Below are 115343 nucleotides of genomic sequence, written 5' to 3' on the forward strand. Positions count from 1 at the left end.
CTCGGAAATAAACACTTTTATCTCGACCTCTTCTAGGTTATTTATATACGTCCTTTGGTATTTCACTAAGCTTCTGCATATATTGATCCATCAATACATACCCTTCCAAGCGTCTTAATCGATCCGCAGAACAACGAACCTTTCTACTGAAAAATGACCGCTTATTGGCAATTCGCTTCATTTCCTTCAAAAATCCATCCAAATTCTCAACCAGATTGGCACTGCTCAACCGATTACAGATTAATACATCTTCTTTCCGCTGCTTCAATACCTGTCCCCATGAATAATTGAGATATTCGGCTTGATCAATCTGTCTTTGAAGATCAACCTGATCGACTTTAACATTTTTCTCTTTGGTCCGTTTCTTGCCAATATTCATCCGTTTGCTCATAAAGCGCAAGTAGATATCATCTTCCAAACTCTCCATCTCGCTCTTTGAAAAACTCGGAATCTTTTTAGGTGCCTGAACCACCGGATTTTCCTTTAATAACCGAGAAAAACGAGGCCAGTTACCTGGTGTCCGCTTTCTCGTTTTATTTTTTTTCAATACAACTTTTTCCAGCAGTTGTTTTTTAGCTGCTTCAGGAGAAAGCTTAGGCTCCGCTGCCTCCAAAACTGTTTCTACAGGGCTTACTGTTGCTTCGACTGAAACCGTCTGGTCAACAGGCGTCTGATTTTCTCTGTTCTTACGGCTTAGCTTCTCAGCAGAACCTTCTAAGGTCTTTGCAGAAATATCATTTTCAGGTTCATTTTCTGGGTAAGTTGTAGCCTCTTCGGCTGACTGGGTATTTTCTAACTGCACTTCCTTTGTCGGTTCTGCCTTGGACTTTTTTACAGCTTCTGCGGCTTCCTCCTGTTCAGTAGGTTCAACAGTTACTTTTTGGATTTTGATTGCTGTATCTTTTTCCTCAGAATATTCACCTTCTACTATTGGTGCTTCCTCCGCTTTCAGCTCAATCTTACTCTCCGGCTTTTTCTGTACAACAGGCTCATTGTCAACAATCGGCTGTGCCCGTTTCAAATGAATTGTGTGCACACTTCTAGAGATTACAGGCTGCGATTTTGCTTCCAGTCTTGCTTGTCCAATAGTATCAGTCAAGTCGCTAATCATTTTTCTAAGACGGAACATTTCATTTGATGCTTCCATCATTTGTTTCATCACACTAGTCAGTTCAGCAGAATCCGCCATCTCGTATCCTTTATGAACAAGTGGTGCTTCCGATTTTTCAACGACTACCTCTGTCAGCCAGTCTTTCAACTCTGCTCTTGCATCTCTTGTTAACGGTTCAAAGCTCCCCATTAACAAAGTATAGTACATCATCTCAGTCTCTACATACATGTAGATTTTCTTTACTACTAGTTTGTTGAATCCTTCTGCCCCATCCCAGCTGTCGCAGATTGCATCAAAATATGCTTCTCCTTCAGCAAGGTTTTGATAATCTTTTGCAAGATTCAATTCACGGATTAAATAGAAATTATACGGGGTTTCGACATTGTCCGCATAGACTTCTCTGCCTAAAAATTCAGGGTCAACATTTTTACAAAGAAATACAGATTTTTTTTCTTGTTCTGACTTTCTGTTCCGCTTGCTAATCGTTCTCACTTCCTCAACTATTTTACCTTGTATATAAATCCGATTGAACCATTTACGTGATTTATATATCATCTAAAAAAAGAAAATACACTTTCCTTTTAATTATACCGTTTTAAAATGAAAATTGCTCTCAATTTTTTCGCTAAATCCAATTATTTATGAGCGAACATCCTTGATTTTACCATTTTATAGCCATTTCAGCAAAATCTTTCTGTTTTGTTCATTTATTAGGACAAGCTAATCCCCAAGTTCATCGGTCTCAAGACTCTCATAAAGCTTCTGTCGTTCGGATTCCCCAAGCTGGTGCATTCCTTCCCCATAGACTCGATCAATTCGCCCGTAAAGGTCATAAGAAATAATCGCCTTTTCTAATCCATCTACATCCATATACAATGTATAAATTTTTCCATTAGCGTTCTTGGCTTGTTTTACTGTCCAGTCTTCAAAATCCTCATTCGCCAAAAAACTCAAATTTTCTTTCAACAATTGATGAACTTCATTGGTGGTATACTCTGAATAAAGCAATAAATTTTTTTCTCTATCTGTTGACTGAAGATAAAAATGCCAGAAAAACTTATGAGAAGTTTCAGGCGTTACTTGAATATCCTGCCAGATATGTTTGGACGCTTCATCACTTAATTCTGTCCAGCCTTTCCCATAAATTTCAATGATTTCCCCTTGATTGTTCATCTGTAAAAAGGCAAATGGTTCCTCCTTTAAAGATGTTCTAAGGGCACAAATATGTCCGTATCCCTCAATCGTATCTACTGATGTGTAGATTGGATAAGAATCAAAGGGAATTTTTCCTAATAATTCAAGACTAGTATATAACACCCTATCTTTTTGCTCTTTAGCAACATACCTTTCAACAAATTGCTCCCTTTCTTCTTCATTTCCTTTAATTATATAAAATAAAAAAGTAAACTCATTTCCTATACTACTTTGATAGTTTTTCTTAAAAAGATTACTATCCATATCTGCTCTTTGGCTGGTTGTTTCTAACAAAGTAAGTTTTTTTCTTTGTGGCGGCTGACTAGTGGCAACTCTAGCCAAACCAGATAATCCAATTAAAATAAGCAAAATAATCCAGATAGATTTCTTTGATCTTCGTTCCTGAGGAATATTAACTACAGGTTTAGAGCTTTCAGGTATTTGACGAATCATGCTGGGTGCCAATTGTTCAAGCTTCTTCCAGCGTAACCGAACTTCATGAAAATTTTTGATATCAGCATATACTTGAGCAGTTAACAGTAAAAAGACTGAATAAGGCAAGGTAACATCTTCCCTGTTATAAGACAATATCCTTAATGCTTTTGAGTCATGCTCTGTTTGCCACTGAACATAATCGCTTAAAAAAGCTGCTGTTCTATCACTAGTTAAGTTTTGGATTAGATTAAACAATGGCGTTAATTTTCTATTTGACTGTTCCTGTTGTATTTTTTTATCTCTCACTAAAGTGTACGCAATCTGTAAATGAATAATATCTAAATCTTCAGCAATTATCCCCTGACACTCCGTCAGCTTCTTCTTCCAGGTATTTCTTTCAGGTATTCCCTGAGCAAGCATCTGAAACAGCTCATATCTGGCAAAAAAATAAGGGATACGTTCCTCCAGCTCGATTTGTTTGTAAATCTCAAAAGAATAGTCTGGCGCTCTTTGGATTTCTTCCCATGTATAGCTAAAATAGTTCCTTGTTTTGACATCTTCCGCCTGCCTGTTAAAATCAAAAACTTTTCCAAAAAAAGAAAGAATTTGTTTTGACAGCAGCGGGTAGTTTTCGGATAAAAAACGCTGCATTATTCTTTGGATATGCTCATATTCAGTAATCGACCATGTCAGCTCATCAGTGAATAAAGTCATCCATTTTTCGATATCATTAAAAAAAGCCTTTTCACTATACAGATGGGATAATTTCTCCGCAAAAACTTGTGCAGCATCAATTTGACTTAACTCATCTGAAAATTTTACTCCTTCAAGGATACTTCCACCTTCATCAACCTTATTGTCCTCAGGTATAGAAGTGACTGGCTCCTTTTTTTCAGCCCCTGTACACGCAAGGTCAACTGTATCGGCTAAAATTAGCGCTTGGTCAAAGGCCTCTTTCAATTGCTGAAAAGCAGCTGGCTGCTGATCAATATTTATTTGTTTTAACTTAGCAGCGTATGCTTGTTTAATCTCCTTTTTATTCGAAATCGGTTCGATTCCTAATCGTTCCCAACAACTCATCGTTTCCCCTCACTTTCCCAGTTATTCATCTCATTTATTATCACAAAAATCTCTCGTCCTGACAATACTCTCCCTTGGTGCTGATTCTTGTGCCGTTCAATCGATGTACCTTTTTCTTCGATAGGAGATACACTTTTTTTGTAAAGAATTGATTTGCAATAACGTAAAAAGGGGCTGTGACATTGGTATGCCTCAGTCCCTTAAATCCGGATAAACGGTGTTTCAGAAGTAACTTCTTCGACAATAAGGCGGAAATTCGCATAAAATTGTAGAACAATTTTCGGAATTTCCGCCTTAGTGCTTGAAGCTGAACACTTCTGTCACAACCTCTTCTCATTTATAATCTAATTCTTCTTTAACACATTTACTTTACAACTGCTTATTTTCATTTGAATCGAACTAATCCGTTTGTAATACAGTGATGAATTCTAACGATACCATGAACTATCATCCATGTACCATCCAGTTAGTTCAACTCTTTATTCTTTCCTCGACGAGCAAGAGCCGGCAATATCATGCCTAACAATAATAGGATAATTGGTGTCAGAATATTAGACAGCAGCTGGAAGGTCCACCCTTGAGGATCGACATTGAAATCAACTTTTGGTACCATTCCTAAAATACAGGCAAACGCTGTGAATAGGAAACACCATAGTCCAAAAATGAAACCAAGCTTTGGATTTTTCATGAATTTATATTCGGAAGTATAGTTCTTGTAGGCTTTGTTCAGCATCATATAGGCAAAAAATACCCATAAATAACGCATTGGCATTACCACAGAATTTAGATTAGTCAGCCATTTAACCAACTCATTCATGTTCTTCAAGCCAAACATAGGCAGTGCAATAATGATACTAACAAGTACACCTGTTAATAAGTAGCCGTTAACCAATGTTCCTTTTTTAGTACGCTTGCGTAATGCTGCAGGTACATAGTCAGGATCCGCATCTGCTAAAAGAATTTTCAGCGGTGCATCAATAGAAAAGGCTAATGCGGCGATTTGTCCAGCACCATTAGTCAAGGCATAAATAATCATTAGCAGATTTCCCACGCCATAGTACTCTCCTAAAATCTGGAAGGCACTATATGCACCATTTGCCATTAAATCTTCTGGAATATTATTACTGGCAAACAGCATACCCATCGCAAATGAACCCAATACAGCAGAAGCTCCTACCATGGCAGCCAGGAAAATCATTCCCTTGGGAAATTCTTTGGCAGGGTTCTTAGTGGCATTTACATACGGAGAAATTTTTTCTGCTCCTCCAACGGCAAAGACCAGCATTGAAAGAGTCGTAAAATAGCTAAAATCGAACTTTGGTATATAAGTACTGACTTGTTCCATGTGTGGCGTAGCAAACTCTACAGAAGAGTTTATCATTGGTGCGCCAACTGCAAAAAGAATGAAAAGCATTGACATAACAAAGGTTGCTGTTCCTGCAATTCCTCCGATTACTTTTAATGTAGTCAAGCCCTTAGTAGACAACATCAGAAAGACTAGGAAAATAATCAGCGAAAGGAAGGAGACTGTTGAAATAGACATCGTATTTACAAGATTCCCATTTCCTTGAACCGCCCAACCTAATGCAATCAAGATTGCCTGCGGCTTTTGTGCAAGATAAGGAATATGTACAACCCAATATGTCCATGCGGCATAGTAAGCTAGACGTTTGGTGCTTGTATTTTGCACCCAGGAACTAACTCCGCCATTGCTGTCTTTGAATGTTGAGCCTAATTGCCCGACAATCAGCGCATAAGGAATAAAGTACAACACTAAAATCAAAATCCATGAGGTCACTACGGAAATGCCCTGCTGCGCATAATTGTTCACAACATTGCCGATTCCCCAGACCATATTGAAGGCAATCAGCCCAACACTGAACCACCTCAATTGCTTTTGTTCCATAAAAACACTTCCTCTTCTCAAATAAGTTAAAAAGACTAAAATTTCTGATAATTGCAAACAATTCATTCAGTAAATCCTTTAACAAACTGTTTTTCAATAGTCTTATCATACTCGTTTTCCTCTGAATCGCAATCATTCTATGAGCAAAATGTGAAAATTATTACCCATTCATCATGAAAAAAATTTTCTTCCTCTTTACAATTTAATTTTTCACTTTAAAATAAACAAAAAAAAGTGAAAAACCTTTTCAAATTCGATAGTTTTTCGCTAGATACTCTTCTCATTATTTTTTCTTTTTTCTCATTTTTAGGGTATTTCCTTTGAGGAGATGACAGAAGTGTTTTTGATTTGAGTTTAGAAGACTCACTGTATGTCTTCTAAACTCATTCTCATAGTAATGCATTGAAAAACCCCTAGATTAGATTTTCGAGTCTAATCTAAGGGACCATCTCAATTTCTATTATCAGTATCTTTCACCTTATTCCGAAAACTCCAACACTAGGCACTTTAACATCTCATCAGGTTTCTCCAGGCTTGTCTCCAGTTCTCCCTTTGTTCCAACCCTCGAAGTATGGAGAGTTTCAGAAACACCTTTATTTTATCTTTGGAACTGAAGAGGTTGTGACAGAAGTGTTCAGCTTCAAGCAATAAGGCGGAAATTCCGAAAATTGTTCTACAAATTTTTGCGAATTTCCGCCTTATTGTCGAAGAAGTTACTTCTGAAACACCGTTTATCCGGGTTTAAGGGACTGAGGCATACTAATGTCACAGCCCCATCTTGAAAACTATTCGCTTGTTTCTTCAACAAACTGCTGATAAATATCTGCCTGTGTCATTTTTTTCGTATCATTACTAAAACAGTAATAATCTGGTTTGTTATCATACATGATTTCCAAAACCAGCTTAGCCCCGTTTATATCCTTCAACAAATCTACAGGAATATAATAGCTGTCATCTGTCAGTCCATGATAAAAGAGCGACGAACCACAGTTTTTACAAAAACCTCTCTCCGCCCATTCTGAAGACTGATATCGCCCAATATTGTCCTCATTGTCAAACGTAATATTTTCTGAATTTCCAGCTTCAATCGACAGTAGCGGTCCCGATGTCCAGCGTCTGCACATCCCACAGTGACAGGCAGATACTTCTAAGCTTGCCTCTTTAATTGAGAATGTTGTCTTACCACATAAACATGATCCTTGATGTGTCATTTGTCTCCACTTCCTTTTTTTAATTTTTCAACGGTTTTCTGAATATTGTTAGATCGCGTCACTGCTGAAATAACCGCTGCTCCAGCGACCGTTGCTGCCTGTATTTCTTTAACGTTTTCTATAGTAATCCCGCCAATTGCCACGGCAGGTTTTGTCGAACGTTCAGCTAATATTCTTAGTTTTTCCACACCGATTGGCGGCTTTGCATCTGCTTTTGAAATCGTACCAAAAACAGGACCAATACCATAATAGCTAATATCCGTTAGCTTATTTCCGTCATCGATTTCCTGCTGATTATAACAAGATAGACCAACGATTTTATTAGGAAACATTGCCAGAACCTCTTGGATATTTTTATCCTCTTGTCCCACATGAACCCCATCTGCTAAGACATCTACAGCAAGAGCTACATCATCATTAATCAGAAAAGGAACGTTGTATTGCCGGCAGAGATTACGACAAATTAGCGCCATCTCTTTTCTTTGTTCATACTCAACAAGGCTTCCCTTCCCTTTTTCACGGTATTGAAAGCAAGTAATCCCAGCCTTCAGCGCTTTTTTTAATAACGTAGGCAATGAACCGGAAACAACATCCTGAGTTCCCGCAATTAGATAAACTTCAAGGAAATTACCAGCTGCCATCATGCTTTTCCACCTTTCGGTATGCCCAATGATTCGTTGGACCATTCCCTTTCCCTACATCAATACTATCTTCAATCGCTGCCTGAATAAATGCTTTTGCAGTAATAACTGCTTTCTTTACAGACTGCTTCTTCGCTAGCTCCGCCGTGATACACGCTGAAAATGTACAGCCGGTTCCATGGGTCTTTTTTGTATTAATCCGGGGAGCTGACAGCCATTTAATTTCTCCATTTTCCAAAAGCAGTAAATCCGAAGATTCTTTCCCCTCAATGTGATGACCACCTTTTACCACGACATTTTTGGCGCCCTGCTGTTGAATGATTTTCCCAGCATGAACCATTTCTGCCTTAGAGGTAATTGGAAATCCGCTGATTGTCTCTGCTTCCGGAATATTTGGCGTAATAATCTCTGCAAGCGGCAGAAGTTCTTCAATTAATGCTTTTACAGCAGTCTCTTTTAAAAGCGCATGACCGCTTTTAGCAATCATCACCGGATCAATCACCAATGGACCAAAGTCAGCCGTCTTTAAAAATTCTGCGGTCAGTTTGATAATGTCTGCAGTAAAAAGCATTCCCGTCTTGACTGCAGATATTACAAAATCTTCCTGAATAACTGCCAACTGTTCTTTTATAGCTGTCAACGGGATGTCGTAAACAGATTTTACACCCTGGGTATTTTGAATGGGCAATGCAGTCAGAACCGAGGTCCCAAAGACAAAACGCTCCTGAAATGTTTTCAAATCAGCTTGTAAACCTGCACCGCCGCCGCTGTCAAAGCCTGCAATAGTTAAGGACTGAATCGTTTTGTTCATTATGCTTTCCTCCTAACTCTTGCTGAACGACTAATCGTTTCTTCGTTCAATGCTGAAAGCTCATCCAGCAGTCCTGTTCTAAAGCTGCCGACTGCCAAGCCTGATAATTTATCAGAAGTTCGCTCTCCAGCAATGGCATAACCAGCATGAGCTGCCAATACGGCCTCCAACTGATCTTCTTTACTCACCGATAGGAAAGCACCGCATAAGCAGGACAATAGACACCCTGCTCCTGTCATTGTTGTAAAAAAAGGCGTTCCATTCTCAACAATATAAGTCATCTGTCCATCGGTGATAATATCTGTTTCACCGCTAACAGCAACCAGAGACGCATAGTTTTTTGCAGTCTGTTCTGCAGCAGCTACTATATCTGCTGAGCCAGAGCCTGCATCTACCCCCTTACTTTGCCAGCCCATTCCAGCTAAAGCAGCAATCTCACCAGCATTTCCGCGAATTAGTGTTGGCTGTACTTCAGCTAAAAGCAGCATGATTTGCTCTTTTCGAAAAGAAGTAGCCCCAACACCGACCGGATCAATTATTACCGGTTTCATCAATTGATTGGCTCGTTTTCCAACAATTTTCATTGCCGCTAACTGGCTGACTGAGAGAGTTCCTGTATTTAGAACAGTGGCATCTGCAATCTCTGCTACTTCCATCATTTCTTCACTGCTCGCCGACATAAAAGGAGAGGCCCCAACTGCCAGTAGGCCATTGGCAGAATCGTTAGCCACCACTATATTAGTTATATTATGAATCAGCGGATTTTTTTCTCGAATTTCTTCAATTAAATAATATGGATACATGGACTTTCCTCCCATCTTTCAAGAGTATAAGCCATTTCACAAAACTTCCATTCCTGATAACTACTGATTAAAAAGCCTTGTTTCATTGCCTCGCGCTCTTGCTTATTGACCTGAAGTGCGAGCCGCTCTGTTAGCTCTTTTTGATTATCAACTGCCTCCTTGTACCCCTCGCTATTGTAAGTGTCAATCCAGCGCTGGTATAAAGGATTGGAGGAACCACTTCCAGCCAGCTCCTCCCCAACCTCCTGATACAGCCAGTAACAAGGCAATAAAGCTGCCGCTGTCCGAGCGGTACTGCCAGTGGATAATTCACTATACATATGAGCAGTATAGTGATAGGCTGTGGGTGCAATCTGTGTGGTTCGAATTTCTTCTTCAGTAATTTCCAGTTCTCCAAAGAAATCCTCCCGTACAGCGATTTCTGCTTCCTCCAATCCTTTAACCCCCGATAAAAATAATGCTTGAATCGCTGGATCTGCAGTTAAATCAGCAGCAGCTTGATGGATACGGGCAAACTGTTCTAGGTAGTATCTATCCTGAATCAAATAGAAACGGAAAATTTCCGGAGCAAGCGTCCCGCTTTGAAGCTCCTTCAAAAACCTGTGCTGCTTACTTTTTCCCCAAATTACGTCTGCTTGTGTTCTTAGTTCTGTTGTAAATCCCATGCTGTTCCTCCCCATACTTTTTTGAGAAGAAGGCCGAAAAAACAGAAAAACCCTTCAGAATGTACGGAACCATTTTGAAGAGTCTAAAATATCGTATTCTATTCTTTAGACTACTTCCCTACGCGAGTATCAACTCACAGGTTCAAAGGGTCCGTTCGAATGAACATCTCAGTCACAATGACTCCCCTAGTATGTCTCTAAGTATAACACATAATTTTTATCCGAAACAAATCAATAGAAAAAGACTTCTTTTTTTTCTATAGAAAATTACTCTGAAGAGCTTGATTCATCCCTGACAGCTATGATTTCTTCTTTAATCTTCTTGCGCTTTTCCATAATGACATATACCATACCCAGTAAAAACGGTAGGACGAAGCTGCTGAAGCGGTACAGCAGTAGTGAAGAAACTGCATCTACAGTACCAACCAGCGGTTTAAACAATAGTAGATAAACAAATTCAAAGGAACCTATTCCCGCAGGCGTAGGGATTACCCCAGACAACACAATTGCAAAGCTTGTAAACGCCCACGTCTGGATAAAATCAATGAGCGGGTGTGCTTCTACCAGTGCTACATAGGGAATCACCAGCCAAATAAAAACTTTTGCTGCATTCCAAACAAATATGCGCAGAACTGCTGAGCGGTCCTTGACAATCGTCTGCATGGTGTCTCTTAATGAATAAATCTGAAGATTGCATTTATCCACCCAGTCTCTCAGCTTCTGCCGCTTAATATGCTTACTCGCCCAAACGGTCAAAACAACTTGAAGCTTAATACTAACCGATAAAACCATAATTACAAAAATAATCACAAAAGTAATAATCATTCCGATGACTATAAAAGGAATCATCTTTGGTGAATGGGTATAAAGATATGAAAATTGAAAAATAAGTCCTATTACTGCCCAGAATACAACAGCCAGCTTATACATAATCATATGAAGAGCAGTGACGCCCATCCCTTGAGAAACAGCTAACCCTTTTTTCCGGTAAAATAATACTTCTGAGACCAATGTCCCTGTCCCAAACGAAATAATCCTATAAAATGCTACATAACACGAAGCGAAAAAACCATCCTTCGAGGTAAACTTGGGCTGAAAATTCACTGCTATTTCGCGGATTGACCGTCCTTCTACCATTTGATATACAACTCCCAGGCCAACAACCAGCACGGCTACAAGCAGACTTGTTTCCAAAAGCTGAGCAATAATATCGCCTAATGAATTGTCTATCACATAAACAACGACGCCAATCATCAGCAACATTAAGAGAATGTTAAAAATGATTTTCAGCACAGTATTGTTTTTCATGATTTCTCCCCTTAAAAATACTTACTACTATAATAGATAGCTGCTATACATCCAATTGTTCCTAGACCAAATATCAGGTAAAATCTAAACTTTCTAGTTTTATGATGGAAAAGCTGTTGACTTAACAGTCCCGCCGGGCCGCCGCCTAAAAAACCAGCAGCCAGTATCCGGCTTTCCGATACACGCCATTCCCGTTTTTTTGCTTGTTGTTTATCATAATACATCATGAACAACACATAAAGATTAATTCCTGCCAGATAAATTCCTAACAGCTTAACTTCAATTGACACTACGGTCTGTCACCTCTTCTCTTCCCTGCCATTTTAAACCTTTGTTGTGATTAGAAAAAGTTTAGCTGCCTTTACTTACGTTGAATATAGCCCTAATCAACTCATTCTTCGCTTGGAGCAAAGATAGTTAGACCCTGTTTAACCATCGCAAGCTCTACAGGCAAATCATCACATGGATCGCCGTCGACCCTGGTTACTATTTTTTCTCCCTGCTTGTGATTTTTTATCTGAATATGACTTCCTGTCAGATAATCCATCTCAGGCAGTTCACTTATTTTTCCCAGTATGATTTTTGGCAGATAGCCAATCAGCTTAAATGTATTAATCTGCGGCAGAATGATTAAATGAAACAATCCGTCATCTGGTTTTGCAGCTGTATCAAAATTTCGGTAACCGCCAACAGAATTTGTCATAACAACAGCTAAAAGCTGCGTTTTCCCCCGCCATTCCTTCTCATCAATCGTTATTTCTAAATCATACCGTTTTTTCTTAGCTAATAGCCTGAAAAAGTTTTTTACAAAAATAAATTTGCCGTATTTCTGTTTCTCTTTTTGGGTAATCTGAACAGCGGTATCTGCTAGAATTCCAATTGTCATTGTGCTGACAATACTCTTACTACCGATTTTACCATAATCAACTTTTCGGGTATGACCAGCTAAAATAATATCAAAAGCATCAGAAAAATCGGTTGGAATATTTAGCGCCTGTGCCATGTTATTTACCGTTCCCCCGGGAAGAATCCCCAATGTTAAATCAGAAAGCCGTTCTCTAAAGGCAGCGACCATTTTATTGATTGTTCCATCGCCGCCAATGATTACTAAGGTATCAATCTGTTGCTTCTCTGCTTCTGCGACAACCTTTTGATCATCAATTTCCGGGCCAATTTCCTGAAGTGAACAAACTAAATCAGCCTGCTTTTTCTGAGCATAACGCTTAAACTGCTCAGCGATATCCTTCCCCTGATCCTGTCCAGAAGTACTATTGAATAAAATCATGATGTTCTTCATCGTTTATCCCTCCTCAGAAAAAATTGGACTGGAGCATTAATAGAGAATATCGCCCCAGTCCCAACTTATGGTTTTTACTTCAGCTTATTTTGCATTTAGCTCAGCGATTTTCACAATAACATCGGTCGCTTTTTCCATTGCCTGTAAAGAAACAAATTCAAATCGGCCATGCATATTTTCTCCGCCGGCAAAAATATTCGGTGTTGGTGTACCCAGATAAGAAATTTTTGAGCCATCCGTACCGCCTCGAATTGGCTCAATTAGCGGTTTGATTTCCAGCTCAATCATCGCTTGCTTAGCCAGTTCGATAATACTCATGTCTTTTTCAATGACTTCCTTCATGTTGTAGTATTGATCAAACATAGTAACTTCTACGCGTTCCTGATCAAAGGAAGCGTTCAGTCTACGTTGAATTTCAGTAATTTTCTTTTTACGGGCTTCAAATTTGTCTCGATCATGATCTCTAATGATATACGTCATTTTTGCTTCTTCCGGTACGCCATTCAAAAACAACAGATGATAGAAACCCTCAGCACCGTCTGTTTTTTCTGGAACTTCGTCAGCCGGCAGTTCATTATGAAAATCAATAGCTAGCTGCAGCGCATTAATCATTGTATCTTTAGCTGTACCAGGATGAACGTTTTTCCCATGAATAGTAATCTCAGCCTGAGCAGCATTAAACGTTTCAAACTGCAGCTCGCCTACAGGTCCGCCATCCATTGTATAGGCAAAATCTACGTTAAACTGGGCAACATCAAATTTGTCTGCACCAACGCCGATTTCCTCATCTGGACCAAAAGCAACTCTGATAGTCCCGTGTTTAATTGAAGGATTTTTAATTAGAATCTCCATTGCAGTCATGATTTCCGCAATTCCTGACTTATCATCCGCACCCAACAGAGTTGTTCCATCAGTTGTAATAAGGGTTTGACCTGTATAGTTTTTCAAGTTGGGAAAGTCTTTTGTATTTAAAGTATATTTTCCTGCTTCATCCAGCTTAATTGTAGATTCTCCATCATAGTTTTCAACAATCTGAGGATTTACATTTACCGCGTTGAAATCAGCCGTATCCATATGTGCAATAAAACCAATCGTTCGAACATCTTTATCGGTATTAGCTGGTAATGTTGCGATTACAAAGCCATTTTGGTCATTGTAAATCACATCTGTCATGCCCAGTTCTTCTAATTCCTTTTTCAATGTATGAGCAAACGCAATTTGCGTTTCAGTTGATGGGGTTGTGGTGCTTTCCGGATTAGATCTTGTTTCTGTTTTTACATAACGTAAAAAACGAGGTAATAGATTTTCGTACATAGTTCATTGCTCCTATCTTAATTTAAATGGGTTTGTATCTACTGTTGATTCTATGACAGCCACATCCCAATTATAGTCTTTTTTCCACTGATTGAATAGTTTGACCAACTTTGAAACACAAAGCACTTCAATATGATGGCCTGGATCGATAACTGTCAGGCCCTCTGCCTCCATGTCGTGAGCGGTATGGTAATAAACATCGCCGGTAATATAAACATCTGCGCCTTTTTTCAATGCATCTGGATAAAACTTCTCTCCACTGCCGCCGCAAATCGCTATACGGCGAATCAGCCGTTCTTCATCTGTATCAGTGCCAATCAGCCGTAATCCATCAAGATTAAAGCTTTCTTTAACTCTTTCAATAAATGATTTTAAAGGGATAGCTTCTGTTAGCTCACCAATTCGCCCCAAGCCAAAATCCTTCGTTCTATTATCAATTTTGAAAATATCAAAAGCTGGTTCCTCATATGGATGAGCTTGTCTCATAGCCTTCACGACTTCAGCTTCAATCGTCTCAGGAAAAATTACTTCTATTTTTGCTTCCTGAACGCTTTCTTCCACCCCCACTTCGCCAATTGCAGGGTGTGCTCCTTCTACTGGTGTAAAACGTCCGGTACCAATTAAGGAGTAGCTCGTATTTTGATAGTTCCCCTGAAGTCCTGCTCCCGCTTTCCCTAAAGCTAACCTCATTTCCGACGTTGCATCGACTGGAACAAAAACAGCAAGCTTTTTATAATGAACCGTATGGGTTTTGGTTAAATATGTTGTATTTTCAATTGATAATTTCTCACAAAACCAATCATTTAAACCATTCTCTATGATATCTAAATTTGTATGCGCCGCAAATACAGCAATATCATGCTTCAAAAGGTCTGCATACATTTTTGTTTGAGGCTGGTCCAGACTCAGACGCTTGGCTGGACGAAAAATAGGCGGATGCTTAGCTATGATTAAATCCACATTCTTTTCGATTGCTTCTGCGACGACCTCTGGCCGAACATCTAACGTCACCATAATCGTAGATAATTCTTTATTTAATGTTCCAATATGAAGCCCCACTGGATCGTCAGCTTCAGCTAACCACTGCGGGCAATATGCATCAAAATATTGGATAAACTCATTTCCATTAAGTGTCACTTTAAAGCACCTCCCGAATTTGCTTAATTTCCTGCTTTAGCTCAGCAATTTTTTCCTGCTGATCAGTCTTTGAATTTTCCAGCTGCTTCAGGACATATTCCCGCTGTTTAACTTCCCGAGACCATTTTTTCAGGAAGATTTCTCCTTTTTTCTGAAGTAAAACAGGTCCGAACAACAGCTCATCCTCTGTATAGTCATGAAATGAAGTTCCTTTCTCAGCAACAATGATTTCATATATTTTCTGGTTTTCTTCTAAAATATCTTCTGCAAGAATTGTGTAGTCATGCAGCATTAGCCAACTACGCAGCCCCTTTTCTCCCACATTAGGCTGCAGAATCAATCTTTCGTTTCCATTTATTCTATTCGCCTTTCGACCCTTTTCTAAGATATCCCTAATCAAGATACCTCCCATACCGCAAATAGAAACTGCAGTGATTTGATCTTCTTTTTCGACCGCATCTAATCCATCTGCCAATCGGACAACAATTTTTTCGGTCAGACCGCTTTTTCGAACTTGGCTTACAGCTGACTCGTAAGGGCCTTTGACTACTTCACCTGCCACAGCAAATTCCAACTTCCCCTGAAGCATTAACGCCACAGGTAAATAAGCATGATCAGAGCCTATATCCGCTAGACGACTACCGACAGGAATAAGCGCCCCTACACGCTCTAAACGTTTTGATAATTGATTTTCATTCATTGTTTGATTCCTCCACCAAACATTATAACAGAGGTCTGTTCAGAAGTGTAAATTTCACCTGTATAAATCCTCCAAAAAATCTCTATAGCAAACAAAAATCTTTTTTATTAAACGTAGCGGATGGCACTGTCTTAGTCATTTGTTCATTGACTGAATAAACAGATGGTGTCCACTATCCATCTAATAAAATCTTTTGTAACATCAATATAGAAAAACTATTTCCAAACCTCAACAAGAAAATCACTGCTCCATTCAGCTGCTAAAAAAAAAAACGGACCGATGATTGACCAATCACCAGTCCATTTCTTATTTATTTAAAGTTTATCCTTTTTTGGATTTTCTATATCGGTAAACAGCTGTTCCTGCTGCTGCCGCAACAATCACTACTCCGGCATACAGCCAGGTATTATTGACTAAGGAGCCTAGATTAGCTAATCTACCTTTTGGTTTTGAGGTTGACGGATACATGGGATTGGATGGTTTTTCCGGTATTCGGTTGTTCTTAAATTGTCCCAGTTCTATCTGTTCAGGCTTATCTGCTGCGCTGGCAGAAACTGTGAATACTACGGGGTCCTTACTAAGTTGATACCCAGCAGGTGCTTTCGTTTCCTTCACAGTATATTCACCTGGCGCCAGATTAGTAAAATGAACCCGTCCATCAGCATCAGATACATAATCAGCCAGTTTACTACCATTTTTATCAAAGAGAGTGAATACCGCATCTGCTAAGCTTTGTCCTGATTCATTTACTTTAGTAAGCTGAGCAGCTCCCTGATAATTAACATAGGTTCCTGAAAAGAGACCGCCGTTTTCTATGGTTGGCGCACCAACTGCCTCCTTATCAATTGTAAAGGACAACGGATTTGTATTCTTGATAAAACCGGCCGGCGCTTCGTCTTCAATCAGCTGATAGCTGCCTGGAGCAAGTCCGGAACCACTAATAATCCCTAAATCATTAGCAGACAGTTCTGTCACTGAATTGCCTAAGAAATCAATGACCGTTTGTTTCTCCCCTGCTGCATTTTCAATGTGGAAAACTCCGCCTTTTAAAGGCTTATTGTGTTCATCAACTTTTTTTACTGCAAATTTCCCTTGATAATTATTGATATTACCTAAGGAAATGGTCAATGTTTCAGGTTTTCCTAACTGATTTTCAACAGTGAAAAAGATTGGTGTACGGTCAAGAATATAACCGTCAGGTGCTTTTGTTTCCACTAGCTGATACGTTCCGGCAGCAAAACCAGCAGCAAAGATTTTGCCATTCTCATCAGAAGTCAATTTATTCTCTATGGTTATTGGCGCACCGTCTGCATCAAAGATAGGCTGATCTGCCGTTAATGGCGAGCCATCTCCATTCAGTACGTCAAACTCTGCACCGGCCAATCCCCGAATCGGCTGATTGCTGCTTCCATCAATCTTCATTGCTTCAATTGAAACTTGATAGTTTGGCACGACTACAGGATCGATAACAGGATCATTTTCAGAATCTGGTGCGACGACAAAATAGATTGGCTGCGTGTTGATGATATAGCCTGCTGGTGCCTTTGTTTCAATAATTTTATAGCTTCCAGCCGGAAGACCTTCAATGTCGATTACACCGTCTTCACTAGCAGTCACCACTCGTACAGCTACTTCTTCGTTTTGATCATTAGAACGATAAATAGTGAATTCTGCTCCGGCAATTGTTTGAGCAGCTTCCCCTTCCTTCGTTAAAGAAATTTTTCCTTTAAAGTTTTGGAAGTCACCTAATTCCAATACCTCAGGCTGGCCTGCCGCAGCGTCCGGTACGGTAAAGTAAACAGGATAGTCATTAATAACATAAGGACGTCCATCATCGTCTAAAGGTGCTTTGGTTTCTTTAAAGTAGTATCTACCCGGTGCTAGTCCATCTATATGAACCAGCCCATTTTCATCTGACACAATCGGTGTAGAAGTAACTAATGTTCCACTTTCGTCATAAACAGCGAACTCAGCTCCCTGCAGCTTATCGCCTTGACCATTAACCTTGGTTAATTCCGCACTGCCAGTGTAGTTGACTGCCTGACCAACTGTTATCTCAGCCAGCTCGCCATTATTTTGAGCAACAACTGTAAATGAATAGGTTTCAGTATTCAAAATATAACCATCAGGAGCTTTCGTTTCTTTGAAATAATAATCACCTGGTGCCAGATGGTCAATTTTTACTTTTCCATCTCCAGCAGAAACTAAAGGAACTGTATTTACCTTTTGACCATTACTCTTATAAACATCAAATTCCGCTCCCGCCAGAACATCGCCTACTCCATTAACTTTTAGTAAAGAGGCCGCTCCTTGATAATTCACCGCTGAACCAACATCCACTATTTCAGGTTTGCCAGTAGCTTCTGAAGCTACGGTAAATGGATATTCTTTTGTATTCAAAATATAGTCTGTCGGTGCTTTGATTTCGACGAACTTATAGTCCCCGGGTGCCAGATTTTCTACAGTGATGACTCCTTGTGCATCGGAAATCAACGGAGTTGAATTCACTGCTTTTCCATTAGCATCTACCACATTAAACTGTGCTCCTGCTAATGGTTGTCCTTCAGCTGATACTTTTTGCAGCTGCGCTGCACCTTGATAGTTGGTCATGGTTAAATTCACCGTTGGTACCTGATTGTTTTCATTTTTTACAACAGTAAATTCAATTGGTGAAGCATCCAGCAAGTAGCCATCAGGAGCTTTTGTTTCAATCAATTGATAGATCCCGGGAAGCAGGCCATCTATTTCCAAAATTCCCTGACTATTTGTTGTCAACGTACTGTCCGCTGTCGCTGGCAGCCAAACATCGCCAAATTTTCTTTCCAGCTTGAACTGCGCTCCTGCTAATAAACTGCCGTTTTCACCTGTCTTTTTCAAAAATACTTTTGATTTCTGGTTGATAATTTGCTGCGGTTGGGCGGATACTTGGCTGGATTCTTGAGAAATCGTGATTACTCGTCCTGTAACTAAATCGTCTGGAATCGTATAACCATCAGGAGCAATCGTTTCAACCAGAAGATAGTCTCCCAGCTTCAAATTTCCAAAAGTTATTTTCCCGCTATTATCTGTATCTCCTTCACGAAGAATCTGTGTTTTATTGATGTCCCATAATTGGAAGTGAACACCAGGCAATATCATGTTCTTCTCAGTCGTTTTTTGAAGCGTAATACTTCCTTTTGTTCCAGAAGCACTTCCTCCGCTATGATCAATTTGAACAGTCACATTTTTGTTGATTTCCTGATGAACTATTTCAGATCCCGTTCCGTCAATTGTTGCTCTATTACTCACTGTATCTGTATTACCAGTAGCAGATGAGCTGATTAGAGAGCGGTATTCCATTACATAAGCTGTCTTAATTTGATGCAGAAAGCTGACCTGAATCTCCTGATCTCCCGTTGCATTATCTGTTATTAACTCCACCGAGTAGTCCACATCCTCAAGTAACGGCTTGCTATGGTCAACAGTCACGGTACCATCTGTGGCAACAAATGTTTCATAAAGCTTGATAGACTCTCTGTCAACCACTTGATTATTGGATGGATAGTCATGAACCACTACATCATCCAGTGTAGACTGACTTGGATTAATTGTTAAATCCCACAACATATAATTGGGGTCTGTAGTGTCCTGTTTTCCATTCTTTTGAATATGGGAACCGCCGTTTTTAATTGACACATTCCCTGTTACTTCACGGCTTTCATCATCATTTTTATAAGTCGCAACATTATCATAGGTATGAGCACCATTGACGACTTGACCTTCAACAGATGTCTTAAATTCAATGACATACGTTCGCTGAGTCGAAGGAAAATCAATGTGGAGGATATTTCCGTTATTATTCGGTTCCAAAATCGTTAGTCCGCCATCTTGTGTTACATCATTTTCTCTCACAACGGTTCCATCTGGTTCTGTAAACCCATCGTACACCTTAATTGAATTTGGAATATACTGCTGATTCCCAGTTATCGGATCATTCAAAAAGGCATCTATCAGTTGATTCTGACTTAGATTAACATTAATCGTCCAAGTAATCTCTTTTGTCTGAGCATTATATACACCCGATTTTTCTGCGTTGTATGAAAATCCCGGCAGCGGTTTAAATTCATTTTTATCATTGGAATCATGAGAATCACCATTATTGTCCTTCCACGTCACATCTACATTGTTTAAAAAATGGTCGAGTGACGGATTACGAGGATCGATGACACTAATATCAAAAATAGTCGTATAGTTCACTGTAAATGACTCACTGGTGTCTGCGTAATCGTTAATAAAGACAATATCAAACCCGTAATCACTTTTTCCGTCCAAAGAATTGACCGTTATAATATAATCTTCTCCTTCAACTAGCCTGTCGCCTGAAGAAGAATCAATAGTCAGCTGATAGCCTGGAACATCTCCGCCAACAGTAGCTAGTCTCATTCCAGGAACCGGATTAAACTTATCATGAACAGTTAAGTCGTGCATTGGATAGTGATTACCGTTGATTTCAAGAGAATATTTGGCGGTCTGACTACTGTAATTTACATCACCAAGTTTTTTAATGATATTCTGCTGAACAGCATTTCCGTTCCCGCCAGATTCTTCACCAGTATGAGTTTGCACTTTATTATCAACAGCCGTATCATCAGTGACCAAACCATTTACTTTTGTTTTGTATTCAATTTTGTAGGCCTGATCCACATCATGAGTAAACTGAACCACAAATCCGGAACCATTTGGATTGGGTACAAGCACATAATCTTCAGGCGAGGCCAAAGGCGTGCCTTTCTGCTCCTTCCCATCTGCTGAAAAAGTAATTGGATAAATCACAAGCGAATCATCTACAAGATCCATATTATCACTCATTGTATCTGTAATAACTGCGTCCGTCTGATTTACATGCTTTTCACCATAGTTGTAATCAATACTCCATGAAAACTCCTGATTTGACGGATTATAGCCTGTTTGATTTTTTGTTACCATCTTTCCGTATGTGGTCGTAACAGATGCTTCCGCAGGTATTTTTGTCGGATCATTATCATCTGATAAATTGGCCTGATTATTAAATTCCACAGGGCCGCCCTCATTTGGAATGGCATCATCATCGATAGTTGTAACATACTCCACGCGATATGCATCGGAAGTATCCCCTAAAATTGTAACATTGCCATTTTCATCGACTGTATATTGATCAGGTGCGGTTAACTCTTCTCCTACACGAGAAACTGTACCGTCAAGATTCATTACCAGCTTATAGACTTTAACAGAAGAATAGGTTAATCCATCCGGCCAGGTCTCAGTGACTTGGGGATTTGTCAGCTCATTCATTGCCTGATTAATATCCACAGTCCAAGTAACACTGCTAGGATTAGGTGTTTTATTAAACTTACCAGCTTTACTAATAGACGTATCTGTATTCGGCTTCACCGGAACTTCGATAGGAGGTAGATTATCCTCTGCTGGAAATGTCACTACTACATCTCCTGGCTCAGTAACGACGGTCTTATCAAAGATGCTCTCAAAATCAAATGTCCCATTGATATCTATTTCATCCGTAACATTCTCATTGAAAATCATTGTAACCTTACCATTTTCATCTATCGTATATGTTGCATACGTCTCACCATCTTCATTCTTTAAATCTCCACCTTGCGGCAGAGTCTTAACATCCAGCGGCTCCGGCAGGTTGAATTCAAAATAATCTCCTGGTTTAATTTGCTTACGAACATTTTCTGGTATTTCCCAGTCATAATGAATCACGACTGTTGTATCAACTGGAACAGGCGGTTGAATCTCGTTTCCTTCACTATCAAGATATTTTAGTGAAGAACCTGTCAAAATAGTTTTCGGCTCATCAGTAAAATATGTTCGAATATCTGTTCCGGCATCAGCTTTTGCTGCTTTGTCTGGACTATCCGAAGCTTCTGTAGTTTGTGTTGTTGATTCTTTTATTTCAGAACTACTGCTTTCTGTCGTTGCAGGTGTTTCTGATACCTCTGCCGCTGTACTAGAGGAGGACTCACTTGTGCTTTCCTGAATAGGAAGCTCCACAGAGACTTGCTGATTCTCACTGGTTAAAGCAAATGTACCACTAGCGTCTAATGCTTGCTTTTCGATAGAAAAAACAGCAGCAAACGTTCCCTGTGTCTTTGCAGGAATGGTTAGCTCAATTCCGTTTTCTCCAACAGTATAAGAAACCTGAGCACTTCCTGAAGCAATCCCAGCCCCTTGAGCCTTCAAACTGGCGGAAACTGCTGGACTTAATACTTTGGTCAGCGGTTCATCCTGTTCATTTGAGACATTTCCTGCTACTTTCAGCTCAACACTGTCTTGTGTTTCATTATTCACAGACAGACTGGACAGCGTTAAATCTGAACTGTTTGCTTTTGCCAGCTCTTGTGCAATAGCCGGTAACGGCGTCAGGTATTGTAAAAAAATAAGTACTGCCATGAAACTGTAAATAAGCCGATTTTTCATATTAAATTCCTCCCCTTACGACTTGGTTTCACTCCTTACTTTACAAAAAAAAATTTTTTTTTGAAAATATATTGATTTTCAATTTAGACATTTTCTAATAGTTGTATTAATTTATGATTTTTATCACGAAGTTATACGAAAAAAAGCAAAAAAAAAACAGTCATCATAGGTAACAGTACTGACTTAAAATTGATTCATTTCTTGATTCTTCTTGCTAATTTCTCAGCAATTTTTCAGGTTTATTATAATTAGAAAATTGAGATAAAAAATAGAGGCTGTGACATTAGTATGCCTCAGTCCCTTAAACCCGGATAAACGGTGTTTCAGAAGTAACTTCTTCGACAATAAGGCGGAAATTCGCAAAAATTTGTGGAACAATTTTCGGAATTTCCGCCTTATTGCTTGAAGCTGAACACTTCTGTCACAACCTCTATCTATTTTATTTATTTTTCCAGCCAAACAGCCACTTCACTAAGTGCTGCTGAAATACCAGCTGGATTTTTCCCTCCAGCCTGTGCCATGTCCGGACGTCCGCCGCCGCCGCCGCCAACTTTCGGAGCAATGACTTTGATTAAATCTCCGGCCTTTAGCCCTTTATCATTAGCATTTTTAGATATTGCTGCTAATAAACTCACTTTTTCGCCTTGAGCTGTCGCCAGAACCAATACATCAGAAAGTTCTTTTTGTTTCCACTGATCTGCTAGCTGACGCAGTTGATTCATATCCTTAACATTCACCTGAGCGGCAATATAGGTCGTACCATTAACCTCTTTGATATCCTTAAATACATCGCCAGCTTGTTGATTTGCCAGTTTTCCGGCTAACTGCTCATTTTCTTTCTGCAGTTCGCGCAGCTGCTGCTGAAGCTGTTCTGTTTTAGAAACAACTTCTTTTAGCTGAGGTGATTTCACAATTCCGGCAATCGCCTTCAGCTGCTGTTCTTCTTCATTCATCAGTTCATAGGCTTCTTTACTTGTCACAGCTTCGATTCTTCGAACCCCTGCCCCAATTCCAGATTCGGAAACAATTTTGAAAATACCGATGTCTTCTGTATTCGCCACGTGAGTTCCTCCGCAAAGCTCAATAGAGTAACCACCAATATTAACTACACGAACTTCTTTTCCGTATTTCTCGCCAAACAGAGCCATCGCTCCCATATTTTTAGCTGTATCAATATCCGTTTCAATCGTTTCCACTGGGATTGCTTCCCAGATTTTTTCATTAACAATTGCTTCCATTTGAGTAAGCTCTTCACTTGTCACTTGACCGAAATGGGTAAAGTCAAAACGCAGATGTCCCGGCGCTACCAGCGAACCAGCTTGATTTGCATGATCTCCCAGAATATCCTTCAACGCTCTATGCAGTAAATGTGTTGCTGTATGATTTTTCAAAATACGGCTGCGCATTTTCTTATCTACTTTCAGCTGATAGCTGTTGCCTTCAGTCAACTTACCTGTTAATTCCACAGTATGAAGAAACTGACCGTTTGGCGCCTTTTGTACATTCACAACGTGACCAACGATGCCGCTCTCATCTTCAATCGTACCATGATCGGCAACTTGTCCACCCATTTCAGCATAAAACGGTGTTTCCGCAAAAATCACCTGAACAGTTCCTTCAGAAGCTTCATCAATAATTTCTTCTTCTTTTAAAATAACCAGCAGCTTACTTTCAATTTGTAGATTTTCATATCCAATGAACTTGCTTGCTACTTTAATATCTGTCAATACGGCAGATTGAACACCCATAGAGAATTCTTTGCTGCGGGCAGAACGAGCACGTTCCCGCTGAATAGTCATCTCCTCTTCAAATCCAACATGATCAACTTTTAGTCCTTCATCTTCAGCCACTTCTTCTGTCAATTCTACAGGGAAGCCGTACGTATCATATAGCTTAAAGATATCTTTCCCACTCAATGTATCCTTATTAGAAGCTTTAACTGCTTCAATTACCTGGTTAAGAATATCCAGTCCCTCATTAATTGTTTCGTGGAACCGTTCTTCCTCTGTGCGAACTACTTTTTCAATGAATTCTTTGTTTTGCAGTACTTCCGGATAATAACTGACCATGATTTCTCCAACCACAGGTACTAGCTTGTATAGGAAAGCTTCATTGATTCCCAGCTTTTTACCATGCATAACTGCGCGGCGCAGTAACCGTCTTAAAACATAGCCCCGACCTTCATTAGACGGCAGCGCACCATCTCCAATAGCAAAAGCTAAAGCCCGAATATGATCAGAAATTACTTTAAATGAAATATCTGTCTGTGAATTCTCGCCGTATTTCGCTGACTTGCTTAGTCCTTCAACCGCGTGAATAATCGGCATAAATAAATCTGTCTCGAAATTGGTTGGTGCATCCTGAATGATAGATACCATCCGCTCAAGTCCCATCCCCGTATCAATGTTTTTATGTGGAAGTGGTTCGTAAGAGCCATCTGCCTGATGATTAAACTCCGAAAATACTAAATTCCAGATTTCCAGATAACGTTCATTTTCTCCACCTGGATAATTTTCCGGATCATCTTCAGCTACATCTAAAAAGTCTTCTCCCCGGTCATAAAAGATCTCTGAGTCAGGACCACAAGGACCTGCACCAATATCCCAAAAGTTATCCTCCACATCTACAACATGGTCTTCCGACAGCCCAACTTCTTCTAGCCAAATTCTTTTAGCTTCAGTATCTTTTGGATAGACAGTTACATATAATTTTTCTGGGTCAAAGCCAATCCATTCGGGAGAAGTCAAAAATTCCCAAGCCCAGTGAATCGCTTCTGTTTTGAAATAGTCTCCAATTGAAAAATTCCCCATCATTTCAAACATCGTATGATGACGAGCTGTTTTCCCAACATTTTCAATATCATTTGTACGAATAGATTTTTGTGCATTTGTAATCCGTGGATTTTCAGGAACGACCGAACCATCAAAATATTTTTTTAAAGTTGCTACTCCTGAATTAATCCAAAGCAAAGTAGGATCATTAACTGGTACTAAAGAAGCACTTGGTTCAATTGAATGATTTTTTGATTTGAAAAAGTCTAAATACATTTGACGGACCTGACTACTTGATAATTGTTTCATGCTATTTTCCCGCTTTCTTAATAAGTTATATACTTTGTTTCATGCGACTTTTACTTGTTAATCGATTTATAGCAGCTTAATGTACCAGCCTCTTTTGAACGCGCCGGCAGCAGAAGTGCTTCAGTAATTCAAGGTTTCACTCCGCTCTTAGCGAGCGGTCTGATGCTGTTCTACATCAGTTTACTCCGTAAACTGTGTAGAACATGCAAAAACACCATCGCAGTCAAGGACGACAAGTCGCGGTACCACCTTGATTGCAATGATGTTTATCATTACCTCTTAAGCTCTATAACGCGGAGTTGCGTCAGCATTTCTACTGAAATATTTCCAAAGGGAGCCAATCTGGTTATTTGTTGTTTTTCTCTCAGCTATGAAAAACTTTCTGTATACAAAGGGAACCACAAAGATGACCTTTAGATTTCTCCTCAAAGTATAAGGAATATCAGTAAAAAAGTCAATATTTATATGAATCTGTTTCAATCTTAATTGCCTTTCTATACAAATAAATATCCGGACTGAGAATCTGCTCTGCTTCGATAAAATGCTTTGGCTGATAGTAAGTGGATAACGGCAGAATATTTTCAATCAGTGATCCTTTTGGACGCTGTCGTTCCAGCTTCACCCCTTCTTTGGTCAGTTCGTATCTATTACTATGGTTATCAATGACAAGACCAAACATATTTGGCCCGTTTATCTTCTCAATAATCTGTCGCCCTGAGGTATTCGGCGGAACCAAAAGCTCGTTGCCCCAACGAAAAAGTCTTCTTGTACCAGCACCTGCTGCAAATTCCCACTGATCTTCTGAAAGCAAGTCAAAACCTTTCTGGTTCAATCTCCGCTTTAACTCCCCATGTGTACATTCCTGAATAGAATAGACCAGATATGAATCCGTTGTTGGTACAAACTCCAAATAATAGCGGTTCTTTTTATGAATAGATTTTGGAAATTCCCAGGAAATACTTTCCAGTGCAGACAAGGGCGGAAATAATTTCTCCGTAATCTCTTCTTCATAAGGAAGAAAGGCTTCCACCTCTCCTCTGAATGAACCAGTAACTGTGTTTAAAATTCCTAATATCGCTGCACCAGCCGGCAACGCATATTTTTGTACTAGCATTGGCGGTATCTGTTTCTTTCTAAGTAAACTTGTATGGTCATTTATATAGAGACTGATTCCTTCAAGACAAGTAAAATCATATGACTCCTCTGCTTCAATCCAAGCCGATGCATCTGCTATATCCTTTTGATTCAAGTCAGTTTTAAACGTGTGATTTTCCATATCTGATAAATCGGATCCCAACAATTCGTGACTACGTAAGCCTTCTGCTCCCAAGTCCCAACCGAGAATCGCCTCCTTGTTTCCAGGAATAAAAACAAAGGTCTCTCCATCTATCTCCAATTCAAAGGTTCGGCATTTGATGCCATACAGCTCAAAATCCTTTAAACGAATATCTCTTATTTCAGTCATTGGATGAACATGATAAAGTAATATTTCCTGAAATAATGACTGTTTCACTTTATCTGACAGCTTTTTCCAATTTATCCACTCTAATTGTTCCATGAACACTAGCAAGAACCTCCTCGTATTTCTCCTTCAAATCTGTTATTATAAGTATACCACTGAATCAAATTTTTATTATAGAAACATGGAGGAAAACTATGAAACTACATTTTGGAAATGAACGATGGAATCAAGCCGCAGCTTTTGCACTTAGATATGAAGTATTCGTTAAAGAGCAGCATATTTCTATTGAAGATGAATTTAACCGTCTTGATACACCTGACCGTAAATACTTTGTCTTGTATGATGGCCGCGATATCGTTGGTGCTGTCCGTTATCAGATGGATGAAGAAGAAATTATTGTGCCTGATCGTCTATGTGTACATGAAGACTATAGAAGAAAAGGAATGGGTAGTAAGCTAATTAAAGCTTTGGAAGAGAAAGCAGCGAGCGAAGGCTTTAAAACTTCAACTTTATCTGCTGAAATCAACGTAGTTCCTTTCTTTGAAAAACTTGGTTATACAAAGAAATCCGGAACATTTCTGGAAGATAATATTCTTTGCGTGAAAATGTCAAAAAATCTGACAGCCGGAGCCTGAAAGTAATACATAAACGTATTTCTTAAATGCTTCTTACCTATGAAGTTATAAGTTCATTTCAGGCAGAATCATTCCAGTGAGGCTCTCTGAAAATCGACATAGTTTCATTCTTTTGAAACAGCGCTGACAGTTTACTAGCCGGATTATTAGAAAAATATATATTTAAACTTAATGAAAAAGACACACTGCTTTGGCAATGTGTCTTTTTTGGCTCATCTATTCGCCTTGATTTAGTTTTCTAATCAGTTCATCAATATGATTCCCATAAGCGACTGATTCATCTTTTTCAAAAATCAGCTCTGGCGTTTTATAAAGAGTTAGACGCTGTCCTAATTCTTTACGAATCAGGCCCTTCGCTTTGTCTAGTCCTTCTTGGGCTTTTTGTTGATCAGAGGCAAGATCTGACAATAAACTATAGTAAATTTTTGCCTGCTGAAGATCTCCCGTCACACGAACATCTGTAATGGTGATGTCCTGGACACGGGGATCTCTAACGCGTTTTCTAAGAATATCATTGATTTCTCTTAAAATTTCCTGTCCCACACGCCGGTCCCGGTAGTTAGCCATTTGTTCTCCTCCTTTTCACTTGTGAAGTTGCAGAAGTCTTATTTTTAAGCCGTTCTACTTAAACTAAGACTTCCTTCACTCTTGTAAAGCAGAATTCATCAGCTGCGTTTGATTTCTTCCATTACGAAGCCTTCAATGACATCGTCTACCTTCAAATCATTGAAGTTTTCGATCATCGCTCCACATTCAAATCCTAGTTTTACTTCTTTCACATCATCTTTAAATCGTTTCAAGCTAGAAAGGTTGCCGTCGTAAATAACGATGCCATCACGGATCACACGAACACCGCTCTCTCTGCGGATTAAGCCCTCTGTTACGTAACAGCCGGCAATCGTACCAACCTTAGAAACTTTATACAGCTCACGAACAATCATTTGTCCAGTAATTTTTTCTTCGAATTCCGGATCAAGCAAACCTTTCATTGCCGTTTCAATTTCATCAATTGCGTTATAAATGATTCGGTGCAGACGAATGTCTACTTCTTCCTGAGAAGCCTGTTGTTTAGCCTGAGGAGTTGGACGCACATTAAATCCGATGATGATGGCATTACTTGCAGCAGCAAGTGTAACATCACTCTCATTAATCGCACCAACCGCTGAGTGAACGATTTTCACCCGTACGCCTTCAACATCAATTTTCTGCAGACTGGCAGCCAATGCTTCCGCTGATCCTTGTACGTCTGCTTTAATAATGACGTTAACTTCTTTCAGTTCGCCTTCTTTCAAGCTTTCAAACAAGTTGTCCAATGTCACACGGCTGTTAACAGAGCGTTGCTCCACTAAAGCGCGTTTTGCTCTTTCTTCACCAGCCTGACGAGCAGTTTTCTCATCATCTAAAACAGCAAAACGGTCACCAGCCTGAGGCACATCATTCAATCCAGTAATTTCTACTGGTGTAGCCGGTCCGGCCTCTTTGTCTCTGCGGCCGATATCATTCGTCATTACACGAACACGGCCATAGGTATTTCCTACAACAATTGGATCCCCAACACGCAGTGTTCCCTGCTGTACCAGCAATGTTGCCACAGAACCTTTTCCTTTATCAAGACGTGCTTCAATAACTGTACCGATGGCATGCTGTGTCGGATCAGCCTTCAAATCTTCCATTTCAGCAACTAATAAAATATTTTCCAGCAGCTCATCAATGTTCTGATTGAATTTCGCCGAGATATTCACGAAGATGGTATCGCCGCCCCACTCTTCTGGAATCAGCTCATGTTCAGATAAAGCTTGTTTAACATGATCAGGATTTGCTCCTGGTTTATCAATTTTGTTCACAGCAACGATAATCGGTACTTTTGCAGCTTTGGCATGGTTAATTGCTTCCACTGTCTGCGGCATTACACCATCATCTGCAGCGACAACAAGGATTGTAATATCCGTGATGCTGGCACCGCGGGCACGCATACTTGTAAACGCCGAGTGACCTGGTGTATCAAGGAAAGTAATTGGCTTGCCGTCAATCTCAATCTGATAGGCACCAATATGCTGTGTAATTCCGCCGGCTTCACCTGAAGTTACACGGGAATTTCTTAAAGTGTCCAAAAGAGTTGTTTTACCATGGTCAACGTGTCCCATGATAGTTACTACTGGCGGACGAGTTACTAGATTTTCTTCCGTAAGTGCTTCTGGCTCGAAGAATTTATCAATGTCTGCAATATCAAGCTGAATTTTTTCTTTTGGTTCAATGCCGTAATCTACAGCCAACAATTCAATTGTATCTTTGTCCAGAGACTGGTTTTGATTAACCATGACACCCATCATGAATAATTTCTTGATGATTTCTGCAGGTTCACGATAGATTTTCTTCGCAATATCCGCTACATTCATTCCTTCAGTATATTCTAATACTTCAGGCAGCTCTTTGAACTTTCTAGCTGGTACAGGTGGTTTTGTTGATTCCTGATATTTGCCTTTTTTCCCTTTTTTATTGAATTTGTTACGGTTTTGATTATTGTAGTTGTTGCGGCCTCTATTTTGTCCACCGCCACCAAAACTATTGTTTCTGTTTTGATTACCGTAGCCGCCTGTATTTGAGCGATTTTGACCGCCTTGTTGCCCTTGTCCCTGCTGTCCTTGCGGGCGAGTATTGCTGCTTGCCGGTCTTTGCTGACCTTGTCCTTGTCCCTGTGGACGATTTGCATTGTTGTTTGGTCTTTGTTGACTTTGACCTTGTCCCTGTGGACGATTTGCATTGTTGTTTGGTCTTTGTTGACCTTGTCCCTGCGGACGGTTCGTATTGTTGTTTGGTCTTTGTTGACCTTGTCCCTGCGGACGGTTCGTATTGTTGTTTGGTCTTTGTTGACCTTGTCCCTGCGGACGATTCGTATTGTTGTTTGGTCTTTGTTGACCTTGTCCCTGTGGACGATTCGTATTATTGTTTGGTCTTTGCTGACCTTGCCCTTGCGGACGATTTGTGTTGTTATTTGGTCTTTGCTGACTTTGACCTTGTCCTTGTGGACGATGTGCATTGCTGCTATTTGGTTTTTGTGAGTTATTTGTTGTTTGTGTCATCTGTTTGTCTAATCTTCCTTGCTGCCTGTTCGGCTCTTGATTAACTGGTTGCTTGGGCGCACTCGTTGTTCCGCTTTTTGGTGCAAAAGCACTGCGGATTTTCTTTTCGTCATCCGTATTGATCGCCCCCATATGATTTTTTACGTCTATTCCCAGTTCGTGTGCTTTATTGACTACATCTTTACTTGACTGGCTCATTTCTTTGGCTAATTCGTATATTCTTTTTTTTCCCATGCAATCACCTTCCTAGCCTTTCATTAATTCCTTGAACTTATTAGCAAATCCCAGATCATTAATGCCAACGACCATTCGTTTTCTGCCAATTGCGTGACTAAGCTCTGCCTGCTGCAGGTCATCATTCCAGGAAATATTATAGTAAGAACATTTGTCCTTAATTTTCTTTTTGGTATTTTCACTTGCATCAGACGCAACAAAAACCAGCTTTGTTTTTGAGCGTTGGATATCTTTCACCGTTAGTTCTTCACCGGTAATTAATTTTCCTGCTCTCATTGCTAATCCAAGTAAATTCAATATTTTTTCTTTATTCATTGCTGAACAGCTCTTTACGTGCTTTTTGGTGTTCAACATAATCGAATAATTCTTGATAAAATTCATCAGTCAGTGAGGTTTCAAGGACACGATCCAGGATTTTATTCTCCCACGCTTTTTTAACTTCTTCTGGTTCCAATGCCACATAAGCTCCTCTCCCAGGAAGTTTCCCTGATGGATCGATTGCTACGGCACCGTCCTTCGAGCGCGTGATACGAATCAGCTCTTTTTTAGGCTTCATTTCTCCCGAAACAACAGATTTACGCATTGGAATCTTTCTTTTTTTCATTCATATCCCTCCAAAAACGTTATTCTTCTTCTGTTTGCTCGTTTTCATTGTTAAACTCCAGATTTTCGTACTCATCAGAAGTTAAATCGGCTTCTAGTGACTCGCCTTTGTACTCTTCATCAAGAATTTCTTCACCATCTGCAGCTTCTGCCAGCTGTGCATAGAAATCTTCCATTTCAGATTCCGGCTTAATATCAATTTTAAAGTTAGTCAGCTTAGCCGCCAAACGGGCATTTTGACCTCTCTTGCCAATCGCCAGCGATAATTGGAAATCCGGTACCACAACTGTGCAAGCCTTAGGGTTTTCCGGATTAAAAATAACGTCGACTACTTGTGCCGGATTTAGAGCGTTACTGATAAATGCGGCAGAATCTTCATTCCATTCAACAATATCCATGTTTTCACCTTTTAGCTCATTAACAATCGCCTGTACTCGCTGTCCTTTAGGACCTACACATGTACCAACCGGATCGATATTTGGATCATTTGAACGAACCGCTACTTTAGAGCGGTCGCCGGCTTCTCTGGCAATACTTACGATTTCTACAATGCCGTCGTACACTTCCGGAATTTCTTGTTCAAATAGGCGCTTCAATAAATCTGGATGGCTGCGGCTAACAAATACCTGAGGACCCTTTGATGTATTTTCAACCTTTGATACATAGACCTTGATACGGTCGTGGGGCTGATAAAATTCATTTGGCATTTGATCCTGTTTCGAAAGAACAGCTTCAATTTTCCCAAGATTTACATAGATATAGCGGCGATCCTGACGCTCTACAATCCCCTGCATAATATCATTTTCGTACTCGCTGAATTCATTGTAGATAATTGTCCGTTCTGCTTCACGAACCCGCTGCAAAATAACCTGTTTTGCTGTTTGAGCAGCAATCCGGCCAAAATCCTTAGGGGTTACTTCGAAACGAATTTTATCTCCAAGTTCATACGCTTTATTAATAGCCATCGCATCTTTTAAAGACACTTCCAGCTGTGAATCCATTACCTCGTCAGTCACTTCTTTTACAGCATATACATGAATATTTCCTTTTTTATCATCGAATTCCACTTCCACATTCTGTGCTTGACCATAATGTCTTTTATATGCGGAAATCAAGGCTGCTTCAAGCGCTTCGATCACCTTATCTTTTGAAATTCCTTTTTCAGCTTCTAATGCTTCCAAAGCATTTAACATTTCTTTGCTCATTGTTTATTTTTTCCTCCCATAATTTTAGTCAAAGCTGAACGAATCTTATCCTTCATATTTTGAAAGATAAACCGTTAGAAGCTACCACTTAAAACTGAATTGCTAAACGAGCCTTTGCAATATTTTTACGATCTATGACCAATTCTTTTGTTCTTGTTTTAATCTTGATGACCAGTGTCACTGTTTCTTTATCAAAAGCTTTCATTGTACCATCAAATTGTTTTTCTCCATCTACTGCCTGATAAAGCGATACGTGGATGTACTCACCTACAGCATTTTCATAATCCTGTTCCTTTTTCAATGGCCGTTCTGCTCCCGGCGAAGAGACTTCCAGAAAATAGGCCTGCGGAATCGGATCGGGATCGATTGCATCCAGCCGTTCGCTCAGCTGTTCACTGACAAACGCACATTCTTCTATATCGATGCCGCCTTCTTTATCGATGAATACTCGCAAAAACCAGCTTTTTCCTTCCTTGACAAACTCTATATCTACAAGTTCAAAATTTTGCTCTTTTAAGATCGGTGTGACTAACTCGGTAACAGTTTCCACAACACTACTCAAAATTTTCGCCTCCTTCGAGATTAGATGTAACATACCATTGGCAATTAAAGGCTCCTGATAAATGCCATTAAAAAGAGTGAGCAGAAATCCGCTCACTCCCATCTAGTATCATTACTTAAAGACAGTTTAACATAAACCGCAGGAAAACTCAAATCAGCCAGTTTTTAAGCCGTTTCTTCTTCATCTTTTACTAAAAGATAATTCACTTCAAATGCCGCTTCTGTAAAGCCAAGTTTCTGGTAAAGCGACTCTCCCATCCCGCCAATATCTGTAGCCAAACTAATACCTGCTGTTTGGTCCTCTCTGGATTCAACGGCCAGTCTAATTAAGCTTCCAGCAATTCCCTGCTTGCGGAAAGCCTCTTTGACAAATACATTCTCAATTTTATAATAGTCTTTCAGCTTATATACATCCAAGCTGCCGATTGCTTTTCCTTCTGACACAGCAATGTAAAAACGAACCTCGGAAAGCTCACGTAAAAACCAAAGGAAACGTAGTTTTTCCTCAGCAAAGCTTTCTGAAATACGCGTGCCGTCCTCATAAGTATAATCACAATAAGCCTGAAAATCTTCATCCGTTACTACTTCCTTGATTTCAACAGCGGTTTGGGCGCTGGAAAGCTTTTCCTTTTCAGTCAGAACCATGTAGACCAGCTGTTCACTTGAACTTGTATAACCGGAAATCTCAGGAAGCTTCCAATCAGCTTCTTGTAGATTGTCTGTAATTTTCCCAAAAAAACGTAAAAACAGACTCTTACCATTGAGGCGCTTTACTTCATTCTTGGCTGCTGCCGAAAAGCCTTTTGTTTTAAGATACCAGAAATTATGATCGTACATCTGAGGAACAAAAGGATTTATATACTCATTGATTTCCCTTCCCTTTTTTGCTTGATTCACCAAACTAAAATAAAATAATTCATTTTTTTCAATTTCTTTTGCATTCATGCAACTATTCTCACCTTTCAATTCTAAGCCTCGTTTCCATGGTACTCTTTTATAGGAGAAATTCAACGTTTATTTTCAGTTCCGGCTTTCTTTTTCCTGCCATATCTTTTACCATAGTAAATGAGCGAAAGAAAGGATAAATCACATGACACAAACTCAGGTAATTAAAGTTTCAAAGGATTTATTAAATAAAATGGATGAAACATATAAAAAACAACAGCTGAATAAAAAACCGCCATATACTGTCTTTACAGCTAAAGTAAACGGCGTTACTGTCACCGCCTACACTTCGGGAAAAGTAATGTTTCAGGGCCCGGCAGCAGCGACAGAAGCAGCACGCTGGGGAACGGCCCTTTCTGCAAAAAAGAAACCGGCTGCTTCAGCAGTTTTACCTCCAGGCTTTGACCGTTTGTCTGTAATCGGCAGTGATGAAGTTGGCAACGGGAGCTACTTTGGACCAGTCACAGTCTGTGCAGCATATGTGGCAGCAGACATGATTACAAAATTAAAAGCTCTGGGAGTAAGGGATTCAAAAGAGCTGACGGATGATCAGATTGTTAAGCTTTCTCATTCGATAAAAGAGCTGATTCCCTATCGTCTATTAGTTTTGGAACCAAAAAAATACAACGCTATTCAGCCAAAATATAATGCCGTGCATATGAAGGTAGCTTTACACAATCAAGCAATCTTTCTATTATTAAATGATTTAGCACCAGTCAAACCGGAGGGAATTTTAATTGATCAGTTTACTCCTGAAGCAAACTATCGCAAATATGTCCGTTCTGAAAAAAATCAAGTAGCAGAAAAACTGCATTTTATTACCAAAGGCGAGCAATATCATGTGGCAGTTGCCGCAGCCTCGATTATTTGCCGAGCCGCCTTTCTGGAGGAATTAGATGAAGAATCAGCGGAATTAGGCTTCAACGTTCCTTCTGGTGCCGGTGCCAAGTCAGACCAGACTGCTGCAAAAGTCCTAAAACAAGGCGGTATTGAACTATTAAGTCAGTATGCAAAGCTACATTTTGCAAATACTGAAAAAGCCAAAAAAATTGCCGGCTATTCAAATTAGAAAGTATTAAAAGCAGAACCAGGCGATTAACTCATAACCAATGCTAAAAAATTCAAAAGAGAAAGTTGGGATAAACGATGAACATTAGAAAAGCTCAGCTATCAGACGCAGACAGCTTAAATGAAATCAATGAGTCTTCTTTAGGCTACGGCTACCCTTTAGAGGAAACAAAAAAACAATTAGAGGAGCTTCTCCAGCTGCCGGATGAACAGCTGCTCGTTTTTGAAACACAAGGCCGTGTTTCAGCTTACATCCATGCAGGCGCCTACCGTACTATTTACGCACCTAAAATGATTAATATTCTCGCTCTAGCCGTGCACAAAGACTTTCACGGCAGCGGGCAGGGGCGCCTGTTGATGAATGCGGCAGAAGAATGGGCTAAAACAATTGGAGCAGCAGGTATTCGTCTCAGCTCTGGGGAAAATCGGACAGAAGCCCATCGTTTCTATGAGCACATCGGTTTTATTAAACGTAAAAATCAGGCAAACTATTATAAGATTTTTAGCTAAATCAGCAAGGAGCCAGGTGTGCTAAAAAGTATGTGCTTATAGTAAAGAGTTGTTGAAAGTTCTTAAAGACAGCAACAAGCAGCACTCGTTCTAAAATAGATAGGCTCTGATTAGAGATTAATCAACAGTTAGTCATTTTCACGCATTTTTTTGATTATTTTCAAATGAGCCCATTTATTTCTTAAAGCTGAACCTATTTATCACACCTTTTTCCTCCACTTTACTTCAGTAGTATTCTTAAAATTGTGCCCTCAAACAAAGGAAGGATAGTTCCTTTTGATTGTCATAAAGAAATAGTATAAGTGAATGGCAATGTAGCTCCGCTTCAGGATTCCTTTTGAAGCACCCTCTATTCTAATTCTTCATTTTTCTAGAAGGATTTCAATCGATAAATTTTTCTTGGTCTGCCTTTTGTTGTTTTTGTCTCTAAACCAACTTCAGTGAAAAATTTCCCGTGTGTTTTGCGAAAATTACTATTATCAAGGTCAGCTACTGGAATGCCTAGAAATTTACTATAGACTTTTCGGGCTTCAGTTAGAGTAAAGGTACCGCCCAAAATTTTCAACACAGTTGGAATATAGTCCAAACGATTTTTTATTCTGATGACTGCTTCCTGAATGATTTCCTCATGATCAAATGCCAATTCAGTTAATGGAATCTCTTTGTTCTGATAAAACAACTGCGGCTTGCCTTCACTAGTAGCCTGCAGCGTCACCCAGTGAGCTTCTCTGGCGTCATCTCCTGCTACTACCTTCATATCGGCCATAGCAGGCAAATAGGTCAAATGCGCTACTGTAATCGTCCAGGCCCGCGGATCGCGGCCTGGTGTTGCTATCGTCTTTAGCTGCTCCACGTACTGTTCACTTAAGGTTAGCCCAACCTCTTCCTTTACTTCTCTCAACACAGCTTCAGTTGTATCTTCGGTTTTATCCACAAATCCTCCGGGAAGAGCATAATAGCCTTTAAAGGGGTTAGCCTTTCGACGGATTAACAATAGCTTTACTTCTTCATCTTCCCAGCCTAAAATTACATTATCTACTGTTACAGAAGGTTTTTCATATTTTGGTAAATCTTGCTGCTGATACCACGCTAAAAATTCTTCTTGGTTAGCTTCCTGCTCATAATATTTTTTTTCTTCTGCATAACTCTTAAATTTCACTTTGCATCCACTCACTTTTCCCTGCATTTTTCGTTCATTTCATTTTTACAATAATAGCCGGTCTTGTCGAGAAAACTTAAACTATCTACTTTACAATGTTAATTTATTATTCAGAGTCTAGCTTATCTACTCTACTTTTCTTTGTCCAGCGTATATATCCTACTACTGAGTTTACTAGAAAGACCCAGTACATGACAACCATTTCCAGACTGGCACCCCACCATAAATAGATACTAAACACATTTGTGCCAATCCAAAACAGCCACTGCGCTGCATAAGAACCATTCATCAGCCATTGTCCTACATAGTTCGTTCCATCTGTTACCGAGTCTCTAAAAGGACGGTTTGCCCCTATGCTTTGATAGATAAATCCAAAGACGCCCCAGATAACTGTCATTCCTGCAATTGCCTTAAGCCATCCAGCAAAGGATAGTTTCTTAGGCTTTACATAGGCAGGTTCTTTTGTTCCTTTTTCTTTATTATCCATATTTAACAACCATAAATACGTACCAGTAAACTGCATTAGGAAAAAGTAAATAGATGTCAATACCTCTCCATAAAAGCCGCTAACAACGCTCAAATATAAATAGATAGTTACGTTAATCAAGCCGAATAAATAATTACTGATTTTCCCCTTTGTCACAAAAATGACATTTATAATTCCTGTTACTCCGGCAATCATTCCCAGAAAGCTATCCGGCTGCTTAATATAAACACCAATTTGAATGCTGACAAGTGCGAATAAATAAACTATTTCCAAAGGCTTCCAGCCGACAAAAATGTCCTTAATTAAAGCATATATGATTCCTTTAACTCCTGCATGCTGTGCCTGTTCAGCTAATGCTGTCAGGTTCTTTTGGGTTGTAACCGCTCGTTTTATCCAAAAATCCGGCTGCAGCCTAGTCAGCGCCCAGCTTTTCATTGTTTTTACTGTATCCATGTTTTTTCCTTCTTTCTTACCAGATTGTGATTCCCAGATTCATTTCTATTTGTTTCTGTACCTCTTTGTAGCGTCCATAAAATCCTTGAGGGTCTGCCTCTGTGAGTTCTGTTTTTAGAATAATCAGCTTTTCTTCAAGCCCCGCTTCTTTAAAAAGCTTTAAAAGATGTTCATGAAATTGCCAACGTATGTCTTCTTCAGCCATACTCATATCCCGAAACTGATCATCAACATATTCAGTGACCGGAGGAACAATGAAAATCAGTGCCCACTTTTCCTGACGAATAGTTGATAAGTACTGTTGTGTCAATGCTTCCAGTTCATCTTCCTTAATCAAGTTCTTTCCCTCAGATACTTTCTGTGTATCTGTGGTTAAATACCAGTCCAGATAAGCCTTTGTAACTGTACTATTGGTATCTGCGAAAACCAAACCGTTGTTGGCAGTACCTTCGATTTCATTAGACGTTTGCCGATACTGATTGGCTAATAGATACATGTAGTCTTTAGCAGTTAGTTCCTCATCCAAGACATTATATTTTTTTTGATAATGGCGAGCATATTCCAATGAAAAAGGACTTCCATAGCTTCTTGCCAAATCTTTTACCAACGTAGTTTTTCCCCCTGAAGCAGAGCCGGCAATCAAAATATTCTGACTGAAGTGTCTTCGAAAAGGTCGCGCAATCTTCTGCCAATATTTAAGCGGCTCTTTTCTAATATGTGTTGCAGATATCGGGAGCAGCTGCCGGTCAATCATAACCACCTGCCATTTGGGACGCAGCTCATTCAATTTTTCCTTATATTCTGCCTCACCTACATAAACAGTGATTGTCCGTTCTTTCTCCAGACAGTTTTCTTCAATGACCTTTTCAAGCAAAGGCAGCCAATGATTCCAGCCGTTAGGATATCTGGGAATGTTAGTCTCGTCAATCTTTCCCACCACAACTAGCTCATCTTCACGAAATGTTTCTCTGGTATATCTAAATCTTTTTTCCAAGCCAAGGTCAATCTCATCTCCCCGGTCCCCCTGATAACCACTTACTGCCAGTACTACTCCATCACACTGTCTTTTGGCCTGATGCACTGCGGAAATATGACCAATATGAAGGGGGGCCCAGGTTCCAAAAAACACACCGATATTTTTTCCAGATAACCTTTTTCTCATTTTCCCATCTCCTTATTAGGTAACTTTTACCTTTAATAGTTTAAAAAAATAATTTTACTTACTATTTTTTTCTGTAAAACAAATCATTTTAGGTAACTTTTACCTTTAATATAAATAAATGATACCATTCTATCTAAGAAATGTAAACATAAAATTATTAACCAGTCATAAAAAATAACTGAACATTTGTGTTAAATCTTCTGAAAAAAACAATTATTCCCCATTAAACAACAAATTTTTCAAGCATTTTTTTCTTATTGTTCTCTAAATAGTCTGGAAAGTGCTACTTTTTCGTACGTACTTCTGGTAACATAAAAGAAAAACAGGAGGTCTACAATGGGCTATTCAATCTATTACACAAAAAAAACGGACTGGTGGGACGATAAGCCTGGCTTCTCATTGGAAGAGATTAAAGCAATCGCTTCAACAGATGAATTTTACTATACAACAAGTTTTTCCATTCCAACACCTGACGGAAAAATGCTGACTGCTTCTGGAGATTTTATTGGCGCTCTCTATCAAGGCGAGACCTATTATCTTATGTTCAGAGATGGAAACATCAGCTTTGATTATACCGATGATGGTTTTATTCAGTGGGTAGCGGAACAATGTCGCCCTCTGGCAGGTAAAATGCAGGGAGATGAAGGGGAACTGTATTGATTTAGAAACGACTTGCTCAATCAATAAAAACTGCTTCTTTTTATAAGTAAGATGACTGTATTTCACTTACGAAAAAAGAAGCAGTTTTTTAATGTTAACTTTTTAGGCTTACGCCTTTATTCTAAACGTTTTTGGTGCTTTTCGGTAAATAATCACAAAACCAACTCCTACATAGATCAGACATAAGACAGAAACAATCACTGCATAATAAAAGCCTGTAAAACGCAGCTGTAGATTCGCGTAGGCAATCCAATAGAAGACACCAGTTATAATCTTATAAAGCGGGCTCACTACAGACATATCTCCTGTGAATGGCTGAAGAAGATAATAGATAAACAGCTCATGAAACGAGAACAAGGCTGCTAACGCTGCCAAAAGCAGTGCTAAAACTGCGAGAAAATCCCAAGAAAGGAAAAAGCTGTTCATTAAACTAGCCAATAAGTAGACACTGAAGATACCCACTGAAACGATGCTATTGTAAAAAAAGGTCTGTTTAAATCGATAATTAAAGCCAGAAAGAATGGTGCTTGCTTCCCGATAAAACGGATAGTACAGCATTGAAACGTCACAGTTCACAAAAACCATCTGTACAACTTTCTTACCAAAGGTCATCAAATACATCAGAAAAAACAAAACCGGCAGGGTAATTGTAATCTCTTTAACGGTAATTCCTTTAAATAATCCAAATATACTAGCCACAGCAACTGCAGCTAGGGCAGCTCCGATGAAATAAAAACGAAAACGCAGCGCTTTGTTTAAAATTGAACGGTAACGGCTGAATAAAAGAGCGTTCAAATACTGACTTCCTTTGAGATGGTCAAACTGATTATCTGCTGATATCACCAGCTTTTTCTGCATTGCCATCCCTTCACTAATATAGGAGTTATTCGTTTTTTTCTGCACATCAAGTCTCTTCAAGCTAATCGTTGCTTGGTCAATCCAATAAAGCAGATATTCATTTTCTTGTTTAAAATGCAGCAGCAAGTGAAGCATTCCCACCATAAAAAACAACAGCACACTATTTCCCAGCCATGAATCTGCCAAAGAGATAAAACGATTGGTTTGATCAAAAAAGAAAACTGCCGCTGCTATGCCAATGACCAGTACAGTAACAGCTGTGCCAAGCAGCCGCCGTTTAGTTCTTGATAGATGCCAGGTATAAATCACACGTCCAAGATAGAGAAATCCCACCCTAAAGCTCAAATAAGAAATAAAAATAAATAATAAAGTTTCCAGCGGGCGTCCTAGTAGAAAGCCATATACTAGTGCGGCTGGTAAATATGCAATTCCCTGGATACATACATCCAAAAGCATATTGCCTCTAATAATCGTTGTTCGTGACTGCATAAACTGTTCAATAAACTCAATAAGTGGTTTTTCTGCTGCGAATGTATAGCCTTCAAAAAAACCAATAAAAATCGGAACAAACATCAGCCAGAGAAACAAGCCGGCTAGAAGTGTCGGTTGACTGAACATGTCGTACGTATTCCCGGCAACCATTAAGCTCCGCAGAAAACCGGCGGCAAAAAAGTGAAGGGCCAGCCAAAGAAACTTCGCTGCAAAGCTGCTAAGATAATCAAAAATAAGCATTAAAACAGCAAAACCTTCTTTTACGCCATAGCTCTGATAAATGGAGGAGGGAATAAGTTTTCCTACAACAGGAAGCCGCTTAATATAATAGAAAAAGCCATTGACCTTTTTGGCAGTACCTGTCTGCTTAAAATGCCAGTAGTTTTTTAAGTAGATAGAAAAATCGTTCATTATTATTCCACCTCGACTTCTTTAGCAGGAACAGCTTCTTTGTCAGAAAGCAAGTCAATAATCTCCGCCTCAAAATCTTTATCATGAATCCTAGCAGAATCTACTTTGTTTAACTGATGGTGATGAAGCAGTACAATCTCATCACAAAGATCCTGTGCCAATTGTAGAATATGAGTAGAAAAAATCACAATAGATTCTGATTTCATCTGTAAAATCAGCTCCTTCATCTCATGGGCAGCTACCACATCAAATGAAGTCAAGGGTTCGTCCAACAGCAGAACCGGCGGCTGAACCATCAGAGAAACCAGCATTTGTACCTTATTCTGCATGCCATGAGAAAAATCTTTCAACAGCCGGTGCTGATCTTCACGCTGAATTCCTACAGAATCCAAATATTCCTCTGGCGTCTTGATTTCTCTGATTCTGGAGCTGTTAATCTCTATAAAAAACTTAACAAACTCAAATGCTGTCATAAAGGCCGGCAAATGAGGCTGGGTATAGACAAAACCAATTTCTGTATTTTCATACTCCGTATTCAGCTGACCGCCGTCTTCAATACCGATACTTCCCTCATCAATCATTAAATTTCGAGAAATACAGTTAAAAAGAGTCGTTTTTCCAGAACCATTCCTACCCAATAACCCATAGATTTTTCCTTTTTCAAAAGTAAATGATGCATTATCAAACAACGTTTTTTCATCAAAACGCTTTGTGATATCTTCCAGCACTAGTTTCATTTTTTCTCCCGTCCCTTTTTCGTTATGTCCTATTTTATTATCTATTCTATCCTATTTCTCCACTACCTCCAATGAAGAATTAGCTCTTTACTAATCATTTCCCATTAAAAAGTCTATTTATTTTGAAAAAGCAGAGGGGAAATCAAGAATTTTCAAAAAATAAAGTCAACAAAATCTTTTAGCCTTAAGATAATAAATAGGACTGGATTCTTAGTCAAGCTGACTATACTCCAGTCCTTAAAATCAAATAAATGGTCGCTTAACGCTTCTCTCAGCCTTAAGGCGTGCCACTCAGCTTTCGACAAAGCTATAGTAACTCAGCAGGCTGTGAGAACGATTGCCGTAAAAGTTTTTTAATTATTTTATTTTCTTGTTTTAGAAGCTTTTTTCAAATCCAGCACTGTTTCCCGCTCAATCAGTGTATGAGGAATCAGCACCTTCTGTTTCAGAACCTCCTGCTCCTTTAATTGAAGCAGAAACTGCTGAACAGCTACTTTTCCTAACTCTTCAGTATGAATATCAATGGAGGTAATGTAAGGATGAATTAGCGTAGTGAATATTGAGTTGTTAAAGCTTATCACAGAAAGATTGTCTGGTACTTGATAACCATAAAGATTAGCTAATTGAATTACACGCAGTGCAAACATGTCGTCAACCGCTATACAAGCAGTCGGCCGTTGCTCTTTCAATATCTTTTCAAAAGCAGTATAGTCTTCCGGCTGTTTCAATACAACGTAAGGCAAAGGGTTTAATTCACTTTCCTCCATCGATTTCTGATAGCCGTAAAAACGTTCCTGAAAAACATTTTCTTTCTCATAATTGGTCACAAACAAAATCCGTTCATGCCCTTTTTCAATCAAATACTGTGTTGCCGTGCGTCCCAGCAGCTGATTGTCATTGTCCACACAGCTTGTACCGTTGCTATATTGATAGGGCTGCCCAATCACTGTATGGGGGATATTATTCTCTACTAGATAGGTAAGTACCGGATCATTTTTTCTTACATACAACAGAATAAAACCGTCTACACGTTTTTGTCTATACATCAGCTGCACATTCTCTAAAAGCTCCTCCAGAGTTTCTCCTGATGCAAAGGAAATTGTGACATCCTGCTTACCAGCTTCCTGATTCATTGCCGTAATCGCTTCTAAATAGAACGGATTGCTCTTCCTGTCTGTAGAAGATAAAACTGGAAAAACAACACCAATGGCATTAGAAAACTTTTTTGCCAGATTTCGCGCTGCAACATTTGGCACATACCCTAGTTTGTCCATCGCTTTTCTAACTTTTTCTTTGGTTTCTTTAGAAATGCTGGGGTGGTCCTGCAGTGTCCTTGAAACGGTGGACGGAGCTACTCCAACCTCTCTCGCCACATCTTTTATTGTTACGCTCATCGCACTTACCTTCTTTTCCTGTCATTACGGGACCTAAGCACTCTTTTCAACCCCCGTTGTTATCCCTATAATCATAAATGCAAACGGTTGCTTTGTCAATGCACGGTGCTTGTTTTCACTCTTTTATTCATTGAATAGTTGTCTCATTTTTCTCTATTGAAAGTCAAGCTGAACCTCCAGTCCAAAATGATCACTAACTACCGGTGTGGTTCTTCCATCAAAAAGAACCTCATAGCTTTTTATTTGGAACTCGTCTGAAGTAAAAACCAAATCTATCCGCAAAGCTTCTGCATTCTCAGACCAACCGTCTATCGCCTTCATCACAGTATGTTCTCCACTGGTTTTTTCCGCTTCTAAAAAGCTATCTCTGAAATTTTGGCTTACTAGCTGATAGCCCTCACCTTCCCGTTCTGCCGGATTATTGAAATCCCCCAGTAAAATAATCGGCAGCCGTTCATCCGATAACCGCCCCATAGTCTGCTGCCACTCCCAGATAAAGCCTTCCTCAGAATTATCAGACCACCAGGAATAGTGAACATTCACAAACAGTATTTCTTTTTCTTCTACTTTCGTTTTTCCCAACAATAGCTTTCTTGTTCTGAAATCAGCGAAATCTGTCGCTTGGGAAACTGCTAGGTATTCTGCTGTTATCGGTTCCTTCGAGAATAAAGCCAGGCCTTCGTGATAGCGTCCATAACCAATGTGAACCGGCAGCCAGCACCAATAATACTTGATGCCTTCTTTCTGGAGCTTATCTGCAAGCAAAGCAGCAAAGTTATCTGCCAAAATCGGCAGGTTGGATGCTTCTGGATGGTAGTAGCTATCCACAATTTTTGCTTTTTCTGTCATGCTTTGATTAACCTCCTGCAAAGCAAAAACCTCATACTGATGTTTAGTGATTTGTTCAGCCAGCTGATCTAATTTTTTCCAAGGCTCAGCTTCCATCCAGCTATGGGTATTTAATGTTAGAATCTTCATATTTTTCCTCCATTCAAAATATGTCTATGTATAGTTTTCTTCTTCAACTATCCGTTTGCTGCTCCTGTTATTAATCATGAAACTGATTTTACAAAAAGGGACCGAAGCATTTTCTTAATTTTTCAATGCTTCGATCCTTTTGACAGCCTTAATCAATTACGCTGCTATTTATAATGTAACAGAACCGATAATTGTTTTTCCAGCCTGTTTTCCTTTTTTCGTTAATTCTAAAGCAGCGATTTTATCACTGTTTGTAAAGACGACAACGATTGTTGTTCCTTTACCTTCTGCCCGAATCTTATCCAAATCGGCTTTTGCCAAAATATCGCCAGCTTTGATTTGCTGACCAGCCTCTACCATGATTGTGAATGCAGACTCTTTCATCTCCACAGTGTCCAATCCCATGTGCACCAGTACTTCCAGACCGTCTTTTGTTTCGATACCAATGGCATGCTTCGTAGGGAAGACGCTGACTATTTTACCTGCAACAGGCGCATATATGGTTCCTGATTCCGGATCAACAGCAAAGCCTTCTCCCATCATTTTTTTGGAAAATACTTCATCTGCTACTTCTTCAATGGAAATAACCTCGCCAGCTGCGACCGCCGTTAACTCCTGAACCATACCAGAGTGCTCAGTCATTTTTTCAGCGTTCTTTCCTTCATTTTTTTCAAAATTTGATGAAGGAATTTCTGCTCCAGATTCTAACAAATCCTGAATATCCGATTTCAACACATCAGCTTTTGGACCATATACAGCCTGTACACCATTATCTTTATGAATTAAGCCCATTGCTCCTGCTTTCTTCCAAGCCTGTTCACTGCCGACTTTTTTTGTGTCTTTAACAGTGACACGCAGGCGGGTCATACAGGCATCTACATCAGAAATATTTTCTCTACCGCCTAAAAGATTAATAATATCAATCACCTGCTGGTCTGCACTCACGGCATTGCTTCCAACTGTTCCTTCACCATCTCCGCCATCTTCATAGTTGCCGTTACGTCCGGGAGTAGCGAAGTTGAATTTCTTAATTAGGAAGCTGGCAAGAAAATAAGTAAAGACTGCAAACAGAATGGTAGCGATGACAAAGTTAATCAAATCCATACCTAATCCTGCTTTGATTGCTAATGGTGTCCGTGTCAGCAGTTCAATATTTCCAAAAGAATGGACACGTAAAGAAATGATATCTGCCAGTGCAAAGGCCATCCCTTGAATCACAGAGTAAACAACATATAAAGGAACAGCTGCAAACATAAACATGAATTCCAGCGGCTCAGTCACCCCTGTTAGAAAAACAGCTAAAGCAGCAGATACATACATTGATTTATATTTGTGCCGCTTGTCAACATCGACATTGCGATACATTGCCAGTGCCATCCCCATCAAAATACCAGATGAACCAATCATTTGTCCTACTTTGAATCGGGCCGGTGTCCAGTTGCTTAGTACATACGCATATTGACTTGTATCACCAGCATCCTTTAAGTTGACCAAATCGGTCGCCCATGCCAGCCACAACGGGTCTTGTCCGAAAACCTGTGTACCAGCCTGTGCGCCGGAAAGAATTTCGTAGGTTCCTCCTAATTGCGTGTAGTTGATGGGGATTGTTAGCATGTGATGAAGCCCGAACGGTAAAAGCAGACGTTCCAGTGTACCATATAAGAATGGTGCCAGAACCGGTGCTGTTTCCTGCGATTGAGCAATCCACAAACCAAAGTTGTTGATGCCGGCTTGGATGTAAGGCCAGACAACAGCTAAACCTAGAGATACCAAAACAGACCAGGCGATAACTACAAAAGGAACGAACCGCTTGCCATTAAAGAAAGACAGGGCATCCGGCAGCTTCCGGTAATTATAGTACTTATTAAATGCAGCTGCTCCTACAAAGCCGGCAATAATTCCGACGAATACACCCATATTTAACGCTGGCGCTTCTAATACACTAGTAAAAAATCCTTTAACCATAATCTTAGTGCCGAAAAGCGTATGGGTGAATGCTTCTTCATTATTCAGCATGTCAGACGTTACACCAAAGATTGAACCTGTAATACGGTTAATCAATACAAAGGAAATTCCTGCGGCAAATGCTCCGCCGGCCTTCTCTTTCGCCCAGCTTCCGCCAATGGCAAGTGCGAATAAAAGATGTAAATTTCCAATAATAGCCCAACCAATATTTTCAATCACACCACCTGTTGTTACTAAAAATCCTAAATCAGCATTGATTAGCGGCAAGGATTTCCCCAAACTAATCATTAGTCCGGCTGCTGGCATTACTGCCACAACAACCATTAAAGCCTTTCCAAATTTCTGTAAAAATTCAAAGTTGATAAATTTCTTCATTGTTTTCACTCCTTCTTACTAACTTAACTAATTATGTTTCCAATTAACGCAATCGATTTCGTGAACTTATTATATAACCTCTTTTATGAAATGTAAACCCAAAATATTATTTTTATCTATATCTATTGTAAATAGACTTTACAAGCATTTCTATTTTAAAAATTAATTTTCCAGTTGACAACGCAATCGATTGCGTTTATTCTGATAGCATACAAAGAGATATCTACCATAAGGAGTGAAACCCATGAAGCAGCTAAAAAGACTATTCACCATTGATCCATGGAAACTGACTACTACTGATTTAAATAGAGAGAATATGAGATTACAGGAATCTCTAACTAGTATTGGCAACGGTTATATGGGAATGAGAGGTAATTTTGAAGAAGACTATTCCGGAGACCACCATCAAGGAACATATCTTGCTGGTATATGGTATCCAGATAAAACACGCGTTGGCTGGTGGAAAAATGGCTACCCTGAATATTTTGGTAAAGTCATTAATGCAATCAATTTTTCTGCATTCAGCTTATTTATCAATGATACCCCAGTCGATCTAGCCCTAATTGCTCCCTCTGATTTCTATCTGGAGCTGGATATGAAAAACGGTGTCGTCACAAGAAGCTTCACCGTTACAGTTGACAAGATGACTGTCCGCTTCCAGTTTGAACGATTTCTGAGTCTAACAATAAAAGAAGCCGCTTTGATAAAGATGACTGCGGAAGTTCTGAATGGCGCCGGAACACTGCGGGTTGTCTCACGCCTCGATAATAATGTACACAATGAAGACAGCAACTACGAAGAAATGTTTTGGGAGCAAAGAGCAATTAGTTCTGAAACAAAGGCTGAAAACTATCTGACTGTTCGTACAGCTGATAATGCATTTGGAATTGAACGCTTTGTCGTAACTAGCTTGATGACAAACACGCCATTTCCAATAAGTCAAAAGCAAAAAATTGTGACAGAATTGTGTGTATCAGAACAGTTTGATTTCAAGCTGCAAACTGGGGATAAAGCTGCATTAACTAAGCAGGCCGTCGTTTTGACAAGCCGAGATATTGAAGAAGACCAGCAAGTTGCCAAAGGCTTGGCGCTTTTGGACGAATTGAATACCCAGAGCTTTGAAGAAGCAAAAGCCGCTCAGGCAGCAGCTTGGGCTAAACGCTGGGCACTGGCTGACGTAGTCATCGAAGGAGATGACGAAGCACAGCAGGGCATCCGCTTTAACCTCTTTCAGCTATTTTCTACCTATTACGGCGAAGATCCGCGGCTAAATATCGGACCTAAAGGTTTTACTGGTGAGAAGTACGGTGGTGCAACCTACTGGGATACTGAAGCCTATGCTGTCCCGCTTTATCTAGCACTGGCAGACCCTAAAGTTACGGAAAATCTGTTGACCTACCGGCATAATCAGCTGCCGCAGGCAAAACACAATGCCCAGCAACAGGGACTGGCGGGAGCTTTGTATCCAATGGTTACCTTTACCGGTGTAGAATGTCATAACGAGTGGGAGATTACCTTTGAAGAAATCCATAGAAACGGCGCCATCCCCTATGCAATCTATAACTACACAAACTACACTGGCGATACTTCTTATCTGGCTGGAAAAGGGCTGGAGGTTCTAACTGAAGTTGCCCGCTTTTGGGCTGATCGGGTTCATTATTCAAAAAAAGCAGGAAAATACATGATTCATGGAGTAACTGGACCTAACGAGTATGAAAATAATGTCAACAATAACTGGTACACCAATACAATCGCTGCCTGGGTATTGAAATATACGCTGGAAAGCTATCAAACGCATGAGCAACAAGCTTTAATCAAATTAACCAGGGACGAACAGAAGCTTTGGCAGGATATTATCGAAAATATGTATTATCCATTTGATGAAGAACAAGGTATTTTTGTTCAGCATGATACTTTTCTCGACAAAGAACTGAAACCCGTTGCTGAATTAGCTGCCGAAGAACTGCCGCTGAATCAGAACTGGTCATGGGATAAGATTCTGCGCTCCTGCTTCATCAAACAGGCGGATGTTTTACAGGGCATCTACTTTTTCGGTGAAGACTTTAGCCTAGAAGAAAAGAAAAAGAACTTTGACTTTTACGAACCGATGACGGTTCATGAGTCTTCCCTTTCCCCAAGTATCCATGCTGTATTAGCAGCTGAACTAGGAATGGAAGAGAAGGCAGTGGAAATGTATCAGCGAACAGCCCGTCTGGATTTAGACAACTACAACAATGATACCGATGACGGTCTTCACATTACGTCAATGACGGGTAGCTGGCTTGCTATTGTTCAAGGCTTCGCTCAAATGAAAACGGCCGGAGAACAATTAAGTTTCGCCCCGTTCTTACCAAAAAACTGGACAAGCTACAGCTTCCATATTAGCTATCGCGGACGTTTATTAAACATTCAGGTCCAAGAGACCATTACAATTACCCTACTGAAGGGAGAGGTACTGTCTCTCAATATCTATGGGAAAAAATATACATTGGAAAATGAAATCATCACAGCAATTCAAAAAACAACAGAAAAGCAGCTCAATCAGATATTTTAAGGAGGAGAAACAAATGTTTCAAGGCGTACTATTTGATTTAGACGGAGTAATCACTGACACTGCAGAATACCACTATCTTGCTTGGAAAAAGTTGGGTGAGGAGCTGGGAATTTCCATCGACAGAGGCTTCAATGAGCAGCTGAAAGGCGTGAGCCGTGAAGATTCTCTAAACTTAATTCTGGCCTATGGCGGACAGACGGACGTTTACTCTCCAGAAGAGTTTGCCGCATTTGCTAAAAGAAAAAATGATAATTACGTTGAAATGATTCAGCAGATTTCACCGGAAAATATCTATCCGGGTATCTTAAAATTGTTGCAGGACCTAAAAAAAGCAGGTGTTAAAACAGCACTAGCTTCTGCCAGTAAAAACGGACCAGTTCTGCTGGACAAGATGTCCCTGTCTTCATACTTTGATACGATTGTTGACCCTGGATCTGTCGCTGCCGGAAAGCCGGCACCAGATATTTTTGCAGCAGCGGCTGAGCAGTTAAATGTGCCTGTAAACGCCTGTATAGGTATTGAAGATTCTCAGGCGGGAATTACGGCAATCAAAGCCAGCGGTGCACTCCCTGTAGGTATCGGTAAAGCTGAGGACCTAGGCAGCGACATCCCTCTGCTTCCTTCTACTGCTGAATTAACCTATGCTTATCTGAAAAATGTCTGGGAGCACAAAAATGAAAACACACATTCATAAAAACTATTATGATTCGCTGGATTTGATTGTCTTAGAAAACGAAAAGTTAAAGGTTAGTTTTTTGAACTTAGGTGCACGCCTTTATCAGCTTTTTGCGCCGGATCGTTCTGGAGCTTCTGAGAATATTCTTCTCTCTCACGATGAGCCTCTTGATGTTTTAAAGGATCAGGCATTCTTTGGTGCTGTTGTCGGACCTGTGGCTGGTAGAACGAGGGAAGGTAAATGGGGGGCTGTTCAGCTGGAACAAAACGAAGGAAAACACCATATCCACGGCGGCTCTCAGGGCTGGTCTTTTCAATATTGGGACTATCAAACCTTTCAGGAAATTGACCGGGTTGGCGTTCGCTTTTCTCTGACAGACAATCTTTCCGGCTATCCCGGACCCATCACAGTTGCTGCCACGTATGAATTAACCAAAGACACACTGCTTATGAAAATGACTTATCAGACAGCTGCTCATACCTTGATTAACCCTACAAATCACGCTTATTTCAATCTTTCAGGCAACGGAAAGCGGGACATTGATGCGCAGCTGCTGCAAATCCAAGCAAAACAGCGCGTAGTAACGGATAATGATAAACTGCCTACTGGAGAGCTGCAAAACGTTCAGGGTACGCCCTTTGATTTCACAACGTCTAAACCACTCAGTCATTTCTTGAAGGAGGTTTCTCAAGGTCTAGACGACGTATTCATCCTGGACACAGTCCCAGCTCAGCTCCTTCTATCCGACCCTGTCAGCGGGAGGCGTATGGAAATAACTACTAGTCGACAAAGTGTCGTTGTCTTCTCAACAACAGATTTTAATGCGTCTTTCATAGTAAACGGAAGACCAATGCACAGCAATTATGGCATTGCCTTGGAAACACAGGAAATCCCTGATCTTGTGCATCATCCACAATGGGGCTCTATTGACTATACATCGGATTCGCTACCTGAGCACCGGACAACGTATCGCTTTACAACAGAGTAACAAAAAAATAGACCACTGCTTCCTAATAACCCAGTGGCAGCCTAACATAGAAACAGTCTGGCTAAGCTAGTGAACTTCTCACTTTAGCCAGACTGTTTTTACGCTGTTCAGCTAATTTTCAAGCCATATTTTCGATAAATTCCTGATAATTATGTACACTAAAATAGAAGGGAGAGACTATTTATGAAAGTAACTGGAAAGCAAATCAGCTTATTGATAGCTTGTATTATCGGTGTGGAACTCGTCGGCAGCCTATCCGGCTTATTGGCAGGCGATATTCGCGGACAATATGCTGCCATGACAAAACCACCTTTTTCGCCACCGGGTAGTTGGGTAGGAATCATTTGGATTGTTCTTTATTTTTTAATTGGTGTGAGCTTATATCTACTCATTACAGCGGATGCCCGCCAAAAAAATAAGCAGCAAGCCATCCTTTTGTTTGTCATACAGCTAATTGTCAACTTTATTTGGAGTCTGATTTTCTTTGGTGGAGAATACATGTGGATAGGAGCCATTCTTTGTTTGGCTTTAGCAGGTCTGATTCTGCTGTCTATTGTACTTTTCTATCGTGTACAAATTTGGGCTGCACGCCTGTTTATTCCCTATTTTCTCTGGATCTGCTTTGCTTCCTATCTCTCAATTGGACTGGCACTGCTAAATTAACTTTCAAAATATTAACCTTTTTCTGAAAAATGAAAGCCAAATTTTTGTATCTATTCTCCGATAGGAGTAGGCTTAACTTATATAAAGCCTTTAAAAGAAAGCAGCAGGATTTCTCAGATCTTTTAAAAGATTTATACAGAAGTGAACGTTTGGAGGAATGAATCATGTCAGAATCAATTGAAAAAGTTACAAAACTAGCGAATGAAGCAAAAAAAGAAGTAGAACGCTTGGAAGACCGTCGTCAGGAGCACCTTGGAAACTCAATCAACTACATTGAAAATGAGCTGCAGATTCAGCGCCTATATGCCCAAGTTGAAGCTTATGAAGAAGTGCTGGATGTATTAAGATAATTAGAAAAAAGGAGACAAGACAGAAATCTGTTTTTGTCTCCTTTTCTTTTCACTCAGTATAAATCTGTGCAATGTAGTCCTGACCTTTCAATGATTCAGCTAGCTGACCGTCCTCTGCCAGCCAATTAGCCAACAGTTCAAAATCTCGGACAGAATAATTTTTCTGCGGTTCAAACATGAAATGAACCATCTCTTCTGCTGCCTCTTGGCTATAGTCGGCAACTTCTAGACACTGCCCAATTTTTTCATCTGGTGAAAGCTGATTAAAATCAGCAGCTGCTGCCTCCAATGCTAAATGAAAATTTTTTACCAGCAGCGGATTTTTTTGATAAAACGCCTTGTCAAAACACCACATAACCATTGTTTTATCACTGGCAGCAGAATCCCAAAAAACAGCAGTTGGCAAAAGCTTTCTGATTTGTGTAATGAAAGGCTCAATAGCAACCAGCGCATCAATCTCTTTATTCTCCAATGCGTTTATCCGTTCATAAGTATTATCAATCCAAACGATTTCAGGATCTTCAAGCATCTCTTTTAAGTCATAGTCCATAAAAAATGGAAACAGCCCTTTTCTGGCGGCCCCAACACGCAGTCCCCTTTTTTTCAAAGCTTCAGGATAGCCAATCAATTGAATAGTGCGTGTTAAAGTAGAAGTAACCACTGCTTCTTTCCCTTGCTTTAAATAGTCAAAGAAAAAAGTCAAATCTCCCATCACTCCATCAACTTCATTGTCTACAAAGCTCTTGTTTGAATGAAACTGAAAGCTTTCTGCTAATTCCAAATCCACTACTGTCTGATACCTATCAAAATATCCTAGCCTATCTGCTAGAATAATCGGTAATACCAGCGGATTGGTTTTATTTTGATACAAACGAATTTTTGTCATATGTTTCCGCCTCCCAATAGCTGAATCAAAAAGATAAGGCTCATCCAGCCGTGAAAATGATAGATTAACAGCAATGGACGAGGACCGTATTCTCTCCCCATTTCCGGATAAACCTCCTGAATATGATAATAGTCTTTATACCAGTTCACATATCCCTGCCGATAAAAAATCAGCCAGCCAACCAGGTACTGCCACCACGGAATCGCGCCAATAAACAAAAGAGCTGTCCAGGCAGCGACCATGATTCCTGCTTCAGGAATCAACAATAGAATTGCCCGGCGAAAACCAATGACATGAGGAAGTGTCCGACGAACACCCATATCCTTTTTATAATCCCCAATATTATTTGTGGACATCAGAAAAATAGTAAAAATCATAGAAATCAAGCTATACCACAAAATTGACCAGCTATTTCCCCCAGCTTGAATATATGCGGACAGATAACAGCTTAAACCTCCAACGAAAAAGCCGGAAACCAGCTCTGTTACAGGAAACAACAAATATGGCTTGGGTCCCAATGAATAGGTAAACGCCGCAAGGACAGAGAGCACGCCCCAGACAAACAGACCCACACTTTTAGTCAGCCAGACCAGCAAAAGTCCACTACCCCCGCCTAATCCCAGCATCAGTAATAAAACTAACACTGCATCAATAAATTTGGCATCACCTCTAACCAAGCCCTCGCTGCCTGCATGCCCCGTAAAGGTTTCTTCATTTTCTTCATTGGCTATGTAGGCACGGATTTCATTCGCTGTATTTGCGATGATATTAAAACAAAAACCAGCAATCGTAAATAAAACCAGCTCAACAATCTTTAGCTCACCTGACAGGCAAGCCCCAAACAAACCGCCGCTAAGTACCGGCAGCCCAGTTGCAAAGCCCGTGCGAATTTCCATCACTGTATAGCTTCGTTTGGCAAAGCCCCATAAATAAATGACTGCCTCTTTTATCATCCCTTTACACCTCCGGCCAAACCATTATAAATATACTTTTGCAGCACCAGATAGAAAAGCAGCATGGGCAGAACACTAATCACTAGAAGGGCACAAATCACCTGCCAGTTTGTTTGATTCGGTCCAATAAACCGATACAGGGCAGTGGCTACTGTTCCATGTTTTTCTCCCGGTAAATAGAGAAAAGGCAAATAGAAGTCGTTGTAGATACTAATCATCTTTAGCATGCTGACTGTGGCTGTAGCTGGAGACAATAGTGGAAAAAGTACTTTCCAATAAACCTGAAAATAGCTGGCTCCCTCTAAAAGCGCTGCTTTATCCAATTCTCTTGGTATCTTCTCATACATTTGTAGATAAATAAAAATCATTACAACATCTGCTCCCAGATAAATAATCACTGGAGCAATCAACCGGTCGTACCAGCCCAAAGCAACAATAATCCGAAAAGTAGAGATTTGCGACACCACCATGGGAACCATTGATAATAAGAAATAGCCTCCGATAAGCAGCTTTTTAAAAGGAAAATCAAAACGGTTTAAGATATAGGCAGTCATCGACCCAATCAGCACACTACCGACTACTCCACAGAATACCAGAATAAAAGTATTCACAAACCCCGTCAAAATCTTTCCCTGCTGGAACGCCTGCTGATAGTTGGCAAGGTTTAAACTCTCGGGAAGAGCAAGACCTGAGCTGGCATTAAACTCTTCATAGCTTTTAAATGAGCCAAAAAGAACCGTCAACAATGGGTACAGACAGATAAACAGCCAGGCAAGCAAAAAGAAGTATTTGAAAATAGTTCCTGTCAACTGCTTCATGTCGTTTCCTCCTGTTGGAATTTCTGTTGAACTAGACTCAACGCAATGATAAGCAGCGTCATTAACACCGCCATGGCTGAGCCTAGACCAACCAGTTTTTGATCAAAGGCTGTTTTCATCGTCTGTAGTAAAAATGTCATTGTGCCATTTGAACCATTTGTCATCACCAGTGGAATTTCAAAGGCAGAAACAGCTCCAATAGTCAACAAAACAAAGTTAAGCTTCAAAACTGTTCGAATATTCGGGAGAATAATCCAGCGCAGCTGCTGCCAAAATGAAGCACCTTCCAGCTCTGCGGCTCGATAATAGACCTCCGGTATACTCTGGACCGCAGCAAAATAAAGTAAGAAACTAGTTCCCAAGTGCCGCCATAATGAGATAAATGCCAACGTGAGATTTACAATTCTTGGATCACCTAGCCAGTAACGAATCGTACCGTTCAGATGTAGAAAATTCAGCAACTGATCAAATGAGCCGTCTGGCTCAAAAAAAAGACGAAAAATCATGGATACTGCAACACCGCTGATTAGAATTGGAAAAACAAAAAATGCTTTAAACACCGTTTTTCCTCTTGTTTTCGTCGAAAGAAGCACTGCCAGCAACAGCGCTAAAACAATCTGCAGCAGGCCTGAGCCTAAATAATAAAGATTATTTTTAAATGCTGCGAAGTATATTGGGTTTTTAAAAATCGTGAGGTAATTTGTAAAGCCTATAAAATTCTTTTCACTAGAAAGACCATCCCAATCAGTAAAGCTGTTATAAATCAGCATGAAAACAGGCAAAAGACCAAAAATAATCATCAGACAAACAGGTAAAAGGAGAAAGAGAAAAATAATTCTCTTCTCCTCCTTGGTCAGTCTTTTATTCATGGTTTTTAGCTGCTGCTTCCCATTTTTCTTCTAAGGTCTTTACGTACTCTTCGTAGCTTTCATTCTGATCAGGATATAGCCCAATATTTACTACTTTTTGCAAGGCATCTGTCAGCCGGGCAATACCGGCTTCATTAGCAATCGCTGTATAGGTTGTCTCTACTTTTGCAGAAGCTGCAGGCGCTGTTAAAATGACATTATTTTCATCAACCAATTGCTTTTCTTCCTCATTCAACGCTGCTTTGACTGGTGTCATACCGCCCATGTCTTCAGCAAACCCGCTCTCAGGTGAAATGAAAAATTCCATAAATGCTTTTGCTGCGGCTTTGTTTTCTGAATTTTTATTGATTCCTACTACAGAAGGCGCGCCCAATGCCAGGCTGGTTTTGCCCTCTAATAACACAGGAAACGGCATAATCTTGATAGTGTCTTCTGTTTTAGTCAGTGCTTGAATTGGAGCTACATCTTGAGAACCACTCATCAGCATCGCGATTTTCCCATCAGCCAGCTGCTGTTGTGCTTGTTGACCTTCCAAAGTAATCGGATCTGACTCGATGAGACCTTTAGATGCTAAATCATAAATTAAATCCATCACTTCACGAATTGGCTGTCCCTCTGCAAACGCGGTTCCTTCTTCTAGTACCGCTGCTTTAAATTCTTCCCCTCCATAAGAAGATAACGCCCCCGCCCAAACAGCTAAACGCTGATAATTTGTATAGAAAGGAACTGCTCCTGTTTTTTCTTTAATCGTTTCAGCAGCTTCTACTAACTCTTCTGTTGATGTCGGCAGTTCTTTAATACCTGCCTTATCAAAAACCTCTTGATTATAAACCAGTCCTAATGAGTTTAGCACTGTAGGTAAACCATAAGCCGTATCTTCAAAATCGGCTTCTGTAACATCAATGTAGTCTTTTTCCATTTCTTCTACTTTACCAAGCGGCTCAAAATATTTTTCATATTCTTCCGGCGTTCCTGCCATTGAAAAAGGAATAAACACAACATCACCGTAATCTTTCGTATTCATCCGAGTCATAATATACTGGTCGTAATCAGTTCCTGATGATTCCCATTTAATGTCTGTTACTTCCGGATATTTTTTCTTAAAGGCTGCTTCCATTTTTTCGTACAGCTCGTCTGCATCTGTCCGGTTTGTCACCACTGTGATTTCGCCGCTGATTTTTCCATTATCCTGTGTTTCTTTCTTTGTACTACCTGATCCGCAAGCTGCAAGTAACAAGCTTAATCCCACCACATTGACTGCTGCAACAATTTTTTTCATGTTTTTTCCTCCATACTATAATACATTTAATTTTTGATTATCTTCATTGCTAAAAATAAGTATTTTGCTTTGATTTATTAAAAAGTAAATCTCCTGACCAACTGTAACCTCTGCGTCTGGTGCCGTTCTGATTATCAAGGGAACCTCTCCCCATAGAATAGATACCAGCAAATCACTGCCTAAATAACGAATAGACTGAACAGAGCCCTTTAAGCTGTCTTTTTCAGCGGCTACAATTGCCAAATCCTCGCTTCGAATGGCGGCGGTCACCTTTTGAGCTGGTACATAATCAAAGCCCTGCCCGATAATCTGCTGCCCTACTCGTAAGGAACCGTCTGCCAGAAGCTCTCCGGCTAAACAATTGATTTCCGGCCGGCCAATAAAACGCGCCACAAATAAATTGTCAGGCCGCTCGTAAATCTCTTTTGGCGTACCGATTTGCTGAATCGCTCCATCCTTAACTACCACAATTCGGTCGGCCAAAGACATCGCTTCATCCTGGGCATGGGTGACAAAAATCGTTGTGGCTTCAAGCTGATCATGAACCTGACGAATCAAGGCACCTGTTTGCTCCCGCAGCTTCGCATCAAGATTTGATAATGGTTCGTCTAATAAGAATAATTTGGGTTCCCGCACAATAGCTCTGGCTAATGCTACACGCTGCCGCTGACCTCCAGAAAGATGCTTCGGTTTCTCTTGAAGCAATTCCTTCAGCTCCAGCTTTTCAGCTGCCCATTTTACCTTTTCTTCTATATATTGTTTTCCCTCTTTACGAATTTTCATTCCAAAAGAGATATTTTCCTTCACTGTCATATGAGGGAATAACGCATACTCTTGAAAAACCAAAGAAATATTCCGGTTCTTTGGCGGACGATTCGTCACATCTTCCCCCTCTAAAATGAAGCTGCCTGCTGTTGCATCCTCAAATCCAGTCAGAACATTTAGTAATGTCGATTTTCCACTACCGCTTGGACCGACAATCGCCAAAAACTCGCCACGCTCCATAGAAAGCTGAAACTCTTTCAGCGCCCATTGCTCCTTTTTCGGATACCGCTTTGATAAACCGTGAAATTCTATATATCCCACAGGATAAACTCCTTTCTCAACCTCTCGTGAAAATCATAACAAAGCCCTTATTAGATTACTATGATAGACAATTAAAGTCAAAAATCATTGGAAAAATTTCATCTATTTTACAATATAAAAGAAGCTTAGAGTGCTATCTATCAAAAGCACTCTAAGCTTCTTTTTTTCTATTCAGCAAAACAGCTAAGCTGGTCTTATTCGCTAACTGTAACATCACCTGTTACAGACGCACCATCTTCATCAAGCGTCGCTGAATCTTGAAATTCTTGTTTTTCAAATGTAACATTTCCTTCAACCTTGGCACCGTTCAATACAAAGCCATTTGCTTTAACAACGATATCACCTTTTACAGTTCCGTGAACAATGTTAAAGTTTTCAGATTCAACTGTCAATGTAGGCACTGTAATTGTATATTCTGCAGTGACATTACGGTCTGCATCTTGAGAATACAACGCTAGCTTTCTGTAAATATCGCCGCTGTCTTCTCCTTTATCATGGAACTCTCCTGAAACAGTTACATCTTTTGTGAAGTCAACATCTTTCGTTGCCGCAACAATCCAGTTGCCGTCTTTAGATAATGCTTCCTCAAGAACTGCAGGATCATCACTGACTGAAGCTGTTGAAACTACATCTGTTTCGCTGCTGCCAGCTGTACTCATCTCCATTGTAGATGATGAAGCTGAGCTGTCTTTTTTATCGTTGTCAGCGCCACAGGCTCCTAAAGCAATTGTTGCTGCTCCTACTAAACCAAGTAATGCTAATTTTTTTGAAATCATATATTCTCTCCCTTTCTTTAATCGAAAGAAGTATATCACGGAAGGAAAAAAAAGAAAAAGATTATGATTGTGTTCCACACCATACATTAAGTCTTCATTTAGAAATTCTCAAATCAGAACGACCTGCTTCTATTTCAGCTCTTATTCGTGATTTTAACGAAGCAAAGAATGAATACCTATCTAACTCCATTTATAGTAGACATTTCCAACCTATCATTGCTTAGCTGTTGCTTTATCATCATATAAAGGGATGACATTATGCGTTTTCATTCCTGAAATTCGGATAACTCTTCTTCCAGAAGCGGCTCTTTCGGAAATAAGGATTGCACTTTTGTCACACTTCCTTTAACCACCTTCACCAGCTAAAGCATCTGTTCATAATTTTTCTCGTGGTTCAGCAGCCACTTTTTCCGTTCTAATCCACCAGCATAACCGCCTAAGCCTCCGCTAGTTTGAATCACTCGATGGCAAGGAATCAGAATTGCCAGCTGATTACAGCCGTTAGCAGTTCCTACTGCTCGTACGGCCTTGGGTTTATCTAAGCGGTCTGCCAGCTTTTGATAGCTGGTTGTTTCTCCTCGCTCAATCAGTAGCAGCAGCTGCCAGACACTCTTTTGAAATTCTGAACCAATCAGTTTATAGGGTGTTTGGAAGCTTTTTAGCTTTTTGTCAAAATACTGCTGTAGCTCCTCTGCTATTTGCTTGGAAATTTGAGTCTTTCCGGGAATAATTTGCGCATTCAGCCGATTTCTTAAGCGCTCAATTTCTCTTTCCAAGCCTCTCCGGTCAACAAATTCCAGTAAATAAAGATAGTCATCGTCCGCAAGGCTCAGCATTGGTCCTAAAGTAGTATCAATCCAATCAGCATAAAGAACAATGATTTCTTTAGACTGATTAGGCTTACGCCCCATGATTTTTGTGAACGCATCGTGAAAACCACTTGCTGAGTCATAACCGGCATCCAGCTGTGTATCTATGATTTTTTCGCCTTTTTTAATTGTTTTCATTGCAATCCCCATCCTTCTTGCCCGGGCAAACTGAACAAACGTCATCCCATAAACTTTTTTAAACTGTCTTCGAGCAGTAGCAGAATGAATACCAAGGGCAGTAAAGTCTCTATCCATCCAACGCTTTTCCGGCTGCTCTTCTACTAAATCAACCATTTTTTGAACGATTTCTGGAATTGTCCTAGGATAAGACAATGGATGACATCTTTTACAAGGACGAAAGCCCGATAGCAATGCTTCTTCAGCTGTCTCATAAAATTGACAATGCTCATATTTAGGCTTTCTGGCTGGACAGGTCGCATGACAGAAAACGCCAGTTGTATTAATTCCTGCAAAAAAGATACCGTCGTATTCCGTTTTACGTTCCAGTAAAGCCTGATAGTATTCTCTTTTTATTTTCTCGTTTTTTATCATTACAGCTCGTCCTCTCTATGCATATCTGTCTTCTAATTAAATGTTCTACTCATCATTGCTTCTCTGAGAATACTCCTTTTAGAAAGATTTTGCATTCGAAAAATGAACACGTAATTTTTTTACCTTAAGCAAAAACGGTAGGTTTTCAGAAATTTCTTCTTGATTAATAGTGAAAATCGCTCTGGGATATAAATGAATTCCCAAACTTTTGTCACAACCTCAACTCATTACTCTTACCATTATAAACTAAAAGAGCAAATCCCTAGTTATAAGGAATTTGCTCATCTTTTTACTTGTTTACTTCTTCTCTCACATACTCAGCAAAATCAATATTTTTTTCAGCAGCTTCTTTTTCATACTGTTCAAGCATAGAATCTGTTATCTGACTAGAATTAACACCTGCTTCATAAAGCTTACGTCTGAGTTGTGAAACCGTATTTGACGGTTCTTCTTTTCTAATGTCATCTATATCTGAGCTATCAATTGTGGAGCTATCTATAATAACTTCATTACTTTTCGTTTCTTGACTTTTGTCAGTATTCGTCTCTGTATTTTTAGTACAACCAGAAATGGTGATTAGCACGAAAATAGAAACAACTACTATTAATTTACTATTCATACATACCTCTTTCATCATTTAATAACAAAGTATGGTCGACCTGCCGACCAGTCAATCGAATCATTAGAAGGCGTATTCCATAAATGGCTTGTTGATACAGCCCCATTATAAAACTGTTTGCCATATGGATCATAAACGGTTGTTTTACCATTAGAATACCCTTGTGTAACAATCGCATGCCCAATCCCAACATTTACAAACATGACTACTGGGTAACCTTTAGCTAAATAATCATTTAGTTCTGACAAACTATTAACCGTTAAGACTGTTCTACCATAAGAATTCATCCCTTTTACAAAATCAATTCCAGAAGCACCAAAGTACTTTTGATTGAACCCGCCGTAACTATAAATTCTATTGGCTGTGTCTATAGGAGAAACATTGACTCCAAAGTGACCTCTTAAAATCATTGCCATACTCGTAGGCACACAACCAGCTGCTCCTAAATTAGCGATTCCGTAATTAAGATTACTCCAACGCCCATCCAATTGAGAGTAGTAATATGGAGGTTTGGACAGACGAATAGCAACTTCATCTTGTTCTAAATTATAGCTTGTTGAGCCTACACCTTTATCACGACCATTTTCCGTTGCATAAATGTGTGTATGGAAAAGCCCGCCATGTTTAAAATCAGCTGAGTTCACAACGACTGACCATGATCCATCAGAATGACGAGTACCATTTAACCATTTAATATCGTCTTGGCCGTTCGTATTGCTCCACGTTGGAAACTTCACATTGGAAATATTCCCACCACTAAGATTATAAATTCTCACTCTCATTTTCGTTTTACTCAATGAGGTTTTGGTTATCACATTTGATGGTAATTCTAAACTGTAACTTATTTTACCAACACCTTTATCACGACCGTTTTCCGTTATATAGACATGTGTATTGAACACTCCACCATTTCTAAAATCAGATGAATCCACAACAACTGACCACGACCCATCGGAATTACGGGTTCCATTCAACCATTTGATGTCGTCTTGACCGTTTGTGTTGCTCCACGTTGGGAACTTCACATTGGAAACATTTCCTCCATTTGGGTTTGCGATAGTCACCCTTACTCTTGTTTTGCTCAATGAAGTTGTTGTTATCACATTCGCTGGCGGTGCCTCTAAACTATAACTTGTTTTACCAACACCTTTATCGTGCCCATTTTCTGTTATATAAACATGTGTGTTGAACAGTCCGCTATGCCTGAACTCAGCTGAGTCTACAATAACTGACCACGATCCATCGGAATTACGGGTTCCGTTCAACCATTTAATATCGTCTTGACCATTCGTATTGCTCCACGTTGGGAACTTCACATTGGAAACATTCTTACTTTCCAAATTAGCGATAGTAACTTTCATTTTTGTTTTACTTACTGAAGTTGTGGTTATCACATTCGCTGGCGGTGCCTCTAAACTATAACTTGTTTTACCAACACCTTTATCGCGCCCATTTTCCGTTATATAAACATGCGTGTTGAACAGTCCGCTATGTCTGAACTCAGCTGAGTCTACAATAACTGACCACGATCCATCGGAATTACGGGTTCCGTTCAACCATTTAATATCGTCTTGACCATTCGTATTGCTCCACGTTGGGAACTTTACATTGGAAACATTCTTACTTTCCAAATTAGCGATAGTAACTTTCATTTTTGTTTTACTTACTGAAGTTGTGGTTATCACATTCGCTGGCGGTGCCTCTAAACTATAACTTGTTTTACCAACACCTTTATCACGGCCATTTTCTGTTACATAGATATGCGTTTGGAAAAGTCCACTATCTTTAAAATCAGCTGAATCTACAATAACTGACCACGATCCATCGGGATTACGCGTCCCATTCAACCATTTAATATCGTCTTGACCATTTGTGTTGCTCCATGTGGGAAACTTTACATTTGAAACATTGGTCCCTTCTAGATTAGCAATAGTAATTTTTATTTTTGACTCACTTACTGAAGTTGTTGTTACTACATTAACCGAAGCAGCAGCACTTTCATATTTATCAACTTTTTCACTACTTTCACTAGTTGCTTCAACGGTGGTAGAAGTAGTTGTTTCTTCACTTACTTGACTATCAGCGGGAGGAAATTCCAGCTTCCATCGTTGTTCCGCCCCTTCACTTGTTACTTGTAATTTATTTGAATCCGCTATTTTCAAGAACAGATTATTTTTTGATTGTATGAGATACGCTCCGTTTTCTTCACTAACTAAACGCCACTTTTGAGTATCTGTACCTTGTGCTACTGTATAGTAAAGAGATTTTGCTGCAGCATCATCGGTATCTAATACTGTTAAACAATTGTTTGTTATACTATTTTGGATTGTATACCATCCATCTTCTGTTAAATGTAAAATGACATTTTGATTAACCGTAGACTCTTTTGTATCAATGTAAGCATCGCCGCTTTCGGCTTCAGCTAATTGCACATTTGATTCAGATTCTGGAGTAACCTTTACTTCCCTATCAATAAAAGCTGACAAATCTGCAACTACATACATTTTTTGTGCATCATTTGAACTTTCTATTGATTCCATTGTTGAATTAGTATAATCGTCTTCTATACTATCTTTTGTTTCATGACCTTGATCTTCTATGGGATTTGATTGCTGCAACTCACTATTTGATGATTCAGTAGCTAACGTCTCCTCAGTTGTATTTTTTTCAACCGCATAGGTTAAGATTGGGCTCCCTGTATACATAACTGTCATTAATATTAAATTACAACAAATTAATTTATTCCATTTTTTCATTTCTTTTTAACTCCCATCCCTGTATTTTTGAGCATGTCTATCAAACCTTTTTACACTTATATTTTACACGGATATCTTTGTTGTGCCAACCAGATAATTTATCACCTTTACTCATACCGTAATTTTACCTAGTCTGGTTAACAAGAATGTCTTATTGTATCTCATTCATTTTATATCTTCTTATATTTCACCACTACTAGAGCTCTGAATGCCTCTGTTTTATTCCCACCATTTTTTCGATATGAACAGATAAGAACAGCTATTTTTTAATATAACCTTCAACTCTTATATGACTTATTATCAATAATCAAGAATCTGGGACAGAACTAAATTCCCAGACTTTTCGTACGCTTAAATCCGAATAAACGGTGAGATAGAAACAACTTCTTTGGCAATAAGCCGGAATTTAGCAAAAATTTGTGGCGCAATTTCCGTAAATCCCGGCTTATTGCTTGAAGCTAACCGTTTCTGTCTCAATCTCTTTTTTACCAGCAGATATTTTTTTTGAGATTTTTTCTATTTAAGAGTTATTTAATAGTTGCTTAAGAGACCATTTAAGAAAGAATTGCTATAGTAAAGATGTTGAAAGAAGGAGTGAACAATAATGAATGAAACAGTACTTTCATTAAAAAAAGTATCTAAAAATTTTGGAAAAGAACAAGCATTAAAAAATGTTTCCTTAGATGTCAAGAAAGGTGATATTTACGGACTGATTGGACGTAACGGTTCAGGTAAAACAACTATTATGAAGCTGATTACGGATCTATCAAAAGAATCCGGCGGAGAAATTGTTCTGCTGGGACGGGATAAAAAGCGTTCGGATTATAGCCAGGCGCTCCAGCATATCGGTGCTGTTATTGAGGCTCCGGTTGCATTTACAAAGCTGTCGGCTTACGAAAATATGAAAATCATTTGCATTCAAAAAGGCATTCATGATTATTCAGTTATTAATGAGACGTTGAAATTCGTTAACCTGGCAGCAACCGGCAAGAAAAAGTTCAAGAATTTCTCTTTAGGAATGAAACAGCGACTGGGGATTGCGATGGCACTTGTCAATAATCCTGACTTCCTCATTCTAGATGAACCAATCAACGGGTTAGATCCCATCGCTATTATCGAATTTCGTGAATTACTGGAAAAAATTAATCAGGAAAGAAATACAACAATTCTAATTTCCAGTCATATTCTTACCGAGCTTTATCATGTGTCTACTCGTTTTGGCTTCATACACCAGGGAGAAGTCATTCAAGAGATTTCTAAAGCAGCATTTGACGATTTATGTACAGAGGACATTATTATCCATACAAGTGATGTTCATGGCGCTTCTGTTTTGCTGAAAGAAAAGGTTACCGAGGAGTTCACCGTAATCAATGATTTGGAGCTGCGGATTCATGACGGCGAGCTTTCAACCGAAAAAATCAATACGCTGCTAGTCACTAATGGAATTGGTGTTTCCTTTATCGGCAAAAAAGAAAACAGTCTGGAAAATTACTATACAAATCTTGTTAAAGAGTTAGGAGAGGTTTAAAATGATTCGATTAATAAAAGCTGATTTTTACCGTCTATTTCGTGCAAAAGGGTTTTATATCACGTTTCTTCTGATTATCGTCTATGCAGCATTGATTGTTATCAGTCAAACAGTTGGAAGCGTAGGAGTAAATACAACAGATTTAGTAGATTCTAAAAGTATTGTCTGGAATTTGACATTAGCTGTTCAATATACTGCCTTTTCCAGTCCATTTCTGGTTTACTTTTTAATTGGTCTGTTCGTTATCTTGCTTGGCTACGAGTTTTCACAGCATACGTATAAAAATAGCTTGACTTCTGGGGTCAGTCGACTTTGCTTTATGCTTTCAAAATATGTCATTCAGCTGACTTGTTTCATCGTTGCCTCCATTTTTTATTTTTGCGGATCCGCTGTGATTGCCTTTTTTAAGTATGGTGCTGAAGGCATTGATATGGGTGGATTCTTCTGGGATACCTTCAAGCTGGCAATCGGTGTGAGTCTAGTCATCAGCGTGATTTTCAGCCTAGCTTCCTTGATTTTAGTACTTAGCGGCAGTACCGTCATTGCTTCGGTTTTTATTGTTATTTACCCAGTCGCTATTCAAATATTCGCAATGCTTATTGACTTTGATGGATTAAAATATTTTGACTTTTTCGGATTGGTTCAGCAAATCGGTGTTGGCGCCATTTCTGGGAAAGAACTAGTTCCCTATATCATTGTTAGTCTTCTCCTTATTCTTTTGTCTATATTCGGAAGCTCCCTAACTATTCGACAAAAAGAATTATAAAAAATACTGAATGAAATTTGTCAGCTTTGAATGTAAAAAGACTTTCTTTTAAAAGAGCAAAAAACCAATCAGCCGCCTAGTTCAGGCTTCTGATTGGTTTTTTAATTGGATAACTACTTCAAATTCCTTCTCTGTATCTATTTGTACTTCTCCATCAATCAAAGCGACCAGCTCTTTAACAATATGCAAACCTAAGCCAGTACTTTTATTGGTTCGTGAAGGATCCTCCGTTAAAAAACGCTGAAAAAGCAGCGCTGGTTCTTCAATAGCCTCCAGCAAACCATTTTTGAATTCAAAAACAATTGCTTCTTCTGTTTTATGTAACGTAATTTCAGCAAATGACGTTCCATGCTTCAGCATATTTCCCAAAATATTTTGAAAAATTCTTTGCAGAACTGTTTGATCTGTAATTAGCCAGACCTCTTCCTGAATATCAATAGTTAGCGACAGTGCACTGAGTTGAAACTCCTCATAGTAGGTAAACAAATTTTCTCTAAGTAATTCAGAAAGATTTAGCTGTTCCAGATTAAGTGCCAATCCTTTTTCCTGAATCAAATTATATTCCATCAAATAGCCGAGATAGTGTGAGATTGATTGAAGACTATTATCTATTTTGTGCAACATCTCCTTCTGCTCATTCAGACCAGGGTCTTTCAATAAAATCTGGGTATAACCAGAAGAAACAGTTAATGGTGTTTTTAAATCATGAGTCAAATTGGACAACAGCTGATGAAGCTGCTTCTCTTTTTGCCTCTGCTCCCGATAATACCGTTTATTCTTACGAATCAACTGATTATTACTATCCAAAAGCTGTCGGATCAGCTGATTTTTCGATGTGGAAACTAATTCCGCATTGGTATCTTCATCATGAATATAATCAAACTGGCAAATGATTTTTCTTAAATCAAGAATTAAAAAAACAAGGTACATGCTAACTACTACCAGTAAAAATACACTGAGTATCACCCACATCTCAGTTGTCCTCCTTTGCTAATCGAATGCCCATTCCCCAGATTGTTTCGATATACTCTGTTTTCGGATCAGCTTCCTTCAATTTTTTCCTTAACGTACTGAGATGAACATTTACCGTATTTTCACCGCCAATATAAGAATCTCCCCAAATACGCTCATAGAGATTGGCTTTGGAATAGATTTTATTTGGGTAGCGCAGCAGCAAATCCAACAGCTGATACTCTTTGTTCGATACCTCCAGTTTCACTCCTCCAAGCCGTACCTCATAATTTTCTGGATCTAAAGAAAGCTTTTTAAACGTCATTAGTTCGTAATCTTTCTGTTCAACTACTGAATTGCGCAGCTGCACCTCAATACGTGCCTCCAGCTCTTCGATATCAAAAGGCTTCGTGATATAATCGGCAGCACCATTTTTCAACAGCTCCACTGTCTTTTTCTTATCATTAACAGCTGTCATAATAATTACTGGTACACTGTTTTGCTTGGTAATCATCTGTAAAACACTTTCACCTGTTACTCCGGGCAGCATTAAGTCCAGCAGAACCAGATCAAAACGCTGATCAGAAATTAGAAGAACTGCTTCCGTCCCTGTATGAACCAGTGTCAAATTATATTTATCTTGAAATAAATGAGTCAACAGCTGACAAATATTTTCATCATCTTCTACAATTAGTATCTTTTTCATTGCATCCCTTTCCATTCTTCTTGTCAATCTTTCTTTATTCAGACTAGCATTGCTGAAAAAAATGTCAAGAAACTTTCTAGTCTAGCTGGCTTGAGAAGAAAAGACACAGTTCAGTTTTTCTTCCTGCAGCTGTGTCCTTTAGCATTTTTAAGTTCTGATTTAATAAACGATTCCTTCTTCAAAGGGCATTGGCAGATAGCAGGTTATTTCTTCAACCACAGGGGCTTCTGCTCCTGGTTCAAACTGAATATACACTTCGTACTTTTGAAATTTCAGAGAGCCGTCTTCTTCCGGCTCAAGCATTTTATACCCTTGCTTTCCCATAGCGACTTCCAAATTTTCCATTGAATCGCCTACTCTGAGTCCAAATAAATGATAACTGGGCGAGCTTATAACAATCTGGGTTAAACGTGTCGTCTTTTCTTCTTTAGGATAACTAAAATAGTAACCCTTAACCTGCTGATCTTCTGTAAATGCCATTTCCGGCTGGTCAATGCCGTATTGTCCAGCTTCCTCTTCGCTAACAGTCGATGTAGAAAAAAAATCCAAGCCCAAATCGCTGGCTGCCTTCACTCGCTCAACTTCCTCTATCGTCAGCTGTTCAATTTTTGCCTGCTCTTTTTGCTCCTGTTCCTTTTGATAGTTATCAATGATAATCTTCCCAACAATAACCAACAATACTGCTGCAACCAACAAACGAAATAATGAAACGCCTTTTCCTCTCATTTTTTTCCTCCCCCTACTTCTTCTTTTTACTTTTTATGAATAAATAAATGGTTTACTTTTCCAGCCTTAAACAAAAAGCTTTGAGAGCAACCTTAAACTTTGGCTTCAAAATCGATTAAATCACCCGACCGAATGTCAACTCACCTACTCATTTTTATTCTAAGTCAGCTTTTTCAGGCGATTGTAAAAGAATCACCGCATTTTCTGCCTGCATCGCTTCATTGACAATCTTTTCCAGCTCAGTTTCTACCACTGCTCGGCTCGTTTTCCCTTCAACAGGGACATAGGTTCCTATCAAAACGACCTCATAAGAGAAATAGTCCATATACTCCTGATAATCAAAGGTCTTCATTGATTTTCCATTATAGAAATCTGCTTCTTCACCAACAGTTCGCTTATCGCTATGGGCATTTTTTCTAAAATTTGGTGTAACTGCTGTCTCTATATAGCACTGTTTGCCAATTTCCTGATGATTCCCGGATGAATTCCATACCACGGTTAGGTTTCTTTCACGAAGATACTCTTCTATCTTGGTGAAATCATTTCCGATTGTCTTATCATACAAATACTCATCCCATATATAATTTTTATACTGTTCATAAATATGCTCTCTCAAGGTGCCAATATCTCTGCTTTCATAACAATCAACATGTAGGGAATGTTTCCTGCCATAGGCCTCGTAATCCAAAGAAAACATCGGCGTACTGGAAATATCTGTTTCCCAAACGTAATTTTCTAACCCATCATAAAAGCCATAGCTCTTTTCAAAGTAGTCAAAATAAGCAGCAATCATCTCTTTTTTCCTGTTTATCCGCCCACTATAGTACCAATAATAAGCACCGCCAATCACTGTAAAGAGCAGCAGTAAAAAAGCAATTACAGCTTTCCATCTGCCTAATTTATATAGAAGAACACTACAAAGCCCCAAAAAGCATAGTGGAATAAACATACTCATTCACTCCTCCCTCTTATTTCTCATCTGCCTTTTTACTCACTACCATCAATACATAACAGACTTTATTTATTCATTTTACAATATGCCTGTTCCTCTCGTCTTCTCAGTTTTTTCGGTCAACTCCGAGAAAAAAGAAAAAGTACCTAAGGCCGTACAGCGGCTTAAGTACTTTCTGAAAGATTCAGTTAACAGTATCAAAAAAATGGCCTCTTCACCAACTAAGATGATTCATTCCTACAGCCCTTTTCGACCAATAATTGGGAAAAACTTTGCTGTCTTTTTTGCATATGCTTGAAACTCTGGTCGTTCTTTATATTTATTTTCCAGTAAAGGCACCCCGGAGACAAATAAAAGTAGTGATGTAATCAATATCGGACTGATAATCAGCCAAAGATCCGTCACGCCAGTTACTGCCAATAGAAAAATTCCCCACCAACAGGTCGCCTCACCAAAATAATTAGGATGCCTAGTCAGGGACCAAAGACCTTCAGTTAGCAGCTTTCCTTTATTCTTAGGATTCTTTTTAAATGTATCCAGCTGATAATCAGCGGCTGCTTCAAAAAAGAAGCCTATCATCCACACGATGAGCCCTAAAATCTGCCACCAATGGAGGCTTTGGTCAGACTCAGAAAAGCTTCTCATAATCGGCAGTGCGATAAGAAACAACAATACTCCTTGTAAAAAGAAAACATTGAGGAAAGCTTTTAGATTAACTAACGTTGTTCCCCACCGTTTCCTCATAGCTACATAACGGTAATCTTCTGGACTATTCCAATTTCTTTTCGCCAGATGCAGAAATAACCTTAGCCCCCAGATTGTTACACATAATAAAATAATTCCAGTTTGAATGTGCAAATCGCCGCTATATAAGAAGCTCGCCCAAGCTACTACAACAAAGCCCAGACCCCAGGCAATATCCACTAGAGAATACTTTCCTTTTAATTTGGAAATGATAAACCAGAGAATAAAATAAGCGAATAATGCTAGTGAAACAAACCAATAAATCATTCGATAGCCCCCTTTCTGATTCCTGCAACCGCAACACTTCCGATGCCGGCACTTACGGTAATAGCTGTTGAGCTTTCAACGATGAAATCAAGCATTTGCTGTCCATTCTTTCCCAGTTTTCGCGCCATTTCTTCCGCTTCCGGCAGATTGTCCGCATGAGCAATAGCCAATCCGGAAAGCTGGTCTTTTTTAATCAGCCGGTTTACTTTTTTTAAAATCTTTTTCTCGCTCTGTTTTTGACTCCAGGAAATTCCACTTAGCTTCCCATTCCCAGCAGCGTTTAAACTAACGATTGGCAAAAGACGCAGCCTTTTCGCCAGCTTACCTAGACTCTGAGGAATTCTGCCGGAACGAAGCATCGGTGTGATATCGGACACAGCCACATAGATGAAGCACCGGCGCTGAATTTCTTCAATAATTGCCGTAAGTTCTGCCAGCGTGCTGTCCGGTTTTCTTTTCAGCTGTTCAATAATTGCTTTTACAAGTAAGCCTTGTCCAGCAGAATTAAGCTTTGAATCGATCACTTGGATTTTCTTAGCTGAGAGCTTTTTAGCTGTGGCCCGCTGCTTAATTAGCTGATAGGTTCCGCTTAATTGGCTCGACACCGTTACGACTAAAATAGCCTCATACTTATTCTCTAAAAATGATAATAAAGCATCAACACTTCGTATAGCAGGCTGTGCTGTTGAAAGCTTCTGGACAGCGCCTGCCTTTCTAATTACAGCATTGTCAATAGTCAGCTTATCTAAATAGTCTGTTTCCCCTACTAAAATATTCATTGGTAAAACATGGACTTGTTCCTCCAGCAAAAATGCTTTTGGAAGATCAGCGATAGAGTCTGTAACAACTGCTATCGGGTATTTCCGCTGTTTTGTGACTTCAAACTGCAGCTGCATATCATCAACTTTTTGCTGAACAAGCTCACTCTGCCCAGCTATCTTATTCAGAATAGCTTGAGGCTGGTTGGTATGTATATGAACTTTCAACAGCTGTTGATTTCCTGCTAAAATTAGAGAGTCCCCCAAATCCGCAAGTTTTTCTTTCAACAGCTCTTTTTCAATCTGAACATTTTTCAGCAGCAGCTCGGTACAATAACGATATTTAGGCTGCTCGGTAATTATTTCCGCCGGTGCTATTTTTACTGATTCGCTCTCACGCTTTATTGAAATACGTTCCTGCTGTGTTGAAAATGCCTCTGTAAAGCCATTAATAAAAATATAAAAACCCTTGGCTCCAGAATCCACCAGCTTATTTTTTTGCAGTACATCTAATTGAAATTCTGTTTGCCTCAATGCTTCCAATGCATTTTTACGGGCTGTTTCAAGAGCAGCTCCTAAAGATGCTTTTTGATGAAAGGCTTGGTGAACAGACGCTGCCCAAACCCGCATCACTGTTAAAATCGTTCCCTCTTTCGGTTCAATCAGCGCTTGATAGGCCTCTGTAACTGCCTGATTTAACGAGTAAACAAAGTCATGAGTATTTTTTTCTGTCTGGCTGAAAACAGCCGCAACTCCATTTAAATATTGGGCAAAAATAATTCCTGAATTTCCCCTTGCCCCCAATAATGCTGCCTCTGCAACATTTGTCAGCACGTTTTCTACCGAAGAACTATCTGAAACTGAGCTATCTAAAATAGTCTGCATTAACGAAGCTAAATTGCTGCCTGTATCCCCATCTGCTACAGGAAAGACATTGATTTTGTTGAGCTCGTCCTTATTTGCAATCAAATCTGCTGCACCGCCGAAAAAGCTTTGTAAAATACGTGATCCTTCCAGCTCATTTGTCATAATCCTTTACCTCCAAAGAAAACTAGGTTCAGCCAATAAACAATTCCAGCTGTTGCTGCAGTAACAAATGTACCCCAAGCAAGGTCAATGACTGTCATCATCACCGGCCAGCCATTTAAGGTCGCGAGGTTTGTCAAATCATACGTTGCATAGCAAATCAAACCTAATAATGCTCCGCTGCCTAGTACATACCATACGCTGTTTTTTTCAATGCCGGGGACTACCACGAAAAATAAAACGCCGACAATATAAAGCAAATAAAAAAGAATTGCCGGAATTAGCTGCGTTTGCCCCATAAGATGACCAATGAACTGCTGATAAAGTTTTTTAGAAGCGATAAGCAGCCAAAAAAGATCAAAAACTAAAAAGACTCCTGCGCTTAATAAATACAAACGAATAAGTGCCGCCATGTTCAAGCCTCCTTCTTTTTACTAAATGAGTAGCTAAAGTTTAACATGTCAGAAAGCTGCTGAATAATAAACTGCTTACAACTCTACGCTAACAAGCCCAGTCTTTGATTTTAACTAAAATAAAAAAGACCAAGCTTCAAAATGAGCATTGATCTCTTATTTTCATCATTAAATAGCATGATTAAAATTCTTAAATTGGCTTAGCCGAACCTGTTAAACACTCGCAGAATCATTCAATTCAAATAGATTACCCTCCGGATCTCTAAAATAAGTACAGGTCATTTCCCATTCGTCAATCCGCTGTGGCTCACTCAAAAACTCCACGCCGGCTTCCTTCATCCGTTGATAATCAGCTTCTAAATCCTCTGATGGAATCACTCCTACAATACTGTCAGGTTGGCTATTACTGACAGGCTGAGAATACCCTTCAAACATAGACATGTTTTCTCCGCTAAAAATAGCAAAACATGGTGCAGCTTCTTTGCTCACTGCAAATGAAGTATACGGACCATTTCTATCGCCCCAGACTGCTGTTAAACCCATTTTTTCTACATAAAAATCAAAACAGGCTCCATAGTCCTTTCGCACCAATACACGAAGTGTTACTTCATTAAACTTCATCTCTTTCCCTCCTATTTCATGTACATTCTAAACAAAAAGTCAATAAATACAACTAAATTATTTTCTTCAATTATACCATGAACGATGCGGTTTATTTTTAAGATGGCAAAGATTTATGAAATTCTTTTGCAATTTCAAATTAGTAACTATATCTCGTAGTACTTACAATCTTTTTCTTCTAAAATTGTAATGTAATAATTATGATCAGTTTTATAATCTATTTTCTTATTTTTAGAAGAAAACAGATTTTGATTATAGCTTTCGACAAATAATTCGTATACTTCCTAATTAAGTTTAAAAAATTTTTTTGTTATTTTCTCTTATATAAAGAGTGTTTTTTCTAGTGTTATTTAACGTTTTGTTCGTATTGTCAGAGCAAAAGCTTTCAGCTATACTATGGACACAGGATAGAAATCAATGACATTTAAATAAAAAAAATTGGCACTTCCTTATTCAGCGCCAACTGAATCCGTGAAGTCTTGTACCGACAGCGTGAACTGCCCTTACAAGTCGCCAATAGTCTGAATCTAACTTTAATTTCTTTAGCATGCATCAAACTTCTTAATCCCTAATAGGAACATTCCACTTTTCTTTTTGCTAAAGAGTTTACAGCTTATTTACAGACTATTGCAGACGATAATGGGAGCCTCCTGTTATCGTCTTTTTCTATCCTGTATAACTAAAGCTCCCCAGAAGGAATTGGATTCTGTTAATAAAAAAAGCCACACTCATTTATTCAGACAATGAGCCGACATTCCTTCAGAAAAACTATCTTCATTTTTACTTACTGCGTATCTTTCTGCGGTCACAACTTTTGCTGCGCAATCGCTGTGTATCTTTTTGCGGTTACAACTTTTGCTACGCAAACCTTGTACTGCTCTACATCAACTCTGCTACGCAATCACTGTATATCTTTCTGCGGTTACAACTTTTGCTGTGCAAACCTTGTACTGCTCTACATCAGCTCTGCTACGCAATCGCTGTGTATCGCAGTAAAATAGGGCTCTTCGTCGTTCGGCGCCAACCGAGCGACAAAGCCCTGTGTAAACAGCGTGAACTGTCTATACAAGTTGCCCTATGCTGGTACAATGCACCAGCTTCTTCATTGTACCTAATTTTCGTAAAAAATTCTACACAATGATAGATTTTTTTATCAATTACAATTTACTACTATAAAGGAGGAAACGACTATGAATAAGTCGAAACTTTGTACAAAAGCGATTCCCTATCATGACATTCTGACTATGCAGGATTTAATTGAGCATCTTTCTTCCTGGCAAGAACCGTTAAAATTACTGGACACTTTTTTCTCGGATCAGCAGATTGCTGTAAATAAAAAGAAAATCATTCGGGAATATCATGCCCATGCTCACGTATTTCATGTCTTCATCGAAGATTTTAGCCAGCTTTTAAAGGATAAAGAACAGCTGCTACATCAAATGAAACAGGCAGATAAATTATAAACTTCTTTTTTATTCTTTTCTTATGCTTTTGAACTACTGTTTAAAACTATTTTTATTTAATGATGCTTTAACGAACCTACATATTTCAATCTATTTTTTAAATGTTCACTTTTGATTATTTACGTAGTTGATTCATGCTATAGTTCCAGAGTATAATCAATACAGTAATAAAAAAGTGAGGAAATAAATGAAAAAAATAAGTTGTGAAGCTTGCGGAAGCAATGAACTAACAAAACAAGGTGATTACTTCATCTGTGATTATTGCCATACATCACACTATATTGGTAACGAAAATGGCAGCAATACGAATGAATCGCAGAAAGAGAACAATGCTCAGCCTGAACAAACTGTTGAGGTTCAATCAGCCAAGAAAGAACACGCTCCTATGCAACAGCCTTATGCAACTAATCAAAGAAATGAAGCTCCTAAAGGACCTCTGTTAAAAAAAATACTTGGTTTCTTTTTGATTTTTGCCGGATTTAGCTGTTTCACTACATTTGGAGAACACCTTAGCACTGGGGATTTCTATTTGTTCTTTGCAATGCTCTTTACTGCAGTTGCACTTCTAAATGGCGGATTTACCTTAGCTTTCAATAAAGAAGTATTTCTAACAAAAAAATTCTCGGTCGGACAGCTGTTTCTCGCATTACTAGGTGTGGTAGTAATGCTGGCAATTATTTTTGGCCTAGGAAAGCTACCTCTTTTTATTCTTAGCTTTTTAGTTCTTTTAGCACTCGGATTTTTTGTAGTCAGCACTATCCGGAAGGCTAAGAAATAAACACAAATAAAATAGGTGCTCCAGTTTTAAAAATAACTGGGCACCTATTTTATTGTTTTCAGATAGATATTTTTTATCAGGTTTAAAGAAATGTGTTTATCTGGAGTCCCTTTTAAGTTTTCTTCACTTGCCCATCTACTATCATTATCCCATTTGTCCCATTTTAAACTAAGAGTATAATTATCCTTCAACCATTCAGAATTTCCTTCGTGGGATAGTTCTAATTCTTTACCAAGAAAGCTATGAAACCACATTTTTTCAGCTAACTCTCTGTAGTCCAAATCAATAACTGGTTGATGTATTTTAATCCATACACGCATTTATCCACACCTTTATTTCTCAGTTTTAGCTTTAAGAATTTGTCTCTTCACTTGCATGTATTCTTCATAGGCTTCATCAATCTTTTTTTGGCTGATTTTATGCCATTCATTAATAAGAATTTTGTTCATCTCTTCATAATCTGTTAAGCTTGACTCAGCATCCATATCTCCCCCAAAGCCGATAGAATCTTCAATATCCCAAACAATGCCATTCTTGCCTGCGTAGGATAATTCATGTTCAGCAATGGCATATTTTACTGTCCCTTCATGTAATTCATCAATTAGCTTGTGAGATGCCACTAGCTCTTCAACATCTATGTCATCATTAGTAAATAGCTCCAAAAAGACATGTTCTATTTTCATTTTCACTCATCCTTCATTTTTATATTTTCAAAGTTCTTTTATTAATTAGAGGTGAAGAAAACAAAATTAAACGATTAATAATAAGTGGCAGATTCTTCAAATATTTCCATTCCACTGTTCATTACCTGTCTAATTTTTTCAAGTTCTTCCTTATCCCATTCTGGAGTATATTTTTTCCCAGAAGTATTAATAGCTGGCAGATTATTACCATGAAAAAGTTTGGAATAACAACTACTGTATCTGTCCTCGCTGCCCAAAAACACAGATCCAATAGAAAATGCGACATCATCAAAAAAGTTCCATAGGATCAAAAATTCTACACTATTAATAGAAGTAGAAGTTGTATCCAACCAATTTCTTAGCATATCTAAGTCAATTTTTTCTTCAGCTAAATCCTCAACAGTTAACTCTATATTTTTTTCTATTGAATATTTTTTTAAAAGTTCTATAGTCTTAAAAAGTAGTATTTTTTTATTTTCATTGATATAAAAATCTTTTTCATCAATACATTCAATCATATATAGCTCTGAGTTTCTAAATGTCAGAAGCTGATAGAGATAAATAGGATTGTCTGCATTTTTCATTAGTTTTCTCCATAATTTTGGTAGTTTAAAACGGTTGTTCATTTATTATTTCACATTTGAGGCTCTTGCTGGCAATTATTATTGGTGCTGAGTCAAATCCTTCAGCATTGATTTTGAAGAGATAATTTCCTTGCTCAATATGGTACTTCTCATTGAGTTGACCCAGCGCATCCCCTTCAATTAGCTCTATAAAGGGAGTGGCATCGTCTAAATGCCAAGACAATAGACTAGAAACAAAAAATGGGGTTCCAAATTCTATATTGATTGCAAAATCATTATAAGAAGTATCTATCCTGCCAGCCACAACAAGCTTTCCACCATCCATATGTGCAAATTCAAAATCCATCCATAAACATTTTTTTAAATAGTTGTTTATTTTTAGTAGTTCATTAGTTAGTTCTTCTGTATTCATGTATTTTCCTTTATAGTACATCATTTATAAAAATTTAAACGTAGTTATTGAAACAAAAATGATCATAGGCAATTTGTTTTTAAGATACAATCTAAATTGTTTTATTACAGGATTAATTATCTTTCCCAAAAAATGAAGTATCGCTCATTTTTATTTCCTCAACAAGAATGTCTTTACAAACGATGTTCATTGTCATAATTGATAAATCTAACGTACATTGAATAGAGTGTTCATCATCAGCATATTCTATTAAAGAAATATCTTGTCCATAATAACCTGACTTAGGGCCTGTATTTTTCACTTTGAACTCTCCCCGCCAATTGGTATCGGTTTCATAGCTCGCTTTGTAACAGGAAATAAACGAAAGCTTCCAACAAGTGACAGCATCTTTTTCGATATAAACATATATTTCATCATCAAAATACTTACTTTGAATATCTAAAATCAATAAATCCCAATAGTTTGTTTGATCAATTTTTTCTTGAATTACATCAATCATTCTACTGACTCCTTTTTAGTCTTTCAGAGGTTCTGAATGAGTAAGCTTTATACAAACGAAGTTCGTTTGTTTCTTCAATGATTAAAAGAAATACATGCTCGTTTTATTAGTATTTATCCAATACGAACTTTTTAAATTCTTTGGGTATGTGTCTGTCCTTCGAAAAAAAATTATCGAGGATATGTGTATCTTCTCCCAGTAATATTTCCTGATAAACATTGTCGCTTCTCCAATCCACTGCACTATAAACGACTTCAGGATTTGTAACATCTTCAATAGAAAAATAGTTATTCTCCACCCCAAACTTTACTAAGCCCTCTAAAAAAGAAAGCTCATAGTTATATTCAGAATGAAATAGCTTATATATTCTAGCTATAATTGCGTCTTCTTCAATAACTGAACTTAAAAACTCTATCAAATCTTCTTGTTTCATCTTTTCATCCCTCACTTAATTAATGGTATCCGCATTATTTTAGCATTAACAGTTGTTTTTAAATAGGAGGCGCTATGAACAATATCTGTAGCATTTTCATATCCATAATTTAATTGCCACGAGTTCCCTTTTCCGTCAAAATAGCGTACCCCTTCCCCTCTCTTTAAAGGAGCTTTCGTAAACTCGCTTAGTTCTTTATCTAAATAACTTTCTACGTCCTTAATATTTGAATTTTCAAAAGAATTGGCATCATCTATATCAAAATCTGAATTATCTGGGGTGTCACCCGACTTCCCATAACCAGCTGTATTTCCACTCGCCATAATCGACACAACACCAGCACTGGTAATAAGAAATCCTTCTGCAACTTTAGCAAGAGCTTCTTTGTTTACTACTGCTTGAACCATCATAGCGCTTCCGCCAGTACTCAAGGAAAGGATGGGTACACCGTCTACTACACCTGTCACTCCACGGTAAAATAAATTACTTTAATCGTAAATAACCTCATTATCCCAGGGTTCATCAACACATTCCAATGTTTCAACTTCTTTCAGACTTCTTTCATTTGCTTCTTCAAAGCTCATTGATAGGAGTGCATAATATTTTTGTTGAAATTCTTTCAAAGAAAACCAGGTTTTCATCCCATCAAGACTGATAAAGCCTCCAACAACAGTAGCGAGTTCCTGAACCATGATATAGAAAGCACGTTTATCGACAGTCAGTATATGAATATGATCCGTTTCAATGTATAAAAATTTGTTATCTCTTATTGGGTTTAAAGAAATGTGTTCTGTAGCAAATTTTTTCTGAATCCAACGCTTATCATTTAGTGATTTATCCCATTTTAAGTCAAGAGTGTAACTATCTTTCAACCATTCAGAATTTCCTCCATGTGATAATTCTAACTCTTTATCTAAATAAAAGTTGAACCACATCTTTTCAGCTAACTCTCTATAATCCAGATTAATAATCGGTTGATTTATTTTAATCCATGCACGCATTTATCCACACCTTTAGTTCTGTCTTCATGTTAATCTATTTCAGAATTTTGTAAATCAGAAGTCAAGCGATTTTTTTAATATCTAAATAATTAAATGGATGTCAATATTCCCAAGGTTCTTCTTCAACCACTATTGACGATACTTCTTTTAAACTTAAATCATTGGCTTCATCATATGATAAACTTAATATATCTTCATGTTTTTTCTCAAACAGTTCTACAGACTGCCAGTTTTTAGAGTCATCTTCTCGGATTCGTCCTTGTAACTCTTTTGCTAATTCGATGACCATAATATACATAGCACGTTTATCTACTGTAAGTATTTGCACATGTTTTGAAACAATCTCTACAATCTTGTCTTGAGTATGATATTCTAGCTCAATTTCTTGAAATTTAAGTGGTGTTCGAATCTCTCCCCATCTTTCATCATTCAGCCACTTGTCCAACGAGATTGTCAAATAAAAACTATTTCTCAATGTTTCATCGTTTCCTACATGAGAAATTTCCAATTCTTTTCCATCTTTTTCTTTAAACCACATTGCTTCGGCTAATTCGCGATATCCCCATGATGTTTTCTTTCCATTTGTTTCTACAAATAATCTCATTTTGTCACCTCTATTTTGTTTTTAGCCATACCCAAGCTCTGTAAATATTGTCTACCAATTCATCAAGTTTACCTTTACCTATACCCCTTTTTATATTTCTTGGTATTTGGTTATAGATGCTAGTACGGTCTGTTATTTCTTCAATTTCTAATCTAAAATCTAAAGGAGATCTTTTACCATGTCCAGTTTGAACTTGAATTTTACCACCATCTGGTTCCGCATCCACTCTAATTTTTGATTTCTTTCCTTCAACCCTACCTTCTATAGGTTTTCCAAAGGTCTTACTCGTTATTTTTCCATTATTTGAAAATTGTACAAAGTCTTTTAGGGTCAGAGAATCTGCTAGAACAGCATTCCCTTCAATTGCTACACCACCAGAAATAGCTACTGTTCCATACGTATTATCATTAAAACGAACAAGTAATCGATTGCCCACAGCTCCAACAATTTCACTAATAATTTTCTTTATACCACCACTAAATGTAATCATGGTACCAATAAAAGAAACAAATTGGCTAAACTTATCTTCTGCGACTCGTTGTCTCAATAATTCGGTCATTTCTATTCTCAAAAGTTCATTGTACACGATTGTAGCATCTTCATCATAAATTCCATTCGAATAGACGTCGTATTTCGTACCTCCTAATGAGTTTTTCCCCACCTTTACCTCTAATTGTAACCCTTTTCCATAATTCTGCTCTCGTTCCTGCCACTTCTCCTGAATCGGCTTGACCCAGGTCATATCTAATTTAGTGATATCGAAGGTACCGGAAGCCGCATGCCAAGCACCGCCTTTTTCTAAAGCGTCTACGCCTCGGTTCAGGTTTTCTATATTGGTGAGTGCCTCGGTAAAGATATCGGCAGAGACACTGTTAAACTCATAGAGCTTCTGTAGACGTTCCTCCAGGACGGCAATGCCTTCCTGCATCCGCATATAGGCTCGCTCCATCCGTAGATTGGGCTTTTCTTCTTTGTTCAGGACATCAGCGTAGGCTCTCAAAATATTTTGTCCTTCTTGAATCTGTTCTCTTAGCCGGTCTTCCTCAATATCTCCGCCGCCGACTATTTCCTGAAACTTCGCAGGAAACTTAGTATGGGCCTCAATCATTGACTCGGCCACTAAAGTCATCCCGCTGGCGATAGGCGGATAAACTTCCCCAAAATAATTGCGGGCAGAGTCATAGGTTTTTCCAGATAATGGCGCCCGAAGATAGGCGTTAATGGCATCCTTGAGGATACCGGCGTTTTGTCGGTGTTCGTTGGCTATCTGAATCGCTTCATTGGTCTGTGCTTCAATTTCTCCCACAAAAAAACTAAGTCCCATAAACTTATTCCTTTCTCCTAACTAATTACCTTATAATTTAAAAACATCCTAAGATTACTCTAGCATAAATATAATTATAAAAACATATAAAATTAACTTAAAGATATTTATAAATAACAACGAGTGTTATTGTCATTCTTTGAATTTTAATTATTTTGGTCTCTAATTTTTTTAAATCTGTATTATATAGAAAAATAAGAACTTTTAATAGAGTAATATATTTACCCATCTTTAAACAGTTTATGACGATTGATTTTTGAAGAACAAACCCGTAGTCTCTTTTTTATAAATATTTTTAATATCCTTTAAACTGGTAATCCATTAATAATTTTAATGTAAAAAAATACACTAAATGTTATTATGATTTTATTAAGTGATTTGAAGAGGGATGGTTATTTTGAAATATAATTTTGATATGGGGGAAACATATACTAGAAAAGATGTAAAAGCTTTGATTGGAGCTATTGATCCAGGTAATATTGGTGGACAATGGGGGACTGGGTATGCTTCATTTAATGGATGCTACTTTTTATTTGCAAATATAAATTCACCAGGTAGAACGGGGCATGACTATCATAATATACTAAATAACGATAGTCTTTACTGGTTTGCTAAAACAAAGCATACCCTTTCAACACGTACTATTAAAAATTTTCTAAGTGGTGACTATGAAATTTATATCTTCACTCGTAAAGATAGTACCGACCCACGTTTTATTTTCCAAGGATTAGGGTTTATTAAAGACTTTGAGGATACAGATCCTGCCCATATTGTTTGGGGATTCACTGATAATTTGTCGATGGTGCCAAATGAGTTTAAACCTAAAAAACGTATATCTTACATAGAAGGAGCAAGGAGGAGATCTGTGACCAACAAATATGAAAGAAATTCTGAAGCTAGAAAGAAATGTATTGAGTTTTATGGAACTTCTTGTCTAATTTGTGAAATGAATTTTAAAGAAATTTATGGAGATATTGGGAAAGATTATATTCACGTTCACCATGAAATAGAGCTCAGTAGTATTGGCAGAGAATATAAAATCGATCCAATAAAAGACCTAAAGCCAGTCTGCCCTAATTGTCATGCAATGTTGCATAAGAGAAAACCGGCTTACACACTTAAAGAATTAAAAATAGTAATGGGAGTGGAACAATAGTCCTCTCTCAAAAAAATAAGCTCAATTTTGATGGTTAATGTCAAAATCGAGCTTATTTTTTCTATTATAGATGCCTTTCTCTCCATATATTTCCCTATTTTTCTTAAATTTAATGCCATGAGGGCTAAGCCAATGTCAATCTCCACTCTTTGTTTTCCTCTTAAGTGGAAAAGATGGAACGTCAAATGAGCTTTCAGATGACCAAACACTGGTTCGACATCAATTTTCCGATTCCGATCACTTTTTGCTTTCGTACAGTGACTACGAACTAGGCAACTTCTACAAGTTTCACATTCGTAAATTTTGAAGTCACGTACAAATCCATCTTTATCTTTTCTTTAGCTATATTGCTTGAAGGGGACTACCCGATGAGCAGGACAAATGTACGTATCTTCTTCTTCAAGATTGCTTCAGTTTTCAATGATAAAGGGACTTTTTTGATTTCTTCATGATAGTTTCCATACGTAATCAAGGGGGTTTATGCAATATATCATTGATATACATATAATTTTCTTCACTACCATAACCGGCATCCGCCACAATATATTCGGGTAATTCCTTGTGTTGCTCTAAAAATCTATCTAAAAACGGATTTAAGATTTTTGTATCTGTTGAGTTTGGGAATAAATCATATGCTAGGACATACTGATTTTCTGTTGCGATTTGTAAATTGTAACCTGGCTTTAGCTGACCTTTGCGCATATAGTTGTCTTTCATCCGCATAAAAGTGGCTTCATTATCAATCACTCGATTGGTAATGAGTTATCGATGAAACAAGATGAAGGCTTCTGTTAAAAGGTGAGCGGTTGTCTCATGACTTCTGAACCGATTGATGATTTGATAGCTGACTTGTTCTTGGTTGGCTAACAAGCGCATATGATAGCTATCTTCTAACAGAAATTCAATCTTTCTACTGGAAAAGACCCGTTGAATATACGCATATAAAATAACTTTTAACATCATTTTAGGGTGGTAGGCCTGTTGTTCTTCTAATTCATTGAAAAGTGTTTGGGCATTGCTTAGACCAAGGCATTGACCGCAAAAGCGACATCGGTTTCTGGAATATATTGTTCCAACTCTAAAAGTTGTGTGCTTTTTGTGTACCCTTAAATCAAAAAAAGTGGGACAATGATCAGATTCTCTTCTGGCTATTGTCCCACTCTCAAGTGTTCTTTTATTATTTTGTTTTTATAAAATCATAAGTTTCAAGAGGAATAAGCTTTTCTAAAGCCATTTCCATACTCACTATATCAATATCATTTCTACTCTCATCTTTTACTCTTTTCGGATCAACTTTATTTATTCTAGGGATAGCTTGGCCTAGATAAACAAAGCCACTAGATTTTTTGCTTCTTTTTGCACAAAGATATGAATTTCTAATCCTGTATCTCTATACTTCAAAATTTCTTGTACTTCACTACTGTCAAACCTAATACTTATTCATATAGCTTTTTAAATTCTGACAGTATTTTCAGCTTTAGATAGAGTTAACTTCATTTCATCTGCAACAGATTTCATCATAGGGACTGCAACACTATTTCCAAATTGACGATACATTTGAGTCCTTGATACAGGAACGACAAAATCATCAGGAAATCCCATTAGCCGTTTACATTCAAGTTCAGATAATAGTCTAATTCCTGTTTCACCTCCAGTGACAAAAGTACCTGTTAAACGCTGAATTTTATGATAGCTTGCAACTAGCGTCTTTACTTGAAAATCAGAGGATTTATCAACCAGTTGAGGTTTTCCATCTTGTTTTTTAAATAGATAACTATTCTGAAGATGCTTAGAAATTGAATATCCTAACGGATTATCTTCTAAAATTTCACCAATAGTTTTTTTATTTTCTTTATCACCTTGCGGAAACGAAAAATTGTCAATATTTAAATCTTTTCTAAATCCTACAATTACTACTCGTTTTCTAACTTGAGGAAGTCCAAAATTCTGAGCATCTAATACATCATGAAATATATCATAACCCGCCTCTTCTAAAGATTCTTTTATTATTTTAAATGTTTCACCATTTTGAATTGTTAATAACCCTTGTACATTTTCTAAAAGAAACATTTTTGGTTGATGAAATTTGATTATCCTTAATACATCAAAAAAAAGAGTGCCTTGTGTTGCATGTTCAAATCCTTCTCGTTTACCTATCATCGAAAAAGGCTGACATGGGAACCCCGCTAATAAAACATCATGCTCAGGAATATCTTCTTCTTTAATTTTAGTAATATCCCCAGCTGGAATTTCACCATAGTTAGCTTCATAAGTTTTTTGAGCAAACTTATCCCACTCTGAACTGAACACAGCAATTGTACTATCATCTTCAAAACCTTTTCTTATGCCACCAATTCCTGCAAATAAATCTATAAATTTCAATTTATTTTCCAAAGTATTCACATTCTTTCTTTTTTCAGTTTCTATTCCTAAATTAATTAAATGCAAACATCTTTTGTTAAAGCTGTTGCACTCTTTCATATCTAAATTACGAATTCTATCGAATAAATCTTCAGACAAATATATATTTTTTGATACTTTATTAATTTTGGATAGTTTCCTACCAGAACCTTCTCTATACCCGCCTCTCATAATACATCTCCTTAGAACCCTTGTTCGTATACTATACACTTAAATGTTTGATTTTTCAATTTAAAAATTCAAACATTTGACCGTTCTTTTTTTTTCCTACTTATGAGATAATAGAGTAAAGTCAGAAAACTAGCAACCCTAAAACTTCATTCAGGTATTAGCTATAATATTTCTGAAATTATTGAACACGAGAGAGGGAATAATCATAGTGGTTCATAAGTATAACAAAGGGGAATGGTCAGAGCTTTATGCTTTTCTTTATTCGTTAGCAAACGGCGAACTTTATGGAGCTGATGAAAATCTTTTTAAGGATTCTGCTATACGATATGATATAATTTCTGCATTTCAAAGTGATAACGAGTATTTCCGAAATATATCTAATTCGACTATAGATTTTGAAATTCAAGGAAAATTATATACTGTACCATTCGATATTTTTCAAATTGAAACAAAAAAATTATTTGAGAGTATTAAAAATGGAGTTGGTAGTACTTTTGCAATTCCGAATATTGAACCTTTTATTGAAAATTTAAAAATTCATTCATTAAAGGCGGGAAATAAGCTTAAAGGAGATTTGGTTATTAAGGTCCACGATGTTATGACATCTACTCAACCTAAACTAAGTTTTAGTGTTAAATCTTATATTGGTGGCCGAGCTACTTTATTAAATTCTTCCAATGGTACTAGCTTTACTTATAATGTTGTATCCGCATCTGATACACTATCTATAGAAGATATAGAGGAAATAAACAATATAAATGGTAGTTCTAAAATAAAAGACAGGATTGCTAAAATCTATGAAAAAGGAGCTAAACTTGAATTTGAAAGTGTCTCCTCTGATATATTTTCAAGAAATCTACAAATGATAGACTATCGTATGCCAGAACTACTTTCTTATCTATTTGAAGAATCTTATTTTGTCAAAGGAAAGAGAATTCCTGAGGTACTAAATTCCTATGTAAAAAAAACAGATGAAAATAAAGAAATAATTGAGTATAAAATTAAGCAGCTGTTAGTTGCTTGTGCTTTAGGCATGGTTCCTAAAACCCCGTGGCATGGATTAGATGAGGCAACAGGTGGGTATATAGTCGTAAAAGATAATGCTGAAGTTCTCTGTTACCATATTTATGATCGAAATAAATTGAGTCAATATTTATATACTCATACTTCATTCGATACACCCAGTACTTCCAGATATAAGAATGTCGGAAAAATTGTATTAGATGCTGCGACACATCGATATAAGTTTTGTTTAAATCTTCAAATACGATTTTAATCAATATTTTTTATTTAATTGTTAATTAATGGAAAATGAAACCAGCAATCTCCAAAAAATAAGATGCTGGTTTCATTTTCCATATTCTATTTATATAATTTCTCCCTACTCTCATACTCTCCAATCTCTTTTTCATAAGCCAGAGTAATCGCAATATCATCCAAGCCATTAACCAGCTTATGCTTCCAGGTTCCGTCGATATCGAAGCTGTAAGCTTCGCCATCAGCGAGAACCTGCTGTTTCGGTAGGTCAATGGTGATGGTTTGGGCTGCCGGCAGGGCTGCCAGCTTCTGACGTGCTGCCAAAGGTAGCACGATTGGCAATAGACCGTTCTTCGTGGCATTCATGTAGAAGATGTCGCTAAAGCTGCCGGCGATGACTGCACGAAAGCCATAGTCATCCAACGCCCAGGCAGCATGTTCTCGGGAAGAACCGGAACCGAAGTTGTCGCCGGAGATTAGAATGGTTGCGCCTTGATACTGGGGTTCATTCAAAATGAATTCAGGGTTTGGCGTGCGGTCCGGCAGATAGCGCCATTCATCAAATAGAAATTCACCAAAGCCGGTTTTCTCAATTCGCTTGAGAAATGATTTAGGAATAATCTGATCCGTATCAATATTATCGTTCATCAACGGGACTGTTGTCCCTGTATGTTGTGTAAAAGCCTCCATTATGCACCCAGCTCCTCTCTGATATCAATAAATGTTCCGTTCAATGCAGCAGCAGCAGCCATTGCTGGACTGCATAGATGGGTACGTGCGCCTTTTCCCTGACGTCCTTCAAAGTTTCGGTTAGAGGTCGATGCACAGTGTACTCCTGAGGGTACTTGGTCTGGGTTCATTCCCAAACACATTGAGCAGCCTGGTTCCCGCCATTCAAAGCCGGCTTCCTTAAAAATTTTATCCAGTCCAATTTTTTCAGCTGCTTTACGAACCGGTCTTGATCCGGGAACAACAATTGCAGTGATACCTTCTTTAATTTTCTTACCTCGTACCACATTTGCTGCTTCCTCTAGGTCTGAAAGGCGTCCGTTGGTACAGGAACCGATAAACACATAGCCCACTTCAATATCTGATGGCCGCTGGCCCGGCTGAAGGTCCATGTAATTGTATGCCCGTTCATCGTTCATATCTTTAATTTCCGGGAAGGTTCCTGTAACTGGAATCCCCATTTCCGGATTTGTCCCCCATGTAACAAATGGTATCAGTTCATCAGCATTCAACTCCAAGTTAGCATCATAAACCGCATCTGCATCGCTCGGCAGTGTCTGCCAGTCAGCAATTGCCTTCTCCATATTTTCCGGTGCGTATTCTCTTCCCTGCACATACTCATACGTTTTTTCATCCGGAGCCATCATACCCATTTTCGCTCCGCCTTCAATCGCCATATTGCAAATCGTCATGCGTTCTTCCATAGAAAGTGCTTCAATCGTATCTCCGTAAAATTCCACTGCATGTCCAACACCAAAATCCACACCATATTTCGCAATCAATGCCAAAATAATATCCTTTGCGTAGACACCCTTTGCCAGCTTACCAGTAATTTTTACCCCCATACTTTTCGGCTTGCGCTGCCAAATAGACTGTGTCGCAAACACGTGCTCTACTTCGCTGGTTCCAATTCCAAACGCCAATGCCCCAAAAGCACCATGAGTCGCCGTATGAGAATCCCCGCAGACAATAATTTTCCCAGGCTGCGTCAGTCCTGTTTCTGGACCAACCATGTGTACAATTCCCTGACGTTCGCTGCCGTTTTCACACAAAGTAACACCAAATTCATCACAATTTTTTTTCAACGCTTCAATCTGTTTTTTTGCAACCAAATCTGTAATATTAAAAATATCCTTTGTCGGTACATTATGATCCATCGTACCAAAGGTTTTATCCGGGCGGCGGACTTTTCTGCCTGCTTCCCGCAAGCCTTCAAAGGCCTGTGGCGATGTTACCTCATGAATTAGATGAAGATCCACATACAACAGCTGCGGTTCTCCCTCCTCACCATGGATGACATGGCGTTCCCATAGTTTATCAAACAATGTTTTTCCCATTGACTTTCGCTCCCTCAGTTATTGATTTTCATCATAAAATCAGCTTAATTCTTCTGCCTTATCGTCTTCCCCACGATGTATCTGCTATAAAAATTGATTTTTTCTCTGCAAATCTTGGCACTCTTTCATAAGTCCGCCGAACATTTTCATCGTTAGAAACTTTAGATTCTCAATTCCTTAATAACCGCTTCTGTGAATTCCAGCGTTCCTGCCGTACCCCCTAAATCTTTTGTTAAAACGCCTGCAGCCATCACCTTGTCGCAGGCTCTCTCGATACGCTTCGCTGTTGCTTCCATTCCAAATGATTGTCGGAGCATCATGGCTGCCGACAAAATCATCGACATTGGATTAGCAATATCCTGTCCGGCAATATCCGGAGCCGACCCATGAATCGGTTCGTAAAGGGATGGGCCACTTTCGCTATGGCTGGCACTAGGCATCATCCCAAGAGATCCGGGAATCACAGACGCTTCATCGCTGAGAATATCGCCGAATAGATTTTCTGTAACAAGTACATCAAAATCCTTAGGCCGCTGAATCATAACCATCGCCGCTGAATCAACCAGCTGATGCTCCAATGTACAATCAGGGAATTCCTGTGCCACCTCTTCTGCTGTTTCCCGCCAAAGCTTACTGGTCGCCAGCACATTTGCCTTGTCCACAGAGGTTACTTTTTTATTTCTTGTGCGAGCAATTTCAAATGCCTTTCGAATAATTCGTTGAATTTCCGCTTTCGTATAGGTACACAAATCAGAAGCCTGATCTGTTTCACGTTTTTTCTCTCCAAAATAGATTCCTCCTGTCAATTCCCGTACCACGATAAAATCGACGCCTTTAACATTTTTTTCTTTTAATGGGGATAAGTGAATGACCGCATCTGGAACACTGATTGGACGAATATTTGCGAATAAGCCTAGTGCTTTACGCAATGCCAGCAGACCCTGCTCCGGACGTTTTGGTGCAGCATCCCATTTCGGACCGCCGATAGCACCCAATAGAATGGCATCGGCATCTTTACAAGCCGTTAGTGTTTTCTCTGGTAGCGGGTCGCCTTCCTGGTCTATCCCAGCTCCTCCAAAAGGAAATGCCTGAATATCAAAATCCAGCTCTTCCTGTACCATAATTTCTGCCATAATTTTCAAGGTGCTATCCATGATTTCTTTGCCGATTCCATCCCCCGGCAATGCAACTATTTTTTTTGTCATTTCATCTGCTCCATTTCTCTTTTAAATCGTTCACTTGCCTGTACATATGCTTTGGCAGAGGCCTGCAGCACATCGAAATCAATTCCGGTACCGTTGAACTGCTTTTTAGTCCGGCTATCCTGTACTGTCACATAAACCTCTGCCTGCGCGTCTTCTCCTCCAGTAATGGCTTTAATCGAATACTGCTTCAGCTCTGGTTTTTGTTCCATGATTTTGTCAATGGAATTATAAATCGCTTGAATGCTGCCTGAACCAATGGCTGATTCCATTTTAGTTTCTGTTTCTCCTGTTTTCATCGAAACAATTGCTCCCTGACTGCCATCAGATACATATTGAAGCTGAACTCGTTCGAGATGACAGCACTCCTCCAGCTCCTGTGTTTGTCCAACCATTAGGGCAATCAAGTCTTCATCGGTCACCTGTTTCTTTTTATCAGCTAATGCTTTAAAGCTCTTGAATGCTGTTTTCAGCTCATCCTCAGTAAACTGATAGCCTAGCTCTTCCATTTTTGTGGCAAAAGCATGACGGCCTGATAATTTTCCTAGAGGCAATGAGTTAGTATTTACGCCTACAAGTGAGGGGGTAATAATTTCATACGTATCCGGATTTTTCAGCACACCGTCCTGATGGATACCAGATTCATGTGCATACGCGTTAGCGCCGATAATTGCTTTATTTCTTGGTACTGCTACACCAGAGAGACGGCTGACCAAATCGCTGGTGCGCTTGGTTTCATTAAAAACGATATTGCTTTCAGCCTGATAAAAATCTTTGCGGATATACAGTGCTAACGCTACTTCTTCCAACGCTGTATTTCCTGCCCGCTCACCAATTCCGTTCACTGTACCTTCCACCCGGCGAGCACCATTTTCAATTGCTGCCAAGGCATTGGCAGTAGCCATGCCCAAATCGTCATGACAATGGGAAGAAAAAATTATTTCCTGCTCACTCTCAATATTTTCAATTAGATAGCTAAACAGCTGTCCGTACTCTGTAGGATTCGAATAACCCACTGTGTCGGGGATATTAATAATTGTTGCTCCAGCATCAATCGCTGTCTGAACTGCCTTCAGCAGAAAATCCTTTTCTGTTCTTGTGGCATCCTCTGGGGAAAACTGAACCTTTTCAAATTTCGTTTTTGCATAGCTTACATGTTCACCTATGGATGCGATTACCTCTTTAGGCGTCATTTTTAGCTTATACTCCATATGAATGGGACTAGTTGCCAAAAAGATATGAATTTGCGGATGTACTGCATCCTTCAACGCTTCATAAGCCCGGTCGATGTCTTTTGTCTGACAGCGGGCCAAGCCGGCCACAGTCATCCGTTTAGCAGCTCCGGCAATCGCCTGAACTGCTTCAAAATCTCCTTCTGAAGCAATCGGGAAGCCGGCCTCAATCGTATCAATACCCCATTTTTCCAGCTGCAGTGCAATTTGAACTTTTTCCTTTGTATTAAAATTGACGCCTGGTGTTTGCTCACCATCCCTCAAAGTGGTGTCAAAGAATTGAATGTTTTTCATTGTTTTTTCCTCCTGATTACTCATTATTCTTATTATTCAGAATATTATGACTATTATAAATAACTCTATTCTTCAAAGACTACTTTGCTCCTCTTGGTCGCCAAGTATTGGAACCTTTCTAATTTGGTCAAAGGTCACAACACTCTCTACGTTCGCCTTGTATTGCTCATCATCTGCTCTGCTTATCAGCAATCGCAGTGAATAGAATTGTTACTTCGCTCCTCGCAGTCGCCAAGTATTGGAACTCTACTTTGTAGTCAGTATAAGAGTTCCAACAAAAAAAGCATCCCATGGCTGGGATGCGTATCGTTCATCCCGTTCATGCAAATGCGAAACAGGACTCTTCCGTTCTAATCTGATTGCTTAATGATTAGATAGCCGAGTCCTTAACTAATAATAATAAAAATGTTTGTTTGTATGTTGTTTTTCTCATAACAATCAACATCCTTTATTTGCTGAATTTTCTGTCAATTTAGAAGTTAATGTAAATCTTACAGAAAAAGCGATCAGATGTCAACTGTTTTTATGAGAAATTTTTAATTTTAGCAGTGAGCAATTTTTTCAGCTTTATGAAAGCTCTGATTTTTCCAGAAATGCTGTATAGGATAAATTCAAACGATTTGCGTAGTAGGTATAGCCCAATACATCTTCAAAATAAGTAATAACCGCTTCACAGAGTTTTTTCCCCTTCGGATCATTTCGTTTAACCAAGATGATACCTCCTAAAAAGCGGGCAAAAGAGTCAAAGGGCATATACTTCAATTCCCGGTCATCTTCCAGCTTTGATAAGTACAGGTTTAAAATTTCTTCAGCATAAATCAGCTCTTCCCGACGAATAAATTCCAGACAAACCTGTAGGAAGAAGTCATGAAGATAATAATAGTTGACTGTATTTTGAGCTTTCTTACGAAAAATATGAACGGTCATTCGATAGATTTCTTCATCCTCTAGTGGAAACATTGAATACTGGGCAATAAAGAACTCAAAACGCCCCCACTCTTCAACAGAACGTAAATATTCTGAAATTGGCGAGCGGTCAACCTCTGGTCTGTTTTTAAATAGAACATAGCTAATTTGTTCACAGGTCAATGCAAGGTAAAGAAATTTCTGATCCTGCGTTTCTTGATAAATTTTATGGTATTTCTGGCTAATTTTTTGTGCGAGCAGTGAACGATGACCATTGATAACTAGATCAAATTCACGCTCTGCTTCATCCAATACCACATCCACAGTCAACTCGTGGTATTCTCCGAAAAACTCGACCACTGAAATGTTTTCCTTATATAATAAATTCAAAAAATTCGTTAAGCTAACATCATTATCTCCCCGCTCGTATTTTCGTAAAAACTGCGGCGAAACAATTTCTTTCGCTGCTTCGGGAACTGAAACGCCTTTCCGCTCTCGAAATTTTCGAAACAAACTTCCCGTTAAATGCATACTACTCCCCCTCAAAAAAGAAACTATAGTTTCTTTTAAATAACAGTTAATTTTTATTATAACAAAGAATCCTCAGCTATAGCTTTTTTCTTGAAAAAATACTTTCTATTTTCTTTATTCTATAGATAAATCCGATAGTCTTTATCTATAGAAACTGTAAAAAGAAACCAAATTTTCCCTGTTGTCGCTGCCCTGCTGCGAACTCTTTTACAAAATTTAGATGGTAACCAAACAAGAGAGGAGTAAATAAAAATGAAACAAGACAATGATGCACCTCAACACTTTTATCAGTTGTGTAAGGAAATGACTGCCCAAGGCTATCGGATCAAGGAACGGGTATTTACAGGTCTGGAAGTAAATGTTTTGGGACTGCTGCTTCCAGCACCGTTGATTATCGGTTTATTTTTTCTTTATCGAAGTCTTAATACACAACCGCTAAAAGAAACTGCTGATATAAATTATCTGCTGCTTTTGCTGATTCTAGTCAGCTCGATTGTCGTCCACGAGTACATTCATGGTTTTGGCTGGGGATTATTCTGCCAAAATAAATGGCACAGCATTAAGATTACTTTCGGCTTTCCCAATCCTTTATGTCACTGCAAAGAATCTCTTTCTTGGAAAAATTATGTGTTTGGTGCGCTGCTTCCAATCATTGTGTTAGGGGGCGGCTGTACACTCCTGCTGCTTCTTTTTCCCGGAAATTATACCTTTCTGGCGGCAGCTCTCAACGTTCTTTTAGCCGGCGGCGATTTGATGATTGTTCTTTATTCTTTAAAGAGCAGGCATACACAAATCTATGATCATCCAACCAAGCCCGGCTTTATTCTTTTTGAAAGAAACTACTAAGCTATCGGCAACACAAAATAATTAAATAGGAGTGAGAACTATTATGCAATCTATCGGTATCAGCTTTGGATCAATTATTCTTTTAGCCATTGTTTTTTACTTTGTCATTAAATATGCCGTACGTAAAGCGATTATTGAGGCAACCGTCTATCAGCAGGAGCTTTCTGAATCCGTATATACGGACAAGGTATTAAATGAGCTTGCTCTTTTGTCTTCAGGCCCCTACGGTCTTGGAACCGAGCTATTCAACAATCTATCCAGGGAACAAAAGGATATACTAAAACCTGAATATAAATTATTAACCAAGCGCTTCAATAAACTCTATCTTTCGTATCCCTATGAATCGACTAAAAATGACTTTCAGGAAACCGTACTAACTTTGAAAAAGGACTTTGACCTTCTGGTAGACAAAGTTCGGGCCTTTGAAAAGAAAAATGCTGCTGACGAATCCTTATAGCTAAGCTTATTTAAAACCAGCAAAAGATTTCTTACTAAAACATGTCTGAAAAGCCTAAACGAAGACTTTGAAAATAGGAATACTGAAAGTCAATTAATACCTAAATAGTTGATTTTTATAAGAAAACAAACGCAGCTCATCAAGTAGCTTTCAAAATCTGTGTTTTTTGTCACTGAACAAATCATGCAGATTTTTTTGCACGTTATTATTTTGTATTATGTCCGTGCGGCAATTCTTTCACTAGAGGATTGTAAGCTCTTATCTTTTATGAAATAATGAGTATGTAGCGCTTAATTAATAACTGTCAGATAAAGGAGGCTGTTCTATGTCATTAACTAAAACGATTACTTTTTTGGATGAGCTAAACCAAAACAACTCTCTTGCTTGGATGCATGAGCATACAGCTGAAAGAAAACAGGCGTTCATGTTCTTCCATACTTTTGTGGGACAACTCCAAGAACAAGTCAGAGGATTTGATTCAGCTATTCCAGTGATGAACCCTGAAAAATTAAGCTTTCGACTAAATCGCGATATTCGGTTCAGCCATGATAAATCACCTTACAATCCGACGCTTAGAGCGCATATCGGTCCTCACGGCAAACCTTTTATTCCAGTCGGTTATTTTATTCAGCTTGGGCCGAGAAACAGAGATTCTTTTATTGGCGGTGGTTTGTTTGCTGCTCAGTTTTCTGAAGCAACTGCCCTCATTCGAAGCTATCTTCTGGAACACCCTCAAGAATTTCTAGAAATCATCGCAGCTCCGGATTTCAAAGAATACTTTTCTGTCCGCGGCGAACAGCTAAAACGTTTTCCCAGAGGATACGAAGAAACTGGAACAGCCATCGACGACTATCTTAAATATAAAAGCTGGTATCTGGAGTATTCCTTACCCTTACAACTCATTTTAGATGAAGAAGAGTTACTGATAACCTGTCAGAAGGTCTTTAAAGCTATGAAGCCCTTTAATGACTATTTAAATAAAGCATTGGCCGATTTTAGCTTTCCTGAAAGAAAATAATTCTACTATATACATTCTTACTGGCGGCAAGCATCAGGGTTATCATTTTCCAATCCCCCTGATTTTTACTATAATAAAAAGAAAAACGGAGGTGGATGAAATGCCTGCATCAACAGAAAAAATTGATCTATTCTTATCCTATTTATCGGAAACTCATACAAAATCCTTAGCTTTATATGATTTGATCAGTATTCAGCCAAGAACGGATGAAACAGATGTCCGTATTCTAGTAAATATTAATGAAGTATTTACTTATTATCATAGCGTGCGTATTTTCTATTACAGCAATGAAGAGCTGTTTCAAGAAAAAACGGAACCATTTTTCGATGCTTTTGAAGATTTTTATTTTGAGTTAAAACAGGTCTTCTTTCAAGAGGACTCTGACATTGCGGTTCTTTACAGCAAGTTGGACGTCATGAAAAATACCTTTGAAGAGTTGACGAATTGGTTCAATGTTTTATAATGAAAGATGATAATAATTAAAGAGGTGCAGACATGAATCATACGGAAGTTTTAGAACGTTTAAAGGAAGAACTGAAAATTCCATTTTTCAATGGCAATATAGAAGAGAAAGAATATACCGAGGAAGAGTATCAGAAGATCAAATCCGATTTGATTCAGTATTTCGATGATTATGTACGAAATGTAGAAAATTAAAACATTTCTCTCCAAGGCTAGAAAGACCTAGTCTTGGAGTTTTTTTATCATAAGAACGAGCAGTTGAAAGCTCTGACTCTAGCTTTCTTATTAAAAACCTGTCAAAGATGCTTGATTGTTCTTATGCAATCCTAGCGGTCTTCTGCTTTAGAAATCACAAAGAAAAGTAGCCACGATTCATGTAATCAACAGTTTATACGCTATTTTCTTTTTTAGGATTAATTTCAGCTCGCTTCACTATGAGGTTTGAACAATCATCTATTTCTATATTTTTAGTGTACCTAAATCCAGATAAATGTTTCTATTCTGTCCTCATTTAAAAAAAGGAATATTACTATAAATCCTGTAAAAGAAACGCATTTATAATTATTATTTTTTTATAAATCTGAAAATTTTTTCAATAACTGACTTGTGTTAAAAAATGAGTTTTAACGAATTTATGAAATTCTCGTACATATACTTTCCTGCGCAATAAAACTTTTACAGGATTTATATAGATAAGAAAGGCGATGAAAAATGATTATTAGTTTTGATGTCGGCGGCATCTTTGTAAAATACGGCTTATTTGACCTGGAAGGCAACCTCGTCGCAAAAGGAAAGCGTCCAACTGAAATAGAAACAGAAGAAGCCTTCTTCTCGCTGCTTGAAGAAGTTATTCTAGAATATGAGATAGTCCATGAAATTGAAGGAATTGGTTTTAGCTTTCCAGGAGTGATTGATAGTGAAAGCGGTACTTTGATTGTTTCTGGTGCCATCCATCCATTACGCGGGAAGCCCTTTGTGCAAATGCTAATGGAACGAACTGGCAATAAATACCCGATCTTTATTGAAAATGACGGAAACTGTGCGGCCTTAGCTGAAATGTACTCAGGCAACGGTCAGGGACATAAGGATTTTGTTGTTATGACTTTGGGGACAGGTATCGGCGGCGGCATCATTCAAAATGGTACCTTAGTGAAAGGATCCGGCTTCAGCGCTGGAGAGTTTGGTATGATGTTGATTCCCAATGAACATGGCAAAAATGAAATTATTGCTAAATATGCCTCAACACAAGGTTTATTAAATCTGTATCGGCAGCGGCTGGGCATTACTTCAGATACTCCAGTGACTGGGGAAGAAATTTTCAAAGGAAATACGTTTGAGAAAAAAATTGTTTTGAAACGCTGGGGTGAATATATTGCTCTGTGTATCTATAATGTCATAGTTACGATGAATCCGGAGAAGGTCCTGATTGGAGGCGGAGTGAGTCAAAATCCAAATTTGCTGAGCCTAATTGAGCAGCCCTTAAAAGATTTTCCCGAATGGTCTCTTTTTAAAACACCAGTGGACCGTTGTCAGCATCAAAATGATGCTGGTTTAATTGGCGCCTTCTATCTTGTTCGAAATAAAATTTTTAAATAATTAAATAAACAAAATAAAAAAAAGAGATAAAAAAACCATCGGCTTTGGCAAGCCGATGGAAAAGGAGTATTACTCAATAAGAGTAAAATGAAAAATAAAAAGGTTGTTGTTGGTATGTCTAAATAATACAATACTTCTCTAGCTTTGTCTAGTAAAAACATCTTAAAAATAAAATGAGATTTTTTTGTTATTTTATATTTATTTCTTTAATAAAACATTGCTCATTTTTGTAATACAGAAAGAAATATCATCTGTTGCCAAATCCTGTTTTGCTTCTGAAGCTTCAAAAAGTTCAACATCCATCCCTTTTTCTGGATTCAAGGAGAGAACCATTTCATTGCATCCCGCAACATATTCTGTATAAGAACGTTCTAATTTTTTATGAACGCCAATTACTTTTACTGGTGGACGAAGACCTAGAATTAATTTTAGCAAGTCTTCATATTTCATCGTACCTTCTTTAAAGATTCCCTGAATCTCTGTAATCCGCTCTGGAGAAAGCTCTGCTGTCTTCTTATCGTCGATTGCCTGACGCAGCTCCTCGTAATAAACATTCATATTTTCGCCGATTTTTTCGGTCTCCTGCACAATATCGTTAATCTTTTGAATATAATAGCCTAAATTTGGTTTCACTTTTCTTCCTACTTTCTTTTATTATCAATTTATTTTACCGTTTTCCCTTCTTGCTGACAAGCCCAGAATAAAAACCTGTAGTTCCACAAAAATAACTATCGTTATTTTATATGGACTATTCTAGAATTTTTCAAATTTTTTTTGAAATTCTAAAGACTTATAAACATAAAAGAGCGAAACAAAACGGACACTCCGTTTATTTCGCTCTTTAAACCTGAATAAAAAACTAAATAGAAGTACTTATCAACACTAAACTGTGACAGAGCAGCTCTTTTTTATTTCTCGATGCTGCCTCTTCTGTCTCTACTCCTGTCTTTTTCTAAAAAATGTCTTTCCAGAATTAAACACCTCTAGCTTTACTCATTAGATGTCAGCCACTTGACACATCATTTGACTTATTAAATTTCGTCGCTGGATTTAATAATTTTAGATACCATGCCATATTCTTTGGCTTCTTCTGCAGACATCCAGAAATTGCGGTCTGTATCTTTAGCTACCTGTTCATAGGTTTGACCTGTTGCTTCAGCAATCATCCGGTTAACACGTTCTCTCATACGGACAATTTCCTTCGCTTCAATTTGAATCTCTGTTCCTTGACCTTGTACTCCGCCAGCCGGCTGATGAATCATAAACCGAGTATTCGGCAGGCAGTATCTATTCTTGGCATCTGCCGCAAGATAGATTGTGACACCGGCACTTGCCACCCAGCCAGTACCTACAACGATAACCTCTGGCTTAACAAACTGAATCATGTCGTGGATAGTGTCTCCAGATTCTACATGTCCTCCCGGACTGTTGACAAAAATCTTAATAGGCTCATCACCCATTGCTGCTAATAAAAGCAGCTGAGAAGAAACCTCTCTGGCTAAATCCTGTGTTACTTCACCATAAATCAGAATTGTCCGCTCTTCCCATAATTTCTTCATAATCATACTTTGATCATTTTTCGGTGTATTTTCTTTTTCTTCTTCTTCTAAACGATACATTTATACATACCTCCTGCTTTTCAGTAAGGAATGACTATCCATTCCGGTCACTCCTCTATTTTACCAAAAAGTCAGGATTGTTCAAACAAAGAAGTGTCTATCTTTTGAATACTTAAAAAAATCACGTTAGGATAAAGTTAAGCTGATTCATTCAGCCACAACAAACAAGAAAGAGGAGATTCGATGACAAACACAGGAAAAGTTGCAGTATTAGTTACAGATATGGTGGAAGACGTAGAATTGACCTCACCAAAAAAGGCCTTGGAAAGTGCCGGTTACACTTTGACGCTAATTGAAAAAGAAGCCGGCAAAACTATTACTGGAAAAAAGGGAGAGACCTTTGTCATTGATGCAGCGATTGATGATGTTTCTCCAGAGGAATTTTCTGCGTTGCTAATTCCTGGAGGCTTTTCACCTGACCAGCTGCGTGCAGATCAACGTTTTGTAGATTTCACTGCCTACTATTTGGAAAATGACTTGCCGTTATTTGCGATTTGCCATGGTCCCCAATTATTTATCCAGACTGGTTTAACTAGCGGACGTAAAATGACTGCCTATCTAACTGTACAGCCGGATATTCATTACGCTGGCGCTGAGGTTGAAGATCAGGCCGTTGTCATTGATAAGAAACTTGTAACTAGTCGGAATCCAGATGACCTGCCGGCTTTTAACGAAGCAATTGTTTCTGTACTAAAGGATAGCTAAAAGTTCAACCTGTTGAAACAACACTGAAACATAGGGTTACATTCCCTCTGTTTCAGTGTTTTCAATTTTCCAGCCGGCTGCCGATCCTGCTTAGAATCTCATTCGTAATCGTTTGACTTTTTTTAGCGGCTTCTTCACCATTCTCCAGCACCGTTATAACTACCCCTGGCTGAATAGCTGGTGCTTCGGTTAAATCCACCAGCAGCATGTCCATGCAAATCATACCGATTTGAGGCAGCTCCTGATCTTCATAGCTTAGCCTATAACCTGTCTCCGATAAATTTCGAGAAATTCCATCGGCATAGCCTATCGAAACAACACCAACCTTCTGCCCTTTTACCGCCTGTCTACCAGTTCCATAGCCGAGATACTGCCCATACGCAACGGATTTCACCGAGATTAGAATGGCTTGAATCGACAGCACTGGCTTGAGTGTTAACTGTTCCTTTAGCTGGTAATCCGTTTGACTAAGTACGCCATAAAGAAAAAGACCGATTCTGGCGTAATCATAGGTAAGCTCTGGGTAATTCACCACACCATAACTGCTTTGAAGATGTGTCATCCCGTAGTCAATACCTGCCTGCTCCAATTCTTCCAGCAAGCGGTCATACACGTGAATCTGTTGTCTGGTTCGTTCCCGTGATGTATCGTCCTGCGAATCTGTAGAACCTAAATGAGAGTAAATCCCTTCACATTTCAGAAAAGGCAGCTTGTAGGTAGGCAAAAGCTCCATTAAGTCTGGAGAAAAGCCTAGGCGGTGCATACCTGTATCAATCTTCAAATGGCAACGGATAGGAATTTTCCGCCTATTCAACAACACAGCATACTGCTGATGGATAATAGTTTGAATTAAATTATATTTGTTGAGCTCTTTTATTCTGTCAGGATCTGTATAACCGAGGATGAGGATTTCCCCTTGAAGTCCTGCTTTTCTTAACTGAACCCCTTCCTCCAGCGTTGCCACAGCGTAAAAATCAACCCCCAGCTTCTCCAATTCTTTTCCACATTTCACTGCACCATGACCATAAGCATTTGCTTTAAGAACAGCCATCACCCGTGTTTTTTCAGAAAGCAGCTTTTGAAGCAGTTTCAAATTGGCTGCCAGGGCCCGTTTATCCACCTTTTTTTCAGCACGCCTCAGTGTGCCCCCTGTTTTTTTTCTCTTTTTTTCAAATAACGCTATCAGAATCATGCATATGATTACAGTTAGTAGCAACACTAATAAAAACTGCAGCAGACTATTTTGCAGAAAAGGAATCCCCTTTCCAACATAAGCAAGGACAGCAATACTTAGAGGATGAAGAATATAAATACCTAGGGAATAGCTTTTTGCTTTAGCTATATGTATGCTGGGCTTCCATCTCAGGACGCTCTGAAACAAGACATACATAACCAGCGGCAGGCAGAGATACATGCTGTCATGACGTAATGGGTTTCCGTTGTGCAGCAGCGCACCTTCAATCACCAGTAGGAGAAGACAAATAAAAAGCTTTAGGGTTAGATTTAGTATTCGTTTTTCTCTATTTACATAAGCATATACACCTAATAGTAGGAAAATTGGAGCAAAGAACAAGCCATTTCGTGTATATTCTGTTGCTTGAAAAAGAAGCTCATAGAATCCGCGAAAAAAATTATTGTTTTTTATCAAGAAATAATAACTGTCTCCTCCTAATCCAATAAGATAGAGACAACCGCTAACTAGTAATGCAGGATAAAGTCCCAATTTTTTTATCAGACAGACACAAAGAAATACGCCCAGAATTATCGCTGGAAAATACCAGAGATGATAAAGAGGTCCCTCAATAAGAAGCACTTTTAGTAAAGCAGATACAGGCATTGAAAACGACAAGACACCGGTATAAAAAGAAAGGGGTAAATAAAGCAGACAAACAGCTCCATAGAGCTTTAGTAGTTGAATAACGCCTCTTTTAATCCGCCACCACTTTTGATAAACAGGTCGTTCCCCATAGGGGCCTAACAGATAGTAGCCGGTAACCATGAAAAAGAACGGGACTGCTATCCGAAATACAGTCAATGTCAGCACATTATCCAATAATGGATAAATGGAATGAAAAGGAAATGTATGAATACCGACAACCATCACAGCAGCCAATAACCGGAACTGATCAATTCCCCATGCTCGCCTCTGTTTTGGCTTATCCATAAGCGGACCTCCATTTAGATAAAAATTCATGATAGTCTTCTAGTACCCAGTCCTGCTGCTGAATGATTTGGCTATGCGGGCAGCCGACATAGCGGAAATGCCAAGGTTCATATGCGATTCCTGTCTGGTCCTGTCGATGTGGCGGATAGCGTAAAATAAAGCCAAACGCCCCGCAGCTCTCCAGAAAAAGGCTTACCGTTTCCCCTCCTTCAAAGGTTGGACAGATACTATCGTTTTTCTGATTAGCCAAACCTATATCAACCGCTAAGCCTGTCTGATGTTCGCTTCGCTCCGGTCGTGCAACATACTGATTCGTATACTCCTGACCATGCGCAGCAAGACACTGATTATAAAGCTGCTGCTGCTCATCACGGCTGCGATAACCGCTCGTCACAATGAGTTTTTTTTCTGCTTTGATGAATGACACAAGTGCCTGAAGCTGTTGGGCTGTCTCTTTTTCCAACAGCTCCTGTCCATTTGAAAAAGGGGCTGTGACTAGTTCCATCGGTGGTACTGACAACACTACAGGATTTTTGTCATTCACCAATTGAATATAAGAAAATGCTGATTGTTCTACCATCCTTTTTCCTCCTCAGCCAGCCTCAGCAATTCTTCAATAATTTCACTATAAGAAAAACCTTTTTTCTTTAACATATTGGGATATCTGGAATTCTCTGTAAAGCCCGGCATGGTATTAATTTCGTTGAGAAAAATTGCTCCCTGACAAGTAATGAAAAAATCGATGCGGGCCAGACCTGAACAGCCTAGCAATCGGTACAGACGCTCTGCCTGATAACAGATTTCTCTTTTCAAATCTGCAGAAATTCGGGCTGGGAGATGAATGGTTGATGACAGCAGCTGATATTTTTCTGTATAGTCAAAAAAATCTGTCTGGAGTTCAATTTCATCAATTTCACCAATCACCAGTTCTTGATTTCCCAAGATACCACAGCCGACCTCAAATCCTACGACTTCCTTCTCCAAGGTAAAACAGGTATCCATTTTCTCTATCTCCTTAATTCCCTGCTGCAGCTCAGACCAGTTGGTTATCTTCCTAATTCCTTTAGAAGAACCGCCCCTCAAAGGTTTGATAAACATCGGAAAATCATTTTTTTCAATGAAATCCGCTACAGCTTTGCTTCCTGCCTCGTCTATCCGGCATTGAATCGAAGGGGTTGTTTCAATACCAATACTGTTAGCAAAGCGGTGCGTTAAGCCTTTATCCATACATAAAGCAGAAACCGCTGTATTACAGCCGACATAAGGAATATCCATCCAAGTAAACAATCCCTGAAGACATCCATCTTCAACATATTCTCCATGCATAACCGGAAAAAGAATATCCACTGGTAGCTTCTGTCCCTCTTCTATTAGCCAGAATCCTTTCCAGCTTTCGCCAATTACCGGCTGAATTTTCCGGCAAACAGCTTCTTGCTGCCACTCGTCATGTTCAATCAATTGATTATCCCCTGAAAAATGATACCATTCACCCTCTTTCGTAATACCGATTCGGATAATTTCATACTTTTGAAGGTTTAAGACCTTCAATACAGCAGCCGCTGATTTAAGAGAAACTTCATATTCAGAGGAACGACCGCCAAATAAGACTGCAACCTTTTTCATTAAATTTCGCCTCTTTCTTGATAATTGTATTTAAATATGCGACTAGCAGAATCCGCTTGAGCATGACAGCAACAGCTTCATTCTGCCGATGCTGCTGCTCTTTTTGGCGAAAATTCAACTTCCACTATCGCTCTTCCTCCTATTCACTTAATTCTTTCTTATGCGTTTTTTAGAGTTGAGCGCTGTCCAAATCCAGACTGTCAAGCCGCTGATAGAGCAGCCGACTCTCCTTAATATTCCGCTGCTCCGAGTCCCCACTTCCTGAAGCCCCTATCAACACCAAAAGATATTCCTTACCGTCAATCTCAGCCAGACTTGCCAAACATTGTCCAGCATCATAAGTAAAACCAGTCTTTCCACCTTGAATCCGACCTGTTTCCCAATCCAGCGGCTCGCCGCTTTTTAGCAGTGTACTACTTAGATAGACCCCTTCCGGATGAAGTGCTGTCCCTGAAGTCTGATACTCAAAAGTAGTAAATATCTCATAAAAAACCGGATTGTCTAAAGCATAGTCCAATAAAGAGGCAGTATCTGCAGCTGTAGAGTAGTGATTCCCTTCATCCACACCGGTAACATTGTTGAAATGAGTACCTGTCAGACCTAATTCGGCGGCCTTATCATTCATCAGTGCTACAAAGCGTTTCTCTGTTCCTGATAGATGAATAGCCCCAGACAAGGCTGCTTCTGCTCCCGAAGGCAGCATAATGGCATATAGAAGCTCCTCAAAGGGTACTCTTTCTCCTTCTAAAAAGCCTGCCGTTGCCAGCTGCTCCTTTTCTATAAATGGGAAAATTCCTGCTGGTATCTCAACTACCTCACTAAAATTCTGCTGATGCTCTATCAAGCATAATGTCGTCATAATTTTAGTCAGCGAAGCAATTGAAACTTTCCGATTGCTTTCTTTTTGGTAAACTGCCGCTCCGCTTCTTTCCTGTAGATAAACTTGTTTAGCAGTTATTCCTTCAAGCCAGTCATTCTCTAGGCTTTTCTCCTGATTCAATGATAAAACAAGAGGATTGCGGGCAGGATTCTCGTCAACAGCTGGATTCTGTAGAAAAACAGCTGCGGCAGAAATACCCAGAACTACTGGAATTAACATCTGATATCTTTTTTTCATCAAAAAAGCACCTCCTTTATGGTTTTATTAAACCAATAAAAGAGATGCAGTATTTTAATTATTACTTAGCTTCATCTTAAGTTTTCTTAAGACTTAGGCAGTATCACTTCAAACGTGGTTACTCCATCCTTGCTTTGCGCATGTATTTCACCATCATGCGCTTGAACAATTTCTTTAGCGATAGCCAAGCCTAACCCGGCGCCTCCTGTTTTAGTTGAACGAGCATGGTCCAGCCGATAAAATTTATCAAAAATCAGTTCCAGTTGACGTGCTGAAATTGTTGGTCCCTCGTTGACTACAGACAGCTGAATCGTTTTTATTGACTCCACTAAGCTGATTTTTATTGTTGAACCCTGATTTCCGTAAGACAGAGCATTCTTAAACAAATTATTCAACACTCTGGCCAGCTGATCACCATCAGCTTCTCCAATGAGACTATCTGGACCTGAGTATTCGATTTTTTGTTCTTTTTCACTTAACAATGGATAAAATTCTTCAATCATCTGCTGAGTTAATAAAACCAAATCCATCTTCGTTTTATTCAAGTGAATATCCTGTAGACTAAATCGAGTAATATCAAAGAATTCATTAATCAGTTCTTCCAGGCGGCCGGCTTTATCAAGAGTAATCTGCAGAAATTTTGCCCGCTGAGCCATCGACAAATCTGGAGAGTCGATCAGCAAATTTAAATACCCTATCACAGAAGCCAGCGGTGTCTTCAAATCATGAGCCAAATAAGTAATTAAATCCTTGGTCCGCTGTGTTTCCCTCTTCAACAATTCCTCATTCTTCATATTCGCCGACTTAATTTTCAAAAGCTCATTATCCAGACCAAGGTCGCCTGTCGAAGGGGCAGTATCTGTAGTCAAATAAACGGGTATTTTGGTTGTCAGCTGCTTCACTTCTTTATTAATACTGCTTTTTGAAATAAAGTAGCTGCTAATAGCAATGACCACAATCATAAAAATAAACAAAGAAATCAACAGCAGCTTCAATGCTTCCAGATTAATCTGTGTTTCATGGTATACCTGTCCATCCACCTCAAAGCTGCTGCTGTATGCTAAAAAAGTATAAAGCATCGTTCGAAAAACCTGGCCTATCCCGCTTTGGATAAATAGGAAAAATAAAAGGATGACGCTAGCGCAGGCGATTCCCAGCTTCAATAAGAGCTGACGATTTATATTTTTAGTCAATTTTATAGCCTACCCCCCATACTGTTTGAATATACTTAGGTTTTTCAACCGAGTCTGACATTTTTTCTCTTAAGTGACGGATATGCACCATAATCGTGTTGTTGGCATTGGTATAGTACTTTTCGCCCCAAATCGTATGAAACATCTCTTCAGAACTAACTGCCTGTCCCTGATGTTCACACAACAGCTTTAAAATAGAAAATTCCAGTGGTGTTAAATAAATTTCTTCTCCGTCCAATAAAACCTTACGCTTTTCTAAATCAATGGTTAGTCCCCGAATCGTTAAGGCTGTATCGCCAGCACCATTATAGGTAGTGAAACGCCGCAGCTGGGCCTTCACTCTGGCAATCAGCTCTAAAGGCTTGAAGGGCTTTGTCATGTAGTCATCTGCCCCAATAGTCAACCCAGTAATTTTATCGATTTCCTCACCTTTAGCGGTCAGCATAATAATCGGGTATTTTTGTGTCTCCCTGATTTTCCGACAAATTTCAAAGCCGTCCATGTCCGGCAGCATAACATCTAAAATCGCTAAATCGATCTGTTTTTCATTAAGAGCCGTTAGAGCTTCCGCTCCAGTATGGCAGAGGATCGTTTGATAGTTTTCATTTTGTAAATAATAGGCAATCAAATCGGCAATCTCTTTTTCATCTTCAACAAGCAGAATCGTCGTCATCTTTTCTGCCCCCTTCCCTCCCTTAGTGTAGCAAACTGCTCTCTACAACTAAAGAAAGAAATCCTTAAGATTTCTTCAGATTTTCCATTCATTTGAGGTTGTGTCTGAAAATTATCCCCAAAAAAACTTGGAGCAAAAGCAGCCATTTTTCCTGCTTTTGCTCCAAGTTTTACGATTTTATTCAGTTTTTTTACCAACACATGCGGTCGGAGAACCATTACTTAAACAACGGACTTGTCATCTATCCAATGGCGGATAAGCAGCGAAAGCTTGGAGCTGCTTTGTCTCTCCGCCTTTTTACAGCCTAACTAGACTGCTTGCTTCTTTAAGCTCCTTTGAATAAGCTTCACGACCTCTACAATTGGTATAATTGAGAATGCGGCAACCGCCACAATCAGCCATTGATATGGATCCAAAGGCGTTACTCTAAATAAATCATTAAATCCGGGAATGATGATTGTTGCCGTCAGCAATAGCGCTGAAATCAACAACGCCCAGTTAAAGGTCTTGTTGCGGAACACACCAACCTTGAAAATAGATTCATGAATGGACTTCACATTAAATGCATGAAGCAATTGAATCAGGCCCAATGTAGCGAAGGCCATCGTCAATGCGTCGCCATGCTGTAAATCATATAGTGCTTGCGCTGACAGCTGCGGCATATTTATTGCGGTATGCGCTGGATTTGTGATTGCCAGATGATAAACAAACAAAATCAGACCACCCTGTAAAACTCCCTGATAGATTACATTGGTGAGTACACCGCCGGAAAAGAAATTAGAATTCTTCCCACGCGGGTTTTGTTTCATCACGTCATTTTCGGCAGGCTCCACACCTAAAGCAATCGCTGGGAAGGTATCCGTAACCAGATTAATCCACAGCAGGTGAACGGGTAATAATGTGTCCCAGTTCAGCATAGTTGCAATAAATAAGGTCAGAACCTCTGCTAAATTGGCAGACAATAAATATTGAATCGTCTTCTGAATATTAGAAAAGACTTTTCGACCTTCTTCTACAGCAACAATGATTGTAGAAAAATTATCATCTGCCAGTACCATATCCGAAGCTCCTTTTGATACTTCCGTTCCGGTAATTCCCATACCAATACCGATATCTGCTGCTTTCAAGGCTGGCGCATCGTTCACACCATCACCAGTCATTGCCACCACCTTGCCCTCATTCTGCCAAGCTTTGACAATTCGAACCTTATGCTCTGGCGATACTCGCGCGTATACAGAATAGCGGCCCACCGTTTTAGCAAATTCTTCATCTGAAAGTTCATTCAGTTCTGCACCTGTAATCACTGCCCCGTCATCACCCGGCTGGATGATTCCTAAACGTCCGGCAATCGCTTCCGCAGTTTCCCCATGATCTCCAGTAATCATAATCGGACGAATACCAGCTTCTTTTGCCACCTTCACTGCCTGTGCTGCTTCTTGCCGCTCTGGGTCAATCATTCCTACTAACCCTGCAAATATCAACTCTGTCTCAACCTTTTCAGAACTCATATCCACTGGAATAGCATCTGCTAGTTTATATGCCATACCCAATACACGGAGGGCCTGCTTGGCCATTTGAGTATTATTGCTCAAAATTTCCTGCCTGTGCTGAGGAGTCATTGCTGTTGGCTGATTATCCAGTAAAATACTACTGCAGCGCTTCAATAGTTCGTCAGGTGCTCCTTTAACGGCAACTAAATACCTTCCGTCAGGCAGCTGATGAACGGTTGTCATCAGCTTGCGGTCCGAATCAAAAGGAATTTCAGCTACACGAGGCTCTGCTTCAACTCGTTCTGTCACGTTAAAATCATGCTCCAAACCAAACTGGACGAGTGCTGTTTCTGTGGGATCACCAATCAAGGTACCGTCTTCCGCGATTTTCGTATCATTTGCATAAGTCATAATCTTCAATGCCATATTGTCTAAAGGAACTTCTTCAGCTGCTGGTGCCAAACGACCATTTGTGTATAGAGCTTCCACCGTCATCTGATTCAAGGTCAGTGTTCCTGTTTTATCCGAACAAATAATATCTGTACTACCTAGAGTTTCTACTGCAGGCAGTTTTCGAACGATAGCTTTTTTCTTCGCCATTTTCTGTGTGCCCAATGCCAGAATAATTGTGACAATCGCCGGTAATCCTTCTGGTATTGCAGCAACAGCTAATGAGATGGACGTGAGAAGCATATCCACCCATTCCCTGCCGTTCAGCATGCCCACGACAAACATTACGACAGCAATAATCAATATCGCAATAGTCAAAACTTTCCCCAGCTGATTTAAATTTCGTTTTAATGGCGTTTCCTGCTCTTTTTCTCCCGAGAGCATCCCGGCGATCTTACCAACTTCTGTATTCATTCCAGTTCCAACTACTACACCTGTCCCCCGTCCGTAAGTGACATTGCTGTTGGAGTAAGCCATGTTGATTCGATCACCAATTCCGATTTCCTGCTCTGACTGCGGCAATATCCCTGTTTTCTTTTCAACTGGCACGGATTCTCCAGTCAAGGCAGCTTCTTCAATTTTCAAACTAGCCGCTTCCAAAATCCGTAAATCTGCCGGAACCACATCTCCTGCTTCTAAAAGAACAATGTCGCCGGGAACTAGTTCATCACTTTTGACGGTTCGAGTATGTCCGCCGCGGCGTATATTCGCATTAGGTGAAGACATTTCCTTCAATGCTTCAATAGCCTCTTCAGCTTTCGCTTCCTGTAATACGCCAAATACTGCATTTAACACGACAACTAATAAAATAATGACAGAATCAACAATATCGTGAGAGAAAAATGCAGAGATAACCGCAGCTGCCAGCAAGACAAGAATCATAAAATCCTTGAATTGTTCAAAGAATTTCACCAACATTGATTTTTTCTTTCCTTCAGCTAATGCATTTTCGCCGTAATCGGCTAATCGTTGTTGGGCTTCTTCATCAGATAATCCTTCCATGCTGCTGCCCATTTTCTCCAGTACGGTTTCTTCTGATTGTGTATAGAACGTTTCATTCACCTGTTCCTTATTCTGTTCTGACATATGTCATCCTCCTTAGCTAGTACACCTGACTACTCACCTATTCTATCTAATTTTCAAAAAAATATAAAAAAATAGACTTCTGTGTAGTACTCAAAAATAAGTACACACATAAGTCTCACTGTTTAAGACAACACCAGAAAAATATTTTCCGTGATGGTGATGCTGCCGCGATGTATGACCGCCAGTTACTCCCTCATGGGTTTATATTGACATATGGATTATCTGACCTTCACTTACGCATACATCAACACTATTATTATGCCCGATATCAGAAAGAAGCGCAAGAAAAACCGCCGTTCATTTTGAGTGAAAATAATTACAGTTTTTGCGTCATTTATGATGTATCTGCTCTATTCACCTTAGTCATCACAGAAAACACTCCTTCTGATGGTTTAGGATTAACGCAAGTTCATTTTATCTGTCAGCTGTCCGTCTTTTAGGTTTTTCTACTTAAAATGTCAGGAAAAATTCATTACGAAATATTTGACCAACCAACGTATTGCAGCCCCTTTTTCATTAGCCAAAAAAAGCTGCAGTACTGACCAGTTGACCATGCTGCAGCTTATAAGAAATAGATGATTTACTCTTGATTTTCAGTCTTCTTTTTTACTCATGCTTTTTGTCCAAAAATCTTCTATTGTTCCCTGTTCCATTCCCATGACAAATTTTTCCCGAATATCTGGATAACTATCAGAAAGACCAGCAATCAGCTGTTTGACTTCTTCACGCTTTGTCTTTTTATCCACTGGACAAGGATTGAAAATGACCGGCAGCGCTTCCCGCTTAACCATACGGATAATTTCTTTTTCCTGCAAATAAAGCAGCGGGCGAATCAATGTAATATTCGTTTTAGTTAAATAGCTAATTGGCTCAAAGCTGGCCATTTTTCCATGGAATAAAAAGTTCATAAAATAGGTTTCCACTGCATCATCTAAATGATGACCCAAAGCAACCTTGTTGCACCCAAGTTCCTTTGCTCGATTGTATAAAATCCCTCTTCGCAGCTTCGCGCATAACGAACACGGCGAACGCTCTTCCCGAATATCAAAGACAACCTTGGCAATGTTTGTTGGTACAACGTCTAATGAATAGCCCAGGCTCTCCACAAATGCTGTCAGCGGCTGAATATCCATATCAAACGCCATATCGAGAGAAATCGGAACGATATCGAAAGAAAAACCCAGTCGTTCCTGCTTTTTAATCATGTCCAGAAAATAAAGCAGACTAGTGCTGTCTTTTCCTCCACTCATTCCCACAGCAACCTTATCTCCCGGCTGAATCATTTGATGATTTAATACTGCCCGGCGAATCGGGTTGTAATAGATTTGATTGTCTTTTTTCTTGAACCCCATACTTATACTCCTTTAATTAAACACTCGCTGCTGACTCTGCAAATAAACAGCAGCCCTATCCTAATATTGCTATTATTCAGATGCTGGATCAAAAAAAGCAGCCTTCAAACTATACTTTTCACCAGAAACAATATCATACTGAATCAGCCGATAGGCCTCATAATATTCTTTCTGTGTCTGATTTAAGCTCAACTCTTTTGTCCATTCTCCATTAGTGTTGTAATAAAAACCTTTTTCAAATGCCGGAACTGCTCTCTGAACATCTAAAAGCAGCTGATAAAAGCCAGTTGTTTTTAAGTTACTCTGTTCAAACAGAGAGGCACCAAAATAAAACGGACTTGTTACTGCATCATGTTTTTTTTGTTCTGAAAGCTCCCCTTCTGTATCGTACATCATAAACTCTGTTTTGTGCATAGCAGCTTCTTCATTCTCCGCCTTAATTTCATCGGAGTAGATACTTGGCAGATGATCTCCCCAGAAAACTACCAGCGTTCGACGGTTCAGCTGATTCAGCTCCGTGAGAAAATCCTGAAGCGCCTGACTACTATAAGCAACGTCCTGCATATAACTGTCTATCGTTTTTTTATTCCCCTGACTTTGTGACGAATAGTCTAAATCAGTATACTTATCAGAATACGGCATATGGGTCTGCATTGTCACTAGATGAACAAACTGCGGCTGATTCTCTTCCTCCAGCAAATCCATAACCTCCTGATAAGCGGCTTCATCTGATATATATGGATTGTTCTGCTGTGTATCCGTGTGCGTCATCGTCTCTTCATATAGAAACTCATCAAACCCCAGCAGATCATAGTTATCTTTTCGTTTATACATCGATGTATTATATGGATGTATAGCTGTTGCTTGATATCCCTCACCTTTCAATAGTGAAACAATTGAAGGCAGTTCATCCAGCTTTGGAAGAAGCATCGTATAGGGGGTTGTCAGCTGTGCATTAAACAGTTCCATGGACAAGCCTGTTAGTGCCTCGAACTCGATATTCGCCGTCCCACCGCCGTAGTTCTGAGACAACATCTGACCACTGTAGGTTTGCTCAGCAATTTTATCATAAACCGCCAGCGGGTTTTTATTCGCAGTAATGCCTTCCAGCGCCAATGGATCAGAGAAGCTCTCACTCATTACATAAATGATATTCGGCTGCTCTTCTACTGCTTCTTGATTTCTCATTTCAGCCTGCTTATTATACTTTTCAACAATGTCTGTAATAGCTTCTTTGGAATAATTTTCCGGCTCATCCATCGCTGTAACCTTCATATTATAAAGAAAGCCTCCGATAAATCCAGTATTGTAATAGTTCATCTTTTGACTATAAGGAATCCATAGTGCTGTTCGGTTGTAGCCTTTTCTCAGAAGGTTATTCGGATTGTTAAAGTCGCTGATATACAGGAGTAGTATTGCTGAGCAAAGAAGCAACACCCCTCGAATGATTTGAAATTTCTTTGGTTTGAAAAAGCTCTTATAGACAGCCCAGCCAAAGGCACCAATCCCCGCTGCAGCAATCAGCAAAATAAGCACAAACGGGAGCGTTCCTACCATTTCTCTTAAAAGTCCAAATTCGGTAATCATCTTTAAATCATCCGGATAAATCGGTTCTGTCCGATAATACATTTTCTGATAATCCGCAAATCCCAAGACTCCAATAATAATCGCATAAATCAAGCTGCCCACTTTCACTGAACCGGATAGAGTAATCCAAAACAGCAAAAATACTGCTGTTGCGGCACAACCTAAAAAGAATTTCTCAGAATGCCAGGAAAAGGCAAATTTAAAGGCTAGGTCATAGGACAAATTATTTTGACACCATTGAAGATAGAGATTACTAAAAAGAATTAACAGAAGCAAGCCGATACTCAATAAAATTTTTTTATCTCTCAGCCAATTAAAAAGGCTGCTGATTTTATTTAAAAAAGTTTTCACACAAATCTCCTTCTATATAAATCCTGTAAAAGTTTCTATCTAGATGAAGCACCTTTTCTTATAAGGATAAGCAAAGGAGATAGAACCGGACGGCAGCACGGCTGCGGAATTTATATACATTAAAATACATACCTTATCATTTTATGTTTTAACCATTAAAAAGTAAAGTTTCCATTATAATTTCCTAATTAGAATCATTCCTTTACTAACGAGAGGCATTATTAGTAAAGAACTCTCACAGCATCCCCTACTATTACTAAGTTTACAACCATTACTTATTATAAAATGGCTGGAACTACACCCGACAAATCAAGAGAAGCAGCCAAAGAACAAATGTGCTTTAGGCTGCTTTTTCATTACTGATTTCTTTATTTTTTCCAATAAACATTCCGCTTAAAACAATAGTTGCCTATTAACAAAAGAATCGCTGCTGCAGCTATTAGACAAATCATTCCGGAAGACATTCCAATCGACGGATTGTGCAGCACTCTGGGCAGACACCAATTCGCATAGTATTCCTGATTTTCGATGCTATATTGACCATAGGAACGAAAATCATAACCAATGAAAACTTTCCCTACATTTAAATACGTAAATGGATTAAGATGAGCTATTTTTCGTAAAAAATCTGCGGAAGAAACGCTGACTAGATAGCCCTCTAATAATAAAAATACAGTCAGTGTAAGAGAAACTATCGTTTTTCTGACAATGGTGCTAATTAGAAAATGCAGAGCGAAGCAGAATAATAGAACAAATAAAAGCAACAATAGTACTTGAAGCATATATTGAATAACTGGGATAAACGTCATTGAAATTTCTGTAAAAACGATTACTGGGTAGAAAATACTACTGCCGCCAGAGAAAAGACTTCCCACTACAAATGCTATCCCAGTCAATCCGGCAATAGTCAAAAAACTGTGCAGCACTGCTAGTAAATATTTGCTGAAAAACAAATCTCTACGGCGAATTGGCTGACTTAACCCCAACCTCATTGTTCCTGCTTCAAGTTCACCGGAAAAACTGTCTCCGAATAAAAACAAAGCGTAGATAATCCCGAGAATACTCGCAGCATAGGTCAGAAAAACAGCAGCAAATAGACTGTTTTTGGTTCCATACCGCATGGATTGAGGCGGCAGCTCTTTTGAAAGCAGTTCCTTGTTCAGCGCAGTCCGATAATAGGGATAGGTTGGCAGCGTCAAGATATCATCGATATTCTGTCCTTTATCTGCACGCTCTCTAAAATCTGCCTCTTGAAGCTCAATGGATAAATTTACTCCCTCTAAATAGGCAGCCTGTTCCTTATTAAAGTCATTCTGATTCATAACTGGCTTGGAAAGCTGTCCTTCCTCCTGAATTGCTTCATTTTCCTGATGGCTCATATAGCTGTTAAAACCAAACAAAGTAACCAGCAGCAGAAATCCACCTGCTAGGAAAAGATAAACTTTTCCAGTTTGCCAAAGCTTCTTTTCTTCAAACAACCATAATTTTTTCATCTCTTTTTCACCACCCAAACTCCTAGCTTCCATAGAACAATATTACCTAAAAGAAGCACAATAATGCTAAATAACGGTGAGTGGAAAAAGCCGTTTGTTTCAGTAATATAAGTATGAACATCCATATATAGAAAAGGAATCCAGCGTCCGGCACCCGCATCGGCAATAAACGGCAGCAGGATATTCGGTACCAGCAGAAGAAAAAGAAAAACGCCTAAAACTTCCAAAGACTTTCTGATGATTTCCGAAAGCAGGAATAAAAACTGAAGTAAGAACAACATATACAGCAGCTGTAGAACAATTGCTTTTACTAAGTATTCTCCCAAGGGTATAAAACCAAAGCCTGATGCATATTCGATTAGAATCGGATAGTTTATACTGCCGGAACCAAAGAGAAGACTGGCTATTGTATAACTCAAAATCACTCCGCCTAAAACAAGAACAACTAGAATTACAGCTGCGGTCTGCATTTTATTAAAATAGCGTTTTCGTCTAGAAGTCGGCTGGACAGCCAGCAGTAAATAATTACTCCGTTCATATTCACTAGTCAAATAATCAAAAAATAAAAAGCCGACAAGTAATACTGCACCGCCAATACTCATCCACCATTGTAGAAACGAGTAGAGAAAATACGCACCTTTAGGACTGGTGGTTAATTCTTCAATAGTCAGCCCTCTTTCCATTAGCCAGTGGTTTCGGGCCAGCTGCTTCTCAGCATCCTTTCTCGACAACAGTTGCCATTCTGTTCCGCCTGCCTCCATATAGGCAATCTGCAGTACCAGTCGCTCGCTTTGTAGCTGCAGCCGCAGTTCGTCCTGTCCATTTCTACGGGCTGCATTTTCATCTTCTAAAAGATAAAGAACAGAGACTACGCGCTGATATTGTTCCTTATCTTTATCTGAGCGAGGCTCTCCTGCTTCATTCAAATGATGCAGCATTTTGTACGGCTCTGACGATCCTGTGTAGTTTTGAGGTGGCTGAATCTCTTCCCCCATAGCCTTTAGTTCGGTGTAATCCCCCTCACCTAAACGAGTGCTGCTGTCCCAATGCTCTGCCAGCTGAACACTAAATACCAGAACCAACAAGACCAACAATAAACCATTTTTAGGATTTCTTTTCCATTTTACCCACTCAAACTTCATCTACTACACACGCTGAGCCTTTGAAAATAAATGATAATACATTGTCTCCAAAGTGCCTCTGGCCATCCGCTGATCAAAAACTGTCAGCTGCTGCTCAGAGCAAAAGGCTTTAAAGGCTAATAGCTGTTCTGAACAGAATGAACCGCAAATTTTATAAGAATCAACTAATTGATAAGACACATCGATTTGGTCAAGAAAGTTCGCTGCCAGCTCCTGCTCTAATAATATAAATTCATACTCAGTTTCTTCAAAGTTTACATTGTCTTTGGAGATAAGTTCCCCGTCATGGAGAAACAGAACATTGTCAGTAACCCGCTCTATTTCCTCCAGATTGTGAGAGGATACAATAATTGTCACCCCTTTTTTATATAACTTATTCATGATTTCTCTAACTTGAACAATACTGCCTGGGTCCAGTCCATTCAACGGTTCGTCCATCAATAGAAGCTTGGGCTCTCCCATTAATGCAATTCCCAGCAGAAGATGCTGCTTCATTCCCAAAGAATAGTTTTTGACCTTTTTTTTCATATAGCTGGCCATCCCTAGCTCTTCTACAAGTGCCTGCATCTCGCCTTTAGTTTTTTTATGCTCTTGTCGAATGAATTCCATATGATCCCACCCGGTCAGCTGCTGATAAAGAATTGAAGGATCTTGTAAATAAGCCATATCATAAAAGATTTCATAATCGCTGTTTGGTCTGCCAAATATAGTGATTTCCCCTTCATCAGGTGTTTCAATATCTGTAATTAGATTCAACAGAGTAGTTTTCCCCGTACCGTTCGGTGCGACCAAAGCAATAATCTGAGGAGTATCAATGGTTAAGTCAACATCTTCTAGAACCAGCTGAGGTCCAAAGCTTTTTGACAGCCCTTTTATCTTTAAAATTTCCTGCATGTTCTTCTCTCTCCTTTACGCCTGTGTTTCTCCCAAACTTTTCTCTTTCAGTCTATCCTGAATCTATTGAAGAACTGTGAACAAAACGTTCTTAATTTCGAATTTTCTTTGAATTATCTAGGAATAAAGTTATAATTATTTACAGCTACTATTTTTAAATTTATTAATTTTTTTTAAAGGAGATGTACTGGATGGAGTATACAATGACAGAAAACACGTTGTTTCCATTAGTAGAGGTGACTTTACGTAATGGGGAAATGATACAACTTG

General features: G+C 39.0%; 103 protein-coding genes, 1 pseudogene and 1 riboswitch (1 of these 105 only partly in view). Of the genes and pseudogenes, 23 read left to right on the plus strand and 81 right to left on the minus strand.

All coding sequences use genetic code 11. The features are described 5' to 3' along the window. Nucleotides 1–37 precede the first annotated feature (37 nt). From ACYSNQ_RS00250 to ACYSNQ_RS00330, 17 genes are all read right to left on the minus strand, one after another. Complete coding sequence (locus ACYSNQ_RS00250) at nucleotides 38–1666, minus strand: hypothetical protein (protein ID WP_426080751.1); 1629 nt, start codon at nucleotides 1664–1666, stop codon at nucleotides 38–40. 165 nt (nucleotides 1667–1831) lie between these two features. Then, entirely contained in the window at nucleotides 1832–3820 is a 1989-nt protein-coding gene (locus tag ACYSNQ_RS00255) for a hypothetical protein (RefSeq protein ID WP_426080752.1), read from the minus strand. A gap of 466 nt (nucleotides 3821–4286) precedes the next feature. Then, nucleotides 4287–5726, minus strand: coding sequence for an APC family permease (locus ACYSNQ_RS00260; protein ID WP_426080753.1), 1440 nt, complete (start codon nucleotides 5724–5726; stop codon nucleotides 4287–4289). 785 nt (nucleotides 5727–6511) lie between these two features. Then, nucleotides 6512–6937 (minus strand): GFA family protein, encoded by a 426-nt coding sequence (locus tag ACYSNQ_RS00265; protein ID WP_426080754.1) that lies wholly within the window; start codon nucleotides 6935–6937, stop codon nucleotides 6512–6514. Further along, the gene (gene thiE / locus ACYSNQ_RS00270) at nucleotides 6934–7581 is read right to left on the minus strand and encodes a thiamine phosphate synthase (protein ID WP_426080755.1); all 648 of its coding nucleotides are present in this window, start codon (nucleotides 7579–7581) and stop codon (nucleotides 6934–6936) included. Before thiE ends, ACYSNQ_RS00265 begins: the two co-directional genes overlap by 4 nt. Beyond that, nucleotides 7565–8389 (minus strand): bifunctional hydroxymethylpyrimidine kinase/phosphomethylpyrimidine kinase, encoded by an 825-nt coding sequence (gene thiD / locus ACYSNQ_RS00275; RefSeq protein WP_426080756.1) that lies wholly within the window; start codon nucleotides 8387–8389, stop codon nucleotides 7565–7567. Before thiD ends, thiE begins: the two co-directional genes overlap by 17 nt. Beyond that, complete coding sequence (gene thiM, locus ACYSNQ_RS00280) at nucleotides 8389–9192, minus strand: hydroxyethylthiazole kinase (RefSeq protein ID WP_426080757.1); 804 nt, start codon at nucleotides 9190–9192, stop codon at nucleotides 8389–8391. The genes thiD and thiM overlap by 1 nt, the downstream gene beginning before the upstream one ends. Then, the gene (tenA, locus tag ACYSNQ_RS00285; RefSeq protein ID WP_426080758.1) at nucleotides 9174–9857 is read right to left on the minus strand and encodes a thiaminase II; all 684 of its coding nucleotides are present in this window, start codon (nucleotides 9855–9857) and stop codon (nucleotides 9174–9176) included. The genes thiM and tenA overlap by 19 nt, the downstream gene beginning before the upstream one ends. A 98-nt stretch (nucleotides 9858–9955) precedes the next feature. After that, nucleotides 9956–10055, minus strand: a riboswitch (TPP riboswitch). 69 nt (nucleotides 10056–10124) lie between these two features. Beyond that, nucleotides 10125–11165, minus strand: coding sequence for a lysylphosphatidylglycerol synthase transmembrane domain-containing protein (locus ACYSNQ_RS00290; RefSeq protein ID WP_426080759.1), 1041 nt, complete (start codon nucleotides 11163–11165; stop codon nucleotides 10125–10127). Nucleotides 11166–11176: 11 nt separating this feature from the next. After that, on the minus strand, nucleotides 11177–11455 hold the full coding sequence (locus tag ACYSNQ_RS00295) for a DUF1294 domain-containing protein (protein ID WP_426080760.1): 279 nt from the start codon (nucleotides 11453–11455) through the stop codon (nucleotides 11177–11179). Between the two features lie 101 nt (nucleotides 11456–11556). Further along, entirely contained in the window at nucleotides 11557–12462 is a 906-nt protein-coding gene (locus tag ACYSNQ_RS00300; RefSeq protein WP_426080761.1) for a diacylglycerol/lipid kinase family protein, read from the minus strand. Between the two features lie 84 nt (nucleotides 12463–12546). Next, entirely contained in the window at nucleotides 12547–13776 is a 1230-nt protein-coding gene (gene pepT, locus ACYSNQ_RS00305) for a peptidase T (RefSeq protein WP_426080762.1), read from the minus strand. A gap of 12 nt (nucleotides 13777–13788) precedes the next feature. After that, a complete protein-coding gene (locus ACYSNQ_RS00310; RefSeq protein WP_426080763.1) occupies nucleotides 13789–14913 on the minus strand; it encodes a Nif3-like dinuclear metal center hexameric protein in 1125 nt (374 codons plus the stop codon). 1 nt (nucleotide 14914) lies between these two features. Next, entirely contained in the window at nucleotides 14915–15613 is a 699-nt protein-coding gene (locus tag ACYSNQ_RS00315; protein ID WP_426080765.1) for a tRNA (adenine(22)-N(1))-methyltransferase, read from the minus strand. Nucleotides 15614–15934: 321 nt separating this feature from the next. After that, the gene (locus ACYSNQ_RS00320) at nucleotides 15935–22072 is read right to left on the minus strand and encodes a SpaA isopeptide-forming pilin-related protein (RefSeq protein ID WP_426080766.1); all 6138 of its coding nucleotides are present in this window, start codon (nucleotides 22070–22072) and stop codon (nucleotides 15935–15937) included. Nucleotides 22073–22515: 443 nt separating this feature from the next. Further along, on the minus strand, nucleotides 22516–25152 hold the full coding sequence (gene alaS, locus ACYSNQ_RS00325; RefSeq protein WP_426080767.1) for an alanine--tRNA ligase: 2637 nt from the start codon (nucleotides 25150–25152) through the stop codon (nucleotides 22516–22518). Between the two features lie 454 nt (nucleotides 25153–25606). Next, a complete protein-coding gene (locus tag ACYSNQ_RS00330; protein WP_426080768.1) occupies nucleotides 25607–26710 on the minus strand; it encodes a DUF7278 family profilin-like fold-containing protein in 1104 nt (367 codons plus the stop codon). Nucleotides 26711–26808: 98 nt separating this feature from the next. On the opposite strand from ACYSNQ_RS00330, the gene ACYSNQ_RS00335 reads away from it, so the two are divergent. After that, entirely contained in the window at nucleotides 26809–27249 is a 441-nt protein-coding gene (locus ACYSNQ_RS00335) for a GNAT family N-acetyltransferase (RefSeq protein ID WP_426080769.1), read from the plus strand. A 216-nt stretch (nucleotides 27250–27465) separates the two neighbouring features. On the opposite strand, the gene rbfA is transcribed toward ACYSNQ_RS00335, so the two are convergent. The 7 genes from rbfA to ACYSNQ_RS00370 all read right to left on the minus strand — a co-directional run bounded on the left by rbfA (nucleotide 27466) and on the right by ACYSNQ_RS00370 (nucleotide 33877). After that, on the minus strand, nucleotides 27466–27816 hold the full coding sequence (rbfA, locus tag ACYSNQ_RS00340; RefSeq protein ID WP_426080770.1) for a 30S ribosome-binding factor RbfA: 351 nt from the start codon (nucleotides 27814–27816) through the stop codon (nucleotides 27466–27468). 98 nt (nucleotides 27817–27914) lie between these two features. Then, nucleotides 27915–30563: a translation initiation factor IF-2 gene (gene infB / locus ACYSNQ_RS00345; protein WP_426080771.1), complete on the minus strand. Its 2649-nt coding sequence runs from the start codon at nucleotides 30561–30563 to the stop codon at nucleotides 27915–27917. Between the two features lie 12 nt (nucleotides 30564–30575). Continuing rightward, complete coding sequence (locus ACYSNQ_RS00350) at nucleotides 30576–30878, minus strand: YlxQ-related RNA-binding protein (RefSeq protein ID WP_426080772.1); 303 nt, start codon at nucleotides 30876–30878, stop codon at nucleotides 30576–30578. After that, the gene (gene rnpM, locus ACYSNQ_RS00355) at nucleotides 30871–31167 is read right to left on the minus strand and encodes an RNase P modulator RnpM (protein ID WP_426080773.1); all 297 of its coding nucleotides are present in this window, start codon (nucleotides 31165–31167) and stop codon (nucleotides 30871–30873) included. Before rnpM ends, ACYSNQ_RS00350 begins: the two co-directional genes overlap by 8 nt. A 19-nt stretch (nucleotides 31168–31186) precedes the next feature. Beyond that, nucleotides 31187–32371 carry a transcription termination factor NusA gene (gene nusA / locus ACYSNQ_RS00360; protein ID WP_426080775.1) on the minus strand — a complete coding sequence of 395 codons (1185 nt, stop codon included), beginning with the start codon at nucleotides 32369–32371 and terminating at the stop codon, nucleotides 31187–31189. Nucleotides 32372–32459: 88 nt separating this feature from the next. Further along, entirely contained in the window at nucleotides 32460–32933 is a 474-nt protein-coding gene (rimP, locus tag ACYSNQ_RS00365; RefSeq protein ID WP_426080776.1) for a ribosome maturation factor RimP, read from the minus strand. 164 nt (nucleotides 32934–33097) lie between these two features. Then, nucleotides 33098–33877, minus strand: a complete 780-nt coding sequence (locus tag ACYSNQ_RS00370) for a GNAT family N-acetyltransferase (protein WP_426080778.1) — start codon at nucleotides 33875–33877, stop codon at nucleotides 33098–33100. A 145-nt stretch (nucleotides 33878–34022) separates the two neighbouring features. Between ACYSNQ_RS00370 and rnhC the strand changes: the two genes are divergently transcribed. Both rnhC and ACYSNQ_RS00380 read left to right on the plus strand, forming a co-directional pair. Next, the gene (gene rnhC / locus ACYSNQ_RS00375) at nucleotides 34023–34946 is read left to right on the plus strand and encodes a ribonuclease HIII (RefSeq protein ID WP_426080780.1); all 924 of its coding nucleotides are present in this window, start codon (nucleotides 34023–34025) and stop codon (nucleotides 34944–34946) included. A gap of 77 nt (nucleotides 34947–35023) precedes the next feature. After that, nucleotides 35024–35455, plus strand: coding sequence for a GNAT family N-acetyltransferase (locus ACYSNQ_RS00380; protein WP_426080781.1), 432 nt, complete (start codon nucleotides 35024–35026; stop codon nucleotides 35453–35455). Between the two features lie 370 nt (nucleotides 35456–35825). On the opposite strand, the gene ACYSNQ_RS00385 is transcribed toward ACYSNQ_RS00380, so the two are convergent. From ACYSNQ_RS00385 to ACYSNQ_RS00395, 3 genes are all read right to left on the minus strand, one after another. Continuing rightward, a complete protein-coding gene (locus ACYSNQ_RS00385) occupies nucleotides 35826–36614 on the minus strand; it encodes an NUDIX domain-containing protein (protein ID WP_426080783.1) in 789 nt (262 codons plus the stop codon). Between the two features lie 106 nt (nucleotides 36615–36720). After that, nucleotides 36721–37554 (minus strand): nicotinamide riboside transporter PnuC, encoded by an 834-nt coding sequence (pnuC, locus tag ACYSNQ_RS00390; RefSeq protein ID WP_426080784.1) that lies wholly within the window; start codon nucleotides 37552–37554, stop codon nucleotides 36721–36723. Between the two features lie 16 nt (nucleotides 37555–37570). Then, nucleotides 37571–38716 (minus strand): AAA family ATPase, encoded by a 1146-nt coding sequence (locus tag ACYSNQ_RS00395; protein ID WP_426080785.1) that lies wholly within the window; start codon nucleotides 38714–38716, stop codon nucleotides 37571–37573. Nucleotides 38717–39052: 336 nt separating this feature from the next. Between ACYSNQ_RS00395 and ACYSNQ_RS00400 the strand changes: the two genes are divergently transcribed. Further along, nucleotides 39053–39376 carry a hypothetical protein gene (locus tag ACYSNQ_RS00400; RefSeq protein ID WP_426080786.1) on the plus strand — a complete coding sequence of 108 codons (324 nt, stop codon included), beginning with the start codon at nucleotides 39053–39055 and terminating at the stop codon, nucleotides 39374–39376. Between the two features lie 108 nt (nucleotides 39377–39484). Here ACYSNQ_RS00400 and ACYSNQ_RS00405 read toward each other — a convergent pair whose 3' ends face one another. The 5 genes from ACYSNQ_RS00405 to ACYSNQ_RS00425 all read right to left on the minus strand — a co-directional run bounded on the left by ACYSNQ_RS00405 (nucleotide 39485) and on the right by ACYSNQ_RS00425 (nucleotide 46586). After that, nucleotides 39485–41137, minus strand: a complete 1653-nt coding sequence (locus ACYSNQ_RS00405) for a hypothetical protein (protein WP_426080787.1) — start codon at nucleotides 41135–41137, stop codon at nucleotides 39485–39487. Between the two features lie 2 nt (nucleotides 41138–41139). Further along, complete coding sequence (locus ACYSNQ_RS00410; RefSeq protein WP_426080788.1) at nucleotides 41140–41874, minus strand: ABC transporter ATP-binding protein; 735 nt, start codon at nucleotides 41872–41874, stop codon at nucleotides 41140–41142. A 362-nt stretch (nucleotides 41875–42236) separates the two neighbouring features. Then, on the minus strand, nucleotides 42237–43268 hold the full coding sequence (locus tag ACYSNQ_RS00415; protein ID WP_426080789.1) for a LacI family DNA-binding transcriptional regulator: 1032 nt from the start codon (nucleotides 43266–43268) through the stop codon (nucleotides 42237–42239). Between the two features lie 153 nt (nucleotides 43269–43421). Continuing rightward, nucleotides 43422–44246, minus strand: coding sequence for an endonuclease/exonuclease/phosphatase family protein (locus ACYSNQ_RS00420; RefSeq protein ID WP_426080790.1), 825 nt, complete (start codon nucleotides 44244–44246; stop codon nucleotides 43422–43424). Between the two features lie 168 nt (nucleotides 44247–44414). Beyond that, nucleotides 44415–46586, minus strand: a complete 2172-nt coding sequence (locus ACYSNQ_RS00425) for a PTS transporter subunit IIBC (protein WP_426080791.1) — start codon at nucleotides 46584–46586, stop codon at nucleotides 44415–44417. 244 nt (nucleotides 46587–46830) lie between these two features. Here ACYSNQ_RS00425 and ACYSNQ_RS00430 point away from each other — a divergent pair, with 244 nt between their 5' ends. The 5 genes from ACYSNQ_RS00430 to ACYSNQ_RS00450 all read left to right on the plus strand — a co-directional run bounded on the left by ACYSNQ_RS00430 (nucleotide 46831) and on the right by ACYSNQ_RS00450 (nucleotide 51817). Further along, a complete protein-coding gene (locus tag ACYSNQ_RS00430; RefSeq protein WP_426080792.1) occupies nucleotides 46831–49140 on the plus strand; it encodes a glycoside hydrolase family 65 protein in 2310 nt (769 codons plus the stop codon). A 13-nt stretch (nucleotides 49141–49153) separates the two neighbouring features. Then, nucleotides 49154–49834, plus strand: a complete 681-nt coding sequence (gene pgmB, locus ACYSNQ_RS00435) for a beta-phosphoglucomutase (RefSeq protein ID WP_426080793.1) — start codon at nucleotides 49154–49156, stop codon at nucleotides 49832–49834. After that, entirely contained in the window at nucleotides 49815–50804 is a 990-nt protein-coding gene (locus tag ACYSNQ_RS00440) for an aldose epimerase family protein (protein ID WP_426080794.1), read from the plus strand. The genes pgmB and ACYSNQ_RS00440 overlap by 20 nt, the downstream gene beginning before the upstream one ends. A gap of 183 nt (nucleotides 50805–50987) precedes the next feature. Then, nucleotides 50988–51467 (plus strand): TspO/MBR family protein, encoded by a 480-nt coding sequence (locus ACYSNQ_RS00445; RefSeq protein WP_426080795.1) that lies wholly within the window; start codon nucleotides 50988–50990, stop codon nucleotides 51465–51467. 164 nt (nucleotides 51468–51631) lie between these two features. Then, on the plus strand, nucleotides 51632–51817 hold the full coding sequence (locus ACYSNQ_RS00450; RefSeq protein ID WP_426080797.1) for a hypothetical protein: 186 nt from the start codon (nucleotides 51632–51634) through the stop codon (nucleotides 51815–51817). A gap of 49 nt (nucleotides 51818–51866) precedes the next feature. Here the strand turns inward: ACYSNQ_RS00450 and ACYSNQ_RS00455 are convergent, their stop codons facing one another. The 10 genes from ACYSNQ_RS00455 to ACYSNQ_RS00500 all read right to left on the minus strand — a co-directional run bounded on the left by ACYSNQ_RS00455 (nucleotide 51867) and on the right by ACYSNQ_RS00500 (nucleotide 63280). Continuing rightward, on the minus strand, nucleotides 51867–52703 hold the full coding sequence (locus tag ACYSNQ_RS00455; protein ID WP_426080798.1) for a substrate-binding domain-containing protein: 837 nt from the start codon (nucleotides 52701–52703) through the stop codon (nucleotides 51867–51869). After that, nucleotides 52700–53656, minus strand: coding sequence for a prenyltransferase (locus tag ACYSNQ_RS00460; protein ID WP_426080799.1), 957 nt, complete (start codon nucleotides 53654–53656; stop codon nucleotides 52700–52702). Before ACYSNQ_RS00460 ends, ACYSNQ_RS00455 begins: the two co-directional genes overlap by 4 nt. After that, nucleotides 53653–54474 (minus strand): carbohydrate ABC transporter permease, encoded by an 822-nt coding sequence (locus tag ACYSNQ_RS00465; protein WP_426080800.1) that lies wholly within the window; start codon nucleotides 54472–54474, stop codon nucleotides 53653–53655. Before ACYSNQ_RS00465 ends, ACYSNQ_RS00460 begins: the two co-directional genes overlap by 4 nt. After that, nucleotides 54471–55343 carry a carbohydrate ABC transporter permease gene (locus ACYSNQ_RS00470; RefSeq protein ID WP_426080801.1) on the minus strand — a complete coding sequence of 291 codons (873 nt, stop codon included), beginning with the start codon at nucleotides 55341–55343 and terminating at the stop codon, nucleotides 54471–54473. Before ACYSNQ_RS00470 ends, ACYSNQ_RS00465 begins: the two co-directional genes overlap by 4 nt. Then, the gene (locus tag ACYSNQ_RS00475; RefSeq protein ID WP_426080802.1) at nucleotides 55336–56622 is read right to left on the minus strand and encodes an ABC transporter substrate-binding protein; all 1287 of its coding nucleotides are present in this window, start codon (nucleotides 56620–56622) and stop codon (nucleotides 55336–55338) included. The genes ACYSNQ_RS00470 and ACYSNQ_RS00475 overlap by 8 nt, the downstream gene beginning before the upstream one ends. 15 nt (nucleotides 56623–56637) lie before the next feature. Further along, nucleotides 56638–57708, minus strand: coding sequence for an ABC transporter ATP-binding protein (locus ACYSNQ_RS00480; protein WP_426080803.1), 1071 nt, complete (start codon nucleotides 57706–57708; stop codon nucleotides 56638–56640). A 194-nt stretch (nucleotides 57709–57902) separates the two neighbouring features. Then, nucleotides 57903–58484, minus strand: coding sequence for a bactofilin family protein (locus tag ACYSNQ_RS00485; protein WP_426080804.1), 582 nt, complete (start codon nucleotides 58482–58484; stop codon nucleotides 57903–57905). Between the two features lie 362 nt (nucleotides 58485–58846). After that, nucleotides 58847–59905 (minus strand): bifunctional transcriptional activator/DNA repair enzyme AdaA, encoded by a 1059-nt coding sequence (locus ACYSNQ_RS00490; protein WP_426080805.1) that lies wholly within the window; start codon nucleotides 59903–59905, stop codon nucleotides 58847–58849. A gap of 289 nt (nucleotides 59906–60194) precedes the next feature. Then, nucleotides 60195–60524 carry a hypothetical protein gene (locus ACYSNQ_RS00495; RefSeq protein WP_426080806.1) on the minus strand — a complete coding sequence of 110 codons (330 nt, stop codon included), beginning with the start codon at nucleotides 60522–60524 and terminating at the stop codon, nucleotides 60195–60197. Nucleotides 60525–60538: 14 nt separating this feature from the next. Beyond that, nucleotides 60539–63280 carry a GBS Bsp-like repeat-containing protein gene (locus ACYSNQ_RS00500; RefSeq protein WP_426080807.1) on the minus strand — a complete coding sequence of 914 codons (2742 nt, stop codon included), beginning with the start codon at nucleotides 63278–63280 and terminating at the stop codon, nucleotides 60539–60541. Nucleotides 63281–63884: 604 nt separating this feature from the next. Here ACYSNQ_RS00500 and ACYSNQ_RS00505 point away from each other — a divergent pair. Together ACYSNQ_RS00505 and ACYSNQ_RS00510 are read left to right on the plus strand one after the other, a co-directional pair. Further along, nucleotides 63885–64808 (plus strand): ABC transporter ATP-binding protein, encoded by a 924-nt coding sequence (locus ACYSNQ_RS00505; protein ID WP_426080808.1) that lies wholly within the window; start codon nucleotides 63885–63887, stop codon nucleotides 64806–64808. Between the two features lies 1 nt (nucleotide 64809). Continuing rightward, nucleotides 64810–65574: an ABC transporter permease gene (locus tag ACYSNQ_RS00510; protein WP_426080809.1), complete on the plus strand. Its 765-nt coding sequence runs from the start codon at nucleotides 64810–64812 to the stop codon at nucleotides 65572–65574. A gap of 81 nt (nucleotides 65575–65655) precedes the next feature. On the opposite strand, the gene ACYSNQ_RS00515 is transcribed toward ACYSNQ_RS00510, so the two are convergent. From ACYSNQ_RS00515 to ACYSNQ_RS00550, 8 genes are all read right to left on the minus strand, one after another. After that, nucleotides 65656–66546, minus strand: coding sequence for a sensor histidine kinase (locus ACYSNQ_RS00515; RefSeq protein WP_426080810.1), 891 nt, complete (start codon nucleotides 66544–66546; stop codon nucleotides 65656–65658). 1 nt (nucleotide 66547) lies between these two features. Beyond that, nucleotides 66548–67231: a response regulator transcription factor gene (locus tag ACYSNQ_RS00520; RefSeq protein WP_426080811.1), complete on the minus strand. Its 684-nt coding sequence runs from the start codon at nucleotides 67229–67231 to the stop codon at nucleotides 66548–66550. A gap of 159 nt (nucleotides 67232–67390) precedes the next feature. Further along, nucleotides 67391–67957, minus strand: coding sequence for a hypothetical protein (locus ACYSNQ_RS00525; protein WP_426080812.1), 567 nt, complete (start codon nucleotides 67955–67957; stop codon nucleotides 67391–67393). 154 nt (nucleotides 67958–68111) lie between these two features. Continuing rightward, complete coding sequence (locus ACYSNQ_RS00530; RefSeq protein WP_426080813.1) at nucleotides 68112–68912, minus strand: hypothetical protein; 801 nt, start codon at nucleotides 68910–68912, stop codon at nucleotides 68112–68114. Between the two features lie 234 nt (nucleotides 68913–69146). Next, nucleotides 69147–69920: a DUF1295 domain-containing protein gene (locus tag ACYSNQ_RS00535; RefSeq protein WP_426080814.1), complete on the minus strand. Its 774-nt coding sequence runs from the start codon at nucleotides 69918–69920 to the stop codon at nucleotides 69147–69149. Then, the gene (locus ACYSNQ_RS00540; protein ID WP_426080815.1) at nucleotides 69917–71707 is read right to left on the minus strand and encodes a DAK2 domain-containing protein; all 1791 of its coding nucleotides are present in this window, start codon (nucleotides 71705–71707) and stop codon (nucleotides 69917–69919) included. The genes ACYSNQ_RS00535 and ACYSNQ_RS00540 overlap by 4 nt, the downstream gene beginning before the upstream one ends. Next, nucleotides 71704–72117 (minus strand): DUF2177 family protein, encoded by a 414-nt coding sequence (locus ACYSNQ_RS00545; RefSeq protein ID WP_426080816.1) that lies wholly within the window; start codon nucleotides 72115–72117, stop codon nucleotides 71704–71706. Before ACYSNQ_RS00545 ends, ACYSNQ_RS00540 begins: the two co-directional genes overlap by 4 nt. A 213-nt stretch (nucleotides 72118–72330) precedes the next feature. After that, a complete protein-coding gene (locus ACYSNQ_RS00550) occupies nucleotides 72331–72738 on the minus strand; it encodes a VOC family protein (protein ID WP_426080817.1) in 408 nt (135 codons plus the stop codon). 1190 nt (nucleotides 72739–73928) lie between these two features. Here ACYSNQ_RS00550 and ACYSNQ_RS00555 point away from each other — a divergent pair. Together ACYSNQ_RS00555 and ACYSNQ_RS00560 are read left to right on the plus strand one after the other, a co-directional pair. After that, on the plus strand, nucleotides 73929–74201 hold the full coding sequence (locus ACYSNQ_RS00555; protein WP_426080818.1) for a hypothetical protein: 273 nt from the start codon (nucleotides 73929–73931) through the stop codon (nucleotides 74199–74201). Nucleotides 74202–74388: 187 nt separating this feature from the next. Beyond that, the gene (locus ACYSNQ_RS00560) at nucleotides 74389–74979 is read left to right on the plus strand and encodes a TFIIB-type zinc finger domain-containing protein (RefSeq protein WP_426080819.1); all 591 of its coding nucleotides are present in this window, start codon (nucleotides 74389–74391) and stop codon (nucleotides 74977–74979) included. Between the two features lie 44 nt (nucleotides 74980–75023). Here ACYSNQ_RS00560 and ACYSNQ_RS00565 read toward each other — a convergent pair whose 3' ends face one another. From ACYSNQ_RS00565 to ACYSNQ_RS00610, 10 genes are all read right to left on the minus strand, one after another. After that, the gene (locus ACYSNQ_RS00565; protein WP_426080820.1) at nucleotides 75024–75299 is read right to left on the minus strand and encodes a hypothetical protein; all 276 of its coding nucleotides are present in this window, start codon (nucleotides 75297–75299) and stop codon (nucleotides 75024–75026) included. Nucleotides 75300–75311: 12 nt separating this feature from the next. After that, on the minus strand, nucleotides 75312–75662 hold the full coding sequence (locus ACYSNQ_RS00570) for a hypothetical protein (protein ID WP_426080821.1): 351 nt from the start codon (nucleotides 75660–75662) through the stop codon (nucleotides 75312–75314). A gap of 74 nt (nucleotides 75663–75736) precedes the next feature. Then, nucleotides 75737–76246, minus strand: a complete 510-nt coding sequence (locus ACYSNQ_RS00575; RefSeq protein ID WP_426080822.1) for a hypothetical protein — start codon at nucleotides 76244–76246, stop codon at nucleotides 75737–75739. Between the two features lie 25 nt (nucleotides 76247–76271). Further along, on the minus strand, nucleotides 76272–76658 hold the full coding sequence (locus ACYSNQ_RS00580; protein WP_426080823.1) for a hypothetical protein: 387 nt from the start codon (nucleotides 76656–76658) through the stop codon (nucleotides 76272–76274). A 112-nt stretch (nucleotides 76659–76770) separates the two neighbouring features. Next, nucleotides 76771–77157: a hypothetical protein gene (locus ACYSNQ_RS00585; RefSeq protein WP_426080824.1), complete on the minus strand. Its 387-nt coding sequence runs from the start codon at nucleotides 77155–77157 to the stop codon at nucleotides 76771–76773. A gap of 106 nt (nucleotides 77158–77263) precedes the next feature. After that, entirely contained in the window at nucleotides 77264–77590 is a 327-nt protein-coding gene (locus ACYSNQ_RS00590; RefSeq protein ID WP_426080825.1) for a hypothetical protein, read from the minus strand. An 11-nt stretch (nucleotides 77591–77601) separates the two neighbouring features. Beyond that, the gene (locus tag ACYSNQ_RS00595) at nucleotides 77602–78000 is read right to left on the minus strand and encodes a hypothetical protein (protein WP_426080826.1); all 399 of its coding nucleotides are present in this window, start codon (nucleotides 77998–78000) and stop codon (nucleotides 77602–77604) included. Between the two features lie 78 nt (nucleotides 78001–78078). Further along, complete coding sequence (locus ACYSNQ_RS00600) at nucleotides 78079–78591, minus strand: hypothetical protein (protein WP_426080827.1); 513 nt, start codon at nucleotides 78589–78591, stop codon at nucleotides 78079–78081. 100 nt (nucleotides 78592–78691) lie between these two features. After that, nucleotides 78692–79195, minus strand: a complete 504-nt coding sequence (locus ACYSNQ_RS00605) for a hypothetical protein (protein WP_426080828.1) — start codon at nucleotides 79193–79195, stop codon at nucleotides 78692–78694. 10 nt (nucleotides 79196–79205) lie between these two features. After that, the gene (locus tag ACYSNQ_RS00610) at nucleotides 79206–80519 is read right to left on the minus strand and encodes a T7SS effector LXG polymorphic toxin (RefSeq protein WP_426080829.1); all 1314 of its coding nucleotides are present in this window, start codon (nucleotides 80517–80519) and stop codon (nucleotides 79206–79208) included. 397 nt (nucleotides 80520–80916) lie between these two features. Between ACYSNQ_RS00610 and ACYSNQ_RS00615 the strand changes: the two genes are divergently transcribed. Then, nucleotides 80917–81675: an HNH endonuclease gene (locus tag ACYSNQ_RS00615; RefSeq protein ID WP_426080830.1), complete on the plus strand. Its 759-nt coding sequence runs from the start codon at nucleotides 80917–80919 to the stop codon at nucleotides 81673–81675. On the opposite strand, the pseudogene ACYSNQ_RS00620 reads toward ACYSNQ_RS00615, so the two are convergent. Both ACYSNQ_RS00620 and dcm read right to left on the minus strand, forming a co-directional pair. Beyond that, nucleotides 81630–82751: pseudogene (locus ACYSNQ_RS00620) on the minus strand (transposase). The gene ACYSNQ_RS00615 and the pseudogene ACYSNQ_RS00620 sit on opposite strands and share 46 nt — an antisense overlap. Nucleotides 82752–83127: 376 nt before the next feature. After that, complete coding sequence (gene dcm / locus ACYSNQ_RS00625; protein WP_426080831.1) at nucleotides 83128–84267, minus strand: DNA cytosine methyltransferase; 1140 nt, start codon at nucleotides 84265–84267, stop codon at nucleotides 83128–83130. Nucleotides 84268–84475: 208 nt separating this feature from the next. On the opposite strand from dcm, the gene ACYSNQ_RS00630 reads away from it, so the two are divergent. Continuing rightward, nucleotides 84476–85543: an HpaII family restriction endonuclease gene (locus ACYSNQ_RS00630; protein WP_426080832.1), complete on the plus strand. Its 1068-nt coding sequence runs from the start codon at nucleotides 84476–84478 to the stop codon at nucleotides 85541–85543. 86 nt (nucleotides 85544–85629) lie between these two features. Here the strand turns inward: ACYSNQ_RS00630 and leuD are convergent, their stop codons facing one another. The 5 genes from leuD to ACYSNQ_RS00655 form a co-directional block, all read right to left on the minus strand. Then, on the minus strand, nucleotides 85630–86214 hold the full coding sequence (leuD, locus tag ACYSNQ_RS00635; RefSeq protein WP_426080833.1) for a 3-isopropylmalate dehydratase small subunit: 585 nt from the start codon (nucleotides 86212–86214) through the stop codon (nucleotides 85630–85632). After that, nucleotides 86214–87590 (minus strand): 3-isopropylmalate dehydratase large subunit, encoded by a 1377-nt coding sequence (gene leuC / locus ACYSNQ_RS00640; protein ID WP_426080834.1) that lies wholly within the window; start codon nucleotides 87588–87590, stop codon nucleotides 86214–86216. The genes leuD and leuC overlap by 1 nt, the downstream gene beginning before the upstream one ends. 161 nt (nucleotides 87591–87751) lie before the next feature. Then, on the minus strand, nucleotides 87752–88795 hold the full coding sequence (gene leuB / locus ACYSNQ_RS00645; protein WP_426080835.1) for a 3-isopropylmalate dehydrogenase: 1044 nt from the start codon (nucleotides 88793–88795) through the stop codon (nucleotides 87752–87754). Continuing rightward, nucleotides 88792–90318 carry a 2-isopropylmalate synthase gene (locus tag ACYSNQ_RS00650; RefSeq protein WP_426080836.1) on the minus strand — a complete coding sequence of 509 codons (1527 nt, stop codon included), beginning with the start codon at nucleotides 90316–90318 and terminating at the stop codon, nucleotides 88792–88794. The genes leuB and ACYSNQ_RS00650 overlap by 4 nt, the downstream gene beginning before the upstream one ends. 567 nt (nucleotides 90319–90885) lie before the next feature. Beyond that, nucleotides 90886–91755 carry a helix-turn-helix domain-containing protein gene (locus tag ACYSNQ_RS00655; protein WP_426080837.1) on the minus strand — a complete coding sequence of 290 codons (870 nt, stop codon included), beginning with the start codon at nucleotides 91753–91755 and terminating at the stop codon, nucleotides 90886–90888. 252 nt (nucleotides 91756–92007) lie between these two features. Here ACYSNQ_RS00655 and ACYSNQ_RS00660 point away from each other — a divergent pair, with 252 nt between their 5' ends. The 6 genes from ACYSNQ_RS00660 to ACYSNQ_RS00685 all read left to right on the plus strand — a co-directional run bounded on the left by ACYSNQ_RS00660 (nucleotide 92008) and on the right by ACYSNQ_RS00685 (nucleotide 96134). After that, the gene (locus ACYSNQ_RS00660) at nucleotides 92008–92601 is read left to right on the plus strand and encodes a DUF3267 domain-containing protein (RefSeq protein WP_426080838.1); all 594 of its coding nucleotides are present in this window, start codon (nucleotides 92008–92010) and stop codon (nucleotides 92599–92601) included. A 43-nt stretch (nucleotides 92602–92644) separates the two neighbouring features. After that, nucleotides 92645–93058, plus strand: coding sequence for a DUF6019 family protein (locus ACYSNQ_RS00665; RefSeq protein ID WP_426080839.1), 414 nt, complete (start codon nucleotides 92645–92647; stop codon nucleotides 93056–93058). Nucleotides 93059–93383: 325 nt separating this feature from the next. Continuing rightward, on the plus strand, nucleotides 93384–94076 hold the full coding sequence (locus tag ACYSNQ_RS00670; protein ID WP_426080840.1) for a DUF2461 domain-containing protein: 693 nt from the start codon (nucleotides 93384–93386) through the stop codon (nucleotides 94074–94076). Between the two features lie 100 nt (nucleotides 94077–94176). Further along, complete coding sequence (locus ACYSNQ_RS00675; RefSeq protein ID WP_426080841.1) at nucleotides 94177–94539, plus strand: hypothetical protein; 363 nt, start codon at nucleotides 94177–94179, stop codon at nucleotides 94537–94539. A 32-nt stretch (nucleotides 94540–94571) separates the two neighbouring features. Then, nucleotides 94572–94733 carry a hypothetical protein gene (locus ACYSNQ_RS00680; RefSeq protein ID WP_426080842.1) on the plus strand — a complete coding sequence of 54 codons (162 nt, stop codon included), beginning with the start codon at nucleotides 94572–94574 and terminating at the stop codon, nucleotides 94731–94733. Between the two features lie 516 nt (nucleotides 94734–95249). Beyond that, the gene (locus tag ACYSNQ_RS00685; protein WP_426080843.1) at nucleotides 95250–96134 is read left to right on the plus strand and encodes an ROK family protein; all 885 of its coding nucleotides are present in this window, start codon (nucleotides 95250–95252) and stop codon (nucleotides 96132–96134) included. Between the two features lie 198 nt (nucleotides 96135–96332). Here the strand turns inward: ACYSNQ_RS00685 and ACYSNQ_RS00690 are convergent, their stop codons facing one another. Then, nucleotides 96333–96767, minus strand: a complete 435-nt coding sequence (locus ACYSNQ_RS00690; RefSeq protein ID WP_426080844.1) for a hypothetical protein — start codon at nucleotides 96765–96767, stop codon at nucleotides 96333–96335. A gap of 398 nt (nucleotides 96768–97165) precedes the next feature. Beyond that, on the minus strand, nucleotides 97166–97753 hold the full coding sequence (locus ACYSNQ_RS00695) for an ATP-dependent Clp protease proteolytic subunit (protein ID WP_426080845.1): 588 nt from the start codon (nucleotides 97751–97753) through the stop codon (nucleotides 97166–97168). A gap of 183 nt (nucleotides 97754–97936) precedes the next feature. On the opposite strand from ACYSNQ_RS00695, the gene ACYSNQ_RS00700 reads away from it, so the two are divergent. Next, nucleotides 97937–98458: a type 1 glutamine amidotransferase domain-containing protein gene (locus ACYSNQ_RS00700; RefSeq protein WP_426080846.1), complete on the plus strand. Its 522-nt coding sequence runs from the start codon at nucleotides 97937–97939 to the stop codon at nucleotides 98456–98458. A gap of 61 nt (nucleotides 98459–98519) precedes the next feature. Here the strand turns inward: ACYSNQ_RS00700 and vanT are convergent, their stop codons facing one another. The 12 genes from vanT to ACYSNQ_RS00760 all read right to left on the minus strand — a co-directional run bounded on the left by vanT (nucleotide 98520) and on the right by ACYSNQ_RS00760 (nucleotide 115073). Further along, on the minus strand, nucleotides 98520–100622 hold the full coding sequence (gene vanT / locus ACYSNQ_RS00705; protein ID WP_426080847.1) for a membrane-bound serine racemase VanT: 2103 nt from the start codon (nucleotides 100620–100622) through the stop codon (nucleotides 98520–98522). Beyond that, entirely contained in the window at nucleotides 100615–101202 is a 588-nt protein-coding gene (locus ACYSNQ_RS00710; RefSeq protein WP_426080848.1) for a D-alanyl-D-alanine carboxypeptidase family protein, read from the minus strand. Before ACYSNQ_RS00710 ends, vanT begins: the two co-directional genes overlap by 8 nt. Continuing rightward, a complete protein-coding gene (locus ACYSNQ_RS00715) occupies nucleotides 101196–102245 on the minus strand; it encodes a D-alanine--D-alanine ligase family protein (protein WP_426080849.1) in 1050 nt (349 codons plus the stop codon). Before ACYSNQ_RS00715 ends, ACYSNQ_RS00710 begins: the two co-directional genes overlap by 7 nt. Nucleotides 102246–102414: 169 nt before the next feature. Beyond that, a complete protein-coding gene (locus tag ACYSNQ_RS00720; RefSeq protein ID WP_426080850.1) occupies nucleotides 102415–103362 on the minus strand; it encodes a D-alanyl-D-alanine carboxypeptidase family protein in 948 nt (315 codons plus the stop codon). Nucleotides 103363–103448: 86 nt separating this feature from the next. Next, a complete protein-coding gene (locus ACYSNQ_RS00725; RefSeq protein ID WP_426080851.1) occupies nucleotides 103449–104555 on the minus strand; it encodes a sensor histidine kinase in 1107 nt (368 codons plus the stop codon). Then, nucleotides 104548–105228: a response regulator transcription factor gene (locus ACYSNQ_RS00730; protein WP_426080852.1), complete on the minus strand. Its 681-nt coding sequence runs from the start codon at nucleotides 105226–105228 to the stop codon at nucleotides 104548–104550. The genes ACYSNQ_RS00725 and ACYSNQ_RS00730 overlap by 8 nt, the downstream gene beginning before the upstream one ends. A gap of 308 nt (nucleotides 105229–105536) precedes the next feature. Further along, nucleotides 105537–108254: a cation-translocating P-type ATPase gene (locus tag ACYSNQ_RS00735; RefSeq protein WP_426080853.1), complete on the minus strand. Its 2718-nt coding sequence runs from the start codon at nucleotides 108252–108254 to the stop codon at nucleotides 105537–105539. Nucleotides 108255–108847: 593 nt separating this feature from the next. Next, nucleotides 108848–109606, minus strand: coding sequence for a tRNA 2-thiocytidine biosynthesis TtcA family protein (locus tag ACYSNQ_RS00740; protein WP_426080854.1), 759 nt, complete (start codon nucleotides 109604–109606; stop codon nucleotides 108848–108850). Nucleotides 109607–109678: 72 nt separating this feature from the next. After that, nucleotides 109679–111544, minus strand: a complete 1866-nt coding sequence (locus tag ACYSNQ_RS00745) for an LTA synthase family protein (protein ID WP_426080855.1) — start codon at nucleotides 111542–111544, stop codon at nucleotides 109679–109681. A 368-nt stretch (nucleotides 111545–111912) separates the two neighbouring features. Then, entirely contained in the window at nucleotides 111913–113037 is a 1125-nt protein-coding gene (locus ACYSNQ_RS00750) for an ABC transporter permease (RefSeq protein ID WP_426080856.1), read from the minus strand. Next, nucleotides 113034–114179 (minus strand): ABC transporter permease subunit, encoded by a 1146-nt coding sequence (locus ACYSNQ_RS00755; protein ID WP_426080857.1) that lies wholly within the window; start codon nucleotides 114177–114179, stop codon nucleotides 113034–113036. Before ACYSNQ_RS00755 ends, ACYSNQ_RS00750 begins: the two co-directional genes overlap by 4 nt. Nucleotides 114180–114182: 3 nt before the next feature. Beyond that, on the minus strand, nucleotides 114183–115073 hold the full coding sequence (locus ACYSNQ_RS00760; RefSeq protein ID WP_426080858.1) for an ABC transporter ATP-binding protein: 891 nt from the start codon (nucleotides 115071–115073) through the stop codon (nucleotides 114183–114185). Nucleotides 115074–115264: 191 nt separating this feature from the next. Between ACYSNQ_RS00760 and ACYSNQ_RS00765 the strand changes: the two genes are divergently transcribed. Next, on the plus strand, nucleotides 115265–115343 hold the 5' end (the start) of the coding sequence (locus ACYSNQ_RS00765; RefSeq protein WP_426080859.1) for a TIGR00266 family protein. Its footprint extends 620 nt past the window's final position; only the first 79 of its 699 coding nucleotides appear in the window; the start codon lies at nucleotides 115265–115267; its stop codon lies beyond the right edge, outside the window.

It is taken from the genome of Enterococcus sp. LJL51 (genome assembly GCF_054871795.1).

Bases quoted from the DNA above. Each gene is read 5' to 3' on its own strand.
- ACYSNQ_RS00250 (WP_426080751.1), bottom strand. From the start codon at position 1,666: ATGATATATAAATCACGTAAATGGTTCAATCGGATTTATATACAAGGT.
- ACYSNQ_RS00330 (WP_426080768.1), bottom strand. From the start codon at position 26,710: ATGGAACAATTAGAGTGGATAAATTGGAAAAAGCTGTCAGATAAAGTG.
- ACYSNQ_RS00755 (WP_426080857.1), bottom strand. From the start codon at position 114,179: ATGAAGTTTGAGTGGGTAAAATGGAAAAGAAATCCTAAAAATGGTTTA.
- ACYSNQ_RS00715 (WP_426080849.1), bottom strand. From the start codon at position 102,245: ATGAAAAAGGTTGCAGTCTTATTTGGCGGTCGTTCCTCTGAATATGAA.
- ACYSNQ_RS00290 (WP_426080759.1), bottom strand. From the start codon at position 11,165: ATGAAAAACAATACTGTGCTGAAAATCATTTTTAACATTCTCTTAATG.
- ACYSNQ_RS00405 (WP_426080787.1), bottom strand. From the start codon at position 41,137: ATGAACGATTTTTCTATCTACTTAAAAAACTACTGGCATTTTAAGCAG.
- ACYSNQ_RS00590 (WP_426080825.1), bottom strand. From the start codon at position 77,590: ATGAAACAAGAAGATTTGATAGAGTTTTTAAGTTCAGTTATTGAAGAA.
- ACYSNQ_RS00400 (WP_426080786.1), top strand. From the start codon at position 39,053: ATGGGCTATTCAATCTATTACACAAAAAAAACGGACTGGTGGGACGAT.
- ACYSNQ_RS00600 (WP_426080827.1), bottom strand. From the start codon at position 78,591: ATGCGTGCATGGATTAAAATAAATCAACCGATTATTAATCTGGATTAT.
- ACYSNQ_RS00495 (WP_426080806.1), bottom strand. From the start codon at position 60,524: ATGAATAGTAAATTAATAGTAGTTGTTTCTATTTTCGTGCTAATCACC.
- ACYSNQ_RS00335 (WP_426080769.1), top strand. From the start codon at position 26,809: ATGAAACTACATTTTGGAAATGAACGATGGAATCAAGCCGCAGCTTTT.
- ACYSNQ_RS00475 (WP_426080802.1), bottom strand. From the start codon at position 56,622: ATGAAAAAAATTGTTGCAGCAGTCAATGTGGTGGGATTAAGCTTGTTA.
- ACYSNQ_RS00655 (WP_426080837.1), bottom strand. From the start codon at position 91,755: ATGCATTTAACGGGAAGTTTGTTTCGAAAATTTCGAGAGCGGAAAGGC.
- ACYSNQ_RS00735 (WP_426080853.1), bottom strand. From the start codon at position 108,254: ATGTCAGAACAGAATAAGGAACAGGTGAATGAAACGTTCTATACACAA.
- ACYSNQ_RS00370 (WP_426080778.1), bottom strand. From the start codon at position 33,877: ATGAATGCAAAAGAAATTGAAAAAAATGAATTATTTTATTTTAGTTTG.
- ACYSNQ_RS00515 (WP_426080810.1), bottom strand. From the start codon at position 66,546: ATGTGGGTGATACTCAGTGTATTTTTACTGGTAGTAGTTAGCATGTAC.
- ACYSNQ_RS00450 (WP_426080797.1), top strand. From the start codon at position 51,632: ATGTCAGAATCAATTGAAAAAGTTACAAAACTAGCGAATGAAGCAAAA.
- thiD (WP_426080756.1), bottom strand. From the start codon at position 8,389: ATGAACAAAACGATTCAGTCCTTAACTATTGCAGGCTTTGACAGCGGC.
- ACYSNQ_RS00660 (WP_426080838.1), top strand. From the start codon at position 92,008: ATGAAACAAGACAATGATGCACCTCAACACTTTTATCAGTTGTGTAAG.
- ACYSNQ_RS00760 (WP_426080858.1), bottom strand. From the start codon at position 115,073: ATGCAGGAAATTTTAAAGATAAAAGGGCTGTCAAAAAGCTTTGGACCT.
- ACYSNQ_RS00565 (WP_426080820.1), bottom strand. From the start codon at position 75,299: ATGCGTGTATGGATTAAAATACATCAACCAGTTATTGATTTGGACTAC.
- ACYSNQ_RS00430 (WP_426080792.1), top strand. From the start codon at position 46,831: ATGAAGCAGCTAAAAAGACTATTCACCATTGATCCATGGAAACTGACT.
- ACYSNQ_RS00320 (WP_426080766.1), bottom strand. From the start codon at position 22,072: ATGAAAAATCGGCTTATTTACAGTTTCATGGCAGTACTTATTTTTTTA.
- ACYSNQ_RS00525 (WP_426080812.1), bottom strand. From the start codon at position 67,957: ATGAGAGGAAAAGGCGTTTCATTATTTCGTTTGTTGGTTGCAGCAGTA.
- ACYSNQ_RS00455 (WP_426080798.1), bottom strand. From the start codon at position 52,703: ATGACAAAAATTCGTTTGTATCAAAATAAAACCAATCCGCTGGTATTA.
- ACYSNQ_RS00395 (WP_426080785.1), bottom strand. From the start codon at position 38,716: ATGAGAAAAAGGTTATCTGGAAAAAATATCGGTGTGTTTTTTGGAACC.
- ACYSNQ_RS00675 (WP_426080841.1), top strand. From the start codon at position 94,177: ATGCCTGCATCAACAGAAAAAATTGATCTATTCTTATCCTATTTATCG.
- ACYSNQ_RS00595 (WP_426080826.1), bottom strand. From the start codon at position 78,000: ATGATGGTTCAAGCAGTAGTAAACAAAGAAGCTCTTGCTAAAGTTGCA.
- ACYSNQ_RS00575 (WP_426080822.1), bottom strand. From the start codon at position 76,246: ATGAAAAATGCAGACAATCCTATTTATCTCTATCAGCTTCTGACATTT.
- leuB (WP_426080835.1), bottom strand. From the start codon at position 88,795: ATGACAAAAAAAATAGTTGCATTGCCGGGGGATGGAATCGGCAAAGAA.
- infB (WP_426080771.1), bottom strand. From the start codon at position 30,563: ATGGGAAAAAAAAGAATATACGAATTAGCCAAAGAAATGAGCCAGTCA.
- ACYSNQ_RS00490 (WP_426080805.1), bottom strand. From the start codon at position 59,905: ATGATAAAAAACGAGAAAATAAAAAGAGAATACTATCAGGCTTTACTG.
- ACYSNQ_RS00415 (WP_426080789.1), bottom strand. From the start codon at position 43,268: ATGAGCGTAACAATAAAAGATGTGGCGAGAGAGGTTGGAGTAGCTCCG.
- ACYSNQ_RS00380 (WP_426080781.1), top strand. From the start codon at position 35,024: ATGAACATTAGAAAAGCTCAGCTATCAGACGCAGACAGCTTAAATGAA.
- rbfA (WP_426080770.1), bottom strand. From the start codon at position 27,816: ATGGCTAACTACCGGGACCGGCGTGTGGGACAGGAAATTTTAAGAGAA.
- vanT (WP_426080847.1), bottom strand. From the start codon at position 100,622: ATGGATAAGCCAAAACAGAGGCGAGCATGGGGAATTGATCAGTTCCGG.
- ACYSNQ_RS00300 (WP_426080761.1), bottom strand. From the start codon at position 12,462: ATGAAGAACATCATGATTTTATTCAATAGTACTTCTGGACAGGATCAG.
- ACYSNQ_RS00580 (WP_426080823.1), bottom strand. From the start codon at position 76,658: ATGAATACAGAAGAACTAACTAATGAACTACTAAAAATAAACAACTAT.
- ACYSNQ_RS00560 (WP_426080819.1), top strand. From the start codon at position 74,389: ATGAAAAAAATAAGTTGTGAAGCTTGCGGAAGCAATGAACTAACAAAA.
- ACYSNQ_RS00680 (WP_426080842.1), top strand. From the start codon at position 94,572: ATGAATCATACGGAAGTTTTAGAACGTTTAAAGGAAGAACTGAAAATT.
- ACYSNQ_RS00520 (WP_426080811.1), bottom strand. From the start codon at position 67,231: ATGAAAAAGATACTAATTGTAGAAGATGATGAAAATATTTGTCAGCTG.
- ACYSNQ_RS00505 (WP_426080808.1), top strand. From the start codon at position 63,885: ATGAATGAAACAGTACTTTCATTAAAAAAAGTATCTAAAAATTTTGGA.
- ACYSNQ_RS00255 (WP_426080752.1), bottom strand. From the start codon at position 3,820: ATGAGTTGTTGGGAACGATTAGGAATCGAACCGATTTCGAATAAAAAG.
- ACYSNQ_RS00510 (WP_426080809.1), top strand. From the start codon at position 64,810: ATGATTCGATTAATAAAAGCTGATTTTTACCGTCTATTTCGTGCAAAA.
- ACYSNQ_RS00665 (WP_426080839.1), top strand. From the start codon at position 92,645: ATGCAATCTATCGGTATCAGCTTTGGATCAATTATTCTTTTAGCCATT.
- leuC (WP_426080834.1), bottom strand. From the start codon at position 87,590: ATGGGAAAAACATTGTTTGATAAACTATGGGAACGCCATGTCATCCAT.
- ACYSNQ_RS00440 (WP_426080794.1), top strand. From the start codon at position 49,815: ATGAAAACACACATTCATAAAAACTATTATGATTCGCTGGATTTGATT.
- nusA (WP_426080775.1), bottom strand. From the start codon at position 32,371: ATGAGCAAAGAAATGTTAAATGCTTTGGAAGCATTAGAAGCTGAAAAA.
- pgmB (WP_426080793.1), top strand. From the start codon at position 49,154: ATGTTTCAAGGCGTACTATTTGATTTAGACGGAGTAATCACTGACACT.
- ACYSNQ_RS00485 (WP_426080804.1), bottom strand. From the start codon at position 58,484: ATGATTTCAAAAAAATTAGCATTACTTGGTTTAGTAGGAGCAGCAACA.
- ACYSNQ_RS00465 (WP_426080800.1), bottom strand. From the start codon at position 54,474: ATGAAGCAGTTGACAGGAACTATTTTCAAATACTTCTTTTTGCTTGCC.
- pnuC (WP_426080784.1), bottom strand. From the start codon at position 37,554: ATGGATACAGTAAAAACAATGAAAAGCTGGGCGCTGACTAGGCTGCAG.
- pepT (WP_426080762.1), bottom strand. From the start codon at position 13,776: ATGTACGAAAATCTATTACCTCGTTTTTTACGTTATGTAAAAACAGAA.
- ACYSNQ_RS00535 (WP_426080814.1), bottom strand. From the start codon at position 69,920: ATGATTTATTGGTTTGTTTCACTAGCATTATTCGCTTATTTTATTCTC.
- ACYSNQ_RS00710 (WP_426080848.1), bottom strand. From the start codon at position 101,202: ATGGTAGAACAATCAGCATTTTCTTATATTCAATTGGTGAATGACAAA.
- ACYSNQ_RS00530 (WP_426080813.1), bottom strand. From the start codon at position 68,912: ATGAGTATGTTTATTCCACTATGCTTTTTGGGGCTTTGTAGTGTTCTT.
- ACYSNQ_RS00610 (WP_426080829.1), bottom strand. From the start codon at position 80,519: ATGGGACTTAGTTTTTTTGTGGGAGAAATTGAAGCACAGACCAATGAA.
- ACYSNQ_RS00410 (WP_426080788.1), bottom strand. From the start codon at position 41,874: ATGAAACTAGTGCTGGAAGATATCACAAAGCGTTTTGATGAAAAAACG.
- ACYSNQ_RS00685 (WP_426080843.1), top strand. From the start codon at position 95,250: ATGATTATTAGTTTTGATGTCGGCGGCATCTTTGTAAAATACGGCTTA.
- ACYSNQ_RS00425 (WP_426080791.1), bottom strand. From the start codon at position 46,586: ATGAAGAAATTTATCAACTTTGAATTTTTACAGAAATTTGGAAAGGCT.
- ACYSNQ_RS00545 (WP_426080816.1), bottom strand. From the start codon at position 72,117: ATGGCGGCACTTATTCGTTTGTATTTATTAAGCGCAGGAGTCTTTTTA.
- ACYSNQ_RS00315 (WP_426080765.1), bottom strand. From the start codon at position 15,613: ATGAATGAAAATCAATTATCAAAACGTTTAGAGCGTGTAGGGGCGCTT.
- ACYSNQ_RS00445 (WP_426080795.1), top strand. From the start codon at position 50,988: ATGAAAGTAACTGGAAAGCAAATCAGCTTATTGATAGCTTGTATTATC.
- ACYSNQ_RS00420 (WP_426080790.1), bottom strand. From the start codon at position 44,246: ATGAAGATTCTAACATTAAATACCCATAGCTGGATGGAAGCTGAGCCT.
- ACYSNQ_RS00460 (WP_426080799.1), bottom strand. From the start codon at position 53,656: ATGATAAAAGAGGCAGTCATTTATTTATGGGGCTTTGCCAAACGAAGC.
- ACYSNQ_RS00750 (WP_426080856.1), bottom strand. From the start codon at position 113,037: ATGAAAAAATTATGGTTGTTTGAAGAAAAGAAGCTTTGGCAAACTGGA.
- ACYSNQ_RS00470 (WP_426080801.1), bottom strand. From the start codon at position 55,343: ATGAATAAAAGACTGACCAAGGAGGAGAAGAGAATTATTTTTCTCTTT.
- ACYSNQ_RS00260 (WP_426080753.1), bottom strand. From the start codon at position 5,726: ATGGAACAAAAGCAATTGAGGTGGTTCAGTGTTGGGCTGATTGCCTTC.
- dcm (WP_426080831.1), bottom strand. From the start codon at position 84,267: ATGAGAGGCGGGTATAGAGAAGGTTCTGGTAGGAAACTATCCAAAATT.
- ACYSNQ_RS00740 (WP_426080854.1), bottom strand. From the start codon at position 109,606: ATGGGGTTCAAGAAAAAAGACAATCAAATCTATTACAACCCGATTCGC.
- thiM (WP_426080757.1), bottom strand. From the start codon at position 9,192: ATGTATCCATATTATTTAATTGAAGAAATTCGAGAAAAAAATCCGCTG.
- leuD (WP_426080833.1), bottom strand. From the start codon at position 86,214: ATGGAGGCTTTTACACAACATACAGGGACAACAGTCCCGTTGATGAAC.
- thiE (WP_426080755.1), bottom strand. From the start codon at position 7,581: ATGATGGCAGCTGGTAATTTCCTTGAAGTTTATCTAATTGCGGGAACT.
- ACYSNQ_RS00570 (WP_426080821.1), bottom strand. From the start codon at position 75,662: ATGAAAATAGAACATGTCTTTTTGGAGCTATTTACTAATGATGACATA.
- ACYSNQ_RS00730 (WP_426080852.1), bottom strand. From the start codon at position 105,228: ATGACGACGATTCTGCTTGTTGAAGATGAAAAAGAGATTGCCGATTTG.
- ACYSNQ_RS00605 (WP_426080828.1), bottom strand. From the start codon at position 79,195: ATGAGATTATTTGTAGAAACAAATGGAAAGAAAACATCATGGGGATAT.
- ACYSNQ_RS00350 (WP_426080772.1), bottom strand. From the start codon at position 30,878: ATGAATAAAGAAAAAATATTGAATTTACTTGGATTAGCAATGAGAGCA.
- ACYSNQ_RS00700 (WP_426080846.1), top strand. From the start codon at position 97,937: ATGACAAACACAGGAAAAGTTGCAGTATTAGTTACAGATATGGTGGAA.
- ACYSNQ_RS00265 (WP_426080754.1), bottom strand. From the start codon at position 6,937: ATGACACATCAAGGATCATGTTTATGTGGTAAGACAACATTCTCAATT.
- ACYSNQ_RS00650 (WP_426080836.1), bottom strand. From the start codon at position 90,318: ATGAAAAACATTCAATTCTTTGACACCACTTTGAGGGATGGTGAGCAA.
- ACYSNQ_RS00550 (WP_426080817.1), bottom strand. From the start codon at position 72,738: ATGAAGTTTAATGAAGTAACACTTCGTGTATTGGTGCGAAAGGACTAT.
- ACYSNQ_RS00695 (WP_426080845.1), bottom strand. From the start codon at position 97,753: ATGTATCGTTTAGAAGAAGAAGAAAAAGAAAATACACCGAAAAATGAT.
- ACYSNQ_RS00555 (WP_426080818.1), top strand. From the start codon at position 73,929: ATGAATAAGTCGAAACTTTGTACAAAAGCGATTCCCTATCATGACATT.
- rnpM (WP_426080773.1), bottom strand. From the start codon at position 31,167: ATGAAAAAAAGAAAGATTCCAATGCGTAAATCTGTTGTTTCGGGAGAA.
- rnhC (WP_426080780.1), top strand. From the start codon at position 34,023: ATGACACAAACTCAGGTAATTAAAGTTTCAAAGGATTTATTAAATAAA.
- alaS (WP_426080767.1), bottom strand. From the start codon at position 25,152: ATGAAACAATTATCAAGTAGTCAGGTCCGTCAAATGTATTTAGACTTT.
- ACYSNQ_RS00585 (WP_426080824.1), bottom strand. From the start codon at position 77,157: ATGATTGATGTAATTCAAGAAAAAATTGATCAAACAAACTATTGGGAT.
- ACYSNQ_RS00500 (WP_426080807.1), bottom strand. From the start codon at position 63,280: ATGAAAAAATGGAATAAATTAATTTGTTGTAATTTAATATTAATGACA.
- ACYSNQ_RS00670 (WP_426080840.1), top strand. From the start codon at position 93,384: ATGTCATTAACTAAAACGATTACTTTTTTGGATGAGCTAAACCAAAAC.
- ACYSNQ_RS00720 (WP_426080850.1), bottom strand. From the start codon at position 103,362: ATGAAAAAAAGATATCAGATGTTAATTCCAGTAGTTCTGGGTATTTCT.
- tenA (WP_426080758.1), bottom strand. From the start codon at position 9,857: ATGGGATTTACAACAGAACTAAGAACACAAGCAGACGTAATTTGGGGA.
- ACYSNQ_RS00540 (WP_426080815.1), bottom strand. From the start codon at position 71,707: ATGACAAATGAGCTGGAAGGATCACGTATTTTACAAAGCTTTTTCGGC.